Source organism: Pseudomonas sp. MHK4, from assembly GCF_054600775.1.
This window is the reverse complement of sequence record NZ_BAAIAK010000002.1, coordinates 458,960-571,781: the sequence shown is the minus strand read 5'-3', so window position 1 is coordinate 571,781 and position 112,822 is coordinate 458,960. Positions and strand designations below refer to the sequence as shown.

Sequence of the window (112,822 nt, the reverse complement as noted above, 5' to 3'; positions counted from 1 at the left end):
GTTGTATGGCGTCGTGCCGGCCGATGCCAAGCAACCGTTCGACGTGCGCGAAGTCATCGCGCGGCTGGTGGACGGTTCGGTGTTCGACGAGTTCAAGGCCTTGTTCGGGACTACATTGGTGTGCGGCTTTGCCTACCTGCACGGTTATCCGATCGCCATCCTCGCCAACAACGGCATCCTGTTCGCCGAAGCGGCACAGAAAGGCGCGCACTTCATCGAGCTGGCTTGCCAGCGCGGCATCCCGCTTTTGTTCCTGCAAAACATCACCGGCTTCATGGTCGGCCAGAAATACGAAGCCGGTGGCATCGCCAAGCACGGCGCGAAACTGGTGACCGCGGTGGCCTGCGCCAAGGTGCCGAAGTTCACCGTGATCATCGGCGGCAGCTTCGGTGCCGGTAACTACGGCATGTGCGGCCGGGCCTACGATCCGCGCTTCCTGTGGATGTGGCCAAACGCGCGCATCGGCGTGATGGGTGCCGAACAGGCGGCCGGCGTGCTGGTTCAGGTCAAGCGCGAGCAGGCAGAGCGTGCCGGCCAGGGTTTCAGCGCCGAGCAGGAAGCCGAGATCAAGCAACCGATCCTCGACCAGTATGAAGAGCAGGGTCACCCCTACTACTCCAGCGCGCGCCTGTGGGATGACGGCGTCATCGACCCGGCCCAGACCCGCGACGTGCTGGCACTGGCCTTGTCCGCGTCGTTGAACGCGCCAATCGAACCGAGCCGCTTCGGCGTGTTCCGGATGTGATCCGACCTTGTAGGAGCGAGCTTGCTCGCGATGGACGTTAACGATAACGCGTATGTTCTGAATGAACGCGTCGCCCTTGAGACCATCGCGAGCAAGCTCGCTCCTACAGGGACAGAGTTGTGGAGACGGATGAATATGAGCGACTTCAATACCCTCGAACTGCTGACCGACCCGCGTGGTTTCGCCACGCTGTGGCTCAGCCGTGAAGAAAAGAACAACGCCTTCAACGCCGAGATGATCCGCGAACTGATCATCGCCCTGGACAAAGTGGCCAGCGATGCCAGCCTGCGATTCCTGATCGTGCGCGGTCGTGGCAAACATTTCAGCGCCGGTGCCGACCTGGCCTGGATGCAGCAATCGGCCGAACTTGACTACGCCACCAATCTCGACGACGCCCGGGAACTGGCGGAGCTGATGTACAACCTCGCCAAGTTGAAGATCCCGACCCTGGCGGTGGTGCAAGGTGCAGCCTTCGGCGGCGCGTTGGGCCTGATCAGTTGCTGCGACATGGCCATCGGCGCCGATGACGCGCAATTCTGCCTGTCGGAAGTGCGTATCGGCCTGGCGCCGGCGGTGATCAGCCCATTCGTGGTACAAGCCATCGGCGAACGCGCGACGCGGCGTTATGCCCTGACCGCCGAACGTTTCGGCGGGCAACGGGCACGGGAACTCGGCCTGTTGTCGGAGAGCTACCCGACCGCCGAGCTGGAACAGAAGATCCAGCAGTGGATCGACAACCTGCTGCTCAACAGCCCGGCCGCCATGCGCGCCAGCAAGGACTTGCTGCGTGAAGTCGGCGACGGCTCGTTGACCCCGTCCCTGCGTCGCTACACCGAGAATGCCATCGCTCGCATTCGCGTCAGCCCCGAAGGCCAGGAAGGCCTGCGCGCCTTTCTGCAAAAACGTCCGCCGAGCTGGCAAGCCGCAACCACCACCAAGGAGCCGCGTTGATGAGCGCACCTGTCCTCACTACCCTGCTGGTGGCCAACCGCGGCGAGATCGCCTGCCGGGTGATGCGCACCGCCAAGGCCCTGGGCCTGACCACCGTGGCCGTGCACAGCGCCACCGACCGCGATGCCCGGCACAGCCGTGAAGCCGATATCCGCGTCGACCTCGGTGGCAGCAAGGCCGCCGACAGTTACCTGCAAATCGACAAGCTGATCGCCGCCGCGAAGGCCAGCGGTGCCCAGGCGATCCACCCCGGTTACGGTTTTTTGTCAGAGAACGCCGGGTTCGCCCGCGCCATCGAAGCCGCCGGCCTGATCTTCCTCGGTCCGCCCGCCTCGGCCATCGACGCCATGGGCAGCAAATCCGCGGCCAAGGCCTTGATGGAAACTGCCGGCGTGCCGTTGGTACCGGGCTACCACGGTGAAGCCCAGGACCTCGAGACCTTCCGCTCCGCCTGCGAGCGTATCGGCTACCCCGTGCTGCTCAAGGCCACGGCCGGCGGCGGCGGCAAGGGCATGAAAGTGGTCGAGGACGTCAGCCAGTTGGCCGAAGCCCTGGCCTCCGCCCAGCGCGAAGCACAATCGTCGTTCGGCGATTCGCGGATGCTGGTGGAGAAGTACCTGCTCAAACCCCGTCACGTGGAGATTCAGGTCTTCGCCGATCAACACGGCAACTGCCTGTACCTCAATGAACGCGACTGCTCGATCCAGCGGCGGCACCAGAAAGTCGTCGAAGAAGCACCGGCACCCGGCCTGAGCCCTGAACTGCGCCGGGCCATGGGCGAAGCGGCTGTGCGTTCGGCACAGGCCATCGGTTATGTCGGAGCCGGCACCGTGGAATTCCTGCTCGATGCCCGCGGCGAGTTCTTCTTCATGGAGATGAACACCCGCCTGCAGGTCGAACACCCGGTGACCGAAGCCATCACCGGTCTTGACCTGGTGGCCTGGCAGATCCGCGTGGCCCGTGGCGAAGCGTTGCCAATGACCCAGGAACAGGTACCGCTGAACGGTCACGCGATTGAAGTGCGGTTGTATGCCGAAGATCCGGGCAACGACTTCCTGCCCGCGACCGGTCGCCTCGAGCTGTATCGCGAATCCGCGCCGGGTGCAGGTCGCCGGGTGGACAGCGGCGTTGAAGAAGGCGATGAGATTTCGCCATTCTACGACCCGATGCTCGGCAAGCTGATTGCCTGGGGCGAAGACCGCGAACAGGCGCGCCTGCGCTTGCTGGGCATGCTCGATGAATTCGCGATTGGCGGGCTCAAGACCAACATCAACTTCCTGCGGCGAATCATCGGCCATCCGGCGTTTGCCCAGGCCGAACTCGATACCGGGTTCATCCCGCGTTACCAGGAACAGCTGCTGCCACAGCCTGCGACGCTCAGCGACGAGTTCTGGCAAGCCGCCGCCCAGGCGTTTGCCCAGAGCCTGCACAGCAAGTCGCGTGTCGATGATCCGAGCTCGCCCTGGGCGATCGGCAACGGCCTGCGCGCCGGCTTGCCCGCGCAAATCACCCTGCACTTGAGTTGCGAAGACCAGGACCGCGCGTTGACCCTGGGCAACCCCCAGTCCCACAACGCACGACTCACCGGCGAGCACTTGCTGACCGAGCACGAGGGCGTGCGCCGCCAGCACCGGGCGATCCGCCGTGGTGACTACCTGTACCTGCAATGGCAAGGCGAACTGCGCCGAATCGAGACCTACGACCCGATCACGGCCGTCGAAGCCAGTCACAGCCATCACGGCGGACTCACCGCCCCCATGAATGGCAGCATCGTGCGTGTGCTGGTAGAGGCCGGGCAAACGGTCGAGGCCGGGGCGCAACTGGTGGTGCTGGAGGCGATGAAGATGGAGCACAGCATCCGCGCGCCCCATGCCGGTGTGATCAAGGCGCTGTATTGCCAGGAAGGCGAGATGGTCAGCGAAGGCAGTGCGCTGGTCGAACTGGAAGAAGCCTGACCGCCAGGCCGGCCGTGCCCATGGCGCCGGCCGGCCTGGCTAGAACTTCACGGTGGCCTGGACCACCACGCCGATGATTCGGCACTCTTCGCTAAACAGGCTTTTCGGATAGGTCGGATTGAGCGGGACCAGGTAACGCTGCCCGCCCTCTTCGCTCAACTTGCGGAAAATCGCCTCGTTACTGTCCGGCCATTGCGCGATCACCAGTTTGCCTGGCACGGCTTCCACATCCGGGTCCACCAGGATCAACATGCCCTCTGCAATGCTGGGGCCACTGGGTGCGGTCATCGCGTCGCCAGCCACCGTCAGCCAGAACGCCGCGCCTCGGGCGTGGTAGTCGGACAGTTCGAAACGGTATGTCGCCTGCTCCCCATCGCGCACCTGCGCGGTGTCCCGCCAGTCACTGACCGGGTAGCGAAAGTACGGGTTGTACTTTTGCGTCAGGCAAACCTCGTCGTCCTGTTCGTGCGCAGGCTCGCGAATCACCAGCGCCACCTCGAGAAAGCCCAGGCCCAGCGCCTGCAGGACACGATTCATGTCGTCGATGCCCGGCTGTCGGCGTTTTGTCAGCCAATGCCCGATACCACCCTGGGACATCCCGAGGCGGTCGGCGAGTATTTCCTGAGTGATCTTGAGGTCACTCATCTTGGCCTTGACCAATTCTATCCATTTATCCATGTGCGGCACGATACGTGGCGGCCCTCGGCGGACAAAACACAAAATGTAGTATTAATACTATTGTCACAAATACGTAACGTATTAGGATGGTTTCACGACCTGAATTTATCACGGAGCTCGCCTTGACCATGAATCCACCCAGCAACGACTTGCCCGACATGCAAATCGATACGTCCCTCAACACCCCCCAGGGCTCTGCCGCCGCACAGCGAGCGTTGGATTACTACTTGAAACCAGCTGTTGCAGAGGCCGCGGCGCAGGAGCATCTGTTTGACGTAAACCGTAATATCAGCATCGAAGATGCCCTGGTGCATGCTTCCGGCTTGCTGCGTTGCGCCGCCGCCACCGCCTACGAGTCAGCCAGCCACCTGCACGGTGCTCATCGGGACCTGGCGCTCTCGACGGTGCATATGATCGACATGGCAAAGGCAATGGTGAACCGCTCCCTGGAGGGCGGCAAGAATGGCTAGCGGGAAGGTGCTGAACAGAAGGACAGGAAAGAATTTTCCTGACGCGCAGACAAAATCGTTTGACTTGCAAACGAGAATGATTATTATTGCATCAGCTGGTCGCGAGATCAGTCGATGGCCCAGGTGACCTTAGGTCGGTCTCCTGGACTATCTCCTCATCAGGCTAATCACGGTTTTTGACCCGGCTTTTTGCCGGGTCTTTTTTTTGCCAGTTTTCTGGCTTATGGCTTCAGGCTAATGAAGTCTTGATGTGTCGCAAATTCGATGGCGCGGATCATATCAAAAGAACATCAGTTGGCAAGAGAAGCCTTGTGGCAATGGGGCAAACTAATGGCAAATAGCACTTGAGAATCAATCGCATAAACACTAAGCTGCGATGGCGTCAGGGAAGACGCCCCCCTTCAGCTTTTAAAATACCGCTATATGCGAGTCCGCTCGCGGCTCGGTCCCGCCACACAACACACCGGTTGTTGGGTCGCGCAGGATGATTTGTCCACGCCCGTAACTGGTGCGATCACACACCACCTGCACTTCGTGCCCGCGACGAGCCAGTGCCGCCGCCATGTCCCGCGAGGCGTCCTGCTCGATGCCTACCTTCATGTCGCCCAACCACTGCCAGCGTGGAGCATCCAAAGCCGCTTGTGGGTTGAGCCCGAAATCCACCAGGTTCATGACCATCTGCACATGGCCCTGGGGCTGCATGTAGCCGCCCATCACGCCAAAAGGCCCCAAGGCCTCACCGTCCTTGCTGAGAAACCCTGGAATGATGGTGTGGAAGGTCTTTTTCCCGGGTGCCAGGCAATTGGCGTGAGCGGGATCAAGGCTGAACTCTTCACCGCGGTTTTGCAGGGCGATGCCGCTGTCCGGCAACACCACGCCGGAACCGAATCCGTGATAGTTGCTCTGGATGAATGACACCATGTTGCCGTCAGCGTCGGCGGTGGCCAGGTAGACTGTGCCACTGGCATGGGGGTCGCCCGGTTGGGGTGCCACCGCGCGTTCACCGATCTGCGCCCGGCGATGGCTGGCGTAGGCGTCGCTGAGCAGGTCATCCACGGCGACCCGCATGTGCTGCGGGTCCGTGATGTAGTGCAGCCCGTCGCTGTAGGCGAGTTTCATGGCTTCGAGCTGACGGTGCCAGGTCTGTTGGCTGTCACGGTGGTCGAAATCGAAGCCTTCGAGAATCTTCAGTGTCATCAAGGCCACGAGTCCCTGGCCGCTCGGCGGAATCTCCCAGACGTCGACGCCGCGGTAGTTGACCTTGATCGGCTCGACCCACTGGGCGCGGTAGTCTTGCAAATCACTGGCGCGCAGATAGCCGCCCGTGGCGCGCGAATGGGCGTCCAGGCGTTGCGCCAGCGCCCCGCGATAAAAGCTTTCACAACCGGTGGCCGCCAGTTCGCTCAAGGTGCGGGCCTGGGCCGGGTTGCGAAACAGTTCGCCTGCCCGAGGTGCGCGGCCGTCGATCAGAAAGGTTTCGAACCAGCTTTCCAGCACGTCGTTACGATCCGGGGTGAAGTCCTCCAGCGCGGTTTGCCACTGCAACGCAACCACCGGCGACAGCGGGAACCCATCCCGCGCCAGGCTGATCGCCGGCTGCAACAAATCGGCAAAGGGCAGGCGACCGAAACGCGTGGACAACTCTGCCCAGGCGGATGGACAGCCCGGCACGGTCACGGGCGTCCAGCCATGCAACGGCATCTTTTCATGACCGGCCGCCTTCACCGCCTCGATGCTCAGGGCTTGGGGGGCAGCACCGTTGGCGTTCAGGCCGTGCAGTTTGTCTTGCGTCCAGACCAACGCAAAGGCGTCGCCGCCAATCCCGCAACCGGTGGGTTCGACCACCGTCAGGGCCGCGGCCGTGGCGATCGCTGCATCGATGGCGTTGCCGCCGCGACGCATGATTTCAATGCCGGCTTCGGCTGCCAATGGCTGCGAAGCGGCGACCATGCCGCGTTTGGCGAAGACACTTTGACGCTGTGAAGCGTAGGGATACTCATGGGCAGAAAACTTGAACATGGCAGGACTCACACAAATTTGTTTGATGGACTCAAAGCACACGGCTCAGAAAGGCACGGGTACGGGCATGCTTCGGCTGGCTGAAGATCTGTTCGGGCGGCCCCTGCTCGATCAGTTCACCTTGATCGAGCACTACCACCCGGTCGGCCACCTCCCGGGCAAAACCCATTTCGTGGGTGACCACGACCATGGTCATGCCCTCTTCAGCCAACTCCTTCATCACTTGCAGCACTTCACCCACCGTCTCCGGATCCAGGGCGCTGGTGGGCTCGTCGAACAACATCGCCTGCGGTTTCATGGCCAGTGCCCGGGCAATGGCAACCCGCTGTTGCTGGCCACCTGACAACATCGACGGATAGTGATCGGCCTTCTCCGCCAACCCGACGCGCTTGAGCAGCGCCCTCGCCTGTTCCAGCGCCGCCGCGCGCGACACGCCGAGCACCTGGATCGGCGCCTCGATGATGTTTTCCAGAGCTGTCATGTGTGGGAACAAATTGAAGCGCTGAAACACCATGCCGATGTCCCGGCGCTGGCGGGCAATGTTGCGTTCCGAGTCGCGGGCCAGGCTGCCATCGGCCCGGGTGCGGTAGCCCATGGGCCGACCGCCGACGCGGATCTGCCCGGATTGAATGTCTTCCAGCAGGTTGATGCAGCGGATAAAGGTAGTTTTGCCGGAACCGGAAGCGCCGATCAGCACCACCACTTCACCGCGTTTCACTTGCAGCGAAATGCCCTTGAGAATTTCCAGGTCACCGAAAGACTTATGGATATCCAGCGCTTCGATGACCAGTTCTTCACTCATGTGCGCCATCTCAACGCCCCCTCAACAGTTTCATGGTGTTGCGGCCGAACATGCGGCTGGCGGCCGGTGCCGGACGATCGGACTGGCCGAAGCGTTGTTCCAGCCAGCGCTGGAAAAAGCCCCACAGCGTGGTCAATGCCAGGAAGTAGATAGCGACGACCAGGTACAGCTCGAACACCCGAAAAGTCGCCGAGGTCACCATTTGCGTGCTGAGCAGTAGCTCCTGCACCCCGATGACGCTGACCAGCGTGGTGTTTTTCAGCATCACGTTGAACTCGTTGCCCAGCGGCGGCACGATCACCCGGAACGCCTGGGGCAGGACGATGCGCCGCATCAACTTGGCAAAGGTCATGCCCAGGGAACGCCCGGCTTCGTATTGGCCCTTGTCCACTGCACCGATGCCGGCGCGGATGATCTCCGCCATGTACGCGCCTTCATTCAGGCCCAGGGCGATGATCGCCGCCTGGATGTTGCCCGGCACGATAAACCAGCCCAGGTCCAGGTCTTCAAAGCGCAATATCCCCCCTGCCGCCAATGCCGTGTACAGAAACACGATCTGCACCAGCAACGGCGTGCCGCGCATCAGCCAGACATAGAAGCGCACCGGATACTGCAACAGCGGGTTACTCGACAGCTTCATCAACGCTGCGATCAGCCCCAGGACGCAACCGAGCAACATCGCCGACACGCTGATCAGGCAGGTCAGCCACAGCCCCGTCAGGTAGACATCGCTGGGCTGCAGCAGGTACTGCCAGAACACATCCCAATTGAAATTCATCCGGTTTGCCCTCAGTCCAGTTTGTCGCTGTCGACATGCCATTTACTGAGGAGCGCGGCGTAACTGCCGTCGGCGCGCATGCCTTGCAAGACTTCGTTCAACGCCACGGTCAGCTGCGGGTCGCTTTTGCGCACGCCGAAACCGGTAAGGATGCGGTTGAACGCCGGCACTGCCGACTGGAACAGGTCAGGAGCGAGTTGCTGGTAATGGCCGGCGGACTCGACCGTGGTGCCGAAGGCGTCCACTTGATTGATGCGCAAAGCCTGGAAGGCATCGGCGTCGACGTTGTACACCACCAGTTTCATCGGTGCCTTGCCGGCCGCTTCGAGTTTTTCGTTTTCCTTGCCCAGCAGCACCCGGATCGTCGAGCCGTTGCTGACCGCGACCTTGAGCCCGGACAGATCCTCCAGGGTGTTCACCGCTTTCGGGTTGCCCTTGGGCACTACGATGGATTGGCTGGAATACATGAAGTTGACGATGTCGATCACCTCGCGGCGTTCGGGCTTGTCGAACAACTGATCGACGATCATGTCGCACTGCTGCGCCAGCAGCGCCGGGATCAGCCCGGCGAAAGGCGAGATGCGCCACTCGACCTTTTTGTCGCCCAGGCGCTGGGCAATCGCTTCGCCCATGTCGACCTGCAGCCCCACCGGCTTTTGCTTGATGTCGAACGACACCAACGGAGGGGAATCCATGCCGGAGCAATAGACGATCTTCTCGCTCTTGCTCAATCGCTCGGGTAACTCGGGGGCGGCGACCGCCCATTGCGAACACAGACTCAAGGTGAACACGGCAACTAACGCGCAAGGCTTGTGCATGGGCATGACTCCAGTGGGCTGCAACGGTGTCCCCTGTAGGAGCTGGCTTGCCAGCGATTGGCGCTTGAGTCTTGCTTCGCTCATTCGGCCGCCTTCGCCGGCAAGCCGGCTCCTACAAGGGGTGTGGTTTCTGGGCTATTGGTGGGCTTGGAGAAACTGAATCAGTCGAGGAATGGTGCCTTCGATGTGTTCGCACACCACCGCGGCCGCTTTGTCCGGGTCGCCGCTACGCAGGGCGGTTATGATCGAGGCGTGCTCGTCCCGGGCGCTGCGGGGCTTGTCGGCGTGTTGCAGCCACAGGCGCATGTGCGGTTCGATCACCGAATACAGCGCCGATATCTGGCGCATCAGGCGCGGGCGCTCACTCAGGCTGCACAGGTATTCATGGAAGGCCCGATGGCGGCTGACCCACTCGGCGCCGTCCTCCCGGTAGTCGTCCATCTCGTCGAGCAGGCGCTCGAGGTGGCTGAAATGGCGGTCATTGATTTTCGTCACGGCGACCCGGATGGCCAGGCCTTCAAGGGCGCTGCGCATCTCGAAGACTTCACGCATTTCCTCGATGTTCAGGCCGCGCACGATCGCGCCGCGATTGGGCCGCAACGTCACCAGGCCATCGGCATCCAGGCGCCGGAAGGCCTCGCGCACCGGCATGCGGCTCATGCCGATTTCTCCGGCGATGTCCTCGGCAATCAGGCGCTCGCCGGTGCGGTAACGGCCTTTGCAGATCGCCTCCAGCAGAAAATTGTAGGCCTCCTCTTCGGCGGTGACGGGTTGGCGCTCGGTGTAGGCAGGGGCGAATTTCATCGGCGGACCTTTTGTATTTTTGTATCCAATTATCCATATATCCAAAAAAGCACAATGCATGCCAAAGTTCTCACTGCACGTGCAGGTGTTTGATTGGATTGATGTATTGGTCTACAGGAAGGTTCGCTACGGTCATGGACACCGAAGCAAGCGAGTTGAAATGCCCCAATTTGTCACCTGTCGGCCACAATAGGGTGCGCGTGGTAACACGCTGTAAAAGCAAACCACAGCCTGCCGGGTGAAACGTTTTATCCGCGCTGCTAACCCTCTAAGCTTGCGTGTAAAGTAGCCGCCATAAAAATCTCAATCAGGAACCCTGACCGTGGCCAAATCCTCACTCGACATCACTGCCAACTTCGACAGCGGCAACATCCAGGTCATCGATGTCAGCGACCCGCTCAAGCCCCTGCTGGCCATCCGCCCCGATACCAAAAGCAACCATTTCCAGTGGTTCCACTTCAAGGCCAGCGGCCTGCATGTCGGCCAGGACCATTGGTTTCGCCTGAACAATGCCAGCCAGTCCTCCTACAACAAGGCCTGGACCGGTTATCAGGCGGTGGCGTCCTACGACCACGTCAACTGGTTCCGCGTGCCGACCATTTTCGAGGGCGACTGCCTGCGCTTCAGCCTCGAAGCTGAACAGACCCACGCCTGGTTCGCCTACTTCGAACCCTACAGCCGCGGTCGCCACGACTGGCTTATCGAGCAGGCGCTCACCAAGGCCGGCACCGAGCTGCTGGCCACCGGCAAGAGTGTCGAAGGCCGCGACATCCAGCTGCTGCGCAAAGGCAGCGGCGCCGAAGGCCAACGCAAAGTGTGGATCATCGCCCAGCAACATCCCGGCGAGCACATGGCCGAGTGGTTCATGGAGGGCGTGATCGAGCGCCTGGAAAAACACGACGACCCGGTGCTGAACAAACTACTGGCCAGCGCCGACCTGTACCTGGTGCCGAACATGAACCCGGACGGTGCCTTCCACGGCCACCTGCGCACCAACGCCATGGGCCAGGACCTGAACCGCGCCTGGCAGAGCGCCAGCCAGGAGATCAGCCCGGAAGTCTTTTTCGTCCAGCAGCAAATGGAAAAGTACGGCGTCGACCTGTTCCTCGACGTCCACGGTGATGAGGAAATCCCCCACGTGTTCACCGCCGGTTGCGAAGGCAATCCAGGCTACACGCCCCGAATCGCAAACCTCGAAGAGCACTTCCGCAGCCATCTGAAACACACCACCAGGGACTTCCAGACCAAACACGGCTACACCCGCGACGAACCCGGCCAAGCGAACATGACCCTGGCGTGCAACAGTGTTGGCCAGAAGTACGACTGCCTGTCGCTGACCCTGGAAATGCCGTTCAAGGATCATGATGATCATCCGAATCCGTTGACTGGGTGGTCGGGGAAACGGTCGAAGCAGTTGGGCAAGGATGTGTTGACCACCGTGGCCGATATGGTTGATAGCTTGCGTTGATTCAAGATCAAAAGATCGCAGCCTGCGGCAGCTCCTACAGGGGTTCACCGATCCTTGGAGCTGCCGCAGGCTGCGATCTTTTCAGGGCTGCGATTAACCGCGGTCTCTACCCCGCAACATGCTGTCCAGCACCTCATCGCGCCGCACCCAACCATGAAACAACGCCGCCGCCAGATGCAGTAGCACGGTCAGGAACAGCAGATACGCCAGATACCCGTGTGCCTTACGCAGGAATGCGAACACCTGGGCGCTGGCCGGCACGATCGATGGCAACTGCAATGAACTGCTGAGCATCACCGGTTCGCCTGACGCCGAGATCATCGCCCAGCCCAGCAACGGCAAAGCCAGCATCAAGGCGTACAGCAAGACGTGCGATGCCTTGGCCGCCAGCACCTGCCAGCCCGGGAGGTCGGCCGGCAACGGCGGTTGCTGGGTAGAAAAGCGCACCGCCAGACGCACGATCACCAGCAGCAGGATGGCGATGCCCAATGGTTTGTGCAGGTGAATCAGCCACTCATGACGCTCGGATACCGAGGCGACCATGCCCGCGCCGATAAACAGCATCGCGATAACCATAAGTGCCATCAGCCAGTGCAGCAGACGCGCCAGGGGTGCGAAATGCTTCGGTTGAGTGCTCATTGCTGGGCCTCCTGTTTGGCGGCGGGCAATTGACTGACTTCGCTGGTGCGACGCAGGTAGGAATTGGAGTAACCGGCCGAACGAGCAGCGAGCAGCGGGTCGTCGGAACCTTCGATCCCGGCAGGCAACACCAGCGGGTCGTAGTTGATGTCGCGGCATTCGCCGTTGAGTTGCGGCTGGGTGCTTTCAAGAATCAGGGTGCCGGCGTTCAATACTTTGCGCCCCTCTGGCCAGGCCTTGCTGGCGTCGTTGACCGGATCGCCGGGATTGCCCAGGGTGATGTTCAACTGCCAACGCAGCGGCCCTGCGGCGATGCGCTGAACCAGGTCCTTCTCCAGGAAATCAGTGCCCGCAGGCGCCGTGGCGCCCGGCGCGTCCTGGGCTATCGGCACCATGCTCCAGCGCACCGCTTGCCGCTGGCCTGCGGCGTTCACCAGGTAAAACGCGTTGACGCTGTTGTAGGTTTCAGTGACGTAGCTGGCCGACGGTTTGGCCGTCTTGATCCAGGCCAGGAACGGCGCGGATTCAGGATGCGAAGCGAAGAACGCCGGCACTGCGGCGGGGTCCGGCTTGCCGGTCGCGGGAACCGGCGACTGGGCCTGCTGAAACTGATAGAACGCCTCCGGTGTGCCCACCGGGAACACCGGCATACTGTTCATTCCGGTGCGCCATTGCTGGCCGTTGGCCTGGGTGAAACGCAAGGCCATGCTGCGGATCGGCACCGCGTTGTCCGGTGCATAAGGGTTGCCCGCAGGCAAGGCAAAACGACCAACCACGGGCGTGCGTGCTTCATTGAACACCTGCGCGGAGGAATAGCTGCGCGCATCAAAGCTGCTCTCGAAATGGCCGATCACGCACACGCCTTTGGAGTGATTGCGCCGGAAGCCTGGATGCACTCCGTTGTTGGTTTCCAGCACGTTGATCAGCTTCTTCGGCGTAAGACGCTGTGGGTCAAGGGTGCCGTTGACGTAGGCAAACGCCCCCGCCACTGCGGCGACGACCACGGCAATGCCAGCCAGGCGCAGCACCAGACTCGCGCCACTTAAAGATGGCCGGGTTGGCGGTGATGATCGATCTACCATGAAAAACTCCAGGGCCATCGGCCACAAGTGAGAAGAATCAAGCAGACGAACCCCACGAGGGTTTATTCCATCGCGCGGTATTTATTTTTTCAATCGTGGAATAACCTCGAGTGCCGGGCGTCTTCCTAGTCCAAAGCGTAGTGACTAGTCAGAACTTCATGAATGACATCGACGAACAACTGAGAGAAATCATTCCCAGATTGCGGCGGTTTGCCGTGTCGTTGACGCGCAACCCCAGCAGTGCCGACGACCTGGTGCAGTCCTGTCTTGAGCGGGCGCTGTCGAGTTGGGGCGGCAGGCGCGTCGATGGCGACTTGCGCGCGTGGTTGTTCTCGATTCTGTATCGACAGTTTCTCGATGCTCACCGCCGTACCCGGCGCTATGCGCGAATGCTCGAATTCTTTACCGGACGCGATGATGCGCAGCCTTGCGTGGAACGTACCGTGATCGCCCAATCGACCCTCGACGCCTTCGACCGACTGCCCACCGAACAGCGCGCGCTGCTGCTGTGGGTGTCAGTGGAGGGTCTGAGTTACAAAGAAGTCGCCGAGATTCTCGACGTACCCACCGGCACCGTGATGTCCCGCCTGTCCCGGGCTCGCCAGGCCCTGCGCCAACTCAGCGATGGCGAAATCAACCGCCCTTCCCTGCGGAGACTCAAATGATCAGCATGCCCCCCAGCGAGCGCGACCTGCACGCTTACGTCGACCATCAGCTCGGTGAGGAAGACCGGCGCCTGGTGGAAACCTTTCTGGCGAATAACCCACAGCTGGCCGCGCAGGTTCGCGGATGGCGGCAGGATGCCCAGCACCTGCGCGCGGCCCTCGGGGCCGCCTTGCAGCAGCCGGCCAATCCTGACCTTGATCCGGTCGTCATTCGCCAACGCCTGAAGCGCCAGTCCCGGCGTCACCTGGCCAGCGCCGCGGTGTTGCTGATCGCAGTCAGCGTCGGCGGGTTCGGCGGTTGGCAGGCGCGGGAAGTTACCCTCGTCAGCACTCAGCTACCGATGACCGACGCCTTGCAGGCCTATCGCCTGATTGCCCAACAAGGCCTCCTGCCGGCCGATTACAAGGTCGGCGACGACGGCGATATGCAGGGCTGGCTCGACCGATATTTCACCCAGGCCAATCGTCTGCCTGATTTGTCGGGCGCAGGATTCAAGCCGGCCAGCGGGCGCTTGCTCAGCACCGAACAAGGACCGGCGGCGATGGTGGTCTACGAGAACCAGGGCGGGCAGAAAATCAGCTTTTACGTGCGCCCGCCGGGACCGAAGAACTATCTGCTGCCACGGGGCAGTCGTCGCGATGGCGGATTGCAGGCCGAGTACTGGTCGGGTAGCGGTTATAACTATGCGATGGTCAGCCCGGCGGATACGCCGACGGCGCAGATGCTCAGGCAGACTGTGCAATTCTGACTACACCACAAATCCCTGTAGGAGCTGGCTTGCCGGCGATGGCGTCCTTGCCGTCAACAGCGATGTTGCCTGACCCACCGCTATCGCTGGCAAGCCAGCTCCTACAGGGGGCCCGTGGCGGTTCAGAAATCGCGCTTGTAGAAGATGTCCAGCGAACTGGCCACGCCACCGGCGGCTTCAAGGTAGACCTTTTTGCTCAGCTTGTAGCGCAAGGCGATGGTATTGGCCGGTTCGAACACACCGACGCCATAACGCAGGCTGAGCTTCTCGGAAAGGTTGCCGCTGGCGACCACGCTGGTGGCGTTGCCACTGCCTTCGGTGTCGAGCTGGAAATCCTCGATGCCCAGGTTCTTCGCCAGGCCGCCGGTTACCCCGGAGCTGCCCATCAAGCCCAGGCCGAGCGCGGCCTGGGCGAGCATGTTGTTGTCTTCACCGTTGGAACTCAATGGACGCCCCAGCACCAGATAGGACAACGCCTCTTCCTGGCTCATGGCCGGTTCCGAAAATATCTGCGTAGTCGGCTGCTCGGCACTGCCGCTCAAGCGGATTCCGGCGATTATATCGTCGGTCTGACGGATGGCCTCGATGTCCAGATACGGCTGGTCGATCGGGCCGGCGAACAGCAACCGCGCCCGGCGCACCGATAGCCGCTGGCCGTAGGCGCGATACCGGCCGTCGTTGAGCCATAGTTCGCCACGGGTGTCCATGTTGTCGCCGATGTGCACATGCCCCTGCACATTGGCGGTCAGGCCAAACCCGGCAAAGCTCAGCTTCTCTTCGCCAACCACCACATCGATGTCCATTTTCATCGCCAGGGGTGGTTTGCCCTCTTCGGTCTGCTGGCCAATGATTACCGTGTCATCGGAGACCTTGACCGTCGATGGCGGCAACTCTCGAATGGTAATGTCGCCCTTGGGCACCCGCACTTTGCCGGCGATGGCCAGCTCATCGCCCTTGAGCGAGATTTTCAGGTCCGGAGCCACTTCGACCTTGGCGTAAGGTTCGACGCTGACCGGCAGTTGCGAGCCCTTGAGCGCCAGGTCCACCACCGGCGCCTGGCCCCAGGCGATGTTGCCGTTGAGGCTGCCCTGCCCGGCCTTGCCGCTTTTCCAGCCGCCGTTGAGCTGCATGGTTTCGCCGGCGATCACCGCCTGCAATTGCAACGCTTGAATCTCCATCGGCAGCTCGGCGCCGGACACCTCGCCGTCGCTGAGCAGCAGATTTCCATTGACCAGCGGCGCCAGCAGCCCGCCGGAAATCGTACCGCTGCCATTGAGGCGACCGGTCAGTTTCTCGACCATGGGCACAAACGGCCGCGCCACTGACAAATCCAGGCCACTCAAGCGGAACGTACCGCTCAGCGGCTTGTTCTTCGGCAGCGGGTTGATCTGGGCCTGCACCATCAATTCGCCGAGCTTGCCGCCGACGAAATTCAGGTTGGTATCGATGCGCTTGGGCGTAAGCGTGCTGGTGAGTTTCAAGGTCTGGTACGGGAACTCCAGCCACTGGTCTTTCTCGCGCATGCGCAACGTCCCCCCGCTGGCATCGATGCTGATCACGCCGTTCGGGCCGCTGGCGGGCAGGTCCAGTTGCACGTCGGCGTTGAGCCGGCCTTGCCAGGCGAAATCCTTCGGCAGCCATTGGGCGAGGCTGTCGATGGGGAACTGCCGCAAGTGATAACGCAGCTTCGGCTCCGGCATCAGGCGTTGGTCTTCACCGCACAGACTGGCCGGGCCAGACGCCCAGCAATGGGCACCAAAATTGATCTTGCCGTCCGCCAGCCGCGCAAGTGGAGCCGGCCCTTGCAGCTTCCAGTCCTGGCCGCCGGCCTGGATATCACCGCTGGCCAGGCGTCCGCGCCAGTTGCCTTGATCCAGCGCCCCGTCGAGGCCGAGCGCAAGCTTGAGCTTCGGCCCTTGCAGGTCGAGGCTCAGCTTCTGGTTCCGTATGTCGCCCTGGCCGCTGGCGGTCAGCGTGCCCAGCGCGGTATCGCCGGCCTGGATGCCGCTGCCCTTGAGGTCGATTTTCGCCCGTTGCGCGCTGTCGAGGGTCGCGTCCAGGTTCAGGCTCTGCAGGCGATTGTCCTGGAAAGCCAGTTGCGTGCCTTGCAGCCCGAGCTTGCCTTGCGGAGCCTTGAGCGTGCCTGCGACATCGACCCGGCCATTGATCTGGCCGCGCAGTTGCGGCCAGAGCTGGGCCAGGCGCGCCAGCTTGATGTCGATCTGGCCGCTGAGTTTCTGTTGCAGGCTGCCCTTGCCGTTGATGCTGTTGTCGCCCAGGCGAATCTGCAGGGCATTGAGGTTCCATTGCTCGCCACTGCCATCGGCCTTGGCTTGCAGGACGGCCGGCTGGCCACGCAGCTTGCCCTTCAGGTCGAGGTCGGCGCTCAGGCTGAGTTTTTCATTCTTCATCTCGCCTTTGCTGCGCAAGGGGCCTGCCAACGTGCCCGGCAGTTCCGCGACCCAGTACGCCGGGTCGATCGCGGAAAGATCCAGTGCGGTGTCCCAGGCGATGCCGTCGGCGAATTGCAGGTTCAGGTGCCCTTCAGCCTTGCCCTGCCCGGCGACGAGCTGGATCTGTTGCAGGTAGATTTTCGTCAGGTCGCCGGCGAACGGGCTGGCCAGGCTGAACGCCCCGGCCGGGCCGTCCAGCGCAGCCTTGAAGTTACCGAGATACTTGCCGTCGGTGTAGGAGACTTCACCGTTGAAGCTGCGAAGGGCTACCTGCGGTTCGTCGATCAGCGGATAGAGACGGTGCCACGGGAAATCCAGCCAGTCGACTTTCGCCTCGGCGCTCAGGCCTTTGCTCCAGTCCACTTGCCCATTGAGCTTGAGGCTTTGCTTGTCGTTGGCGGTCAGGTCCAGGGCGGCGATCTGCGCGCCGCTGGCGTCGACCTTGCCTTGCAGCGCCAGCGCGACCGGGCCTTGTTCGGCAGGCAGCGAGGCCTTGCCGAGCAGCTGATAACCGTTTTTCAGGTCACCGGCGCCCGTCAGTTCAAGCTGATTGAGTTGCAGGGTGTCGGGCAAATCGGCGCTGGGTTTGAAGCCGTCAGCGGTGATGCGCACCGTCGCCGGCAGGTTTTCCGCCAAGGGTTGCAGTTTGCCGCTCAGTTGCCCGTTGAGATAGCCAGTGCTGTCGGCCTTGAGGTTCAAGGTTTTCAGCAGGTCACCGTCGACTTGCAGGTCCAGCGCCCAAGGTTCGGTGCCGGGTGCAGGCAGGGTCAGTTTGCCTTGTGCCTTGAGCGGCCAGTTGCCGGTCGGTTGCAGCAAGCCGGACAGGTGCAGGCTCAACTCATCGCGATGCAATTGCACCGAGTCGATCTGCAAGCCGTTGGCCGTCCAGTGCGCCGCCAGTCGCAAGCCCTTGAGTTGTTCGCTGCCGTTGAACAGCAGGCTGCCGACCTGAATGTCGCCCAGTTCGAGCGCCAGCGGCAAATTCAAGTCTGGAAGACTGATCGGCCCGCTGCTCTCTTCCTGCTCGCCGGGCGGCAATTGCAGGCTGACCTGATCGGCCTTCAGTTGTTCGATGCACAGGGTCATGCGCGTCAGGCACAGCGGCGACCAGGCGAAGATGACTTTGCTGAGCTCGACCCGGCTGCTGTCTTGCTGCCACGACAGGCGATCGGCGCTCCACTGTCCACCCAATCGACCCTGGAAATTGTCCAGGTTCAAACCCGGCACAAACCCGAGCGCCCAGCGACTGCCAGTCGCCGTGCCCAGTACCGTGGCCAGTGTCAGGACCACCAGCAACAGCAGCGCTAACACGGCCAGCAGCGTTATCTTCAAACCGCGTTTCACAGCTCAGGCCCCATGGAAAAGTGCAATCGAATGCCGCCATCGTCGTCCAGCGCATGGGCCAGGTCGAGGCGGATCGGCCCGACTGGAGAGACCCAGCGCACGCCGATGCCGACCCCGGTCTTGAGGTTCGGCAGTTCAAGTGTATTAAAGGAATTGCCCTGGTCGACGAAGGTTGCCACGCGCCATTTCTCCGCAACGGAATATTGGTATTCGGCGCTGGCCGTGACCATGTAGCGACCACCGATGCGGTCACCCTGGTTGTTTTCCGGGGACAGGCTCTGATAGTCGTAGCCACGCACACTCTGGTCGCCACCGGCGAAGAAGCGCAACGATGGCGGTATCGACTTGTAGCCGTTGGTGGCACTGCCGCCGACCTGCACCCGACCGAGCAAGCGGTGCTTGTCGAACACCGTGGTCAGGCCTTTGACCAGCGCGGTGCCGTACAGCAAGTTGTTATCGGAACCCAGGCCTTCCTTGGCGACCTTGGTTTCGAACTGCAGGCGATAACCGTTGTGCGGGTCGATGCGGTTGTCGCTTTTAAGGTACGAATAGCTCACACCGGGCATCAGCAAGGTACTGAGGCCCGAATCGTCGCCGAGTCGGTATTCCTCGCGCTGCCACTTGAGCGACACCACCCGCTGCCAGCCGCTGGGCAGTTTGCTGTGCCACTCGGGGCCTACGGTGAGCAACTTGCTGAGACTGTCCTTGTCGGCGATTTCTTCGTTCTGATAACCACCGGCGAAGCGCAGTTTGTCGGTCAGCGGCGGGTCCAGGGGGATGTCGTAGAACAACCCGACGTTCTGCCGTGGCGCCGAGACTTCGGTCTCCCAGCCGTAACTGTGACCCTGGGGGTTGACCCAGTGCCGGGTCCAGTTGGCCTTGACCCGTGGACCGACGTCGGTGGAATAACCAATACCCAGGCCCATGGTGCGTGGCTTGCGGGTTTCGAGCTTGACGTCCACCGGGATCACATCGTCCTTGGACGCCGTCGGCGCGGCGTCAACCCGCACGCCTTCGAAATAGCCACTCGATTGCAGCGCCTGGTTGAGCTCGGCGATCAGTTCGGAGTCGTATGGCGTACCGGCCTTGAAGGGCACCATGCGTTGCAGCAGGTCTTCGTCGAACGGTGTGTCACCTTCGAAACTGACCTTGCCCAGCGAATAGCGCGGACCGCTCTCATAGATGAGTTCGATATCGGCCACGCCGGCCCGCGGGTCGACCGACAACTTCTGGCGGGTAAAACGGCCACTGAAAAAGCCATAGCGCGAGGCCTGGTTCTGGATCAGGCGCTTGGCGTCCTCGTACTGGCCGTGGTTGAGCACCGCACCGGTCTTCAGGGCATGGCTTTTGGGCACACGAAAGGATTTGAGGCTGGCAGCCGGGCCGTCGACGCGGATCGTGACGTTGCGCAGATGCACCGGCTCGCCGGGCTCGATGGTCAGCACCAGGCTCGGCGTCTTGCCACCCTTCACTTCGCTGTCGATTTGCGGCTGGTAATAACCCAAGGCCTGGGCGGCCTTGCGCGCCTGTTCCTCGGCGCCACGACTGAAGCGCAGCAAAGCCTCTTCGTCACGATCGCCGAGACTGCCGATATAGCCTTCGATATTGGCCTTCAGTGCATCGTTGGACGGTTTGATCCGCACATCCAATTCACTTTGCGCCAGTGCCGCGCAGCTGGTGATCAGCAGCAGTACGCCACTGGTAATTCTTCCTGGAAACTTCATAGGCGCGGATGCTATCACGAGCGTGGAGCGTGATAGAGCCTGGCGTGCACGGAAAGTTCGGCCTCAAGCTGTTGCGGTTTGTAAGACCTGCGGATTGGCGTGAAAAAATACGTGTTCGCGAATCGGTCCCACGGCCACTTCGCCGATTTCTTCGTAGCCCTGGCGTTTATAGAAGTCGAGATAACGCGGGTTGCCGGTGTCGAGAATCACGCCCTGGGAGTTTTCATCCACCGCGCACCAGTTATGCACCGCTTGCAACAGTTGCTCGCCAAAGTGCTTGCCCTGGAATTGTGGATGAACTCCCAGCAACGGCAGCACGTGCACCGAGTCGTTCGGCACGCAGGCCGCCACGGCGTCGTGGTATTCAAGGTAGCGCCGGGTGCAGCGAAAACCGGTACTGAGCACCATGCGCAGGCGCCAGGCCCAACTTTCCGTCACGCCCAGGCGCCGTTGTGGCGGCGCGATCAGGGCAATGCCGATCAATCGGTCGTTGACCAGCAGGCCAATGGCCGGCAATTCCTGGAAAAAGTGTTGCTTGACCAGCTCGCGCACAGTGGCGCGCACCCGTTGTTCATAGCCGGGACGCTCGGCTTCGAACAGGTAGCTGAACGTCGGCTCGTGCCGGTAGGCCTGGTACAACAGGGAACGCGCTTCGCGGGAATAGCCGCTGTCGAGCATGTGGATATCGGCAATGGCGGTGGAGGTTTCAGGCATGACGGTCGTTCTCCATGACGCAGCCGCAGGGCTGCGCTCTTGTTGTTACGAGCTCATTGGGGCCGAGACAGTTCCTTGCTGATCGCAAATCAGTGTAGGCAATGAAATCCTGTTCGTCCCACCGCGCACTGGCCCCCACTGCACATGTCAGCTAGCATCGCCCTTTTACCAGGACTGCCGAGCATGAAGATCGTCTCCTTCAACATCAACGGGCTTCGCGCCCGTCCCCATCAGCTGGCGGCGCTGATCGAAAAACATCAACCTGATGTGATCGGGTTGCAGGAAACCAAGGTCCACGACGATCAGTTTCCACTCGAAGAAGTCAAGGCCCTGGGCTACCACGTGTATTTCCATGGGCAAAAGGGTCACTACGGCGTTGCCCTGCTGTCGCGCCAGGAGCCACTGGCCTTGCACAAAGGCTTTGCCACCGATGAAGAGGATGCCCAGCGACGTTTCATCTGGGGCACCTTCGCCGATGCCAATGGTGTGCCGGTGACCATCATGAACGGCTACTTCCCGCAAGGCGAAAGCCGCGACCACCCGACCAAATTCCCGGCCAAACAGCGCTTCTACAGCGACCTGCAGGCGCTGCTGGAAAGCCAGTTCAACAACGACCAGCCGCTGGTGGTGATGGGCGACGTGAACATTTCCCCGCAAGACTGCGACATCGGCATTGGCCCGGACAATATGAAACGCTGGCTGAAAACCGGTAAATGCAGCTTCCTGCCGGAAGAGCGCGAGTGGATGGATCGATTGAAGAATTGGGGCCTGGTGGACAGCTTCCGCCACCTGAACCCGGAGGTGGCCGACGTATTCAGTTGGTTCGACTACCGCAGCCGTGGTTTTGAGGACGAACCCAAGCGCGGACTCCGTATCGATGTGATCCTCGCCTCCCACGGCCTGATGCCACGGGTCAAGGCGGCCGGTGTCGACTACGAACTGCGCGGCATGGAAAAACCCTCGGATCATGCGCCGATCTGGTTGGAGTTGAGTTAAAAAATCGCAAATGCGTTGATCATTCGGACGCCTATCCTTGTAGGAGCCCGGCTTGCCGGCGAAGGCGTCCTTGAACATTGCGCTGATCTTCCGGACGTTTTCGCTGGCAAGCCAGCTCCTACAGAAAGCTGTCATCTTTCGGACATCTTACTGACTTATTCTCCCGGCACTTCCATTGGTCTTCAAAGGTGCCGGCATGTCGCTGCGCGGGTTGCTCCTGTTGATGCTCTGCACCTGGCTGCCGCTGTCGGCAGCGGCCAGCGCCTTGCCGATTCCCGGGCACGGCCCGGTGTTGCACATCCAGGGTTCCAATACCATTGGCGCGGCACTCGGGCCGGCGCTGGTCGAGGGCCTGATGCGCGAGCAGGGTCTGCTCAAGGTGCACAGCGAAGCGGCGGAAAAGCCCAACGAATCACGTATCGTCGGTGAAACCCTGGAAGGACGGCGGGTCGAAGTAGAACTGGCGGCTCACGGCTCCAGTACCGGCTTCACCGCGCTGAAAAACGCCAGTGCCGATCTGGCCGCTTCTTCCAGGCCGATCAAGGACAGCGAGCTGATCAGCCTCGAACCACTGGGCGACCTGAAAAGCGCCGCCGCCGAACAGGTCATCGCCATCGACGGGCTGGCGATCATCCTGCATCCGCAAAATCCGTTGGACACACTCGACACCCGCCAGCTGGCGCGCATTTTCAGCGGCGAGGTGAAAACCTGGGAAGAACTCGGTGGCCAAGGTGGAGCCATTCATCTCTATGCGCGCGACGATCAGTCTGGCACCTACGATACGTTCAAGGAACTGGTCCTCAGTGGTCACGGCAAAACCCTGAGCGGCAGCGCGAAACGCTTCGAATCCAGCGAACAACTGTCCGACGCCGTCAGCCAGGACCCCCACGGCATCGGCTTTATCGGCCTGCCCTACGTGCGCTCGGCCAAGGCCGTGGCGATTGCCGACGGCCAGTCCATGGCCATGCTGCCGCTCAACAGCCTGATTGCCACGGAAGACTACCCCTTGTCCCGGCGCCTGTTCTTTTACTTGCCACCCAAGCGAAACAACCCTTGGGCGCAAGCGCTGGTGGCCTTCGCGCAAAGCCAGGAGGGCCAGGCGATCGTCGCAGCCAACGGCTTTATCGCCCAGACGATCCAGGCCATGAACGTCACGCCGAATGCGTTGATGCCCGAGGGCTACCAGGCCCTGAGCCGCCACGCCATGCGCCTGTCGGTGAACTTTCGCTTCGAAGAAGGCAGCGCCAGCCTGGACAACAAGGCCCGACAGGACCTGTCACGGGTGCTCGACTATATGAAGCAGCATGACAAGACCGATCGGCAGGTCACGTTGGTGGGGTTCGGCGATGCCAAGCTCGATCCGGCGCGCGCCGATCTGCTCTCGAAACTGCGGGCCATGGCGGTGCGTCGCGAGCTGGTGAAAAGTGGCGTGGTACTGCGTGACGTTCGCGGTTTTGGCGCCGAGATGCCGGTGGCGGCCAATAGCGAGGATGAGGGGCGGATCAGGAACCGGCGGGTCGAGGTCTGGGTTTATTGAGCCTGTCCGGCCAGGTCCTTGCGCAAAGCGGCTGATCGAACCTGACCCGAAACACTGTCAGCCGAGCAGCTTTTCCAGCTGCGCAACGGTATCGACCGCACCCATGGTCTTGGCGGCGTCCAGCGCGGTAATGCCGTTGGCGTCCTTGGCTCGCGGGTCGGCACCTTTGCCGATCAGGTAGTCGACCACTTCGACGCGGTTGAACATCGCGGCCATCATCAGCGCAGTGCGGCCGTCGAAAGATGAACCTTCGACCTGCGCGCCACCGTCGACCAAGGCCTTGATCACGGCCAGGTCACCCTTGAAGGCCGCGCCGGCAATCGGGCTCTGGCCGTTGTCGTTGCGGATCTCCGGATCAGCCTTGTGCTCGAGCAAGACTTTTACCGTGTCGACGTGGCCGTGGTAGGCGGCCAGCATCAGCAAGGTATCGCCCTTGTGATTGCGCAGGTTCGGCGGCAGGCCCTTGCTCAGCAGCGCAGCCATCATGGCCGCATCGCCCTCACGCGCCTTGTTGAAGACCTGTTCGGCAAACTCGGCAGCTTCTTCGGGGGTCATCTGGCGGCTGTTGTCTGACATTGAACGCTCCACTTTCAGTTTTTCGCAAAGCCGACAGTTTCCCGAGCGGGCTCGTCACTGTCACTTCTTTTTTCTGAAACGCAGCGATAGCCCTGTTCAATAGCGATGCTTGCCACCCTGGATGTCCGCCAGCACCTGCTCGTTGACTTGCACGTAAGTGTCGGTGCCCGGTAACCAGGCATAGATCGGGTCTTCGCCGGCCCTGCCGGGGTCGAACGCTTCGTCCTTGAGCCGGGTCTTCTGGTATTTGAACGTCCCGGTGGTGTCCATTTTCACTTTCACCCGCAGGAACAGCGGCACCGCGTAGGCCGGCATGTGTTGCCGGGCGAAGGCCAGCAACTCGTCGAAGTCCAGGGTCGCCAGGGATTCGGCGGGGGTGATCGCCGCCATTCCGGCCCGGCCGTTGGTGTTCTGCACTTGCACGCCGTAGGCCACGGCCTCGGAAATGTTCGGGTGCTGCAGCAGGATGTTCTCGACTTCGGTGGTCGACACGTTTTCACCCTTCCAGCGGTAGGTGTCGCCCAGGCGATCGACAAACTGTGCATGACCGAAACCGATGTTGCGCAACAGGTCGCCGGTGTTGAAGTAGCGGTCGCCCTTGACGAACACGTCGTGCAGCACGACTTTTTCGGTCTTGTGCGGGTCGGTGTAGCCATCCAGCGGTGCCTTGTCGTCGATCCTGGCCAGGAGCAGCCCCTGCTCGCCCTTGCCGACCTTGCGCATGAAACCATCGGCGCCACGGGTCGGCGCGCCGCAGTCGTGATCATACGCCGCCAGCTCCCAGGACATCAGGGAAAAGCCCACGGTATTGTCGAAATTGAGAATGTTGGTAAAACCGATATTGCCGTCACTGGCGGCATACAGCTCGCAGATATGCTCCACCGCAAAGCGCGTCTTGAACTCGCTCCAGGCGCCGGGACGCAAACCGTTGCCGATCATCTTGGTCACGCCGTGCTTGTCGTCGTCGGCGCTGGGAGGCTGGTCGACCAGGTAGCGGCACAGCTCACCCACGTAGCCCAAGGTGGTCGCCCGGTACTTGCGCACATCACTCCAGAATTCCCTGGCGCTGAACTTGCGGCGGATGGCGAACCCCGAGGCCCCGCTGATGGCCGAGCCCCAGCACACGCACAAGCCGGTGGCGTGGTACAGCGGCAAAGTGCAGTAGACGATGTCATCGGGACGCATATCCAGCGCGATCATGCCGAAGCTTGCGTAACTGCGCATCCAGCGCCCGTGCTTGAACACCCCGGCCTTGGGCAACCCGGTGGTGCCCGAGGTATAAATGTAGAAACAGGGATCGTCGAAAAAGATCTGCTGACTGCTGGCAGGGTTTTCGCCGCAGGCATCGACGCTGGCCGTCATCAGGTTGATGAAACCCTCGGGCGCAATGCCTGGGTGGCTGTAAGTATCCTGATCGGCAACGAACCAGGTTCGCTCCATCTCAATCGACACCCGTTCGCGCACCGCCAGGTAGGCCGGGACCAGTTCGGCACCGACGACAATGGCCGTTGGTGTCACCAGGTTCAGGCTATGGGTCAGGGTATCGCGGGTTAACGAGGTATTGAGCAACGCGCTGATGGCGCCAACCTTGGCCAGCGCCAGAAGGGTGACCAGCAGCTCCGGGCGGTTCTCGATGAAGACCGCCACCACGTCGCCCTTGCCGATGCCTTGGGCCATCAGGTGATGGGCGATGGAATTGGCCCAGCGGTTGACCTGGGCGTAAGTCAGTTGCACCTCGCCGTATAGCAAGGCCGGGCCATCGGGGTTACGCAGGGTTGCCTGCTCGAAACTCCAGCCCAGGCCACACGCTTGGGTCGGATCCTTGACGTTGGCGACCTTCATGCCCTTGACCACGCGAGGAATGGCTTTGGCAATGGAAGGCAGCTTGCGGAGCATCATGCTCCAGGTGATGGTGTCGCGCTGCGTGCGGCTCATGGCGGTTCCCGTTGGATCTTCTTATTGTCGGGCGGCATTGATCGACCCCGAAAATACGTCAACGGTTCTGCAGCTGTACACGCGGTTTTTGAAATGTTTTGTATCCGCGACACCCCCATTTGAAAGGGAGAGCGCGAACACGGGAAATGGTTCAATCGAATCGTCGAGGACCCGCAAAATGCAGGATGCACGATAGCCATTCATGCAGATTGCACGAAAGCAAAAAACGTCATAATTTATAAGTTATTGTTTTAATTGAATATTTTCTATGGATGAATACTGGCACAATCACTGCAACAGCCTCCCCATGCTTTGCCATCCAAGCACTTACGGAGCTGATAGACATGAGCCTGATCCAAGAAAAATTCTCTTCCTTGTTCTCCAACTTCGACGTGACCACCCAGGATCGACCTGACGGCGGGATCCTGCTCACCTTGCGCAGCGAAGGCAGGGAATTCAAACGCTCGATTTCCTACCAGCAACTGCACAATGGCGACCAACTGTCGTGGGTCATCAGCGCCATTCGCCGCGACCTGGCCGAACAGGCCAGCGAGTTGCCGCAAATCTCCATGCTGCAAAGCCAGCAACGTTTTGCCCTGCCGACCTATCATTCGCTGTAAGCGTCGCGCTGCGGTAAACCATCAGGCCGTGCAAGCTAGCGCTTCACGGCCTGAGTTGTGATTGCGGATCGATCAGTCATCCATTCGCGGGAATCGACCGGCAATGTCGTCGCCGGTGTAGTGGGCCACCCAAGGCTGGTTCCCGGACAGACGAATCGCAACCACAAAAGGCTGCTCGCCGATGTCCAGCCACTGCCGGGTGCCCGCCGGCAGCGCAATCAGGTCGTTTTTCTCGCACAGCACGGCGTAGACATAATCGTCGATGCGCACGGACACCAATGCACTTCCCGCGGCGACCAGCAGGACTTCGTCCTGGTCCTGGCGCTGCTCTTCGTAAAAGCTGGCGCGTACGGCGTCTTTTTGCGGGTAATCGCGATCCAGGCTGATCACATCCACCGCGCGCAAGCCATGCTCGGTCATCAGCCGGTCGATTGGCGCCTGACAGGCGTTGATGGCGTCTTCGTGACTGGCACCGGGGCGGACCTTCGCCGTGGCTTCCCAGCGGTCGAAGCGCACGCCCTGCTCGGCGAGTGTCGAGGCAATGTCTTCGAAATGGGTCAGCACCTTGTTGGGGACGTCGGGACTGGAAACGTGATAGACGGACAGGCTGCTCATCTGGCAACTCCTTAAGGGTTCAAGAGGGAGCGCGTGTCCTCTTGCATTCGTGTGGCAATGATAACGGCTGCCGCCAGCGCTGCGAGGCTGGCAATACTAAAGGTTAAGGGTGCGCCAAGGGCGCTCCAGCTGTAACCGGAATACAACGCGCCCAATGCGCCACCGGTCCCGGCCAGTGCAGCGTACAACGCCTGGCCCTGGCCTTGCTGGCGTGGGCCGAAGCTGCGCTGCACGAACTGGATGGCCGCGGCATGAAAGCTGCCGAACGTCGCCGCGTGCAGTATCTGGGCAAACAACAACACCCAGAGGAATTCGGCGAACGAGCCGAGCAGCAGCCAACGCAATGCCGCCAGCAGGAAACTCGCCAGCAGCACGCGCCGTACCGAGAACCGCGCAAGGATCCGGCTCATGGCCATGAACATCAGCACTTCAGCCACCACGCCGACGGCCCAGAGCATGCCGATCACGCCCCGACTGTAGCCGAGTCGCTCAAGGTGCAGGGTGAGAAAGGTGTAATAGGGCCCGTGGCTCATCTGCATCAACGCCACGCACGCGTAGAACGCCAACACCCCGGGACTGCGCAATTGCGCGAGGAAACCCTCGCCGGTCAAGCGCTCACCCTGGACGGGCTGGGCGTTCGGTACCCACAGGCTGCTGAGCACGATCCCGGCCAGGATCAGCACCAGCGCTACGGGGTAAATGTCCAGGCTGAGCCATTCGAACAAGCGCCCGAGCGCGACCACCGTGATGATGAAACCGATGGAACCCCACAGGCGAATCTGGCTGTAGCGCGAGGCCTGGCCTTGCAGGTGCGCCAGGGTAATGACTTCGAACTGCGGCAGCACCGCGTGCCAGAAGAATGCGTGCAAGGCCATGACCATCGCCAGCCAGGCATAGGTCTGGCTGACGAAAATCAGCGAAAACGTCAGCAACGTGCACACCGCGCCCAGGCGCACGATGGCCAGCCGCCGCCCGGTGTAGTCGCCGAGCCAGCCCCAGAGGTTCGGCGCCACGCAACGCATCAGCATGGGGATCGCCACCAGCTCGCCGATGCGCGCCGCGCAGAAGCCCAGGTGATCGAAGTACAGCGCCAGAAAAGGCGCTGTCGAACCGAGCAAGGCGAAATAGAACAGATAAAAGCTGGACAGCCGCCAGTACGGGAGCGCCGCCACCGTTGGCTTAAATCTGGCCCAGCACCGGCGTGCTCACCCGCACATCGGCGTTCTGGCCGCGGTGGCGCAGCAGGTGGTCCATCAGCACGATGGCCATCATCGCTTCGGCGATCGGCGTGGCGCGGATGCCGACGCACGGATCGTGACGGCCTTTGGTGATGACTTCCACCGGGTTGCCATGGATGTCGATGGAGCGGCCCGGCGTGGTGATGCTGGACGTCGGCTTCAACGCCAGGTGGGCCACGATCGGCTGACCGGAAGAAATGCCGCCGAGAATGCCGCCGGCGTTGTTGCTGAGGAACCCTTCTGGCGTCATCTCATCGCGATGTTCGGTGCCGCGCTGGGCGACGCTGGCGAAACCGGCGCCGATTTCCACGCCCTTGACCGCGTTGATGCTCATCAGCGCGTGGGCCAGCTCCGCGTCGAGACGGTCGAAAATCGGCTCGCCCAACCCCGGCATCACGCCTTCGGCGACCACGGTGATCTTCGCGCCGACCGAATCCTGGTCGCGGCGCAACTGGTCCATGTAGGCTTCCAGCTCCGCCACCTTGTCCGGATCGGGGCTGAAGAAGGCGTTCTGCTCCACCGAGTCCCAGGTCTTGAACGGGATTTCGATCGGGCCGAGCTGGCTCATGTAGCCACGAATGACGATGCCCTGGGTCGCCAGGAATTTCTTGGCAATCGCGCCGGCTGCCACGCGCATCGCGGTTTCCCGGGCCGAGCTGCGCCCGCCCCCGCGATAATCGCGCTCGCCGTATTTGTGGTGGTAGGTGTAGTCGGCGTGGGCCGGACGGAACAAATCCTTGATCGCCGAGTAGTCCTTGGACTTCTGGTCGGTGTTGCGGATCAGCAGGCCGATGGAACAGCCGGTGGTGCGACCTTCGAACACCCCCGAGAGGATTTCGACTTCGTCGGCTTCCTGGCGCTGGGTGGTGTGGCGGCTGGTGCCGGGCTTGCGGCGATCGAGGTCGCGCTGCAGATCCTCAAGGGAAATCTCCAGGCCCGGCGGGCAGCCATCGACAATGGCGACCAACGCCGGTCCATGGCTTTCGCCAGCGGTGGTGACAGTGAACAGCTTGCCGTAGGTATTGCCGGACATGCAGGACGCTCCGTGAAATGAACCTGAATACGTAATGCGCGCCAGTATACGCAGGCTATCCAAGTAGTTCATCCTCGAACCTTATGGGTGCCGGCGAGTCCAACCGGCACCTTGACCATGATGGCCCGACAATGCTGCGAGTTCTAGCCTTGAGCCTTACCCTGATTTCCGGCTTCGCCCAGGCCACTGTCCTGCAGCGGCCGATCACCCTGGATACCGGCACCGGTGAGCTGTTCGGTTCGTTGCTGCTGCCCAAATCCGAAACGCCGGTGCCGGTTGTGCTGATCATTTCCGGCTCCGGCCCTACGGACCGGGACGGCAACAACCCCGACGGCGGGCGCAATGACAGCCTCAAACGCCTGGCCTGGGTGCTGGCCAAACACAACATCGCCAGCGTGCGCTACGACAAACGCGGCGTGGCGGCGAGCCTGGCGGCTACGCCGGACGAACGCAACCTGTCGGTGGAAGCCTATGTGGCCGACACCGAAGCCTGGGGCCGCAAACTCAAGACCGACCCGCGCTTCAGCCAGCTGATCCTGCTGGGCCACAGCGAAGGCGCCTTGATCGCCAGCCTCGCGGCGCCGAGCGTCGATGCGGCAGCGGTGATTTCCATGTCCGGCAGCGCCCGGCCGATCGATCAGGTGCTGCGCGAGCAACTGGGCGATCGCCTGCCTCCCCCGCTGATGCTGCGCAGCAATCAGCTGCTCGACAGCCTCAAGGCCGGGAAAACCGACGACAACGTGCCACCGCAACTGCAGGTGATTTTCCGTCCGAGTGTGCAACCGTACCTGATTTCACTGTTCCGCCAGGACCCCGCCGCGGCGTTCGCCAAGTTGCACATGCCGGCGCTGATCATCCAGGGCAGCAACGACATCCAGGTCGGGGTCAATGACGCCAAACTGCTCAAGGCCGCCAAACCGGACGCCGAACTGGCGCTGATCGAAGGCATGAACCACGTCATGCGCATCGTGCCCAACGACGTAAAACGGCAATTGGCCTCCTATAAAGACCCGCAATTGCCGCTGGCGGCGGAACTGGGCACGCGAATCCTTGCTTTTATTGACGGGCTTCGCACCTCTTAAGCTCTTTTTGCACTCCAGTCCTGAAAAAAACGGCCGATAAGCCTTTGTCGCCAGCGCCATCGCTGGCGGCAAGCAGCGCTTGGACAGGATCTCGCCGTTATGACCGATACCCCGACTTCACCCGACACCACCGCTGAAACAGAGGCACCGCCAGCGGTCGAGCTGCCTTGGGCGGACGTCGACGTCGAGCACCCCAAGATGCTCCGTCTGGCGCCGCTGCAGACCGATCGCAGTACCGGTGCCCGGCCCCTGCGCTTTGTCGAGTTCGGTTATGCCGAGCGCCACGACAAGGTTCGCAGCCTGCTGCGCATGCGCATCACCCTGCCCGGCCAGCGTGTGCGCAAGGAACAGAATCACCTGGACGTGTGGGTCGATCACGTCGAAAAAAACCTGCATTTCGGACCTGACAGCGGCCTGCAAATCGAACCGCTGAATCGCGGCATCGGCCGCTTCATGGCCGCCCACGGCATCAACTGGGCGAAGAGACGCTGGCCTGCCTATACCTTCGACGGCACCGACCTCAACAATAAGGATGCGCTGAACGAAGACACGCGCCTGCGCCGCGATCACTTCTTGCGGGTGCACGGTTTCGACGTGGTCTACGCCGATGCCCAGCATTTGAAAGGCAGCGTCAACGAAGTCCGGGTCGGTGACCTGCTGGGCGACTGCAATACCGAGAAAGTACAGGTGGTGGAGATTCTCGAGGCGGCGCAGATGCTCCAGCAAGCCGAGCAGAACCTGGCCGAGCAGGAAGTCAAACTCAAGAAACATGAAGAGAAGGTTAGCAAGTACCAGCGTGAAGACGCCGGCTTGCGCTTTACCATTGCGTGCCTGGTGGCGTTTGCGGTGTTCCAGGCGGGGTTGTTGATCTGGATTGCTACGCACCGGTAACGTTATTTTCTGTAGGAGCGAGCTCGCTCGCGAAGGACGCCCAGACGACGCGTACTGCCTGATGCAGCGCGTTATCGTTGACGTCCATCGCGAGCAAGCTCGCTCCTACAAAGTCAGACGCGGGACGCGAACAGCGCCTGATGATCGCGGCACTGCTCGGCCGTCAACATGAACACGCCATGCCCGCCGCGTTCGAATTCCAGCCAGGCGAAATCGACTTGCGGGTACAACGCCTCGACATGCACCTGGCTGTTGCCCACTTCGACAATCAGCAGGCCCTTGTCGGTCAGGTGGTCGGCGGCCTCGGCCAGCATGCGTCGCACCAGGTTCAAGCCGTCGTCGCCGCAGGCCAGGCCCAGTTCCGGTTCGTGCTGGTATTCGTCCGGCATGTCGGCGAAATCCTCGGCATCCACGTACGGCGGGTTCGACACGATCAAGTCGAAACGCTGCCCCGGCAAGCCATCGAAACCATCGCCCTGCACGGTATAGACACGCTGGTCGACGCCGTGGCGCTCGATGTTCTGGTTCGCCACTTCCAGCGCTTCGAATGACAGATCGGCCAACACCACTTCAGCGTCCTGGAACTCGTAGGCGCAGGCGATGCCGATGCAGCCGGAACCGGTGCACAGGTCGAGAATCCGCGCAGGCTCAGTGCCCAGCCAAGGGGTGAAACGGTTTTCGATCAGTTCGCCAATCGGCGAACGCGGGATCAGCACGCGCTCGTCGACAATGAACGACAGGCCACAGAACCATGCTTCACCCAGCAGGTAAGCGGTCGGCACGCGCTCTTCGATGCGGCGCTTGAGCAGGTGTTGCAGGTGGCCCACTTCGTCTTCTTCCAGATTGCAGTCCAGGTAACTGTCGGCAATTTCCCACGGCAAGTGCAGCGCACCCAGCACCAGTTGACGGGCTTCGTCCCAGGCGTTGTCGGTCCCATGGCCGAAAAACAGATCCTCCCCATGGAAGCGGCTGACGGCCCAACGGATATGGTCACGCAGGGTACGAAGGCGGGAAGTGATCACGACGGTAAACTCCAGAAAAATCGACGGGCGATTCTACCAGTCAAACGGCGTCACGACGACGCAGGAAAAATACCGGGGCATTTGTAGGAAAGATCTGGTTTTCTCACCAACCATTGAACAAAACGGCATACTTGACAACGCTGCACGCCAGTAACGACGGTGCCTACGATGGTAGCGATTCACAGAAGCGCTCAGCCAGAGGACAATGTCGCAAAAGCCCCACTCGAAGGAGCCCCAGAATGTCCGTTCCACAAACGATGTTTCAACTCAGCGGCCGCGGTTACGCAGCAGCCAAACTGAGTCATGCGACCCTTATTATCATCGATGCCCAGAAAGAGTACCTCAGTGGTCCCCTGGCCCTGAGCGGCATGGATATGGCTGTCGCGAACATCAAGCAATTGGTGACTGCTGCTCGTGCGGCCGGCCGGCCGATCGTGCATGTCAGCCATCTCGGCACCGTCGGCGGGCTGTTCGACCCACGCGGCGAGCGCGGCCAGTTCATTCCAGGACTGGAACCGCTGGCTGGCGAAATCAAGATCGAGAAAATCCTGCCCAGTGCCTTCCATGGCACGGACCTGAAAAAACGTCTGGAAGAGTTGGGCTCGGTTGATCTGGTGGTGTGCGGTTTCATGAGCCATTCCAGTGTCAGCACGACCGTTCGGGCGGCGAAGAACCTGGGTTTCCGCTGCACCCTGGTCGAAGACGCCTGCGCCACCCGTGATCTGCCGTACAAAGGCGGCGTCCTGAGCGCCGAGCATGTACAGCAGACCGAAATGGCGATCATGGCGGACAATTTTGCCGCCCTCGCCCTGACCAACGACCTGGTCTGATCGGCGACTCTTGAGCGGCGCAGACCGCCGCTCATCCGCAAAAGCCTCTCGTTAGCTGTAAATGTCTTAGCCTCAGGAACATCCCGGTCAACTTCCGGTCGAAGGGCCGATACCCATTGAGGAAGGTCGGAATGAAGTTATCCGATGGTTTTGACGCTCGCCGCTTGCGGCCCAAAGGCCAAAGCAACTGGCGTTTTCGAATCGGTGCGGCGTTTGCCGCCTTGCTGGCGACCTGTGGCGTGCTGCTGGCAATGGCCGGTGCCGCCGCCCTGTTCGGTCACGTTCCCGCCCTGGGCGAGTTGAACACCAACCGCGCGGGGGCGGCAGTGATCCTGGTCATCGGCCTGATCGTGCTGTACCTGGGTGTGTGGCTATGGCGCCGCTGCCGCCGCCGCTCACGGCAGTCGAACGCGCTGAACATGTCCCCGCACCTGATGAAAAAACACGACTAAACGCAAGTCGCAGCCCAATGCCGCGCGTTTTCTCGCTCCCGATGCCCTTCGAGTTGGGTAAACTGGCCGCCCTTCGCGGAGGCTGACATGCAAGACGACGATTTTTCCCTGTTCAAAAGTGCGATCCAAGGCGTCAAGCCGATCAAGCACGATCGCGCCGAAACCGGCAAACCCAAGGCTGACCGCGCGCACATCGCCAAGTTGCGCCAGGCCGCCACCGTGCGCACCGATGCCACCACTGTTGACGGGCTGTCCGATCAGTTCGTCATCGACGTCGGCCCGGAAGACGAGCTGATGTGGGCACGCGACGGCGTGCAGGAAAGCCAGATACGCAAGCTCAAGATCGGGCAGATTCCATTCGAAGGCAGCCTTGACCTGCACGGCATGAACGTGGAAAAGGCCCGGGAAACCCTCTGGGCCTTCCTGGCAGAAGCGACCAAATTCGAAATCCGCTGCGTACGCGTCACCCACGGCAAAGCCGTGCGCCTGGACGGCAAGCGGCCGATGATCAAAAGCCACGTCAACACCTGGCTGCGCCAGCATCCGCAGGTACTTGGCTTCACCTCGTGCCAGCCCAAACATGGCGGTGCGGGCGCCGTTTATGTGATGCTCAAACGAACCATGATGGAAGGCCGCGACGAGTAAAGCTGATGCTTCACGCTTGCAGCGTCGTGTCCGTCACCGTACCCTTGCCCTTTGCGTAAAATCCCACAGGTAGTTTCATGTCCCTGGAACAGAATTACACCGCGATCCTTGGCCAACTGGGCGAGGATCCCTCCCGCGAGGGCCTGCTCGACACGCCAAAACGTGCCGCCAAAGCCATGCAGTACCTCTGCCGCGGTTATGAACAGACGCTGGAAGAAGTCACCAACGGTGCCTTGTTCAGCTCCGACAACAGCGAAATGGTGCTGGTCAAGGACATCGAGTTGTACTCGTTGTGCGAACACCACCTGCTGCCGTTCATCGGCAAGGCCCACGTGGCCTACATTCCGAGCGGCAAAGTGCTGGGCCTGTCGAAAGTCGCGCGGATCGTCGATATGTATGCCCGCCGCCTGCAGATCCAGGAAAACCTCAGCCGCCAGATTGCCGATGCAGTCCAGCAGGTCACCGGCGCCCTGGGCGTTGCAGTGGTGATCGAGGCCAAGCACATGTGCATGATGATGCGCGGTGTGGAAAAGCAGAATTCGTCGATGATCACCTCGGTGATGCTGGGCGAGTTCCGCGAGAACGCCGCGACTCGCAGCGAATTTCTCAGCTTGATCAAGTAATTCGCCCCACGAAGAGAACCGGCATTCATCGCCGGTTTTTTTTCGCCTGTGAAAAATCAGGTAAGCTGCGCGCCTTTCTCCATTAGCACCGTGAGGCTTTAAACGTGTTCGTAAAAGCGCTTCGTGTCGGCCTTGGCCAACTGATCATCTTCATCGACTTCATCACCCGCCCCGGCAAGAAGCAGCGCCCTGCCGCCGCCCAGGCCCAGGTCGAAGCCGCCGCCAAGGACCTGACCCTGTATCAGTTCCATGCCTGCCCGTTCTGCGTGAAAACCCGCCGCACCCTGCGCCGCCTGAACGTACCGGTAGCCTTGCGTGATGCGAAGAACAGCGAAACGGATCGCCAGACCCTGCTGGAGCAAGGTGGCAAGATCAAGGTGCCGTGCCTGCGTATCGTCGAGAATGGGCAGACGACCTGGATGTATGAGTCCAAGGTGATCATTGAATATCTGGACAAGCGGTTTGCTGCAGCCTGATGTATTTGTGGTGTGATTGATCTGACTCCCACAGGGGATTTGTGGCGTACACAAAACCTGTGGGAGCCAGCCTGCTGGCGATGAGGTCGGCACAAACACCGCAAAATCCAGACAAAAAACCGGCCCTCAAGCCGGTTTTTTCTTCAGGCCGCTTGCGTAGCCTGCCCCTGCCGCACCACCGCCGCCAATCGCTTGAGCCCCTCCTCCAGCCGCACCGGGTCAATGTGGCTGAAATTGAGCCGCAGATGCCCGTGATGATTGTCCGGCTCAGGGAAGAACGGCTCACCCGGCATGAACGCCACGTCATTGGCCAGCGCCTCCGCCAGCAACGTCCGGGTGTCCAGCGGTTGCTTGAGCGTCAGCCAGAAAAACAGCCCGCCCTGGGGCACGTGCCAATCCGCCAGATCGGCAAAATGCCTTTGCAGCGCCGCCTGGAATGCGTCGCGGCGCACCCGGTAAAATCCCCGCAATTCACTCAGGTGCTGCTGATAGGGCTCGCTGCCGAGCCATTGCAGCGCCTGCCACTGGCCGACCCGATTGGTGTGCAGGTCCGCCGATTGCTTGAGTTTCAACAAATGCGGGAACAGGTCTGGACTGGCGATCAGATACCCCACACGCAACCCGGGCAGCAAGGTTTTCGACACGGTGCCGGTGTAGATCCAGCTGGCTTTCTTCAGACGTCCGGCAATCGGTTGGGCGCTGCCGCCATCAAAGGTCAACTCACGGTAGGGTTCGTCTTCGATCAGGGTCACGCCAAACTCATCCAGCAATGCCGCGACCGCCTCGCGCTTGGCTTCGCTGTAACGCACCGCCGATGGATTCTGGAACGTCGGGATCAGGTAGATAAACGCCGGGCGATGTTTTTCCAGGCGCGCGCGCAGTTGCGCAAGGTCCGGGCCATCGGCTTGCAGCGGCACGGTCAGGCAATGGGCACCGAACAGCTGGAAGATCTGCAGCGCCGCCAGGTAGGTCGGTGCCTCGAGCAGAATCTCGGTGCCCCTGTCGATATAGAGCTTGGCTGCCAGGTCGAGAGTTTGCTGGGAACCACTGACCACCAAGACCTGGTTCGCCTCGCATGGCAAACCCAGTGCCCGCGCCTGTGCCGCCAGGGCTTCACGCAAGGCCGGCTCGCCTTCACTCATGCCGTACTGGCCCATGGATACCGGCATCTGGTCCCACTCGACCTTCGGCAGCATGGCTTCGGCCGGCAAACCTCCGGCGAACGACATCACCTGCGGACGCTGGGCGGCAGCGAGGATTTCACGGATCAAAGAACTTTTAAGGCGCGAGACACGTTCGGAAAAAGCCATGGGGGTCACCGGTAGCGAGGCCAAGGGAAAATGAGTCAAACTTGTTGACCGAAATTACGACAGCTCGAGCGGATACGTCAACATGATTGACCTTAAAAACCCGATTTCCCAACAGCAGGCCATGGAGGCGTTCTTCTTCGGTTACCAGGCCTTCACCGCCAAGGCCGATGAAATGCTAGAGCGCCGAGGCTTGAGCCGGGTGCATCAACGCATCGTGTTTTTCATTGCCCGATACCCGAACCTGAGCGTCAAGGAGTTGCTGGCGTTGCTTGGCGTGAGCAAGCAGGCGCTGAACATGCCGTTGCGCCAACTCCTGGAAATGCATTTGGTGGACAGCGTGGCGTCCGAGACGGACAAGCGTAAGCGGCTGCTGGAATTGACCGACGATGGGGCAAGGTTTGAACAGGCACTGCGGCGTGAGCAGGTGAAATTGCTTGAGCGGGTGTTTGCCGAGGCTGGGGAGACGGCGGTGAATGGGTGGTTGGCGGTGAATCTGGCGCTTGGGGACAGTCAGACTGTTGTTGATTGACTGCTCTACCCCCTATCGCCAGCAGGCTGGCTCCCACAGTGATCTGTGGTGTACACAAAATCTGTGGGAGCCAGCCTGCTGGCGATGAGGCCCACGAAGGCGATATATCCCTATTGCCAAACTTTTCGTCGACAAAACCAAAAACATTATTTGCTTTATTTGTATACAAAAGCATAATCCACTTCGTGCGAGTTCCTGACCTAACGGTCAACAAATTCGCAAGTGCCTCAAAGGGCCGCTGCCACCCTCATGGGTCCGGCCCTGGAAATAACAATAAAACTCTTGAGGAGTACCTCGCTGTGGAAAGCCGCAAATCCGAAGCATCGACGCTGGATCTCTCGCCGCCTTTACGTAATGGCTGGCTGGAGCGCATCTTTAAACTCAGCTTGCATGGCACCACGGTGAAGACCGAGCTGATTGCCGGTCTGACAACCTTCATCACCATGGCCTACATCATCTTCGTCAACCCCAACATCATGGCCGACGCCGGGATCGACCATGGTGCGGCCTTCGTCGCCACCTGCATCGCCGCCGCCCTGGGCTGCCTGTTGATGGGCCTGTACGCCAACTGGCCGGTGGGCCTGGCGCCGGGCATGGGCCTCAACGCTTTCTTCACCTACACCGTGGTTGGCACCATGGGCTACAACTGGGAAACCGCGCTGGGTGCAGTGTTCGTCTCCGGTGTGCTGTTCATGATCCTGACCTTCTCGCGGATCCGCGAATGGCTGCTCAACAGCATCCCCGTCAGCTTGCGCTTCGCCATGGGCGCGGGCGTAGGCCTGTTCCTCGGGCTGATCGGCTTGAAAACCGCAGGCATCGTCGTCGATAGCCCGGCGACCCTGATCAAGCTCGGTTCCCTGCGCGAGCCTGGCCCCCTGCTCGCCGCCGTATGCTTCCTGATGATCGCCATCCTCAGCTACCACAAGGTGTTCGGCGCGATTCTCATCAGCATCATCACCGTGACCCTGGCCGGTTGGGGCCTGGGCCTGGTGCACTACGAGGGAATCATGTCGGCCCCGCCGAGCCTGGCCCCGACCTGGATGGCCATGAATGTCGCCGGCGTGTTCAACGTCAGCATGATCAGCGTGGTGCTGGCCTTCCTCTTCGTGCACATGTTCGACACCGCCGGCACCTTGATGGGAGTGGCCCAGCGCGCCAACCTGGTGAACGCTGATGGCAAGATCGAAAACCTTTCGCGCGCCATGAAAGCCGACAGTGCTTCCAGCGTATTCGGGGCGGTGGTCGGCGTTCCGCCGGTCACCAGCTACGTGGAAAGTGCCGCTGGTGTAGCCGCAGGTGGTCGGACTGGTCTTACCGCAGTGACCGTAGGTGTGCTATTTATTGCAGCCATGTTCTTCGCTCCGCTGGCCGGCATGATCCCTGCCTATGCCACCGCCGGTGCGCTGATTTATGTAGCAATGCTGATGATGGGCGGCATGGCCCACATCGAATGGGACGAGGCGACCGACAGCATTCCGGCGATCGTCACGGCAATCATGATGCCCCTGACGTTCTCGGTCGCAGACGGCATCGCGCTGGGCTTCATCACCTACGTGGCGCTGAAGGCCGGCACTGGCAAGTACAAGGAAATTTCCGTCAGCCTGTGGGTGCTCTGCGCAATCTTCATTGCCAAGTTCATCTTCTTGTAAATTTCGACGGTACGCGCTTGAAACCAGCCTCACCCCGTCGGGTGAGGCTTTTGTGCAAATGGAGGAAAGTGATGAGTCTGGAAACCTGGCTGCTGTTCAGCGGCGCTGCGCTGGTGGTAATCCTGATCCCGGGACCACTGTCTTTGCTGATGATCAGCAACAGTCTGAATTACGGCCTGGTCCGTTCCTACCCGGCGTTTCTCGGCGGCGTGATTGCCTCGATCTGCCTGTTGAGCGCTTCGGCACTGGGCCTGGGCGCCCTGCTGCTGGCATCGGAACAGTTGTTCAGCGCACTGAAAATCGTCGGCGCGTTGTACCTGTTTTACCTCGCCTGGCAGAGCTGGCAGCAATCACGCCAACCGTCCCACGGCGCCGAAGTGCCTCAGGCGGCAGCGGTTCCACGCTTTCGCGCCTTGTTCGGGCGCGCCTTCATGCTCGGCGCCAGTAACCCGAAAGACATCCTGTTCTTCGCCGCGTTTCTGCCGCAGTTCCTCAGCGCCGAGCAACCGTTCCTGCCGCAACTGCTGGTGATGATCGCCACCTGGACCGTGCTGGATCTGCTGTGCAAATTGGCCTATGGACTGGGTGCCCATGGCGCTGCACGGTACCTGCGCAGCGGCAAGGGCCAGAGCTGGTTCAACCGGGTCAGTGCCGGATTGTTCGGCGGCGCCGGGGCGGCTTCGTTGTTGAGTGGCCATTAAGGTTTTCTGACACAAAGCGGCACACAAGTTGCTCGGTTCCAGCACCCCCACGCTGGAATCGAGCATGCTCCACTCCCACCTCACCACCCTCAACGCCGTCTCCCTGGTGCTCAACACCTTCAAGGCCGAAGGCCTGTCCAGCGAAGCCTTGTTGGCCGGCAGTGGCATCAGTACCGCGGATCTGAGCCGGGCGGACACGCGCATCACCACCAATCAAGAGATGCAGGTTTGCGCCAATGCCGTCGCGCTCAAGCACGATATCGGCCTCGAGTTGGGCCGGCGGATGCATGTTTCGTCCTACGGCATACTCGGTTATGCCCTGCTCACCAGTGCCACCTTCGGTGACGCTTTGCGTCTGGCGATGCGTTATCCGGCGCTGCTGGGAACACTTTTCGAGCTGAGCCTGGAAGAGGATGGCGAGCGCGTCTGGTTTGTCGCCGCCGATTACCGTGAAAATCCGGCGCTGGCCGTGTTCAACGCCGAGTTCTGCCTGGTGTCGTTGAAGGTCATCTGCGACGACCTGCTCGGTCACCCACTGCCGCTGCTGGCTGCACGCTTTGAGCATGCCGCGCCCGACTACGAAGCGAGGTACGCCGAACACTTCAACTGCCCGCTGCATTTCGGGGCGCAGGACAACGCCTTTGCCTTCGACAAGCGCTGGCTCGACCAACCCTTGCCGCTGGCCGACGTCATCACTCATCAAGCCATGGCCGAGCGTTGCCGCAAACAGAACACTGAATTCACCGGACGCCAGGCGTGGCTGGGGCGGATTCGCCAACTGCTCAGCGCGCAGCTGAATGCGGCGCCTGGGCTGGAAGGCTTGGCCGAGCAGATGAATTGTTCAGCGCGCACCTTGCGTCGGCATCTCAAGGATCTGGGCTGCAGCTATCAGGAGTTGCTCGATGAGCTGAGATTCGAGCAGGCCAAGCAGATGTTGTGCGAGGACCAGATGCCGATCTACCGGATTGCCGAGGCGCTGGGTTTCAGTGAGACCGCGAGTTTTCGCCATGCGTTTGTGCGCTGGAGTGGGGTTGCGCCCAGTCAGTTTCGGCCTTGAAGAGCGAAAGATCGCAGCCTTCGGCAGCTCCAGGCGGGCGCGCGTAAAGGGGCGAATTTCGGTCAATCATTTTGGCCATATAAATCCCCTTTTGGCCTTTCCTGCCGTTCTCCGAAACGCTCGACGCCGCAAGACTGTGTGCAACCGAACCAGCCTGCGGAGAACAACAAAATGCTGACGATCTACTCGGACGATCACCACCTGCACCACGGCCGCTGTGAACTGATAGACGGGCAACTCAAGCCCTGCTTCGAGATGCCTTCGCGTGCCGACCACGTGTTGCAACGGGTGCAAAAGCAGAACCTGGGCCCGGTAGAAGCGCCGAAAGATTTCGGCCTCGGGCCGATCGAGCGCATCCACAGCCGCGACTACCTCGACTTTTTCAAGGGCGCCTGGGCCCGTTGGACCGAGTTCAACACCGACGGTGACTTGCTGCCCTACACCTGGCCGGCCCGCACCTTGCGCCAGGTAAAACCCACCAGCCTGCACGGCCAGCTCGGTTACTACAGCTTCGACGGCGGTGCGCCGATTACCGCCGGCACCTGGCAAGCGGCGTACAGCGCGGCGCAAGTGGCGTTGACCGCCCAGGCAGAAATCCAGCGCGGCGCCCGCAGTGCCTTCGCCCTGTGCCGTCCACCCGGACACCACGCCGCCAGCGACTTGATGGGCGGTTATTGCTACCTCAACAACGCCGCCATCGCCGCCCAGGCCTTCCTCGACCAGGGCCACAAAAAAGTCGCGATCCTCGACGTCGATTACCACCACGGCAACGGCACCCAGTCGATTTTCTACGAGCGCAGCGACGTGCTGTTCACCTCGATCCACGGCCATCCAGAAGCCGAGTTCCCATTCTTCCTTGGCTATGAAGACGAACCCGGCGAAGGCGCCGGTGAAGGGTTCAACTTCAACTATCCGTTGCCCGCCGGCAGTGGCTGGGATGCCTGGAGCGCTGCCCTGGAGCAGGCCTGCAACGAGATCAAAAGCTATGGCGCCGACATCGTTGTCGTCTCGCTCGGTGTCGATACGTTCAAGGACGACCCGATCTCCCAATTCAAGCTCGACAGCCCCGATTACCTGGCCATGGGCAGACGCATCGCCCAGCTCGGCGTGCCGACGCTGTTCGTGATGGAAGGCGGTTACGCGGTAGAAGAGATCGGCATCAACGCCGTCAACGTTCTTGAAGGCTTCGAAAACGCTTAACAAGGAATCGCCAAACCATGAACAATCTCAAGCGTTTTATCCTGCCTGCCCTGTGCGCCACGGTGCTCGCTGGCGGCGTTCACGCAGAAGAACGAACGTTGCGTGTCTACAACTGGTTCGACTACATCACCCCCAAGGCCCTGGAAGATTTCAAGGCGCAGAACACCCAGACCAAACTGGTGTACGACATCTTCGACACCAACGAGGCGCTGGAAGCCAAGCTGTTGACCGGCAACTCCGGCTACGACGTGGTGGTGCCGTCCAACGTGTTCCTGGCCAAGCAGATCGAAGCCGGCGTGTTCCAGCCGCTCGATCGCAGCAAGTTGCCGAACTGGAACCACCTCGATCCCAAGCTGATGAAGCTGATCGAAGCCAATGACCCGGGCAACAAGTTCGCCGTGCCCTACATGTACGGCACCATCCTGATCGGCTTCAACCCCGACAAGGTCAAGGCCGCGCTGGGGGTCGATGCACCGGTGGACAGCTGGGACCTGATCTTCAAGGAAGAAAACATCAGCAAGCTCAAGCAGTGCGGCGTCGCCCTGCTCGACTCGCCATCGGAGATCCTGCCCCTGGCCCTGCAACACCTGGGCCTGGACCCCAACAGCAAAAAACCTGCGGACTACGACAAGGCTGAAGCGCTGCTGATGAAGATCCGTCCGCACATCACCTACTTCCACTCGTCCAAGTACATGGCCGACATCGCCAACGGTGACATCTGCGTCGCAGTCGGCTACTCCGGCAGCTTCTCCCAGGCCGCCAACCGCGCCAAGGAAGCGAAGAACGGTGTGGTCGTCGACATGCGCCTGCCCAAGGAAGGCGCGCCGATCTGGTTCGACATGCTCGCCATTCCCAAGGGCGCCAAGAACCCGGAGGACGCCTACACCTTCATCAACTACCTGCTGCAACCCCAGGTGATCGCACCGGTCAGTGACTTCGTGGGGTATCCCAACCCGAACAAGGACGCCACCGAACTGGTCGACCCGGCTATTCGCAACAACCCGAACCTGTACCCGACCGACGCGGCGATGGGCACGCTCTATACCCTGCAACCGCTGCCGCGCGATGCTGAACGCGCACGCACCCGGGCCTGGACCAAGATCAAATCCGGGACCTGAAAGCTTCTCCAGAAATTCGATGCCAGACCTCTGGCATCGGATTTTTCATGACTATTCAACAGGACCTGCTCGACCTCGCCGACTTTTCAACTTCTTAAGCTCCGATCCCATGCTCAACTTGACCGGTCGCGGCAGCCGCTTAAGTGAATAGCATTACGGCGATGAGCCAGTTTTTTGTTCGTGGGGCACCAACTTCCATCTCTTGTTGATATGCTGTCCTACAAGCGACGTCGCATTTACCTACAGTATTTTCGGAATCTTCAGAAAAACTGCATGGAGAACTAAAAAATCAGAAACGGCCTACACTCGAGCTCGCGATTTTTCTATAGCCTGACGCTCCGAATACATTAAGGAGCGACGCCAATGGCGAGTCACAGTTACATGAGTATTACCGGCAAGCGTCAAGGGATGATTTCTGCCGGCTGCTCAGGCCAAAACTCTATCGGTAACAAGTGTCAGTTCGGCCATCAGGATGAAATCATGGTGTTGGCCTATTCGCACGATATGGTTGCAGGTTATGACGGCAGCATCTCCGGTGGTCGCGGCAAACACATGCCTGTCATGATCACCAAAGCCATCGACAAATCATCACCACTGCTGGCGAGCGCGCTGCATGAAGGCGAAGAACTGGATTGCATCATCAATTTATACCGAACCGCTTCGACGGGAGGACAAGAGCGCTACTATTCAATACGCCTTTCAGGTGCGCGTATTGCGCATATCAGCCAGCAAGTCCCCCATGCCATTCGCATGAATGATGCAGAGCCACAAGAGTTGGTATCTATTCGATATAGAGATATTGCTTGGGCGCACGTTCCTGGGGCAACAAGTGCCTATAGCACTTGGATGAATGAAAATGAATGAAACTTCTTGCGATATTCATGACGTGACCAGAGCGGCTTCTGATTTGGTTGCAGTTGGAAGCAGTGTGGGCATGGCACATATTCCTGATGGTTTTGCTCGGCTTCGATTTGGGTCGATTGTGGCTGCCTATGTTGATGATATTATTCAGGCGGTTGATGAGGGGGTTATTAGCGCGTGGCAAGCGGTGCAGGACATAACAGCGGAATATGAGGATTTATCGTCAAAGGCGCGCTTTTATCTTCAAAATGGTATTGGGGTTGTGGCGGGGGTTATGCAGGTTAGGACAGGTGTCACTATTACCGGAGCTTCGTGGGGACTTGGTGTGATTCCGGGCGCACTCATGGTTGGACATGGCGTAAATAATATCTATGAAGGTTTCGGAAATATCTATCATGGGCCGAGCGCTCCAAACACGGTCGGGCCTGTCAGAAGATTTTACCAAATTGGATCTGATAATGACTATGAAGGAAACATGAAGTATTACGGTGTTGATTTGGTTCTTTCGGGATATGGGGTATTTAGGCCCGTATCAAAGGCCGGCTCGGTGGAGCTGTTCAGACGCGACCCGCTCAACTATGAAATGGCTTATCGTCAGACTGGGAGGCTGGCATTATCTTTTGAGGCACTAGTTGACCTACTGACAATAGAGGCAATGGCTTCAGCGGGAAATCCAGAAGACAGGTAAAGTTTAGGAAGCACCATTATATCACACCACGCATTCTTGGAATGTAGAATCGCACCCCCCAAAAAACAATAAGTGCATAAGTTGCGAAAAAGACGATATGTCGATATTTTTCATTCAATTCGAACAGCTTTGTTATTCCGAGCGCAATAAAACTTGCAGGCAGTACAGCGCAAGCAAAAACCAGCAGGATTACAGATGTGTAATATCGAATGTTCTCATACTTCATTTGTTGCAAACCCCAATCAGCAAAGCGCCCTTAGGTTAGTATCACCATGCAAAATAAAGCAACTTCCAATTTGTAAATCCGATAACGCTGTAGGAAAAGTCCGACAAAGTTTTTCTTGATCTCACCTTCCCAAGTAAATGCCTGTTATTCAAAACATCATTCAGCGATGACGCGGGTCTTTTTCCGGCGATACATATCTACCACCCTGAGCCACCGCCAGCCCTCTACCTTGCCCGAAAACCGCGTTGCCCCCCCCCTCGCAGCGCCTCACCGGAAACAGGAAACGGCCATGCCCGACACACCCTCCATCAATCCCGACGACATATTGACCCAGTTGGTGACCGGCCCCTCGATCAGGGAAGTCGCTTCGAATTCATTGCGCGCGGCCCTCGACATCGAGTATCCGCAACTGCACATCGATCCGAACCTGACCATGGTGGTTACGCCCGTCTGGACCATCATCGACAACCAGGTCTTGCCCGGCAGCAGCGGGTTCGAATCCCTGACTGACGCACTGGTACGCCTCGCCTTGTCAGGCGCGACAGTCACTTACATCGACGGGGAACACTTCCTGACCCGACAGCCGGGGGTCGAGACGAGCATCCACTTACCGGTAAAGATCGATGCCATCGGCTGCGTGCTCAATCGCCTGGCCCGGTTGCTGTTCGTGACCTATCAGGAGCAACAACTGGACTACTGGAACGAACCCATCGCCCCCGACAAACCTCGCTGGCATCAGTTCAGCGAAGCCCTGCATAGCCTCTGGAACGTCGACCAGCACAAGGACTGGGACGAAGACCAACGGGCGATGGCCCTTACCGTCTACAACTACCCGCAACAGGCCGATCGCCAAGTCCACGACAAGTATCAGATACGGGTCTGCCTGATCGACATCGACCACCTGGATCAGCAGCGCAGCGAACATCTGCAGCTTCTGGACATCGCCGTCATTGTCGGCACGCTGGGCCAACGCACGCTCGTCCTGACCCATTCGATCACCGAGGGCTTCAGGTGCTACGACTCGTTGGCGGCGTTGGGCCAGTCACTTTCAAGGCGCATCACTTCACCGGCAAATGATCAACAACTTCAATGGCGCCTTTACGAACCCACGGGCAATTTTTTCGACCAGCAGGCCTGTGCGTTGATCGCCCTGGAAATCCAGGCCATTGGCTCGCTCAATGAGATCGCGGTCTCGATACTGGCCCCACGTATCGCAGCAGCGGCCGATCGTTTCGAAAAGCTCGCGCAGCAACATCCCACGCGTTTCAGCCAGATCCAGCGTCATGTACCGCACTGGCTGCTCGATGCCTCGACGGCAGACCTCACTCGCTACAGTCGACACTTGTTGGACCTGGCGTTGTTACGCGAGCAGCATGCCGGCAAGTCGTTTCTCGATGGCATTGCTGCGCTGCGTGAATTTACCCTGAAGGCCTTGCGAGAGCAGATGACAAAGGATCATCCGCAAGCCTCCCTGCCGCGCCTGGAAGACATTGAAATAAGCAGCACTCGCCCCGTCATCCTGGGGGCATTCGCGGTACCGGGCGAGACCGAAACCGTCACACTGTCCCTCGTCGATCTGGCTTTGCAGAATCTGACGGCCCTTCCCTGGGGCAACAAAACCGTGCAATACCGCGACGGATCAGCGATTGCGCCATGGCTGACGCCGGCCTATCTGGACACCCTGGTCAGCGCAGTGAACATCGGCGAAACCTACCCAGGGCTGATCAAGCGCACGCTGCTCGACGAGCCCAGGGAAAAGGCCCGGCGCCAGCAACTCTACGCCGATGACTTGCGCATCCAGCTACCGCTGCAAGCGCTGCAAGCGAAGATCCGTGGCGAGGCCGGCATCGATGATCTCGGTTATCGCTATGTCGTCGCAGCCCTGCAGGAGAAGGTGGCAGACCGTTATGTCGAGGGTCTGGAAATCATCATTCGCCCACTGGCTTTTGTTCCAGGCGGACGCACCGACGGCAAGGCTGACCAAGTTGCCAACATGTTCGTGATCGGGCCGCGACTGGTCGAAAAAGGCCCGTGCCTGCTGTATCGGCCACTGCTCGATCATCCACTGCTGCAATACCCCGGCGAAGCGAACCTGCTGTACGGCATCAGGCACAACACGTCGTTGCGCCAGTCGGTCCTGGCCTGGTTAGCGGATGACGTACGCTTCAACTACTCGCAATACGTGTTCCCTGGCGAGTTGCCCTCCGTCTGGACGCTGTCCCAATGGCTGGTCGAGCCAACGTCGGCGCTGGGGATGATGGGCACATTGAACCTGGGCTCCTCGCCGATGCCGCAACCCACTTTGCCGGCACTGTTTACCGCCAACGCCAACGCCTTGATCACCTTGGCCGACCGGCAGTCGGTGTCCAATGCGCAAAGTCGTTGGACCACCCTCAAACAGGCGGCATGGATGCTGTTCAATGTAACGCTGCCCTTTCTTGGGCGTACGGCTACGACCGCCGCCTGGATCTGGCAGATCATGGACGATCTGGACCAGGCGGGTGAAGCCCGGGAAGCGAATGATTCCGAGCGTGCATGGACCGCGCTGACCGATCTGTTTCTGACCCTGGGCATGGTCCTGACTCACCATGCTGCCACTCGTAACAAACCCCGCGCCCCACACCTTGAGAAAGCCGTGCCAGCGCTCGAAAAGCCGGTCCCGGCCATCACCATGACGCAAATGCCGGATATCGTCGCTCACCACCTGCCTGACAACCACCCTACCCCCCTGCACACCCTGGGCATCCTGTCGCAAAGGAGCCTGGCTTCCGCGCTGGACCGACTGGCCATCGCCAAGCCCCCAGGGCTTGAAACAGCGTCGACCGAACCCGGCCCTTACCGCTATCTGAGCCCGCTCAAGGAAAAATGGTATGCCCAGGTCGGCCAGCGCTGGTTCGAGGTCTGGCTCAACGACGATGGCGATGTGCAAATCACCGACTCGCGCATCACGCCGTCACGCAGCGGTCCGCTGCTGATTCATTCCGCACAGGGACAATGGTTCATCGATACGCGCCTGCGATTGCGTGGCGGAGGCCGTAGCCGAAAAGCGCTGGCACTGGAAAACCAGCAACGCAAAGCCACGCTGAAACTACAGCTGACCGCGTTTGAGAATCGCAAAGTCCTGCTGGCGGAGGTACTCGATACCGCGCAAAAGGCAGTGAAAGCGCCCGCCACGGTCGTTTCCGATCCGAATCGGCAACATCTGCTCGAAACACTGGATGCACAAGTGGCCGAATTCGGCACCTTCATCGAACAGCTCAAGGCTTACAACAGCATTGACTCGATCCCCAACTACCGCGAGGTCCTGGTCCAGTGCCTGGACCATCAGTTGTACCTGACGCAGACGTGGTTCAATCAACAAAACAGGGTGTTTGGTGAACACATACTTCGATCCCTCGCGCTGTTGGACAACGAACCGGGCGATGGCACACAGACGCCCCGCCAGACCCACCAGCGCACCAGTGACCTGGCCCAGGGCTTTATCGACAAGATCGAGTTTGCCCAGGCACGCATCGAAGAGCTCAAACGGTTGGGCAAAGAAGCGGCCGAAATGGCCCGGGAGCACAAGGACCGGCTGCCCGATTTCAAGCAGAACGAGCTGAAACTGTTCCAGATCAGCCTGGCTCAGGAACTCTGCCTGAGTGACAGCTCCACGGTGGATACGGCGCCAGCCCGGCAAGCGATGGAACAGCTTGTCGAGGATGCGGGCCTGACCATCCAGTCCTCGCTGGACCTCGCCGAGCAGGACGATGCACTGCCGCTGCCAGAGCGGATCGACGGCTTCAGTGAATTGGTGGAGCAATTTGCAATCCTCGACCTGCGGATACTCGACCTGCCTGACGAATATCCGCGGCAGTTGCTGCAAACACCCCTGGACCTCATGCGCCAGCGGATCGAAATATTCAAGGAGCACAGCGTGAAACATCTCGCTGACCTCCTGAATGAACGCAAGTCACTCGAACCGACACCGGGCCCGTCGCGTCCTGCCCCCGCCTCGAAACGCATCATCAAGATCCGTTACAAAGGTACGGTGGTTGGCAAACCTCGTGCCCGCACGGCGGCAGACAACACCGAATGGATCGACGTGACATCCCCACTGACCCACAAGGTAATTGCGACATTCCATGAGAAAACACCGGGCGTCTGGGTCGAACATGAGCGAACGCCAGCGCAGGCAACTGCCCCGGAACGCCCTGATCTGCAGACCAGTGTCCAGAAAGGTCAGATGCTGGTGGATCAGTTGCAGTCGTTCATCCGCCGAACAGAGGGTCACTCGAAGGTGCCGGGACGCAATCCCACGGAAATCGAGGAAATGTTTCAACAGCACGCCAATCGCCTGCAGGAAGCGGCCGATACGATCGAAAACGCCCTGACCGCTGACAACAAGACTGAAGACGGACCGCGGTCAGCCGCACTACTGGCCAAACAGCTCTACGAGCGCGCGACCGAGCTCTACGAAAAAGGTCGCCTGGCGCGAATCCGCATGACCAAGGAACAGCCCCCCACCGCGGCTCGCGTTGAATGGCTGATGAGCAGGAAACTGATAAAAATCGTCAAGACACCCGGTCGGCGTCGACTCAAGGGCCACAAAAACGACTATCTCGAAGAATACGAGATACGCGAACATGACGCTGCAAAGGTGCTTTGGTACGCCCACTTTCACTATTCGGGCCCGAACTCCCCACCCAAGACCTACACCGCCGCCCACCTGAAAACCGAAGCTCAACGCAAGCTCGGTGGGGCATTGGACTTGCGCGCAGCCGTGTCCAATAACGAGTTGATCGCTGTCTATCGCAGCGAAATCAGCCCGAAACTGGCGGATGAGCTGTTCTTGTCAAAGAACCACCCAGCGGCTTCGGGTTCCTGAGAGGCGACCCATGCCCGCCAGGACTCGCGCTTTCAGCGAGTCCTGCGCCAGGCCTTGTTCAATCGTTGCAGTGCCGCACTGATCGCTTCCTCAGGCACCGCGGCAAATCCCAGTACCAGCCCGGCGCGTTGATCCGGCGTGTTTGTCGAGCCTGGTAGCCAGTAGCTGCTCAAGCCATTGATCTCGACATCGACGCTGGCCGCGACCTCTATCAGTTCTCGTTCGCGGGCCTGAGTGTCGACCGCCACCGTCATGTGCAACCCGGCGGCCACGCCTGGCAGGCTGCCGACACCCGCAATATCCGCGGGCCAATTGGCCAATAGCGTGTTGCGCCGGCTCAACGCGGCACGACGCATGCGCCGCACGTGGCGCTGAAAATGTCCGGCGGCCATGAACTCGGCCATCACCGCCTGGGTGCTCACCTCGGAATGCCGGACATCCACCGCCCGACGTTGGGCAAACGCCTCGACCAGTGCCGGCGGCAGCACCAGATAACCCAGGCGCAAGGCAGGAAAGGCCACTTTGCCGAACGTACCGACATAAAGCACCCGCCCGCGACGGTCGAGCGCGGCCAACGGCGCCAGCGGCGCACCGCTGTAACGGTACTCGCCGTCATAATCGTCCTCGACTATCCAGCCTTGGCTGCGCTCGGCCCAGGCCAGCAATTCCAGGCGTCGCGCCAGACTCATCACCACACCCGTGGGGTACTGATGTGAAGGCGTCACGTAAACCAGGCGACAATCGCCCAGGCGCGCCAGTTCGCTGCAGTCAATGCCCTCACTGTCCACCGCGACTCCGTGCAATCGCCCACCGGCCACCGCAAACGCGTGACCAGCCGCCCGATACCCGGGGTTTTCAATCGCCACCCCGTCCCCCGGTTCCACCAGCAACTGCGCACACAGGCTGATCCCCTGCTGCGCGCCACTGGTCACGACGATTTGCTCCGCCGTGCACTGCATGCCGCGAGAACTGCGCAAATAGGCCGCGATCATCCCGCGCAATCGCGCATCACCCTGCGGCGCGCCATAACACAGCTGCTGTAGATCCGGTTTGCGCCAGAACGCCGCATTCAGCTTGGCCCACACCTCGAACGGAAACAGATCGAATGCCGGCACGCCGACCCGAAAAGCCCGCGGCGGACCGCTCGGAGGCGTTGGCAAATGGTTGTTTTCAAGCCGCGCCAATGCACCGCTGTGAAGTACGTTCTCGGCCGCCACTACAGGCACTTCCAGGCCCTTGGCAGAGACACCCGACGGCACTTTGGGCGCTGCTTTGCTGCCCGGCAACGGTGCTTGCGGCAATTGCGCGACATAGGTCCCGTCACCCACCCGCCCCTCGATAAACCCTTCGGCATAGAGTTGATCGTAGGCCCGCACCACGCTGTTACGGGAAATCTCCAGGGCCGTCGCCAGATCACGACTCGCCGGCAAACGCGTACCGCTGGCCAGTCGCCCGTCGAGCACCCGCACCCGCAAGGCCTGATAGAGCTGGCGACTCAAGCCCTGGCGGCGGTCGAGTTCGATACCGGCCGGGTTGAAGGACAAGGACAGCGGCGCATCCGTCATGACAATGGACCTATGAAATTTGCCTTAAATGGCTCTTACAACAGACCAATAGCCTGCCTAGGATGCAGGCATTCGCCAAGGAATATTTCCATGTATACGCCCAGCGCTTTTGCCCTCAAAGATTTGCATGAACTGCAGCAACAGATACTTGGCACCCGCCTCGCCCTGTTGGTCACCCATGGCGAACAAGGCCTGCAAGCCAGTCACCTGCCCTTGCTGTTGAACACCGATGAAGGCCCGAACGGCACCCTGTACGGCCATTTCGCCAAGGCCAATCCGCAGTGGAAGGAACTGCAGAGCGGTGCTGAAGCACTGGTCATCTTTGCCGGTGCCGATGCCTATGTGAGCCCCGGGTTTTACCCGAGCAAGTCCGAGCACGGCAAAGTCGTGCCGACCTGGAACTACGTCGCCGTGCACGCCTATGGCAGCGCGCAAGTCTTCACCGATGCCGATCGCCTGCGCACGCTGGTCAGCGCCTTGACCGATCGACATGAAGCCGGTCGCGCGCAACCGTGGAAGGTCGCCGATGCCCCCGCCGATTACATCGATGGCATGCTCAAGGCCATCGTCGGTTTCGCCCTGCCGATCCAGCGCCTGGAAGGTAAACGCAAGCTCAGCCAGAACCGCAACACCGCCGACATCGCCGGTGTGCGCGAAGGGTTGGCCGCCAGCCCCGACGCAAACGACCAGGCCCTCGCCCACTTGATGCCATAAGGAATGAACATGAGTCAGATCGACATCCGCCAGGTCAGCGCCGACGACCACGCTGCCTGGCTGCCGCTATGGCAGGCCTACCTGCGCTTCTACAACACCGAACTGCCGGACGCCGTCAGCCAAAGCACCTGGCAGCGCATGCTCGACCCGAACGAGCCAACCCACGCCGCCCTCGCCTGGGCTGACGGCAAGGCGGTGGGCATGGTGCATTTCATCTACCATCGTTCGAACTGGAGCATCGAAAACTCGTGCTACCTTCAAGACCTGCTGGTTGAGCCCGAAACCCGAGGCACAGGGGTCGGCCGCCAGCTGATCGAATTCGTCTACGCCACGGCCAAGGCCGACGGTTGCAACAAAGTGCACTGGCTGACCCACGAAACCAACGCCACCGCGATCCAGCTCTACGAGCGCATCGCCGAGCGTCCGGGTTTCATCCAGTTTCGCAAAGCCATTTAAGGTTCAAGGAGAACAGCATGCCGACTTCACTCGCCGACTGGAAAGGCGTCCCGGCCCCGACCGTCCAACTGATCGAAGGGCGATTCATCCGCCTGGAAAGACTCGACCCGGCACGCCACGGCGACGACTTGTTCAACGCCCTGCAAGGCCCCGGTGCCGACCCGAAACTGTGGGACTACCTGCCTTACGGTCCTTTCCCGCAGCGCGGCGCCTTCAACGACTGGCTGAATAACCATGCCGCCAGCAGCGATCCCTACTTCTTCAGCGTGATCGACCGCGCCAGCGGCGAGGCGCAAGGCCTCCTCAGCCTGATGTCGATCGTCCCGGCCCAGGGCCGCATCGAAATTGGCCACGTGACCTTTGGCGCACCGATGCAACGCTCACCGAAAAGCACCGAGGCCGTCTACCTGCTGGCCAAGGAATCCTTCGCCCTCGGCTACCGGCGCCTGGAGTGGAAATGCAACAACGGCAACGCCCGCTCCAAGTACGCGGCCGAACGACTGGGCTTCAGCTTCGAAGGCGTCTTCCGCCAGCACATGGTGGTCAAGGGACAGAACCGCGATACCGCCTGGTATTCGATTATCGATTCGGAGTGGCCGGCGATTGGCGCGGGGTTTGAGCGCTGGTTGAGTGATGAAAACCAGACGGACTCGGGGCAGGTCAAGGGGCTGGTGGAGTGTCGGGGGTAACTTGACCAAGGGGAAGAAAACGGCATTATCTTCGCCTACCGGAATTAAATGATCACCATCGCCCCTCGCCACGTTCCAGAGGGGCTCATGATTTCCCGCCTGCATGATGACAAGGAAAACACATGTCGACGCTGGTCTATTACGTAGCCGCCACCCTGGATGGTTTTATTGCCACTCAACAACACAAACTCGATTGGCTGGAGAACTTTGCGCTGGGGGATGACGCAACGGCCTATGATGATTTTTATCAGACGGTCGGAGCGGTGGTCATGGGGTCTCAGACCTATGACTGGATCATGTCGAACGCTCCCGACAACTGGCCCTACCAGGATGTACCCGCCTTTGTCATGAGCAACAGGAACCGGTCAGTCCCCGCCAATCTGGATATCACCTTCGTACGTGGTGATGCCGGGGCCATCGCGGCCAGGGCCAGGCAGGCGGCGAAGGGCAAGAATGTCTGGCTGGTCGGTGGCGGCAAAACGGCAGCCTGTTTTGCCGACGCCGGGGAATTGCAGCAGCTGTTCATCACCACCCTTCCGATCATTCTGGGCTCCGGCGTTCCCGTACTGCCCGTTGACCGTGCGTTTGAAGTCGTTCTCAGAAAACAGCGGACGCTGCAGAGCGGTGCCATGGAATGCGTCCTGGACGTGAAAGCGGATTGACGGCACAGGGTTGCCAAGCCAGCAGACGACACCTGCAGGATCAACCAGGTGACGGTCCCGCGAACTTTTCTCTGATTATCGGTCTATTTGGATAGGCACATCCGCTAGGCAAGCGCGAACCCGCAAGCTTGCCTCAGCCGGATGGCCACACGTCCAATTGACAATCAGAGGTTGCCTTCGCGCATGAAATTCCATGACCCACGGATGGTGCTTCTCGGCCTGTTCGCGTTCGCGGCAATGGGCTCGGCATCAGCCACACAGATGAAGCCCGCAACCCCTGTTTTCCCCACTGAAGTCACAGCCGCCCAGGCGCCCGTCAAGGCCGCCGAAAACCCTTGGCCGACCCTGGCCAGTATGGCCGACCAGCAGCCAGGGCCATTGCTGGCCCATGAGGACCGATACTGGCACGACGGCCGTTGGCACGATCGTAGAGACGATTGGCGCCGCGACCAATGGCGTAGAGATCAGTGGCGTCGAGAGCAAGCCCGCCGGGAAGCGGAACGCCATCGTGATTGGGAGCGCCACCACCGCGATCGTGCCATGGGGCACCGCTACGACGACGATCGCCGCTACTATCGTCGCTAAATCAGTCCGCTTTCAGGCCTGCCTCAAGGCGCCATCGAACGATGGCGTCAACCCCGACAACTCCAGCTTGCGTACGAAGGCGCCGAGACGCTGCTGCCTGTAGGCGTCCACGTCCACGTCACGGTAATCGTAGAAGCCCTGGCCATCGCGCAAGCCATTGCGGCCGTTTTGCATGTTGTCGGCTATTACCTGGGGCGACTCGAAACGCGGTGCCAGCGCGCCACTGAGGTAACGCGAGGCGTAGTAGAGAATGTCGCCGCCGCCCCAGTCGATGAACTCCAGCAGGCCCAGCACCGAAAAGCGCAAACCGAAGCCGACGCGCACCGCGGTGTCGATATCTTCGGCGCTGGCCACGCCCTCTTCCACCATCCGAGCCGCTTCGTTCATCGCCAGTGCCTGGATGCGCGGCACGATGTAGCCCGCCACCGGATTGCACACCACGGGCACCTTGCCGATGCGCTTGAGCAGATGCAGCAGCCGCTCCACCACCTCTGGGCAGGTTGCTTCACTGCGGCTGACTTCCACCAGCGGCATCAGGTGCGCGGGGTTGAGCCAGTGCGCGTTGACGAAGCGCTGCGGCGCGCTGACCATTTCGCTCAACTCGGTGACCAGGAAGGTCGAGGTGGTCGAGGCGATGATGGTCGACGCCGGGACATGCTCGCTGACCCAGGCGAAGGTCTGCTGCTTGACCTCGATCACTTCCGGCACGGCTTCGAACACCAGGTCGCACCGGTGCAAAGCCTCTGCTGCCCGGGACCGGGATTGCAGGGTCAATCGCGATAGCGCGACGTCCGCCTGTGCAGGCACGAGCATGCCCAGGCGAACCAGCATCTGCAGCTCGCCGCGGATGTTGTTGCGCACTCGCTCGAAGTAGCCGTGGCGCTCATCCTCGGCGCGATCCTTGATGTCGATGAGGGTGACCGGCAGGCCCGCATGGATGAACGCCAGGGCAATGCCCTCGCCCATACGGCCGGCGCCGACCACGCTGACTTGGGGCAGCGCGGCGTTCATCAGTTGCAACCCTCGGTCAATAGTTCGGTCATCTGTGCTCGATTCAACTCGGCCAGGCCGAGGTTTTCCAGGGTACGGCCCTCGGCGTAGAGATCACGCCCGGCGACGACCGAGGCAATGCTCAGCAACCCTTGCGCAACCGGGGTCGGCACACCGGCCCAGCGGCCGACGGACACCAGGAAGGACAGGCCCAGGCGGGTATCTTCGAGCATGTAGCGGTGCTTTTGCAGGTCGATGTCTTCGCGCCAGTCGCCGCTGTCGGTGAGCTTGCCATGGGCACCGCGACCGTACATCCACTCCTCGCCTTCGCTGCTGTTGTAGTGATCGGCCAGGGGAAAGTGCGGTGCGCCGTAGGTCAGTGCTTCGCGCACGGCCATGCGCTCGGCATCGAGCTGGTTGGTCACGCGGCGAATCGACGGTTGGGTGCCTTCGTTGTGAATATCCCAGGCCTCGAAATGCTCCAAGGGACCGGCGTTCATCATGATCAACGGCGGGTGGATGATGGGACCGGCGTTCATCAGCGCACCGCTCAGGGCGTCTTCGATCGGTTCGACGCTGGGGTAGGCTTCGCGCAGTACAGCGAAGGCGTGTTCGGACAGGTGGCTGGGGAACACGCCCGTCGGCAGGCGGGTGGCGTAGCAACTGATCACCAGGTCGCTGGCGCCATGCTTGCGCACCAGGTACGGCAGCGTGCCGGTCTCGGCGAAGGCGACCTTGCTGCGGTTGCCCGCATCGGCCATGGCCTTGGCGAACACGTAGCTGCCGAACGTGCCCGGTGGCAGGAACACCACCTGACCGTCGCGCAGATGCGGCGCCACCTGTCTGGCCAGGTCTTCGTGGGAGGTCGACGGCAGCGCGATGATGACCAGCTGCGCGTCGGCCAGGGCTTCGGCCAGGTCGTCGGTCAGTGACAGCTTGTCACCCGGTTTACCGACCGAAAGCTGGCGAGTGCCCTGATAGTCCTTGATGGTCAGGCTGCCGATCGCCAGCAGCTCTTTGAGCGCTGCCGAATCACGACGCCACAGGCGGGTCTGATGCCCCTTCTCAGCCATTTCGACAGCAGCGGCATAACAGCCGTGTCCACCACCCAGCACGGTAATATTCATCGAGTCACTCCTCTTGTAAGAGACTCGATGCTATCGAGCGGTGCCGCCCCAGGCTTATCCGATTGCGCAGCCAAGCTACGGATTACGCAGAAGTCTCAATGCTTCTGTCGTCGCAGGGTGTCCGACGGCAGGCAGCCATACCGTTGCCGATAGGCACTGGAAAAATGCCCGAAGCTGTTGATGCCGTGTCGCAACAGGATTTCGGTGACGGTCTCAAAGGCATTGCCCCGCTGGAGCGACTCGTGGATCAGCGCCAGGCGGCGGTCGCGGATGTACTCGACCGGCGCCTGCTGGAGAAACTGCCGGAAGCCGTTCTGCAAGGTGCGCACCGAGACGCCACATAGCTCGCTCAGGGTCGCCAGGCTGATCGGTTGGTCGAGGTGTTCCTCGATGTAGTCACGGGCCTTCTTCACGTGGTGCGGCAGCGGTGCGCGGGAATCGAGCGACAGGTCCGCGGAGTAGTTATGCGGCAACTGGGTGAGCAGCAGTTGCATCAGGTAGTCGGACAGGCCGCTGGCGAGACGCGACCCGTCCACGCCGCTGCCGTACAGCCGGCAGATGTAGTCCAGGGTGTGATAGAGGCTGACGACGCCGGCGCCCAGGTGATCGACGCTGACATCGAAGATCACCGACTGCCGAAGGCTGCGGCCGAGCAGGCATTGCAACTGCGACTCCAGCGCATCCCGGTCGACGCGCAGGATCAGGTTACGGCACTCGCCATCGGTGACGATGCGGCTTTGCGCGAACGGCGAGGAAACGCTCAGGCAGCCCGACTGCATCGCCGCGCTGCGCCGCCCGTGGCCCACTTGGCAATGCCCCTGCAAGGTGATGCGAAACAGGTACTGATCGGCAATGTCGCCGATGGTGATTTCCACCGGCGCGCCATAGCGCAAGTCGAGCAGCGCCGAAGTGCCGAAGAATACCCCGTTGAGCCGGGTATGAATCGGCTCGTCACGCAGTACGTTGAAACTGTGCGGGCACAGATATTGGCTGACCTTGTCCTTGATCTCGCGGTAATCGGCCGAGCTGAGCAGGCTGTGCCGTTCCAGCAGGTGTACGTCATTCAACATCAAGGCTTCTCCTGACCTGGAGCACCTCGGCCCCGCTCCCTTTGACAGGAGCGAGGCCGAGGTGCCGATCGTGGACTATGACCAATCAGGCCCGGGACGGATACTCCCGGGCATAACTTTCACGAAAACGCCGGCAGCCACGCCACAGCAGCAACACCGTCAACGCCGACGCACCGCAGATCACCAGCGACATCGACGAGCCCACCGCTGCGGGCGATCCGAAGTAGCGGTCGGTCAACAGCGCCACCAGCGTGGTGCCCAGGCCCAACCCCAGCAGATTGCTGATCAGCAGGAACACCGCCGACACCTGTGCGCGCACCTGGTTCGGCGCGAGGATCTGCATCGCCGCCGTGGAGGCCGGCATCGGGAAGGAGGCGAAGAACATCGCCGGCACCAACAGGGTCACCGACAGCCACAATTGATCGACTTGCGGGAACAGCACGGCCGGCACCGCCATGCCCAGGGCGCCGATCACGCCGGTGCGCATCGCGGCATCCTGATGCCCTTTCTTGGCCAGGTAATCGGTGAGCCAGCCACCGAACAGCACCCCGGCGGTGTTGGCCAACAACAGCACGGTGCCGAGCATGTAGCCCGCTTCCATTGGCGTCAGGCCAAATTTGCGGATGTACAGCGCCGGGCTCCAGCTCATCATGCAGAACAGCACCATGGCATAAAACGAAAAGCCCAGGTAATGGCAGGCGAAGGTGGCGCGGTGGCGCCCGAGGAAACGCAAGCCATCTGTCATCCCGACCTTCCTGGCCCGCCCCTGCGCATCGACCTGCAGGCCCTTGCGCGCCGGGTCGCGCACGGTGAGCCAGATCAGCAGGCCGACCACGATGCCAGGCAGGCCGACGATAAAGAACGCCAGCTGCCAGGCCTTCATCGCACCGAGAAAAGCGACCTCTATGGTATTCATGTCCTTGAGCATGGCAATCACATAACCGCCCACCAGGAAGGCCAGGCCACCACCGACGAACGAGCCGATCGAGTAGATACCAACGGCGCGGCCGAGCTTCTCCTTGGGGAACATGTCGCTGAACATCGAGTAGGCCGACGGCGACAGCGCCGCTTCGCCGACGCCGACGCCAATGCGCGCGAGGAACATCTGCAGGAAGTTCTTGCTCAGGCCGCAGGCGGCCGTCGCCAGGCTCCAGAACACCACGCCGACGGCGATGATCTTCGGTCGCGAGAAACGGTCGGCGAGATAAGCGATGGGCATGCCCATGAAGGCGTAGAACAACGAAAAGGCTAGCCCGTGCAGCAGGCTGAACTGGGTATCGCTGATCTGCAGGTCGGCCTTGATCGGCTCGATCATCAGCGCCAGGATCTGCCGATCCACGAACGAAAAGATGTAGGCGATCATGCACAGGCCGACCACGTACCACTCATAGATATAGGTTTTCTTCTTTTGCAGGACCGCACTATCGACCTGGATATTCACTAGTGTTTGCTCCTTCTCGAATCCGCTCATGGACGCAGCGCGCCGGTTGACGGTGCACGGCGCACCGACTGGATAGTTGCGGGGCAGATGCAAAGGACAAGGGGTACGATCATGGTCAGGCCTCTTATTGTTATGGGGGTAGGCACGCTTACCAGAACTTCCAGGTGTAGGTCGTGGCGACACGGAACTCGTTGTAGTCGTAGCCGTACTTCTGTTTCACATCGATGTTGCGCAGGTCCAGCCCGAGGCCTGACAGCGCCCCACTCTGCACCACGTAGCTGAGCCCCAGGAAACGTTCGCTTTCCTGGTTGTCGCTCAGGTTGCCGCCACGGTCCCAATGGGTACCCTTGATGTAACGGGTGTAGAGCTTCAGCCCCGGCATGCCCATCCCGGCGAAATCGTAGCTGTAGCGCGCCCCCCAGGATTTTTCATCCGGGCGGACAAACCCCAGGGACGACCAGTGCACCAGGTAAGGTTGCGGGATATAGCCGTTCATGGTCGGGAACACGCTGTCACCGAGCATGCGCTGGTAACTGAGGCCAAACATGTGCGCGCCCTTGAGCAGGGTGAACAAGGCACCGTAGGAACGGTTGTCGATTTCACCGTTCAAGGCATTGCCGTCTTCATTGTTATTGAAGTAGCGCAGGTCGGTCTTGAGTTTGTAGCCATTGCCCAAGTCGGCCATATGCATCAGGCCGAAATAGTGCTGCTGATAAATGTCGTGCAATACGCCGTAGAAATAACTGGCTTGCAGGTTTTTACTGATGTCGTAAGTAACGCCACCAAAATCCAGGCCATCGCTGTCGAGATTATCGGTGGAGCCAAACTTGTAGAGTTTCTCGTGGTTGGAGGATTCGCGTGTCACAGCGGACCAGAACCGGCCACCGGTCATCGTCAACCCATCGACTTCCTTGGACTCGACCACGGCCCCTTGATAGATCGTATCCAGTTGCCGACTGGTGTCATCGAACGCCACCGGCAGTTGTGGACGAAGGTCACCGACCTTCAACTCGGTCTTGCTGTAGCGCATCTTGAACGTTGCACCGGCACGACTGTAGTCATCGGCCGTCTGCTGCTCGCTCACGCTGTAGGGCAATGAACCGTCGTTGCCCGACGAATCCAGGCGCACGGCGTATTGCGCATCCACATCAAGGCCGATGGCCAATGCCGTGTCGGTATACCCGGAAGTAAACTGCGCATCGAAACCCTGGGACCAACTATGCACTTCGGAAACCGGCGCATCGGTATTGGTGTAATTGCGATGCAAATAGAAGTTACGCGTGTCCACCTTGAAATGACTGTCATCAATGACATCGGCATATGAAGGTGAACAGATCATCCCCAACACGCTGGCAATACCGAGCCCTCGGCAAGATTGCTTTACCTGATACATCCAACATCTCCACATCTGTATGTGCCGGGGCACTGTATTTATAGGAGCAGTGTCAAACGAAAAACAAAAACGCTTTCTTGTTGTCATGGCGCCAGGCGTGCTCAATGGATCAATCCACTACGGCGACACGCCTCAGGTGTACGCAAGGTAAGCGAGTAGACGCTGCACCGGTATCAAGATGAACAGCATCCGAAGAGGGGAAATCTCCCACGCGGCTAAAGGTTTCCCTTAGTCGAGCGTGAGCAGACCATGCGCTTCGCTTTTCAAGGGGACAGCTTTCCAAACGCGCAGAGCACAGATAATGTAATTTCCTTTACATGATGAATTTCGATCTCAACATGAATAAATGGCTGACTTCGATCCAGGGTCTGCCTCTGCTGGCTGCTCGGGCTGCTTGCCGGGTTCGTGAAAGAGGAACAACCCAATGAATAAGGTTGTGGCACCTGCGGATGAAGTGGAGCTGTCGACGCCGGATGCGATCAGCTTACGCGAGGCGTTCTGGTTCTGGTTGAAGCTGGGTTTCATCAGCTTCGGCGGGCCAGCCGGACAGATTTCGATCATGCACCAGGAACTGGTGGAGCGTCGGCGCTGGATCTCCGAACGACGTTTTCTGCATGCCCTCAATTACTGCATGTTGCTGCCTGGGCCAGAGGCTCAACAATTGGCGACCTACATCGGCTGGCTGATGCATCGAACCTGGGGCGGGGTGATCGCCGGTGCACTGTTTGTGTTGCCCTCACTGTTTATCCTCATCGCTTTGTCGTGGATGTACATCGCCTTCGGCGAAGTACCCGTAGTGGCCGGGCTCTTCTATGGGATCAAGCCCGCCGTGACCGCCATCGTGGTGCAGGCGGCCCATCGGATCGGTTCCCGGGCGTTGAAGAATAACGGGTTGTGGGCGATCGCGGCGGCGTCGTTTACCGCCATCTTCGCGTTCAATGTGCCCTTCCCCCTGATCGTGTTGGGCGCGGCTTTGATCGGCTATATCGGTGGACGCCTGGCGCCGGAGAAATTCAGGGTTGGCGGCCATGGCGCCGCCAAAAAATCCTATGGTCCGGCGTTGATCGATGACGACACGCCATCCCCCGGGCATGCCCGATTCAGTGGATTGAAACTGCTGTCGATCGCCCTGATCGGCGCCGTACTGTGGGCGTTGCCAATGGCGATTCTGACCGCTCTCTTTGGCTGGCAAGGCACCTTGACCCAGATGAGCTGGTTCTTCACCAAGGCGGCGTTGCTGACCTTTGGTGGGGCCTATGCTGTACTCCCCTATGTCTACCAGGGCGCGGTCGGGCACTATGGCTGGCTAACGCCGACGCAGATGATCGACGGCCTGGCGCTGGGAGAAACCACACCGGGGCCACTGATCATGGTGGTGGCTTTCGTCGCCTTCGTCGGCGCCTATGTCTTGCAAGTATTCGGTGCCGATCAGGTATTCCTGGCGGGAGCCGTGGCCGCCGCCCTGGTGACCTGGTTCACCTTCCTGCCTTCGTTCCTGTTCATTCTTGCGGGTGGCCCGCTGGTGGAATCGACCCACGACGAACTCAAGTTCACCGCGCCACTCACCGCCATTACCGCAGCCGTGGTCGGCGTGATCCTCAATCTGGCGTGCTTCTTCGGCTATCACGTGCTGTGGCCAAAGGGTTTCAGTGGCAACCTCGACTGGCCCTCTGCACTGATCGCCTTCGCCGCGGCGATTGCCTTGTTCCGCTTCAAGCGGGGCGTCATCCAGGTGTTGACGGCCTGCGCGCTCGTCGGTTTGGCCGTGCATCTGCTGCGCTAGCCTTCACAACATAGGCCCAATCCCGGATCAAAGGTCATGGATTGTCATGAAGTGAAAAGACGTTGTCGCCAAATGAAATGTCAACCGCTGCGCCGTCTATAAGCTGCTCCTCAGATCTGCGTGGCAAGCCTTGCCTTTCTCGATGCACGGTTTGCTCGCAGCCCTATAACTGCCGGGCGCCCGTCTTCGGGGCCTCACCGGAGCAGCACAATGAACAAGAAAAATAAAGAACTCTCCCAGCAAGCCGCGATGCACACGTTGAACCTCAATCCGGCGGTCGGCCCTCGCGGGCGCGACCTGCTCGGCACAGCCCGCATGGTCCTGCGACAAGTGTTGAAGCAACCCGTGCATAGCGCTCGGCATATGGCTGCATTCGGTCTTGAACTGAAAAATGTTTTGCTCGACCGCTCGGCGCTCAAACCCGCGGCGGGAGACAAGCGTTTCGACGAGCTGACCTGGCAGCGCAACCCGCTCTACCGTCGCTACATGAAGACTTACCTGGCCTGGTGCCAGGAGATGAACGACTGGATCAGCACCAGCAGCCTCAGCGAACAGGACGCTCAGCGCGGTCAGTTCGTCATTGGCCTTTTGACCGATGCGATGGCGCCGACCAACACCCTGGCCAACCCGGTAGCACTCAAGCGCTTCTTTGAAACCGGCGGCAAGAGCATTCTGGATGGTTTCTCGCAGCTGACCCGGGACCTGATCGAAAACGGCGGCATGCCCAGCCAGGTGGACAAGACGGCGTTCGAGGTAGGCCACAACCTGGGCATTACCGAAGGTGCGGTGGTGTTTCGCAATGAGGTGCTGGAGTTGATCCAGTACAAGCCCCGTACCGAGCAGGTGCAGGCGCGTCCGTTGCTGGTGGTGCCGCCACAGATCAACAAGTTCTACCTGTTTGACCTGACACCGGAGAAGAGCCTGATCCGTTTTCTCCTCGGCAGCGGTATCCAGACCTTCGCCATCAGCTGGCGCAATCCGGGCAAGGCCCAGCGCGAATGGGGTTTGACCAGCTATGTGGAGGCCCTGAAGGAAGCGATCGACGCAGTGCTTGCGATAACCGGCAGCCCAGACCTGAACACCTTCGGCGCCTGTTCCGGTGGCTGCACCCTGTCCTCGCTGCTGGGTCACTACGCCGCCCTGGACGAGAAAAAGGTCAATGCCTTTACCCTGGCGGTCAGCATGTTGGACATACGCCCCGACACCCAGGTCGGGCTGTTCGCCGACGAGAAAACCCTGACGGCAGCCAAGCGCCGCTCCTATCAGGCGGGCGTGCTGGAGGGCCGCGAGCTGGCCAAGGTCTTCGCCTGGATGCGCCCCAATGACCTGATCTGGAGTTACTGGATCAACAACTATCTGCTCGGCAACGAACCGCCGGCCTTCGATGTCCTCTACTGGAACAACGACACGACCAACCTGCCCGCCACGCTACACGGCGAATTCATTGATATGTACCAGACCAACCCGTTCGCCCGCGCCGGTGCCCTGGAGGTCGGCGGCACACCGATAGACCTCGCTCAGGTCACCAGTGACTACTACTGCATCGCAGGCATGAGCGACCACATCACCCCGTGGGACGCCTGCTACCGCTCCATGCATCTGTTTGGCGGCCAGGGCGAGTTCGTGGTGTCCAACAGCGGGCATATCCAGAGCATCCTCAACCCGCCGGGCAACCCCAAGGCGCGCTTCATGACCAACAGCAACTTGCCAGTCGAGGCTCAGGAGTGGATGGACACTGCCAGTCAACAGGCGGGCTCCTGGTGGCCTCACTGGCTGGCCTGGCTGCAGGCACGCTCGGGCGATCACAAAAAGGCTGCGCGCAAACTGGGCAACAGGGCCTATGCCGCCGCCGAGGCTGCGCCGGGCACCTACGTGCACCTGCGCTGAACCTGTTGGCAGAGGCTGTGTGCCTGCAGCCCTGCCATACTGTTGAGCATGACCAGCGCAACCTTCCGCGTCTTTGATGAACTCAACGATTTCCTGCCGGCCGAACGGCAGCGGCAGTCCTTTACCTGCGAATGTGCGCGAGGGGCGACGGTCAAGCACATGATCGAAGCGCTCGGGGTACCACACACCGAGGTCGAGCTGGTGCTGCTGAACGGCGAGTCGGTGGGCCTGGAGCGAGTGATCCTCGACAGTGACCGACTGGCGGTGTACCCCAAGTTCGACGCACTGGAGATCAGCCCTCTGCTCAAGGTGCGTGCGCAACCTTTACGGGTGCTGCGCTTCGTCGCCGATGCGCACCTTGGCGGGCTGGCCCGGCTGCTGCGCATGAGCGGCTTCGATACCCTCTACGACAATGCCTTGGAGGATGGCGAGATCGCCGAGATCGCTGCGCAACACGGACGCATCGTGCTGACTCGCGACCGCGACCTGCTCAAGCGCCGAATCATCAGCCACGGTTGTTATGTGCATGCCCTGAAACCGTCGCTGCAGCTGCGCGAATTGTTCGAGCGCCTCGACCTGGCGCGCAGTGCGCGACCCTTCAGCCTGTGCCTGCATTGCAACCTGCCACTGCACGAACTCAGCCCGGAACGGGCGCGGCCAATGGTGCCACCACGCATTGCTGCCCTCCATTCGCACTTCCTGCACTGCGCCGCCTGCCAACGGGTTTACTGGGAGGGTTCGCACTGGCGCGATATGAGTGCATTGCTGGCACCCCTGCTGAAACGATAGCCTCGCGGCGGAACAACGCCAGGACGAGGTAACACGATACAAATGCCAATGCACCCGGCGATGGACTGCAAGGTAAATACGAAAAATGTCAGCGTCATGGGTTGTCAGTCAAATCGGAGGAAGCGCGATGACGGGCATTATGCACTTCCAGAGGCCTGCCCAGCGCCGAAGGCGATCACACTTTCGGCGCTGCAAGCGGTTACGCGGGCAGCGTATCGACCACTCGCCTGACCTGACTCAACAGATGATCGACATCCTCGGCGGTGGTCGCGAACGAGGTGACAAAGCGCACGATGTTTGGCCCCCAGCGATCATGGTAGAACCCGAACCCGGCCTTCAGCAGGGCTTCGATGATGGCCGAATCCAGCTTGCAAAACAGGATGTTGGCCTCGGTGCCGGTCATGACTTCAACGCCTCTCAGGCCCGCCAGCCCACGTGCCAGGCGCTGGGCGGCCTCGTTGGCCTGGCGTGCGTTACGCAGCCACAGGTCGTCGGTGAGGTAGGCATCAATCTGCGCCGATAGAAAACGCATCTTGGACAGGAGATGGCCGGAGCGCTTGCGGCGATAGCTCATCTCGGTGGCAAGCGTGGGATTGAACAGGACGATCGCTTCGGCGGCCAGCGCACCATTCTTGGTAGCCCCGAACGACAACGCATCCACCCCGGCTTTCCATGTCATCTGCGCGGGGGAGCAACCCAGGGCAACCAACGCGTTGGCGAACCGCGAACCGTCCATGTGGTACCCCAAGGCGTTTGCTTTACACACCTCACCGATGGCGGCGATTTCGTCCAGGCTGTAGAGGCTGCCGACTTCAGTGGCCTGGGTAATGCTGACGCAGGCAGGTTGGGTGGTGTGCACGTCACCGACCTTTTCACGCGTGCATTCGCGCAGGCGGGTTATGTCCAGCTTGGCCGACGGGCCGTCGATGGTCATCAGCTTTGCGCCGTTGGAAAAGAACTCGGGGGCGCCGCACTCATCGTTGTTGATATGGCTGGCCGGATGGCAATAGATGTTGCCCCAGGGCGGCGTCATCGCACTCAGGCACAGGCTGTTGGCGGCGGTACCGGTAGGGACGAGAAAGACCTCCACGTCGCGCTCGAATATCTCGCTGAGCTTGAGCTTGACCTGCAGGGAGAGTTCGTCCGTGCCGTACGGACTCGCCTGGCCGGTGCTGTGCCTGAGCATGGCTTGCGCCACTTGCGGTGAAGCCCCCGCGATGTTGTCGCTGGCAAAACCCAGTGCGGGCGTTCGGTTCGATTCAGCGGTCATCTTCTGTCCTCGGCTGCACGGGCGAAGAAAAGTCGCCCGGTTTTGCGCATCCTAGGGCGAGGGACAGTGCCCAGGCTTGTAAAAAATTGCCGGCCAGCGAAACGCCGACACTCAATGCCTGTAGCGTGAAGGCGCGACCCCGAATGCGTGTCGAAATGCACGGTTGAAATGGCTTTGATCGTAAAACCCGACCGCGTGGGCGACATCGATGATCGGCAGTTCGCTGCGCGACAGCAGGCCACAGGCCTGTTCAAGACGCAGTCGCAGCAGCCATGCGTGCGGCGTCATGCCGATGGTCCGCTTGAACTGCTTGAGGAACGAAAACCGGCCCAACCCGCAAAGACCGGCGAGGTCATCCAGGGTAATGCGCTGATCGATGTGACTGAAACAATAGTCCCTGAGGCGTGACCATTGCAGGGGCGAGAGCGCTCCAGAAATCGCCTCCGGCACGATCACCCGCGACTGACGCAACAGACACTCGACAAGGGTCAGCCAGTGCGCCTGCACCGCGAGACCGCCAGGCCCGATGGCCTGTTGCATGGCCTCGTGCAAGCCGCGCAGGTGGCCGGCAAGCCCGGTGTTTTCGAGCAACATGCCGGCCAGTTCCAGGTCCTGGGGACGACCACTGAAGTCTTCCGCGAGGCTCGCGACCAGCGCCTGGGACAAACGGAATGTCTTGAGCGTGTAGGCGCCGCCGCCTTCGGCCACGCCGTCGTGGATTTCACCCGGCGGCATCAGGGCAATGTTGCCCGGCCCCAGCAGAAACGACTCGCCCTTGGATCGGTGACGCTGGACGCCTTCGGTCACGAAGCCAACGTGGAAGTCGAGGTGGTAATGGCGATCGAATCCGGCATCCGTCAGGCGCGCCGAGCCCAGCACGAGGCCGGGAACTTCACTAACGTGATGGTAACTTGCGTGCTCAGTCATGGAACCCGTACCAGGATCGGCGGCGAGGAAGGCCAACACATTCTAGATCTGCGCAAGATATGGATCTACAGGTTGTCAGCTAGTAACTGCCGCGAAGCACTGCTTATGGATGCCCGGAAAGTTACCCATTAGCTGTACTGCTGACCACTCAACAGTAAGGGCAGTTGTCACATCGCCGATTAATTCTGTTTTTTTGGTGAATATCAGTGCAAGTTTAACCGAGAAATAGCTAATTTACGGTCTGACTTTTTTCATGATTTCCTCTATCATTTTAAGCGTGTCCGAGCCACGACCCTCGATAAGTTCAACATAAAAATTGCTATAAGCATCCGAAAGCTCCCGATATTTCCGAAGGCTTGACTCATCCATGATGCGATGGCCTGGTATATCCCTTGCTTCAACTTGGGCATTGATCTCACCACGCTCAGCTGCGGATATCAAATATTCCATTTGCCCGTACAAAGCCAGTGCTGCCGGCTCTTTGTCCTTATACAATTCCAGTTGTTTTCGCAATTCGATTGCGGTCTGCTTTAACGCTTGAATATCCATACTAATTCCTAATTGTCGATTTCGCCAATGAGCTTTGCTGCAGACCACTCTTGCCGATTAGGCACCAAATATTGTGCCCCCTCTCCCGTTCTCGTAATTCTACCCCCAAATTCTACCGTTGGCGCAACCTTGCTAACGAAAACTTCAGTAGGCTCAAGTGGCTTAATTTCAAAAATAGAATATCTGGCATTTTCGCTGATGACCGGCAAACCGAGTGAGTCTGCTAGAGTTTTATTGGACTTAGCTGCCGCCTGCAATTCTTCCATTGTAGTGAAAAATGGTGAGTAGTCGGAAATGCCTTTTTCACCCACAGGTACGATCTTCACAAGCGGCGTTCTTATGCCAGTGGTAACGGGTAAAGTACTGCCTGATGCCACTTGGCCAAAAGCTCTCTCTAAGAGACTTGCAGATGATGCCTCAGGGTCTGCCAATGCGAGTTTAGCGATGTATTTTTGCCCGTCCGCACTCTGGAGATAATCATGGATTTCCTGGTTACTTAAGCCCCTTGGCTCAAATGTCTTTACCGACTTTCGTTTGTTTTCGACTGAAACGAATTCAGTATCTTGCTTCGCGTAAAACTCGCGCATTTGATTTTCCCGCGCAAGCTTCTCAACTGAAGTGACCCCCCTAATCTGTAGCTCCGGATGCTCCAAAAGTAGTTTTTCGTTTTTCGTGAGCCATACGGCGAACGGCTTGTTGGAAATCTCGGATCGAAGCTTGGCACTTCTCGTCGCAATACTTTCCAGGCTGTTGACCACACCCGCTTTCATCTGCCCTCGGGTGAGATAGGTGACAATCGCCGTCAGTAACAGCAACACCAATTGCTCTTGCCCTTGGGCCAACTGTCTGGCTGCGCGTTCTTTGCGTTCCTGAATCATCGCCGCTGAACCGCCAGTCGGGTCGAGGCCAGGATTTTTCAAGCCGTCTTCCGCTTGCCACGCGGTACAGAGACCTTCAAATATCGTTGATAGGCAGGGCCCTATTCCCGCCGAGAAATAACCGGTGATGGCGTACAATCCCAGCGCTGCCATGATCAAGTTACCGACCTGCAATCCGACACCGGCGCCGATTGTTGCGCCAGGCACGGCGCCAGCACCAAAGGCAAGGGAGCCGACCGCTCCACCCAGAGCGGCACCGATCGTCACGCTACCGCCCACGATCATCACAACTTCCTGCAACAGTTTGAGCAACACCGGCAGAATTTCGTTGATATTGATCGACGCCCATTGGCGGCTGATGTTCATCTGCATGATGGGGACAGATAGAGCCATCGCGTGGCGGACGTTATCGATCCGATGCCCGCCCACGTACCCGTAGGCTTGAGTGGCGCCGTTGCTGACGCGGCGGGTAAAGCCGTTCCAGCCGTCGTGGGCGCTTTGGAAGCCGTCATCGACGCCCTCATTCAACGCATTGAATTTCTGGTCGAAATTTCGTTCGATGTCGTCCCAGCTGGGCAGGTTGGTTAAAAGATCCATTTACTCGTGACGTCCTTGAAAGGAGGCGGGGCTGCCACACTCGTTGAAAGCTCGGCCGGGTACTGGCAGGTTGCCATTTATGACCGCGAATGCTCGATAACATTTTCAAACAGGGATTATTTTTCTCATCGCCGTTACAAAGGGCAATGATGTCAAACAGACATTGTTGGTATTTACTTAATGCTCAAATGCTCAGATGCCGCCAGATCCTCTTCGACGAAGCGCAGCATCGCCTCCGCCAGCGCCTCGCGCGGATAGGCATTCTGTGTCACCAACAGTGATCCGAGGGTCGAATGCGTTCGGGCGATCGGCACTGCCAGTGCCCAATGATCGGCGTTGATATAGCCCATGAGGCGGCTGCCCGGCACTATCTGATCGTAGAAGATCACTTGGCTGTCGTTACGGGCATCGATCTGCGCCAGCTTGTTGTAACTCGATTTCAGTATGGCCGAGATGTGATCCGGCTGCGGGAAGGTAACGAGCGAATAGTAGTTCAGATCGGACGGCAGCCGGTGCTGCGCCAGCCAGTTCTTGCGCGTTGCGGGTCGCAGGCTGTCGATCGCGCCACCGTCACCCGAATCGCAGGTCGCACCGGGAAAGTGCCGCAACAGGTCCGCCTGGTATTGCTCGGCATCGTTGGCCAGCGCCGAGCCGCCGACCGAGCCGGCTGCGCTGACCACTGCCGCCACGCGGCCGCGGATTTCCGGGTAATTGACCATCGCTTCGAGAATATCGGGCGCGCCCTTCGAATAGCCGATCAGGACGAGGCGCGGCGGGCCGGCTTCGGCTGGCATCGCCATGATCGCGTCGCGTATTTGCCGAGCGTTCCTTGCGGAACTCGATAAGGCGTCGACCTTCATCTGCACCAGGTCATAGCCGAACTGACGCAGATGAACCGCTACGCTGCCGGGCGCTTGCAGCCATTGCTCGAAGCATTCGTAGCCGACGCCGGCCACCATAGCGCCGATCAGACGGCGTTTCGATTGACCAAGATCGACGGGTTTGCCAGTGCCAGCAGGTTCGCTACCGACGCGCGTCAGTGCCTCCTCGCAAGGGCGGCTATCGGGCAGGTCGCGTCCTCGCGTGTCGAGGATCGAGCAAAAAATCTCGCGAAAGCGCCCCCGCTTGTCCTGCACGCCGGCCTGCGACGCAGGGACCAGCACCAGCGGCGGTGTGTCCGGCGAGTAGGCCATCAGCGGCGCGGGTGCGCAGGCGGTGAGCGCATGGAAGCCTGCGATCATCAACCATGCCATGCCCGCGCTGCGCAACAATGGGTAGGCACCGCACAAACGGCCGGCCGAGTCATCCGGCCTGCCGAACAGGTCACTTGCGGGCATCGTCGACCTCCTTGCGTGCAGGCGATTGGCGCCAATCCAGATACGGTTCCCAATCGAGCATCTGCACCTGCGACAGGCTGAGCGGCCGCGTCGCAAAGAACATGACCGCACGCAGACCGTCGCTGAAGTAATGGGCGCCACTGAACGTCGTTCGCGGTTGTGCCTGGGACGCGGGACCGACACCGGTGACGAACCCGAGCTTGTCCAGGCCGGCCGAATACATCATGTCCTGGATCAGCAAATTTCTCGCCTCATCGACGTCCTCATGCAAGACGAGGTCTTGCGCCTCGCGCGGTGCAAAGCGTCCGCCGGTCGGTCTTGCGACCTGCGCGAGATACACGGAGTGACCGTCGAAGCGCATTGGCATGATCCACACACGCACCCAGGTCGCCGGCGCTCCAGCTTGCGATTGCTTGCGAACCACGGCATCGGGCATGCGGCCAAATGCACGTTCGGCCGCATCCGCGGGGTGCGTGGAACGCCGGTAGCCACGACGCACAAATGCGGTGGCGATATCGGCGAACTCGCCGACGAGAATCACATTGAACGGATCGCCGTTCGCCCTGCCGTTCGCATCAGTGGCGCAGCAGGGAAGGCGCTCCAACGCGGAACGCAACGCGCTCAGATCGTCATAGTCCTTGATCTCGGAACCGTGATGCTGGAACAAGCCTTCGGCAAACCATTTTTCCCCGGCATCGTCCGGCACCCGCAAGAAGAGGGAGAATGGGACCAGCGTCTTTCTCTGCAGCAAATCGATATTCAGCAGCCGCGTAGCGCGCTCCGGGTTGATGAACAGCAAGCCCGCTTTCGTTTCGCCTGGCAGGACGGGATTCTTGAAGCCCAGTTGGTCCAGGTGGTCATTGATGCGCGCGTTCGCTGCCGGGGCGAATATCCCGTGCATGGACCAGGCGACTTCGAGTGGAGAGAAATAATCGGGATCGGTTCCCGGCCGCAGCAACATGAGAGGATCGGCAGACTGGTTCTGGACTTCGACCCACACGGGCTGCACGCGCGTCCTGTCCAATTCCACCCCCAGCATGCGCCGCCTGTCTTCGGCACTGAGCACGGCGGCGCTGACGCGTATCTCGTGACTGGTGGCCGTCTGCGCACGCTCACGCAGTCCGCTGGTATTGAAATCGGCAGGCGCCTGCCAGGTCGAACAAGCAACGGCGAGCGCAAGAATCGCTGCACAACCCAGGGGGCACAAGCAGCGCATTGCACATCGCAGAGTATCCCCCGACGGCAAGCAGCTCATGGCTTGATCCGCCCCGGTGATTGTCCGCCATTCTCGTAGATGCCCTGTGACAGAAAGAATTCGATTTGCGCCAGGGAGGTGTGCGTGTGATCGAAGACCAGGACACAGCGCAGCCCATCCGTGTAGTAAGGATCGGTTGTCAGGTTCTCGCGCGGCGCGCTCTTGGGCGCAGCCCCCACCCCCTTCACAAAGCCGAATTTGGCCAGGGTCACTGAATACGCCATATCCTGTGTCAGGGCACTGCGCGCTTCGTCGACGTCAGGGTCGATCTTGTGTGTCGTCAGCGTCGCGGTATGCACGGTCATCCGGCTGCCGATATCGCGGCTGATCTGTCCGACCCACACCTGCTTGCCGTGATATTGCATGGGACTGAGCCACAGCCTCAGGTGATTGCGCTGGTGGACGTTGTCACGCGCCTTTTGCAAGGCAAGGTCCTGAGGTCGCCCGAACAGATAGAGATCGCTCACTGGCGCATAGGGATAGCGCTCGCCGGAAAGCGCCGAATTGACCACTTTCATGATCGACCCCGACCACTTTTCCTCGGTTCCACGCCAGCCGCGACGTGCGAAGGCGGGGAAGGCATCATCGAGCCCGCCGACGACCACCAGGTTCAGCGGATCGCCGTTGCTGGAACCTTCCTCGTTGGTGACGCAGCACGGCAGCGCCTCCAGCGCCGCCTGGAAACTGGCGTCATCCGTGTAGTTCACAATGTCCTGGGGTGGATAGATGCCCTGCCTGAACACTTCGCTGATGTGGTAATCGGTGCGCAGGCCCGGCACGATGGCCAGGACAGAAAAATGCCTGGTCCGCCCGTCTGCCACCAGATCGAGGTTAACGAACTTGAATCCCTCGTCGAGATGGGTCAACACGAAGCCGGAGGTTGTCGCGCCAGGTGCGACAGGGTTGTGGAAGGCCAGCCGACGAAAGTGCCGATCAAGCGCTGTCCGCTCGTCCTGCGGAGCGCCCGGAAAAAATGCTTCGGCCGCCTCGGATGCAGGGAAGAAGTTTGGATCGACGCCCGGCGAAAGCAGATAGTAGGCGCGGTCTTCCCGGTTTTTGATTTCGACCCAGACTGGCTGTATCGATCTATTCGCCAGAGGCACGCCGTAGACCGCCTCGCTTTCCGCGGCCGACAGTACCGCGGTCGACACGCGCAAGCCGCCATCGCTGCGCGTCACGGCGCGGCTCTTGTAGTCAAGGCTCGTCGTTGGCGCAGGCTTTGAGGCGCAGCCGGCGAGCGCAGCTGCGATGGCCGTTGCTGAGAGAACGTGTCTCACCATGCGATGCATCGCGTAACCTCATCAACTGAGCCTTACCAATCTTCGCTGGCGCGCCTGCATTATCCGTGGCTACTACGGACATTGGTTTTTACGTCGCTAGCTTTTAATCAGGAACCGCCCCGGGAATTGCGCAGGCTTTTGGGGTGAGTCTCGCCGCCATGGAAGAATAGTCGAACTATCGATAGCAGGCCGCTTCGGCCTCTGCAGGAGATACGTCACCGATGGCTCCAGCGCCGTTGATGCTCGCCCTTTCCCGCCCCGCCCCTCTCGGCACGCGTTCACGACAGGTAGAAAACGGCCAAAAGCGGTCGCTCGGGGTCAGCCGTTTCTCGGGGGCTGCGATGATCATCATCGCGCTGGTGCTACTGATTGAACAGATGCGGGGGTGATCCCCTTGGGCGAGATGTGGCTTATTTTTTAGTCGCAGCCCGTTGCACGTGGTCATGCAAAAGCCGAAGTCAGGATACTCAATGCACAGGGCATCACGGTGCTGGAGGCGACGACGACTGGCGTCCTGCCCGGAGCCGAGGAGCGTGACCGCCTTAAGCAAATGCTTGCTGAAGGCGATCACACTAACGGAGCTGTCGTGACCATGACTTGATGTCCTGGGATCGCCAGGTAACGACTGATACTCGATTCAATTTCTTCCATTCGCCGCTTCAGTTTGGTGCTGGTGAAATTGCGGTCGCGATCGTCCCCAGAGCGAGCACGAAGGATATGGCGCATGCCTTTACCGCCGAAGAATCACGCGCCTATCCATGTTGACCTCATTCGTCGCGGCAGAGTCCATCGGCGATGCGCCCATACGTCAGTAGATTCGGCAGCCAAACCGAGCTTCGTCAAGGAACTCACTCGCCAGTAACGCCACATCTCTTTACGATCAGGGAATCCCACGCAAGGAACCACCTGAATGGACTGCCTGATTCGAAACGCAATGAATGCAGATGCCCCGGCCATCAGTCGGATCATCATTGGCACCCTGCGCGAGTCCAATGCCCGGGACTATTCATCCGCAATCATCGATCAGGTGGAGCAAAGCTTTTCGCCACCGGCGATCCTTGATTTGTTGGCCCGCCGCCAGGTGTTTGTAGCAACCACTGACAGCCATATCGTCGCAACAGCCAGTCTTGATCGAGACGTTGTCCGAAGCGTGTTCGTCGACCCGGCCTATCAAGGGAAAGGTATTGGAAGACAACTGATGGCGATGATGGAATCGATCGCCATCAAAGAAGGCGTCAGCCTGCTGCGTGTGCCCTCTTCGATTACTGCAGAAGGTTTTTACGCTGCACTTGGCTTCAAAAAGATCCGCGACGAATTTCACGGACCAGAGCGCACGCTCATCATGGCGAAGTCGTTGGAGCCCTAGCTATGCGTTTGCGAGATGTAGCTTTGGTTCGATAACGGTACTACTCACAATCCTCATTAATAACAACGGGCGCCTCCATGGGCCCTTTTCCCTTCCAGCACACTCCGTTTCACATATAAAACAAATTCGCTGTTTCCCCGCCCTCAGCGTTACCTGAAAAAGCACCGTCTGCTCGCAAATCCCCGAACCTCGCACGATCGATGTGCAATTTCGTGCCATACAAGAAACCACGTTTCATATATGAAACGCAGATAAATTTCAAAATATCGCCTAAGTCATTATTTTTAAACGATTTTTAAACAAAATAACGACCCAACTCCTGCCTGGCATTGTTCATGCACTAAACGCCGTATCACCTATAAAACAGACCAGAGACCCTTCCCAATGGCTGTGAAAGAGATGTACGCCGTCGCCCCGCAATGGAACACACCCGCTCCCAAGGAAGAACTGGAGCCCACCGAGATTGAATTCCGCAATGTCGGCAAATGTTTCCCGGCCAAGGGAAAACCCGAAGCGCCGTTCGCCATTCGCGGGGTCAACTTCAAGATTCGCCGTGGTGAAGTGGTGTCGATCATCGGCCCTTCCGGTTGTGGCAAGAGCACCATCCTCAATATGGGTTCCGGTCTCTACCGGCCTTCCGAAGGCGAAGTGTTCGTCGGCGGTGAAGCCGTCACCGGCCCGGTTCGCCAGGTTGCCTTCATGCTGCAAAAAGACCTGTTGATGCCGTGGCGCAGCATTCGCCGCAACGTTGAACTGGGCCTGGAAATTCAAGGCGTGGCGGCCGCCAAACGGCAGGCCGTAGCGCAAGATCTGCTCAATCGTTGCCACCTGCAAGGCTTTGCCGATCACTACCCGTTCCAGCTGTCGGGCGGCATGCGCCAGCGCGCTGCCCTGGCCCGGACCCTGGCCATCGACCCGCAAGTGCTGTTCCTCGACGAGCCTTTCTCGGCGCTGGATGCGCAGACCAAGATGATCCTGCAACAGGACATGGCGCGGATGCTGTTCGACGAAAAGAAAACCGCGCTGTTCATTACCCATGACCTGATCGAAGGCATCGCCATGTCTGACCGGCTGCTGGTCATGAGCGCCCGCCCCGGCACCATCGTCGAAGAAATCAACATCGACCTGCCGTTTCGCGACAACCCGCTGGAGCGCCGCAAGCTGCCGGAGATCGGCCCGCTGGTGGGTCGCCTGATGGAGCTGCTGCAAGTCAGCGAACACACCGAACTGCATTGATCACGCCTGTAGGCCCGCAACCGATTGAGGAGTACGCATGTTCAAGTCTCTGTTTCAACGCTTCAGCCAGGTCACCGCCATCGCGCTCGGCCTGGGCATGGCTTGCGCCGCCCAGGCGCAGTCGACCGACGTGACCTACCTGTTGCCGGCGCCACCGAACCTGCCGGCGTTTGCCCCGTGGATCATCGCGCAGCAGAAGGGTTACTACGCCGCGCAAAACCTGAACATGACCTTCATCGCGGCCAAGGGCGGTGTGGACGTGGCGAAACAGATCGGTGCCGGTAACGCCATGCTCGGCGGCGCCCTGGGCGATACCCCGATCGTGGTGCGGGCCAACGGGATTCCGGTGCGCGCGGTCGCGGTGCTGGGTGCCGGCGGCGTGACCATGATTGCCACCAATGCCGCGCAAAACATCAATTCCATCAGCGATCTCAAGGGCAAGACCATGACGGTGATGTCCTACTCGGACACCACCTACTACGCCCTGCTCGCCTCCCTGCGTAAAGCCGGCCTGAGCAAGAACGATGTGAACATCCAGGCGGCCGGCCCGGCCGGTGTCTGGCAATTGTTCTCGGCCAACAAAGCCGAGGCAATGGCCGCCGTGCCGGATTGGGTGGTTAACGCCGAAGAAGCCGGGTTGAAGATCAAGCTGATACCGCAAGCGCAGATTTTCGAAAGCATGGCCCAGTCGATCCTCGCCTCCGACGACGCGATCAAGAACCACCCGCAGATCGTTCGCGGCGCGGTCCAGGCAACGCTGCAGGGCATGCGCGACATCATTGCCGACCCACGGGCTGCCGCCGTGACCTTTGCCAAGGCGGTTCCCGCCTATGCCGGCAAGGAAGATTCGCTGGAGAAAATCTTCAAGCTCTACGTCGAGCATGTCTACGCCAACCAGACCGTATTGGGCCGCATCGATCCGGCGCGACTCGAAGCGGTCCGCCAGTTCTATGTCAGCGAAGGCATCGTCACCCAGGAGCCCAAGCTCGACGACCTGTACACCAACCAGTTCATCGACACCCAAACAGCCGCGCAATGACGGCCAGTGACAACAAGGTAACGACACGATGAAAAACCTCAATAACTCCATGCTCGGCAGCGTCGCCCTGCTGATCCTGTTCCTGGTGCTCTGGCAGTGGGGCCCGGGATTGCTCGGCATGCCCGAATTCGTCATGCCGCAACTGAGCCGCGTGGCCCAGGAAAGCCTGGTGATGTGGCACAGCGGCGGCCTGTGGCAACACACCCTGATCACCGCCTTCGAAATCATCGTCGGCTTTGGCCTCGGTGCCCTGCTCGGCGTGGTGATCGGCGTGTCGCTGGGCCTCTCGCCCGCCGCCGAGGCCATGCTGTCGCCGTACATCCTGGCGCTGCAGATCGCCCCGAAAGTCGCGTTCGCCCCGCTGTTCGTCATGTGGCTGGGCTACACCATCTACCCGAAGATTTTGATCGCCATCCTGATCGTGTTCTTTCCGGTAATGATCAACGTGCTGTCGGCGATCCGCACCGTGGACCCGGACATGATCAACCTGGTGCGGACCATGAACGCCAGCCGCTGGCAGATCTTCCGCCTGGTGGAGTTCCCCTCGGCCATGGCCGCGCTGTTCTCCGGCCTGCGCATCGCTTCGACCCTGGCCGTCATCGGCGTCACCGTCGGTGAACTGGTCGGCGGTAACCAGGGCCTGGGCTTCCTGCTGGTCGATGCCGAAGGCCAGGGCAATACCGCGGGCGTGTTCGTCGCCATCGTCATGCTCACCCTGATCGGTGTACTCGCCTACGGCGCGGTGGTCTGGAGCGAAAAACGCGTCCTGCACTACATGCCCAAAGCCATGTTGAGTACCCAATGATGACCACCTTCAATCGCTTGCTCGAAGGCCGCCGCGTGCTCGTCACCGGTGGCGCCCGCGGGCTGGGCTACGCCTTTGCCCAGGCTATCGGCCGCGCCGGTGCCCAAGTGGTGATCGCCGACATCCTCGCCGAACGCGTGCAGCAATCGGCGGCCGAACTGGTCGCTGAAGGCCTGGACGTGCATGGCGTCACGGTCGACCTGGCGCAGCCGGATTCGATCGATGCCTGCATCGCACAAACCACCCGTTTGTTGGGTGGGCTCGACGGCCTGGTGAACAACGCCTCGATCACCAATTCTGGCGGCAAGACCTGCGAAGAGCTGACCCTGGACACCTGGGACCAGGTGATGCAGGTCAACGTGCGCGGCACCTGGTTGATGACCAAGGCGTGCCTGCCAGCCCTGCGCGCCAGCGGCCAGGGCGCCATCGTCAACCTGGCGTCCGACACCCCGCTGTGGGGCGCGCCGAACCTGCTGGCGTATGTCGCGAGCAAGGGCGCAATCATCGCCATGACCCGCAGCCTGGCCCGCGAACTGGGAGCCGACAACATCACGGTCAACGCCATCGCGCCCGGCCTGGTGCTGGTCGAGGCCACGGCCTATGTGCCCGAGGCGCGCCACCGTTTGTACAACGACCAGCGGGCCATCCAGCGCCCACAACTTCCCGAAGACGTCAGCGGCGCCGTGCTGTTCGCGCTGTCCGACCTCGCCCGCTTCATCACTGGACAAACCTTGCCGGTCAACGGCGGGTTCGTCATGCCTTGACTTTGATCTGGAGACAGCCATGACCGATTTATCAGCACAGCAACCTACCCCGAAGAGCTGGGAACAGCCCGCCGGCAGCGACCTTGAAAGCTGGATGAACACCCGCATCGCCCGCTACGAAACCCGCAAGTACGACTGGAACGCCTTGAAGTTCCAGGCCGACTACGACCCGAAATTCCGCCGCGCGCAAATGCGCTACATCGGCACCGGTGGCACCGGCGTGACCTCGGACATGAACACCATCCCGTCGGAGAACTTCACGTTCTCGACCATGGTGATCCCGGCCGGCCACGAAGGCCCGCCGCACCTGCACACCGACGTCGAAGAAGTGTTCTTCGTGCTGCGCGGCAAACTCAAGGTGGTGATCGAGAAGGACGGCGAGCGTTTCGAAACCATCCTCACCGACCGCGACGTGATTTCCGTGCCGCCCGGCGTGTACCGCGAAGAGATCAACATCGGCGATGAAGACGCGTTGATGTGCGTGATGCTCGGCGCGAAAAAACCGCTGACCCCGACCTACCCGCCAGAACACCCCCTGGCCTCGATCAAGCGCGGATAAACCCATGTCGCACGCCATCGATCATCACGCTCCGTCGCTCACCGCCGATCTCCAGGCGCAGCTGGCCCTGCACTTCCCGCAGCGCCTGCTTGAGCTCGCCGGTGCTCGCCAGGCCTTTCGCGAATGCGGAAGCGGGCCGGCCATTGTGTTGTTGCACGGGATCGGCTCGGGCTCGGCGTCGTGGTTGCAGGTGGCGCAGGAACTGGGCCGCAGCGCCCGGGTGATCGCCTGGGACGCGCCTGGCTACGGCGACTCCACACCACTGCGAGCCCTGGCTCCGGATGCGTCGGATTATGCCGAACGGCTGCTGCAGATGCTCGATGCCCTGGGCATCCAGCGCTGCGTGCTGGTGGGGCACTCGCTCGGGGCGATTACCGCGGTCGCCTTCGCCAGCGGCGTGCAGCAACAGCGCATCAGCCGCCTGGTGCTGATCAGCCCGGCCCAGGGCTACGGCCATCCATCGCGCGCCGTGCAGCGCCAGCAAGTGCGCGACAAACGCCTGCGCGCCCTGGAACAACTGGGCATTCAACAGATGGCCGAGCAACGCAGTGCCTACATGCTCTCCCCCGCTGCCAGCCCTCAGGCCCAGGCCTGGGTGCAGTGGAACATGGCGCGGCTCAAGCCAGATGGTTATCGCCAGGCCATAGAACTGCTGTGCGGCGAGGACCTGCTGCGCCATGCACCGTTGACGATGCCCTGCGAAGTGCATTGCGGCGACGCCGACGGCATCACCGCTCCCGACAGTTGCCAGACCCTGGCCAAGGCCCTGGGCGGCACGTTCGAGCTTATCAACGATGCCGGGCATGCCAGCCCCATCGAACAACCTTGTGTGGTGGCGGGCCGCCTGGCCCTCGCCATCGAAGAATCCCTGACAGGTGCATCGCTATGAACGATTCAGATCTGCTGAAGGACGCTCAGGACAAATACATCGTGCCAGGGCTGGAGCGCGGCTTGCTGCTGCTGTGCGAATTCAGCCGGCGCAACCGCACGCTGACCGCGCCGGAATTGGCCCGGCGCTTGTCGCTGCCGCGCTCGACCATCTTTCGTCTGCTGACGACGCTGGAAACCATGGGCTTCGTCACCCGCAGCGGCAACGAATACCGCCTCGGCATGTCGGTGCTGCGCCTGGGTTTCGAGTACCTCGCCTCACTGGAACTGACCGAGCTCGGCCAGCCGCTGCTGGCCCGCTTGTGCGACCGCCTCAACTACCCGAGCAACCTGGTGGTGCGCGACGGCCGCTCGATCGTCTATGTGGCCAAGGTGTCGCCGCCGTCGGTGTTCTCCAGCGCGGTGAATGTCGGCACACGCCTGCCCGCCCACGCCACCGTCCTCGGGCGCATCCTGCTCGAAGACCTGTCGCTGGCCGAGTTGCGCGAGCTGTACCCGGAAGATCACCTGGAACAGTTCTCGCCGTGCACGCCGAAGACCGTGATGGAGCTGTTCGACATGGTCCAGGCCGACCGCCAACGCGGATTTGTCAGCGGCGAAGGCTTCTTCGAGTCAGCGATTTCCTCGGTGGCCGCGCCGGTGCGCGATCAATCCGGGCAGATCGTCGCGGCGCTGGGCGTGACCATTCCGACCACCCAGATCGCCCACGTCAACTTCAACGAATTGCTCCTGCAAGTACGTCGTAGCGCCGACGAACTGTCGCGGTTGCTCGACTACAACAGCGCGACCGGCCACGACGGCCACAACCGCGTAACGGCGCTGATGAGGGATTGAGATGAGTCTCTATCAACTGCAAGACAGCACCGCGATTGTCACCGGTGGGTCATCGGGCATCGGCCTGGCCTGCGTCGAGCTGCTGCTCGAAGCCGGCGCGGCCGTGGCCTTCTGCGGGCGTGACGAAGATCGCCTGCGCGGCGCTGAAGAAAAACTACGTCAACGCTTTCCACAGGCGCGCTTGTTGGCCCAGGTCTGCAACGTCCTCGATGCCGACTCGGTCAACGCCTTCGCCGCCGCCAGTCTTGCCGCATTGGGACCGGCCAGCGTGCTGATCAACAACGCCGGGCAAGGTCGCGTATCGACCTTCGCCGACACCACCGACAGCGCCTGGACCGAAGAACTGAACCTGAAGTTCTTCTCGGTGATCAATCCGGTCCGTGCCTTCAAGACACAGCTGCAAGGCCAGGCGAATGCCGCCATCGTCTGCGTCAATTCGCTGCTGGCCAGCCAGCCGGAACCGCACATGGTCGCCACCTCGGCCGCGCGCGCCGGGGTGATGAACCTGGTGCGCTCGATGGCCACCGAATTTGCCGTCGATGGCATTCGGGTCAACGGCATCCTCATTGGCCTGGTCGAGTCCGGGCAATGGCGCCGACGTTTCGAAGCCCGCGAAGAACGGGATCTGGACTGGAGCCAATGGACCGCCCAGCTGGCACAACGCAAACACATTCCCTTGGGGCGCCTGGGCCTGCCGATCGAAGCGGCCCGCGCAATCCTGTTCCTGGCCTCGCCTCTGTCGGCTTACACCACAGGCAGCCATATCGATGTTTCTGGAGGCCTGTCCCGCCATGCGTAATGAAAATACTGTCACCGTTGGCGCTGCCATCACCGCGTTTCTCGAGCAATGCGAGGTCAAGGCCGCGTTCGGTGTGATCTCGATCCACAACATGCCGATCCTCGATGCGTTCGCCGTGCGCGGCAACATCCGTTTTGTCATGGCCCGCGGTGAAGCCGGCGCGACCAACATGGCCGACGCCTATGCCCGCACCACCGGGGGCCTGGGTGTGTGCCTGACGTCCACCGGCACCGCGGCGGGTAACGCTGCGGGGGCGATGGTCGAAGCGCTGACCGCCGGCACACCGCTGCTGCACATCACCGGTCAGATCGAAACGCCGTACCTGGATCAGGAGTTCGCCTACATCCACGAAGCCCGCGATCAGTTGACCATGCTCAAGGCGGTGTCGAAGGCGGCGTTCCGCGTGCGCAGCGTCGAAACCGCACTCAGCACCCTGAAGCTGGCCGTGCAGACCGCCCTGACCGCGCCGACCGGTCCGGTCAGCGTGGAAATCCCGATCGACATCCAGTCGACGTTCATCCCGATGCCGACCGACCTGTCGCCGCTGCCGATTCCGGTGGCCGTGCCTGCACCGGAAGCGCTGGACCTGGTGGCCGAGCGCCTGGCCACGGCCACCCGCCCGCTGCTGTGGCTCGGCGGCGGTGCGCGGCATGCCGGCCCGCAGGTCAAGCGCTTGCTGGACATGGGCGTCGGCGTGATCACCTCGACCCAGGGTCGCGGCGTGGTCAACGAAGACGACGAACGCTGCCTCGGTGCCTTCTCGCAAAACAAACTGGTCGAGCAGTTCCTGCAAAGCTGCGACGCCCTGCTGATCGCCGGCTCCCGCCTGCGCAGCAACGAGACCTTCAAGTACGCGCTGAAGCTGCCGCGCAATACCCTGCGCATCGACGCCAACCCGGCCATCGAAGGCCGCAGCTACAACAGCGAACTGTTCATCTGCGGTGATGCGGCGCTGGCGCTCGAAGGCCTGGCGGATCGCCTGGAAGGTCGCCTGCAGATCGACCCGACGTTCCTCGCCGAGCTCAAGCAAGTGCGGGAAAAGTCCCGCACGCAACTGATCGCCGACCTCGGCCCGTACTCGGCCATGGTCGAACAGCTGCAAGCGCTCACCGGGCGTAATTTCTCCTGGGTGCGCGACGTCACGCTGTCCAACAGCATCTGGGGCAACCGCCTGTTGACGTTGTACCACCCACGCGCCGGCGTGCATGCCTTGGGCGGTGGCATTGGCCAAGGCCTGTCGATGGGCATCGGCGCGGCGGTTGCGGCAGCGGAAACCGCGCCTGAGCGCAAGGTCTTCGCCCTGGCCGGTGACGGCGGTTTCATTCTCAACCTTGGCGAGCTGGCGACGCTGGTGCAAGAGAACGCCAACGTGGTGATCCTGCTGATGAACGATCAGCGCTACGGCGTGATCCGCAACATCCAGGACGCGGTGTACGGCAGCCGCCATTGCTACGTCGACCTGCACACTCCGGACTATTCCAAGCTGGCCGAATCGCTGAACCTGCGCCATGGCCTGGTCACCGACCTCAAGGATTTCGGCAAGGTCGTCGATGGCGCCCTCTCGCAACCCGGACCGTTCCTGCTGGAAGTCGACATGCTCAGCGTCGGCAGCTTCGCCACCCAGTTCGCCGGTCCGCCCAACAGCGAAACCAAAGCGCAGAAAGCCACGGCCTGAGGACAACGTCATGCTGCATATCACCATGATCGGCTGCGGCGCCATTGGCGTCGGCGTGCTTGAACTGCTGGAGAAAGACCCGCAGTTGTGCGTCGACTACGTCATCGCCTCGGCCGGTTCCGAAGAGCTGGTGCGCCAGCGGCTGGCCAGTTTCAAACAACCGCCGCAAGTGCTCACGGCCTTGCCGGCCGACGCGCGCCCCGACCTGCTGGTCGAGTGCGCCGGCCACAAGGCCATCGAAGAACATGTGCTGCCGGCCCTGGAACGCGGCATTGCCTGCCTGATCGTCTCGGTCGGCGCGCTGTCCGAAGTCGGCCTGGTGGAGCGCCTGGAAGCGGCCGCGGAACGCGGCCAGACCCGCATCGAATTGCTGCCCGGCGCCATCGGCGGCATCGACGCCTTGTCGGCGGCCAAGGTCGGCGGCCTGGACTCGGTGAACTACACCGGACGCAAACCGGCGCGTGCCTGGAAAAATACCCCGGCGGAACAGGCCTTCGACCTGGACAGCCTCAGCGAAGCCACGGTGATTTTCCAGGGCAGCGCCCGCGAAGCGGCCCGCCTCTACCCGAAAAACGCCAACGTCGCCGCGACCTTGTCGCTGGCCGGACTCGGTCTGGATCGCACCCATGTGACCCTGATCGCTGACCCGCTTAGCGAGGAGAACGTGCATCACTTCGAAGCCCGTGGCGCCTTTGGCGGGTTCGAGCTGAGCCTGCGTGGCAAACCGCTGCTGGCCAATCCGAAGACTTCGGCCTTGACCGTCTACAGCGTCGTCCGTGCCTTGGGCAACCACGCCCACGCGATTTCGATTTAGGGAACTGCGATGACTCTCGAACAGACTTTACCGATCTGCATTGCCGGCCAATGGCGACTCGGCCGCGGTGAGCGCTACGCCACCTGCTACCCGGCCACCGGCGAAGCCGTGGCCTGGCTCAACGCCGCCAGCGTCGAAGACGTGGAAGACGCCGTGCAAGGCGCCCACCAGGCGTTTTTGCACAGCGGCTGGGCACAGCGCAAACCCCATGAACGTGCCAGCGTGCTGTATCGCATTGCCGAGCTGATACGTGAGCGCAGCGAAGAACTGGCGCAGTTGCAGCGCCAGGACAATGGCAAGCCGATCAACGAAACCCGCGCCCTGGTGGCCAGCGCGGCCGGCACTTTCCAGTTCTTCGCTGCGGCCTGTGAAACCCTTGAGGAAACCATCACGCCGTCCCGGGGTGATTTCGTCAGCATGAGCGTCTTTGATCCGATGGGCGTGATCGCCGCGATCACACCGTGGAACTCGCCGATTGCCAGCGAAGCACAGAAAGTCGCTCCGGCCCTGGCCGCCGGCAACGCCGTGGTGATCAAGCCTGCGGAAATCACCCCGCTGATGGCCCTGCAACTGGCGCGCATCTGCGAAGACGCCGGGTTGCCCAAAGGCCTGCTCAGCGTGTTGCCGGGCAAGGGTTCGCTGCTCGGCGATGCACTGACCCGCCACCCGCTGGTCAAGCGCGTGTCGTTCACCGGTGGCACCAAGACCGGCAAACACATCGCCCACATCGCCGCTGACAAGATGATGCCGGTGTCCCTGGAACTGGGCGGCAAGTCGCCGACCATCGTCCTCGATGACGCCGACCTCGACCACGCGGTGGCCGGTGTGCTGTACGGCATCTTCAGCTCTTCGGGGGAAGCCTGCATCGCCGGTTCGCGGTTGTTTGTCGCCCGCGCACTGTACGAGCCGTTCATGGCGCGGCTGGTGGCCGCGGCGGCCGAGCTGCGCGTCGGTGATCCGGCGGACGAGCGCACGCAAATGGGCCCGCTGATCAGCGCCGCTCACCGCGAGTCGGTAGAACGTTATGTGGCACTCGGCTTGGCTGAAGGCGGCCGTTTGCTGCTCGGTGGCCAGCGTCCGAGCGGCGGTGTTTTTGATCGGGGTTTTTACTACCCGCCCACCATCCTCGAAGGTCTGAACAACAGCCAGCAAGTGTGCCAGGAGGAAATGTTCGGCCCGGTGCTGGTGGCCATGCCCTTCGATGACGAAGCGCAATTGCTGGAACAGGCCAACGACAGCCTGTACGCCCTCGCCGCCGGTATCTGGACCCGCGACTACAAGCGCGCCTGGGCCCTGGGTCGAAAAATCCAGGCCGGCACGGTGTGGATCAACACCTACAAGCAGTTCTCGATTTCCACCCCGTTCGGTGGCTGGCGCGACAGCGGCCTGGGCCGTGAAAAAGGCCGCCTGGGCATCCTGCAGTACATGGAACAGAAAAGCCTTTATTGGGGCATGAATGAACAGCCACTGGCCTGGGCCGGTGTGCAACGTGAGGTAGGGTTATGAGCGTTTTAGGCATTGATGAAGTCACCTACGGCGTCGAGGACCTGGCGACCAGCGCACGGTTCTTCAGTGACTGGGGCCTGAGCAAGGTCAGCGAACAACCTGACGAGGTGATCTTCGAAACCCTCAACGGCTGCCGCGTAGTGCTCGCCGACATCAACAAGGCCGGCCTGCCGCCGGCCATCGAGCCAGGCTCGACGGTGCGCGAAGTGGTCTGGGGCGTCGAAAGCGACGCCGACCTCAAGCTTTACAGCGAGCGCATCGCCAACGACCCGGGCTTCATCGAAGCCAACGGCCGTATCGGCTGCACCGACCCCAATGGCCTGGCGATCCGCCTGCAAGTGACGCGCAAGCGCGAACTGGACATCGAGTGCAGCGGCCATAACACCTGGCAAACCAAGGGCCGGATCAACAAGGCTGCGCCGATCTACGAACGCGCCACACCGATCGAGGTCGGGCATGTGGTGTTTTTCGTCAAGGACGTCAACGCCTGCGAAGCCTTCTATCACGAGCGTTTCGGCTTCCAGGCCTCGGACCGTTATCCGGATCGCGGCGCGTTTCTGCGCACCGCTGAAGAAGGTGGCCACCACGACCTGTTCATGCTGCAACTGCCAGCCCCGCGCGCCGGCCTGAACCACGTCGCCTTCACCGTACGCGATGTGCACGAAGTGTTCGGCGGCGGCATGCACATTTCCCGCAGCGGCTGGGCCACGGAAATCGGTCCGGGGCGCCACCCGGTGTCTTCGGCGTTCTTCTGGTACTTCAAGAACCCGGCCGGCGCGCTGGTCGAGTACTACGCCGACGAAGACCAACTGACCGGTGAATGGCAGCCACGCACCTTCGAGCCCGGTCCGACCGTCTTCGCCGAATGGGCGATTGCCGGCGGCATCGACGGCAATACCCGCCGCCAGCACAACGTCGCGGCGCCCCAGGGCAAGTTCCTGACCGACAAACCGAAATCCTCAGACGGAGGTCAATGAGATGCGCAATACCGAACCCTACCTGCACCCCCATCAGGCCCGTAAACGCCCCAATACCCAGTTCGAGGATCTGCTCGGCGACTCCATCGAGCGCGCCTTCGGCAACGGCGTGACCGAGTTGCCCGAGTTGCTCGCGCACCTGAACCTGGCCGGGCCGCCCTGCCCGCTGACCACCGGTGAGTGGACACCAGACGCCTATAAAACCCTGATGGCTCGGCTGGGCGAATGACCCGCCGGAGGTAAATAAGAAATGAACTTCAATACAACCGTCGATCCTGTAGAGCAACTCCTGGCAAACGGTCTGAAGAACCTCTGGTTCCCGGTCCTGCCTTCCGACCAACTGGGCGAGAAGCCGGTGTCGATCCGTCGACTGGGCTACAAGATTGCCCTGTGGCGCGACAATGACGGCAGCGTGCATGCCCTCGAAGACCACTGCCCGCATCGCGGCGCGCCGTTGTCCCAGGGCCCGGTGCTGGGCGACCGCCTGCAATGCCCTTACCATGGCGTCGAAGTGCGCTGCGACGGCACCGTCACCAAAGTCCCCGGCAGCCCCGGTTGCAAACTCGAAGGCAGCCGCCCGACCCGCATGTTCCACACCCGTGAAGCCGCCGGCGCGATCTTTCTCTACAACGCCGTCGAACCGCACGTTGAAAACCCACCGGAACTGGTGCTGCCCGAGCAACTGAGCTCCCCCGAGTGGAGCAGCTTCCTGTGCTACGCCGAGTGGCAAGGCGACTACCGCTATGTCATCGACAACGTCATGGACCCGATGCACGGCACTTACCTGCACAAGATGTCGCACTCCATGAGCGAAGGCGAAGCCACCGCCAAATTCGTCACCCGTGACACCGACAAGGGTTTCTTCTTCGAGAAGGAAGGCCAGCGCGGGGTGAACTTCGACTGGACCGAATTCATGGACGACAGCTGCCACTGGCTGCGCCTGGAAATTCCTTACCCGAAAACCGGTGGCCCGGGCGGCAACTTCACCATCATCGGCAGCTACACGCCGAGCAGCACCTCCTTGTCGGCAGTGTTCCACTGGCGTTGCCGGCCACTGACCGGCTGGCAGCGCGACACCTGGCGCTTCCTCTACAAGAACCGTCTGGAAGCCCGCCACTGGGCGGTGCTGGAACAGGATCGGGTGCTGCTCGAATTCATGGAACCGGACGCCAACCAGCGGGAAAACCTCTACCAGCATGACCTCGGTGTAGTGCGCCTGCGTCGCTACCTGAAAAACGCTGCCAAGGCCCAGCTTGAGCTGATCGACGCGAAGCAGTTGCCATGAAGCCGATCGTGCATCGAGTTCTGGCCGGCGCGTGTGTCGATTTGCGAACTGTCGAAAAGAGGTGACCGATGTCCCATTCCTCCCCCATCACCGCGCTTGTGCACACCTTGCGCTACGAAGCCGAAGGCATTATCAGCGTCGAGCTGCGGCCCTATGGCGACACCGTGTTCGCCCCGTTCGAAGCCGGCTCGCATATCGACCTGCACCTGCCCAACGGCCTGGTGCGCAGTTACTCGTTGCTCAACTCGCCGAGCGACCGTGGCCGCTATGTGGTCGGCATCCTGCGTGATCGCAACAGCCGTGGCGGTTCGGAATATGTGCACGGACAATTGCGGGTCGGCATGCAACTGCCGATCTCGGCGCCGCGCAACAACTTCCAGCTCGACCTGAGCGCCAGGCACAGCGTGCTGGTGGCCGGCGGTATCGGCATCACGCCGATCTACTGCATGTTCCGCCAGCTGTTGGCACTGGGCAAATCCGCCGAGCTGATCTACTGCGCCCGTTCGCGCCAGGAAGCCGCACTGGTGGAAGAACTCAGCGGCCTGAGCGCCAGGGTGGTCTACCACTTCAACGACGAAAAAGGCATGCCGCCGGACCTCAGGTCCTACCTGGCTGGCCAGCCCGACGACACGCATTTTTATTGCTGCGGCCCGACGCCGATGCTCGATGCCTTCGAAAGCACCTGCGAAGGCCTTGGCTATCCCCATGCGCACATCGAGCGTTTTGCCGCGGCTGAACTGCCACCGTCCGCAGACGCGCAGAGCAGCTACAGCGTCGAGCTGAAAAAGTCCGGCAGGACACTGTCCATCGAGCCGGGGCTGAGCTTGCTCGATGTGCTGCTCGAGGCCGGTTGTGACATCGAGCACAGCTGTCGCGAGGGCGTGTGCGGTTCGTGCGAAACACGGGTCCTGGAAGGTGATGTCGACCACCGTGACGGCGTGCTGACCAAAGCCGAACGTGCGGCGAACAAGTCCATGATGGTCTGCGTTTCGGGCTGCAAGAGCCGGCGACTGGTGCTCGACCTGTAGGTACTTTGCGCTATTTCATCCCTTGAACAGGCCGGCTTTTTAGTCGGCCTTTTTAATGCGCGAAAAGTAAAAAGCCGCACAACTAACGTGCAGTTTGGTTACCCCCTGAGCGCACTGTTTCGCAGGCAATACATAAAAACGCGTTTCCCATATAAACAATTGTTTTAAATGGATTTTTTAGTTAGCAACATGGGATTCCAGGACTGGCATGGATTCTGCTCTATCCCTGTCAGGTTCATAGGTCAGACGCCGTATTACCTACGAAACAGCCAAACAAAAACACACTGCATGACAGCAACACCTCAAGCCTTCCGTTTATTGCCACTTCCAGGGCAAGCGGGAAAGTGTTGCCGGTCACTTTGCAGTGCTCAACAGCGCAGGGGAAGTCAGCATGAAGAAGTACGTTATAGGCCTGGGACTGATCATCAGCAGCTGCGTCAGCTTCGCCGGCGAACCCGGCCCTGCCGCCCCCGAGACGTCGACCACCGGCAAGAAGCCGTTCCCGCACATTGCCTGGCGCAGCGATGACGGCCAAAGCAGCCTGGACATCGGCGGTGCCTTGCGCACCAACTACCGCGACGAGCATTGGGACACCACCGAAAACAATGGCCGGTTTCTGTTCGACACCTTCCGTATCGATGTGCAAGCGACCTACAAGAACCTCTACAGTGATGTCGGCTACTGGTTCCAGGACGACGGCAAACGTTCCATCGATCGCGGCTTCGTGGGCTATCGCCTGAACGCCAATTCCAATCTGCAAGTGGGCGCGCCGTTCAAACCGTTCGGGCTGGAACCCTACCCGCAATTCGGCTGGAGTTATCACCTGCCCTTTTTCATGGGTTACGGCGTCAGCGCCGGCACCGGCTTGAAGTACAGCTACAAGGACAAGGACTGGGACCTGCAACTGGGCTACTTCCCGCGCATGTTGCCGTCCGACATCCGCTACTCGCCGGAAGTCGGGCGCTACGCCGACCTCAAGGACAATGCCATTCCCTTCACCCAGTCGCGCCAGGACAATGAGAAACACAACCAGCTCAACGCCCGCGTCGCGCGGACCTTTGCCAACGATGGCTGGAAAACCGAACTCGGCGCATCGCTGGCCACCGCCCAACTCTACAACGCCACCACCAAGGACGACGGCGACTACTGGGCTGTCGGTATCCACGCCATCCTCAACGCCGGCCAGTGGACCGTCAGCACCCAGGGCATTCGCTACGAATACGACCCGAAAAATCCGGCAGGCGTCAGTGACAATTCAATACTGATGGGCAGCAACGGCCTGACACCCGCCTACCTGATCGCCGCCAAAGCCACCATCGCATCGCTGAACGTCGCCTACGACATCCCGACGCCGAAACTCGGACCCTTGAAGAAAATCAAACTGTACAACGACTACAGCCGCATGATGAAAGACGAGAGCGGTTGGGACGACTCGCAGATGTACACCGTGGGCGCACAGTTCCTGGCAATGCCGATCATGGCGTGGGTCGATTTCACCTGGGCAAAAAACGCCAACCCCTATGGCGGCGCGGAAAACGGCACGGGGTTTACCAATACCAGTTCGATCGGGAGTAACCAGTGGTACTACCGGACGAACGTCAATATCGGGTACTACTTCTGATTCTCTAAAACCAGATCAAAAGATCGCAATTCCCCTGTAGGAGCTGGCTTGTCGGGTCGCCGCATGACACCCCGCGGTGCTCTCAGGTTTTTCGCGAGCAAGCTCGCTCCTGCAAATGAGGCAAGAAAATCAAAAGATCGCAGCACGCATCCCCCCTGTAGTAGCTGTCGAGTGCAACGAGGCTGCGATCTTTTGAAAGCCGTGCCAAAATTCGAACCATCCAGAACACCCTCTTCATCGCCTCCCTCACAACCCTAAATGTGAAAATTTCGTTAACCAATTGGTAAACAGGGCTTTTTTCACAGGATCCAATCTGGCACACTGATGAGAATGATTATCATGAGTAATCTCATCAGCTTTTGTGCAAGCCCCACCTCCGCCTTGTAGCGCAAAACGGCTCACCCGCCGCTGCTGAAGTCCCACTACCTGCTCAACGAACTGCAATCCCTTTTGTAAGGAGAATTCTGCGTGCAACTTTTTTGGCCCCGCCCTCTCGCCGTTGCCGTCGCCTTGGCAAGCGCCTCGCCTTTTGTACTCGCACAAGGAGCGACCATCACTGCGGCATCCGATGAGCCACCCAGTGACCAGCAGGTCTTGACGCTTGGCGCAGTAAACGTCAATGCCGACCAGTTGGGTCAAACCACCGAGGGCACGGGCTCGTACACCACGGGTGAAATGTCGACCGCCACCAAGCTGCCGCTGTCGATGCGAGAAACGCCACAAGCGGTGACGGTGATCACACGCCAGCGCATGGACGATCAGGCGATGACCAGCGTCAACGATGTCGTCAAGGCAACCCCGGGGCTGTTCCTCAATCAGTCAAGTGGCCCTGGCCGACAGACGTACAGCTCGCGCGGTTTCGACATCGACAACATCATGTACGACGGCCTGCCCAGTTCGTACACCGGATGGAACGTCGGTGTGCAGCCAAACCTGGCGATGTTCGACCGGGTCGAGATCATTCGTGGCGCGACAGGCCTGGTCACCGGCAGCGGCAATCCATCGGCGGCCATCAACATGGTGCGCAAACGCCCAACCGCGACCCCGCAAGTCACGTTAACCGGCGCGGCTGGCAGCTGGGATGACTACCGTGGACAGATTGACGCTTCCGGCCCGCTGAACGAAAACGGCACATTGCGGGGTCGCGTTGTAGGTACCTATCAGGATGCGAACAGTTTTCGCGACAAGGAAGAATCCAATCACGGCTTGTTCTATGCGATCGGTGAGGCCGACCTGAGCGATGACACCACCGCGACCCTGAGCTTTTCCCGCCAGGAAGACCAGACCAACTTCTTCTGGGGCGGCCTTCCTATCGGTACTGACGGCCACCATCTGGATTTGCCACGCTCCACCTACCCGGGCACCGATTGGGAAAACAAGAAACAGGAAATCAATACCCTGTACGGTGAAGTCAAGCATCGCTTCGACAATGGCTGGGGCCTGAACCTGGCAGCCACCAAATCCTGGCAGGATGCCGTTTTCTCCGGCACTTATCTGTCGCGCTACTCGGGCCCGCTCGCCACCACGGCCTACCAATCGAAACCCGAGGAAGACCAGGCGGCGTTCGACGGGTTCGCCAGCGGCCCATTCGAAGCCTTCGGTCGTACCCATGAACTGGTGGTGGGTGCGAGCCGACGCGAAGTCAATCTGCAAACCCGCGAATACAGTCCCTATGCGCTGTCGTGGCCCATTGGCGCCCCTAAACCGGATTTCGTGCACAGCGGCGACAGCCACGAAGTCACCAGCCAGGACGGTGTCTACCTGACCACGCGGCTGAGCCTTGCCGACCCGCTGACCTTGATTCTCGGCGGACGCCTGGACTGGTATGACTATGACAACCGTACGGGCGAAGGCGACTACAAAGTCACTCGCAACGTCACGCGCTACGCGGGCCTGATCTATCGACTCAATGACAACTACTCGGTCTACGCCAGTTACACCGACATCTTCACCCCGCAGACCTCAAAAGACATTTCCGGCAAGGTGCTTGACCCTATCGTGGGTGAAAACTACGAACTCGGCATCAAGGGCGAGTACTTCGACGGTGCCCTGAACGCCAGCCTGGCCGTGTTCCAGATTGATCAGACGAACCGCGCCAGCGTCGCCGACAATCAGGCGGGCTGCCCGGAAATGACCTGTTATGAATCCTCCGGCCTGGTACGCAGCCAGGGGCTTGATCTGGAATTGCAGGGTGCCCTGTCCCCGAACTGGCAAGTGGGAGCCGGCTACACCTATACCCGCGCTCGCTACAAGAAGGATTCGGATCCGGCAAACAACAACCAGCGCTTCACTCCGGACCAACCTGAAAACCTGTTCAAACTCTCGACTGTCTACCGCCTGCAAGGCCCGCTCGAGAAGCTTCGCGTCGGTGGCAATCTCTACTGGCAGAGCCGTATGTACAACGATGTGGCGCTCACCGATGGCAGCTATCGCATTGAACAAGGCAGCTATGCGGTGACCGACCTCATGGCCGGTTATGAGGTGAACAAGCACCTGGACCTGCAACTCAATGCCAACAACATCTTTGACCGCACCTATTACTCCGCCATTGGCTACGACGTTAAATGGGGCTCCACCGATACCTACGGTAATCCGAGAAACTACATGCTGACGGCCAAATACAGCTTCTGATTTGCCAATACCTGTTCGGTGGGCAGAAATCAGTGGTACTACCGGACGAACGTCAATATTGGGTAGTATTTTTGATTCGTAGGAGCTGTCGAGTGCAACGAGGCTGCGATCTTTTAAAAGCCAGAGCAAAAGATCGCAGCCTGCGACAGCGCCTACGGGAGCACGGCCTGACGCCCGCTTAGGGGGCGAGCAAGGCACCTGTCACCCTCGCCCCCTCACAAACTGGTTACGTCCCAACGCCTTGGCGTTATACAGAGCCTGGTCTGCCACCTCGATCAACCCTTGCAAATGGTTCAGCTGGGAACCCGTGGCGGTAGCAATCCCGATACTCACACTCAGCCGTCCGAACGGGCTGGAGTTGTGGGGTATATGCTCTTGCTTCAAACGGTCGAGGATAAGCTGCGCCACCACCGCGGCACCGATACTGTCGGTGTCAGGCATGATGATGCCAATTTCCTCCCCGCCATAACGCGCCACCAGGTCTGACGGTCGCCTCACGCACGCCTCGAAAATCCGGCCAACTGTCTGCAGGCATGCGTCGCCAGCCAGATGCCCGAGCGAGTCGTTGAAGCGTTTGAAGTAGTCGATATCAATCATCAGCAACGCCAGCGTCGTTCCCTCACGCTGTGCTCGCCGGGCTTCCATGGCCAGGCTCTCATCGAAGCAGCGCCGATTCGCCAACCCGGTAAGGGCGTCTTTCATCGCCAGCAGCTCGAGTTGCCGATTCGACGAGAGCAATTGCTGCTGGGCCCCACGCAACCGATCTTCGGCCTGGGTACGCCGACGGATATCCAGGATCAAGAACCAACCGATGAGACCGGTCAGTCCCAGCAACCCCGTCACCACCACCGCGGACAGCAATGCCTCCGTTCGCCACGCGGCGAGGACTTCGTGCTTGCCGAGTGCCACGGTAGTGACCAGCGGCAACTGATCACTCTTGCGGAAGGCGTAAAGCCGCTCCACGCCGTCCAGGCTGGAGGTAAACGACGCGGTACCGACTGATCGATCGACGAGATACTTTGCGAAGATGGGCGACCTGGAAAAGTTGCGCCCCATGTCCTGCTCGCGAAAAGGATAACGAACCAGCAGCGTACCGTCGGTATAGGACAAGCCGATAGCGCCCTCCTGCCCTACGTCGATCTTTCCAAACAGGCGCAGGAAGTTTTCGATCCCCAAGGTGACCGCCACTACGCCGGCAAATTCGCCGCCAGGACGATTGAAACGACGGCTGACGGTGATTACCCATTCGTGATTGGAGCGGCTCTGGATGGGCGGACCGATAAAGATCTCGCGGGAGGGATCGTCGCGGTGATAAATGAAATAGGCTCGATCAGTGCTGTTCGCCCCGGCTGGAATCGGCCGGTTGGAAGACATCAACCAGCGTCCCTGATCATCGTAGACCGTGATACCACTGAGCTGTGGCATCAGCGGCACCTGGCGGTCGATCAATGCACTGAGCCGCTCAATCTGCGCAGGGCCGCTGCCTTCGGTTTCCAGGCGTTCGACCAGCCCGAGCAACAGCAGCGAGCTTTGCCGGACAATGCCTTCGGAGTAAGTGGCGAGCGCCTGGGTGAGGTTCAAGCCATGGACATCCACGTCCTCCAGTGCCCGCTCTCGAGAGGCCAATACCTTCCAGACAGTCAATGACGCCAGGGAACAACCGATAACCAGCAGCAAAAGCACAACAAGATGGGTATCACGCTTCACGTTTCAACCTTATGGAAAGTCCGCTTTTCCGTTCCAGCGACTATCGGGCCAGGCCCATAGCTGCAGCCATTCGTCCTTGAACAAGGATACAAGTAGAGGTGAAACGCTGCAGCAACTGATTATGAGGCACTGCTCACCGGAGCTGATTTCGACCTGTAAGAACGCTCAAAGGACAATTGAACTCAGGCAGCGGTATAGTTCCACAAGTAAGACGCCGAATCCCCTTCAAGGTGGCGCACCAGCGGACAAATCTGATCATGAAAGGAAAAGCAGGTCGGCCAGCCACCTCGGATTGGGTCATACGTAGCGCTCAACCTGGCAGCGTCGAGCGCATCGAAGCGTGGTTCGGCAGCCATGGCTACGACCCACATCGCCACGATACCTACTCGATCGGCCGCACCCTCGCTGGCGTGCAGAGTTTTCACTACAAGGGTGCGCTGTGCCACGGCGTGCCGGGCAACACACTTGTGCTGCACCCTGACGAAGTCCATGACGGCATGGCGGGTACTGATGCGGGTTTTCGCTACCGCATGGCCTACATCGATCCGGCGCTTATTCAAAACGTTCTCGGCGGTGAGTCGCTGCCCTTCATTGCTGGCGGACTGTCATGCGACCTGCGTCTGTTCCGCGCCAGTGAAGCCTTCGTGCAGGCACTGGATCATCCCCTGGAAATTCTTGAGGAGCAGGACGCCCTCTACGACCTGGCAATGGCGTTGCGTGCGGTCGGAGGCAAGCCGCGCGGCCGCAAACGCCTCGATTACCGCTCGGCCGAGCGCGCGAGGGCGTTCATCATGGAGCATCTTCACCAGGGCATTACACTGCAGATGCTGGAAAAGGCCAGTGGACGCGAACAGTGGAGTCTGTCACGGGACTTCCGGGCACTGTACGGCACCAGTCCCTACCGCTTTGTCACGCTTCGGCGCCTGGACAATTTTCGTCGGCTGATCCTCGATGGCTTCACCCTGGTCGATGCCGCCCTGGCCGCAGGCTTTCACGATCAGAGCCACATGACCCGGCACTTCACTCGCAGCTACGGCGTGTCGCCTTTGCGCTGGCTTGAACGCTTGCGTTCCACCCGCTGACTTGCAGGATCGTACAAGAACTGCATGCTTTTGGTTCGATAGGCTGACGGCTTCAACTACAGAGGATCCGTCATGTCCGACTTCACTCAGCAACGCGTATCACACCCTGTGAACCTGGCCCAAAAGGCTTCGCTGATCGAGCAACAGTGGAGCCCAAGGGTCGTCGCAGAAATGAACGACTACCAATTCAAGGTCGTGCGAATCGAAGGTGAGTTCGTCTGGCACTCGCACCCGGAGACTGATGAAGCATTCCTGGTGCTCGAAGGCATTTTGCGCATCGATCTACCGCAGGGCTGCGTTCATGTACACCCGGGCGAATTGTATGTCGTGCCACGTGGCGTGGAGCACAGGACAGCAGCGCACGGAGAAGCGAAAATCATGATGATCGAGCCGCGAGGGGTTCTGAATACCGGGCACGAAGGGGGTGAGCGGACGGCTTTGAACGACGTCTGGATTTGATTATTCGTGTTCACAAGACAAACGATAAATCCAGATACCTGGCATCGCACTTTACGATGCCAGATAGCGAAGTAAGCGATTGGCGCTGCCACGCTCAGCGTCGTTAAGGTACCCCGCAATGCGTTATCGCTCCTGTCGGCAGCGCACGGATAACAATAAAAGCGAGGTAGCCAAAGATGATCGAATCCAAAGTCAGCGCACCCACCAGCCTGGGGGTCAAAGGCAAGCGCGTAGCGATAATCGGCGCCGGCCCTGGCGGTATCGCTGCGGGTGTGGCGTTGCACCAGGCAGGTTTTTCGGTGAAGGTCTTCGAGCGTCATCCCGAACTGCGACCGCTGGGTGGCGCAATCATTCTGAATGCCACGGGCATCGTCATCCTGCGCGGCTTGGGGGTCCAGGTGGATGATATTTTTGCGGCTGGCCTTCCAGAGTTTCGCCGTCACGATGGACGCGTAAGAGTCAACTTTGACATTGATATGGAATTGTTGAAGCAGGCCGGCGTAACCGGATGGCAATCCGCAATGATGCGATCCGACCTCTATGAGCGTCTGCTGGCGGCGGCCCCGGCTGACATGATCGTCCCCAACCACAGCTTCAGCCATTACCAGGAACATGCCCAGGGCGTGACTGTTCACTTTGCAGAAGGTCAGGCTTACGACACGGACCTGGTGATCGGGGCTGACGGTGTTCAGTCAAAAGTACGTGAGCAGTTGTGGGGAGCATCAGAGCTCAAGCACCTTGGCATTGCAGTCTGGCTGGGCTGGTGCGAACTACAGGGGCCTGAGCGCAAAAAAATCGTCATCCAGCACAACCACGCCTATCAGATGGGCTACGCACCGCTTCGATACAAGGACAAGGACTGCTTTGAATGGTGGTTCGTCGAAAAATGCGAAGAGAACCAGGTTGAGCCGACAGATCCAGCTGCCTACGTGCGTGAACGCATTAACGGATTTTCCTACCCTGTGCCGCAGATCCTCGAGGCAACGGATACCTCGCATAATCTGTTCCGCTGGGTCGTGAAATATCGAGATCCGCTCAAGCAATGGTCAAAGGGACGCGTGACCATCATGGGCGACGCCGCGCATCCGACTTCTCCTTACGCTGCATACGGTGCCGGCATGGCCATTGAAGATGGTTACTTCCTTGCGAAGTATTTGCGAGGGCGCGACCTCAGCGACGCCAAAGCGCTGGAGATCGGGCTGCGACGGTATGACGAGCAACGAGTCAATTACACCAACCAGACGACGGCGTTCGCCCGGTTCCTTGGGCGTCTTTATCACGGTGTGCCAGCGCCCTTGAACCGTCTGCGCGATCTTTTCCTGGATCATTCCAGCTTGCCAGAAAAACTGATCAGCAAAGGCGTCACCCGCGAGGCGCAAGCGCTTTTGCGTGCGGTACTCAATCCTGTTGATTGAAAAGCGCTCTGATCACGTTGAATTCTGCAACTGCACCGGCGATCGCTTCGCGACAAAGCCCGCGCCACCCCGTCCTTCACGCTGCGCATGACAGAAGCGCTGCGCAAGGAATCGGGGCAGGCTTGCGGCCTGGCGGATCAATCCCACACCCTGCGCTGACACACTCACGCCTGCCTGACGATATCGACCGAGATTTCAACCGCCGTGATCGTGCCTCTGTTCTCGAGCCAGTGCGTGGTGTTCCTGTCCTCGGGCCAACCCACTCCCGGCCCATAGTCCGTGGCGACGCCATTTCGATGATCGGTGATCGTGCCTTGCAGGATGTAGACGCTGCCTGGCCTGTCCACATGGTTGTGGATCGGCCCGAAGACGCCGCCAGGCTCGATCGTGACCATACGCGTTCTAAGTTGGCGCCCCGCCATCCCCTCGATCTCGGGACCCAGGTCCATCGTGGCCAGTAACTTCACGGTCACCCCTTTCGTCTCAGGTGCCACTGGTTCGTTGCTCATCGCGCGCGCCCCTCTGGAGATGCAAGGCCTGACAGCAGTAAACGCCTTGAACAGTGTAATCCGTCGGGAGGCGACGAAGGGTCGATTGCTGCCCTTTGCGACAGGGCCGTTTTCGGGCCAGAAGCAGCCGATGGACGGAGCGATAGCAAATGGGTAGCTATGCTTGGTCTACTTGGGGGCAATTTAGAGTCAGGCCCAAAGAGGAGTCCGCCATGATCGTAGTCGATCGCCTCAGGTATTTGCGCGTCGTTCTGGTTTTGGCTGGCCTCGCGTGCCTCGCGCTCTACCCACTGATGTTGTTCTGGCCGTCCGGCTGGGCCTGGCACGTCGGTCACTCGGACTACCCGATGATGATCGTTGGCATCTACGCCACACTTGGCGTGTTCTTGATCCTGGCCGCACGTGATCCATTGGCCAATCTGAGCCTGATCTGGTTCACCGTGTGGTCCAGCGCCGTACACGGAGCAATCATGGCCGTCCAGGCGGCCACCCAGCCGGGGCAAATGGGGCACTTGGCAGGTGACGTGCCGGCGCTCTTCATCGTGGCGGTTGCCTTGGCCATCTTGACGCCCCGCTCGCAATTGCTTGGGCGCCGACGCGACGGCTGATATCTTTCCCGCGCATCAAATGGCGTCCAATCGACGCTGAGCCCATCAAGGAAGATAAAAACAATGAAAATACTATTCATCGCTTCGCTAGGAATATTATCGCTGACGCAAACTTCACTGGCCTTCGCGGAGAATGCCAATGGAAAAAATCTCTATCTACAGCGATGCAGCATGTGCCACGGAACAGATATCAAGGCAACAGGCCCGCTGGCCAATAAAAGCAATCCGCCTACGCCTGATCTGACAACCTCCGCTTTCAAGAAACGATTGAATGATTATCCGGGCGTGATTGTCTCTTCGATAATACTTCGCCCAAATGGCGACTTGATTCCAAGAACCTTGCGCGAGAATGGTGTAAAGCTATCGCCGCATGCATGGAGCGTGAAGGATCTGCGCGATTTGAATCAATACATGGGCGATGTGATTTCACAAAAACGATGATCTTTAAAGTGCCGCGCCACTGCTTCGGCTGGCCACCTGCGCGATCGCACTCACCATTGCAACTCAGTCTTGCGTCGGCGCAGTTGCGCGGGCGCCGGGCGCTCGCACGTCAGAAACCGGCCGCGACCCGCCTCACCGCGCGGCGCGCCGTCCCAGACCACCTCACCGCGAGACAGGGTCATGGCCGGCCAGGCGCTCAGCGTCATGCCGGCGTAAGGCGTGTAATCGACGTTGTGGTGCAGCATTTCGTTGCACAGGTGCACCGACTCACCTTCGTTCCAGATCACCAGGTCGGCATCGGCACCAATGGCGATGCTGCCCTTGCGCGGATACAGTCCATACATCCTGGCGGCATTGGTGGAGGTCAGCGCGACAAAGCTTTGCGCGGTGATGCGCCCATTGCGCACGCCTTCGGACCAGAGCAGTGCCATACGGGTTTCGACACCGGGAATGCCGTTGGCGATCTGGTCGAACGACACCTCTTCACCGTGGGCCTTCTTGCCATTCGGGCCATCGAAGCGAAAGGGTGCGTGGTCTGACGAGAAAATCTCGAACGAGCCATTCTCCAGGCCATCCCAGATCACCTGCTGGTTTGCGGCATCGCGCGGCGGCGGGCTGCAGATGCACTTGGCTCCTTCGAAGCTGTCGTCGCACCCCAGCGAGTCGGCGGTCAGGAACAGATACTGCGGGCAGGTTTCGGCGTACACCTTCAACCCCTGGCTCTGGGCCCAGCGAATCTGCTCCACGGCCTCGCGACCCGACACGTGCACGATCAGGATCGGCACGTCCACCAGCTCGGCAAGGGCGATGGCACGATGGGTCGCTTCGCGTTCCACCAGCATCGGCCGCGACGCGCTGTGGTAGCGCGGCGCGGTCAGCCCGGCCGCCAGTAGTCGCTCGGTAAGCCAGGCGATGCAATCGCTGTTCTCGGCGTGGAGCATCACCATGGCGCCCTCACGGCGCGCGACCGACAATGTCTCGAGAATCTCCCGGTCGCCCAGCTTCAGCGCATCGTAGGTCATGTAGATCTTGAACGATGTATAGCCCTCAGCAATCAAGGCCGGCAGTTCTTCACGCAGCACCTGCGGGGTGGGGTCGGTGACGATCAGGTGGAAGGCATAATCGATCACAGGCTTGTTACCCGCCCGACGATGGTAGTCATCGACGGCAGAGCGCAGGCTTTCGCCCTTCTGCTGGCAGGCGAACGGGATGACGGTGGTGGTGCCGCCGCAGGCCGCCGAGACCGTGCCGCTGAAGAAGTCATCAGCCATCACCGAGCCGTCCCCAGTCGGCTGGTCAAGGTGCACGTGGCTGTCGATGCCACCGGGGGTGACATGCCGGCCTGCCGCGTCGATTTCCTGGTGGCCTTGCGGCAGGTCCAGGCCAAGGGAGACGATGCGCCCATCACGAATACCGATATCGCTGGTGAACGTGTCCGCGGCGGTTACCACGCGGGCGTTGCGAATCACCGTATCAAAAGGTTGCATATCAGGCCTCTTGCAGAAGTAACCGGCCCCAGCCGGTCAGGCGGCGCGTGTCTTCAATCAAGTTCGTTCAAGCCAGGCACGGGCGATTTCTTCGCGCGTAGCAAACCAGACACCGCCGTGTTGCCTGGCATACTCGATGAACTGCTTGATCGCCCTGACTCGTCCGGGGCGACCCACCATACGTGGATGCAGCCCGATCGACATCATGCGAGGCCCTTCAGCCGACTCCTCGTAAAGGACTTCAAAGCTTTCTTTCATGTATTCGAAAAAGTCCGATGCCTGCGACAGCCCCGGAGAATTCCAGTAGCGGAAATCGTTCACGTCGGCGGTGTAAGGCACCACGAGATGACGCTTGCCCTCGACCTCGACAAAGTAGGGAACATCGTCGTTGTAGGCATCGGAGTCGTAGAGAAAACCGCCCTCTTCAGCGACCAGCCGACGGGTATTGACGCTGGCGCCGTAGCGGCAATACCAGCCAACGGGACGCTTGCCGCAGGTGCGTTCGAATGACTCGATAGCCAAACGCATGTGTTCACGCTCCTGCTCTTCAGTCAGGCGAAACACTTCCTCCCAGCGATAACCGTGACTGCAAATTTCATGACCACCTGCAACTGCAGCGCGTGCAACATCAGGGTTTTGCTCAAAGGCCACTGCGCAGGCATGAAAAGTCGCGCGAACCGATTGCTGGTCGAGAATATCCAGAATTCGCCAGATCCCGACGCGAGAACCGTACTCATACATCGATTCCATCGCCAGATTGCGTGTGCCGTCGGGTATTGAATAGCTGCCCCATTCGGTCATGGATTCCTGGTCCGGGTCGCCCATGGCGAGCGAGCGTTCGGAGCCTTCTTCGTAGTTGATCACCAGGCTGATGGCCAGACGTGCGCCAGTTGGCCAGGTGCCGTTCGGGCGTTGTCTACCGTAACCCACTAAATCGCGTGCAGGTGAAACCATCGGGATATTCTCCTGAAGTGACGGGTTTTATAAGTACGTGGTGACAGTAGCGACTTAGCAGTCGATATCTTTCAGCCGGTCATGGTTGAAGGTGCTGTCCGATTGCCACTCGCTGAAGGCCAGCCCCATGGCCAGGGTTTGAGCAATACAGAACGAAGCGGTGAGCGAGCGAAAGCCCAGTAATTCGGCGTCGTTGACCTCAATCACCGTATCGGCCATTTGCCCGATAGGGCTCAGAACACTGTCAGTGATCGCCACCAGCGTCACGCCTGCCTGGCGCGCCTGACGACAAGCCTCAACGGTGTCATGGGCGTAAGGTGGAAAGCTGACGGCTATCAACAAATCATCATCGGCAATGGCGCTGACCTGCTCCGGCAACGTGCCGCCAGCACCGCTGATGTGCACGGCTCGCCGGCCTACACGACTCAATGCGTAACTCAGATACGCCGCCACCGGAAAGGCACGGCGCATGCCGATAACGAAAGTCGTGCGCGCGACTTGCAGATGGGCGATGGCGGCTTCGATATTGGCCTGCTCGCCGCCTTCGGCCAGGTGTTCCAGGGAAACGATATTGGCCTGGCTGAACTCACGCAGAATCCCGCCGACGTCACTCGGGTCCTCCAGCAACGTCTCACCGCCGTAGTGCCGAATACGCTCGCTGTGAGTGTCGGCTGCCTGTTGCAGCGGTGCACGGAACAGCCGCTGCAAATCCTTGAAACCTGCAAAGCCAAGGGCCTGGGCCAGCCGAATATAAGCGGAAGGCGCGATGCTCGAGCGCTTACCCAGTTCGGCCACCGTGTTGAGTGCGATCTCATGCGGGTTGTCGATCAGGAATCGGGCAGCATCGCGCAGACGGCCGGTCAGTTGTTCGTGCTGGGCCGCTATACAGTCACGCAGCTCTGCAAGGGTTTCAGGTAAGGCCATAGTGAAGGCTCGTAAAATTGGAAGTGTGTGCGCCCGTCAACGCAACGCGTTGATTGCTTGATCCAGCGCAGTGATGAGGCGGTCGACTTCTTCCAGCGTGTTGTAATGCGCCAACGACACCCGCACTACCCCGCCAAACTGGTCAAGCCCAAGGGCTTCGATAAGTCGCCGTGCATAGAAGTCACCGAAACGAATGCCAATGCGGTGCTCATCGACCCTGCGCACTACAGCCTCTGACTGTACGCCCTCGACCACGAAACTGATCGTCGGCACTCGATTGCGGGTATTCGCTTTGCCAATGATCCGAACGCCCTCGCGCTGGCGCAAGAATGCCAGCAGACGCTCGGCGAGCAAATCCTCCTGCACCTCGAAGGCATCGAACGCAGCCTGCATGCACTTGCGCTCGCTGCCTTGCACGCCGAGCCGGGTGCTGATGTCGAGCAGGTAGTCGGTAATGCCGATGCAACCGAATGACAACTCGTAGTTGACGTTGCCCGGCTGCAATTTGTAAGGCACCACATCCTGACCGATAAAGAAGTGGTTAAGGCTCGGCAATTCCAGCAACAGATAGCGACGCCCCCAGAGCACGGCAAAGTGCGGGCCGAACGTTTTATAGAAGCTGTAGACGTAGAAATCGGCGCCGCTGGCCTGCACATCCACCAGTCGGTGTGGCGCATAAGCGACGGCGTCCACGCACAGCTTTGCGCCCACGGCATGGACACGCCGCGCAACCTCGGCGACGGGATTGACCGAACCGAGAATATTCGAGGTGTGGGTCATGGCCACATAACGGGTTTTGTCATTGAGCAAGACCTGCAGGTCATCCAACTCCAGCTCACAACTGTCTAGATTGACCTTCCACACGCGCAAGGTCGCACCACGGCTTTCGCACAGTTTGACCCATGGACCGATGTTGGCCTCATGATCGCAATTGGTGACGATGATTTCATCACCTGGGACGATTGACGGGGCAATGGCGCGACACAGTATTTGCAACAAGTGGGTGGTCGAGCCGCCCATGATCACTTCTTCGGGGTGCTCGGCGTTGATCAACTGCATGACCGAGTGGCGCGCCTGCATCACTCGCTCGCCAGCGACAACGGAGGGTTGGTAGGAAGCACCCAGTTGCACACTGTTGTGCAGCAGGTAATCACAAACCCGCTCAGCCACCGTGTTCAGTACCATCGAACCTCCAGCGTTATCCATGTAGGCATAACCATCGGCCAGACCTGGAAACTGCTTGCGAACGTAATCGATATCGAGAGGATTCACTCTACTTTCTCCAGCCGGATTCAATGGTGCAGGATGGCCTGCAGGAACGCTTGTGTGCGCGGCTCCCGAGGTGCGGTAAAGAACGGTTCAGGGATGTTCTGCTCAACAATCCGGCCGCTTTCCATGAAGATCACCCGGTCGGCGACCCGCCGGGCAAAGCCCATTTCGTGAGTCACCACGACCATCGTGACGCCGGAGCGAGCGAGGTTCTGCATGACATCGAGTACTTCGCCGACCATTTCCGGGTCCAGTGCCGAAGTCGGTTCGTCGAACAGGATTGCGCGAGGTTCCATGGCCATGGTGCGGGCAATGGCAACACGCTGCTGTTGGCCGCCAGACAATTGGCTCGGATATTTGTGCGCGTGATCGCCCATGCCGACTTTCACCAATAATTCCCTGGCCCGAGCATGCGCATCACGACGACTCAGACCGCGAACCCGGATCGGCGCCAGCGACACATTGTCGAGAACAGTGAGGTGCGGATAGAGGTTGAAACTTTGAAAGACCATGCCTACTTCACTGCGGATGGCAGCCAGTCGCGGGCCGTTTTCAACCCGTTCACCCGCCACGCGAATGTGGCCTTGCTGGTAGTCTTCAAGCAGATTGATGCAACGGATCAAGGTCGATTTTCCCGAGCCGGACGGACCAAGGATAACCACCACTTCACCTTCTTCAACCTGCAGATTGATATCGCTTAACGCTTTGAAGTTGCCGTAATACTTGTCGAGCTTTTCAATGTCGATCAACGTGCTCATGCGGTTTTTCCTCCAGAGGCATTACGACGCTCAACCCAGCTGACCATCTGCACCAGCGGCAACAGCAGCAAGAGGTAAAGCAAGGCTGCCCCCACCAGCGGTGTCGGGTTAGCTGCCAGTGCCTGCGCCTGGGTTGCCTGCTTCAGCAAGTCAGGCATCGCCACGACTGAGGCGAGCGCCGTGTCTTTCATCACGTTGATGCAATTGCTGGTCATGGGCGGCATCACGATGCGGATAGCTTGCGGCAAAACCACGTCGCGCATGGTGTTGAAGAAACTCATGCCTTGAGAAGCCGATGCTTCGAACTGGCCACGGGGAATGGCCTCGATGCCTGACCGAAAAATCTCCGCACTGTAGGCGCAGGAGACAAGCGAGAGCGCACTGGCAGCGGCCGCAAAAGACGACAGGCGAATGCCGACAAAAGGCAGCGCGTAATAGATCAGTACCAGTAAAACCAACAGTGGAATAGAGCGCATGATATCGATGTAGATACGCGCAAGTGCTCGAACAGGTGCGTAGGAGTACAACCGCAGCAATGCCAGCAATAGCCCGCCCACCAGGCCCAGGGCAATGCTCACTACCCCAAGCAAAATGGTCACGCCCAAACCGCGCATCATCAGCGGAAGCGAATCGACAAGCACGTTCCAGTTGAAGAATGTCTGCAAAAGATCCATGGGATACCTCGGTCAATACAAGTGGCGAACCGGCGTCGCCACTTACATGCATCATCAGCAGGGCTTACTTGAGGACGGCGGTCACTTTCATGGTGCTCGAGTCTTGATCGGCGTCGGCGCCGAACCACTGTTTGTGGATTTTCCCCAAGGTGCCGTCTTCTTTCATCTTGCTGATGATGTCGTTGACCTGATCGCTCATCGCCCAACCTTTGGCGTGCATCAGCGAGTAGCGTTCACCCGTGGGAATACGCGCCACGATGGAATATTGCGGTTTGTCCTTGATGTAGTAGAGCACCGCAGGAATGTCGCTGAGGTAGCCATCGATTCGTCCGGAAGCCAGATCGAGCATGGCCGGCGATAGCCCTTCATAGCGCGAGACATCGGCGAACTTGTACTCGTCCTTGTGTTGGCCGATCCACATGTCACCTGTCGAGCCAGTGTCGACACCCACCACCTTGTCGTTCATGTCAGCCAGGCTTTTGACCTTGGAAGTGGTCAGTGCGGTGAGCGACTGGTCGCTGTCGAAGTAAGGCTGCGCAAAGGCTACCGACTCCAAACGTTTCGGGGTAATAGTGATTGAAGAGATAGCGATTTCAACACGTTTGGATTGCACGGCACTGAACAGGCCGTTGAAGGGAATATTGACGAACTCGACGCTTTTTCCGGCGCGTTTGGCCACTTCTTTTACAACATCGACTTCGAAGCCGACGAACTCACCTTTGGAATCCTGAAACTCCCAGGGCACGTTGCCAACGTTAGCACCTACGGTCCAGTCCGCAGCCCAGGCTGGCAGTGAAACTGCGGCGGTCATGAACAATCCCAACATCACTTTCGCTTTCATGTTTGCTCCCGATTGTTTGTTTTTTTAGGTGCTAACAGCGGTTGATCTCGTACAACGTGGGATCGAGAGTAAATCAATGGATTATTTAATTCAATACCGTACGTCAGTGAATTTTTTGCTCCGCAATCATCTTCAGTTTTCCTTGAGCGTCACGTCCAAAGGGCTAGTTACGGTCAGGACCGACCAAGGTGGCCACGCGTAGCAGACTTCGCGGCAACCGCTGCTGACCGGCAGCTTCACGCCCTGCGAAATAAGGTCATACGATCTCCACCCTTTAATTATGGCGCCGAACAAACTGCCTTGAAGCCTGGCAACAAAGCCTATTGCCCTTCCAATCGCTCTTGCCGAACCTACCCGAACACGGTACAAATCGACAAGGTTGTACGACAACACACTAAAAGCCCCCCACGCCATACCCGAGTTGGCCTATCACCCTTCGAGATCTGCCATGCCCCGCCCTATCTTCGCGCAAACCGTACCGCCCTTCCCCCGCCATCTCGCCGTAATCATTCTTTTGTGCATGGGCTGTGCGTTCGCCGGTAACCATGTGGCGGCGCGAGTCGCTTTTGATGATGGCGCGGGTGTGTTGCTGGCGATTTTGATGCGATCTGGCGGGACCTTGCTGGTGCTGGCAAGCCTGGTGCTGTGGCAAAGACAAAGTCTGCGTCTTCCGGCGGGTGCATGGCGCTGGCAATTGCTGTTGGGCCTTCTGATCACGGCGCAGAGCCTGTGTCTGTACTCCGCCGTCGCACGAGTCCCGGTAGCGCTGGCGCTGCTGGTGGCCAACGTGTTCCCTATACTGCTGGCGTTGCTCACTTGGGCGATGGGTGGCCCGAGACCGACCGCACGCACCGCTTCGTTGATGGGGTTGATTCTGGTGGGGCTGATGCTTGTGCTGGATGTCCCCGGGCGCCTTTCGACCACGACCAGCGTCGGCCCGCAATGGCTGCTGGGCGTCGCGCTCGCGTTCTGTGCCGCCAGCGTGTTCGCCTGCGCGCTGTGGATCACCGACCACAAGTTGTCTAAGGTACGTGGTTCGGTGCGCAGTCTGTTGACCATTTTCATCGTCTTCAGCAGCGTCAATCTGGCGGGACTGACTGGCGCCGTGCCAGGCGGACTAAGCCTGCCCGCAACCTCGACCGGATGGCTGGCCCTGGCCGCATTGGTCGTGCTGTACGGCACCGGATTTATCGTGCTGTTCATTTCGGTGCCTCGGCTGGACATGCCGCGCAATGCGCCGGTCATGAACATCGAGCCGTTGGCGACGTTGCTGATGGGCTGGATTGTGCTGGATCAAATGCTCAATGCGGGGCAGATCCTGGGTGGGGTGATTGTGGTCACTGGCATCGTTTTGCTGACGTATCGCAAATCAGTTATCAAGGCTGACGCCGAAGCTGTGGTGTGAGAATGCCCCGACTGCTCAAGGTCGCGAGTACACTGGCGGACCTTGAACAAGCCGACGGGATCAGACGCGAAAATTTGGCCGAGGCGCTGCAATGTCGGCCGACAATGCTTACCCCTTGGTCAGATCAACCAACGGCGTCTGCCGCACCTCAGTCTCCCGCCCACCCTGAATCTCGCTCACCTGCTTCAAGGCCTTATCCACAGCCGCCTTATCCGCCAACAAGCTGTAGCTGATGCGGAACTGCTTGTGTTCCTTCGGCCCAATTGTCGGTACCAGGTTCAGTGGCCGCTGATAACGGCGGTTGTAGGAAAAACTTGTCCCCGGCTCCAGCCCCGTGACATAGCCCTGGCCTTGGGTATCGGTGTTTTTCCACAGGGAAAAAACGGGCAGTGTCAGAGTATTGAAGCCGACCGAAACGCCCAGGCTGCCGGCCTTGTTATGCAACACGGTCAACGTATCGCCCTTGGCATCGGCATACGGCACCACGTTGTAAACCGTTTCGTCGTAGTCCTTGGTCGGTGCGCGGTAGGTTTGCCAGTCGGGCAGATCGCCCTTGGCCTTGTCGTTGAACGGTGACACCTGTTTCACCGGCGCGGCGAAACGAGCGCCCTGCTCCAGGAACGGGGTGCTGAAGTTACTGTGATACAGCGCCTGGTATTCCTTCGGATAGTCGCCGTTGTTGGTCAGGGTATCGTTGAGGGCGAACACTACGCTGCCGGGTTCAGTGACCAGTTCGGTCGCGACGGAGAAGTCGACCTTCTTGAACGCCTGCTCTTTCAGTTCGCCGCGCAGGGTGATGGCGTACGGTGGTTTTTCATCGATGTGCAGGGTGACCTGGTTCGCAGGAATGTTGGCGGCCCGACCGTGCAGGGTCAGCAGTTCGCCGTTGTCGACGCCTGGGTGGCCGACCCATTCGTATCCGCAGCGGGTGACCAGCTCATTGAAACCTTCCAACCAGCCCAGACCACCGCGGCCATTGAGTTCGATGAAGGACGGATTGACCACTTCCTTGACCGGCGAATCCCAGCCCATGCGCACATTGCCGACCGAGGCCTGCAAGACGTTCATTGCGCGAGTCGGCACTACCGAGAGTTTCATCGTGCCGTTATCGATGTCGACGATGCTGACGCCCTCTTGCCGACCGCCGTGCAAGGTGCGCAGGGTAACGCTGAAGGGTTTGTCGGTTTTTATGCCGAGTTGCTGGCTGGTGATCTGCCAGTTCTGGGCGGCTTTGTCGGTGTCGAGCAGAACGTAATCCCAGGCCATGGCGTGGGAGGCAGCGGACAGTGCGCTGAGGGCAACAAAGAGTTTGAGCGGGGTCATGGCAGCAGCCTTTCTTGGAGTTGTGCCATTTTTATAAACTTGATGAAACGTTTCAGCAAGCTTAAAAAGCGGAATAAAGTCGGAAAAACCCAAGAAAGATTTGGGACAAGTCGCAAAATTGAGTCGATGCCGCGAGCAGGCTCGCTCCTACATTAGATCGAAGGTGAGCACAGGTTTTCAGAACATTCGAGATCAACTGTGGGAGCGAGCCTGCTCGCGATGGACGTCAACGATAACGCGTGTTTGCTGGATTTATGCATTGTCCATGGCGCCATCGCGAGCAAGCTCGCTCCTACTCAGGGGGCTGCGTTTGGTCAAGGGATCAGCGTTCGACAGCCTTGAACCCCAGGCTTTGATTGAATCGCAACAGATAGCCATCCGGATCGAGCACCAGGAAATTCAACTCTCCATGCTCGCGCTCGTTATCGCGGTACCAGCACTCTTCGATGGGCTTGCGCAATGCAATGCCGGCGTCTTCGATGGCCTTGGCCAAGGCGTTGGCATCCGCGCAACGGATCGAAAGGTTCATGCCTCGGCCATAGGGTGGTTCCAGAGGGCCAACCCGCCATGGCGACGACGCCTGCAAGTCGTCCTCTTCCAGCATCAATTGACTGCCCTGGAAAGACAGGAAAGCGAACTTGTGTTCAGGCCTTTCGTATTCAACCTGGAAGCCAAGCACCTGGCAGTAAAATGCCAGGCTTCGTTGCACGTCAGAGACAATCATCTCTGGAACCAATGCGTTCATCTTCATGAAGGGACTCCTTGTCGTTTTAGAACACCTCAGGCAGCACTACGTTGTCGTGCTCTGCCGGGGCCGGTTGTATACCATGATTGATGCGCGGGTTCCCTACATCGATCACCGCCACTTCAAAACGGACTTGCCCAACACCACAAAGGAGTTCCACCGTTGTCCGAACATCGCATCCGTCCCCTCGCCCTCTGTATCTTTCATCATCGCGGCAAGATCCTGGTCAACCAGTTCCACGACAACGAAAACCAACGAACCCTCTACCGCCCCATCGGTGGCGGTATCGAGTTTGGTGAAAGAAGTGCTGATGCCATTGTCAGGGAAGTGCAGGAGGAGCTGGGCTTGTCGGTTCATGATGTTCGTCTGCTGGGCACTCTGGAAAGCCTCTTCACCTATGCCGGTAAGCCGGGGCACGAAATCGTTCAGGTCTATGACGCCAGATTCGATGACGAACTCGTCTACGAAGCAAAGGAACTGACAGGCCACGAAAGCGACGGGGCATCGTTCATCGCCAGATGGTGCGACAGCACGGATTTCAGTCCCGCCTCCCCTCTGGTACCTGAGGGCCTTCAGGAACTGCTCAAGACGCTGTCGCTACTTGAGTAGGCAATCAAGAGAACCTGGCGCGAGCGCACCCTCAAACAGAGCTTGTATAGGTATAGGGGGTATACCTATACTTTACTCCGCATAAGTAAGGGGGTATCCCGTGGGTCATATTGCTTCCAACAAAGACGATCTTCTCAAACGCGTTAAACGCATCGCTGGACAAATCCAGGCCGTTGAGCGTGCGTTGGAGTCGGATCTGGACTGCGCTAAAACATTGCATCTGGTCGCTGCCACACGTGGCGCTATCAACGGATTGATGGAAGAAATCATTGAGGATCACGCCCGGGAGCATGTCGCAAACCCCGCGCTCAGCGAAGAGGAACGCAACAAGGGTGTCGAAGAGCTGCTTGAAGCCATTCGCCGCTATTCCAAATGAATCCCGTAGGTACAGGGTCATGAGCAGCTCCCGGATCAATCACGTACACGACCACGTATTTCTTGGTGCCTCGCACGATGAGAATGCCAAACGCACCCTCTGGGTCGTAGCGCTTACCCTGGTGATGATGGTGGGTGAAATCACCGCCGGATACATCACAGGCTCGATGGCGTTACTTGCCGATGGCTTCCATATGGCGACCCATGCCGGTGCATTGGGGATCGCGGCGGCGGCTTATGGATACGCAAAGCGCCACGCCTCGAGCAAGCGTTACAGCTTTGGTACCGGAAAGGTCGGGGACCTGGGCGGGTTCGCATCGGCGCTCATTCTCGGCGTGGTGTCCCTGGTAATCGGCGTAGAGTCAGTCATGCGTCTCTTGCAGCCGACCGAGGTTCAGTTCGGCACCGCGACGCTCATTGCGATTGTCGGTTTGATCGTCAACATCGTGAGTGCACTGCTGCTTGGCCACGGTCACAGTCATGACCACGATCGCGATCGCGACCATCATGGCCACGGACATCACGGCAACGATAACAACCTGAAATCAGCCTACTTCCACGTCTTGGCGGATGCGCTGACCTCCGTCCTGGCGATTGCGGCATTGCTCGCTGGCCGGTACCTCGGATGGGTATGGCTGGATCCTGTCATGGGCATCGTGGGTGCCATTGTCATCGCGCGCTGGGCATGGAGCTTGATGGGCATCACCGCAAGCGTTCTGCTGGATCAAACCGATGAGCACGTTGCAGAGGAGATCCGCGAACTGGTTGAGAGGCTTGGCGATGCAACCATTACCGACCTGCACGTCTGGCGAGTTGGACCAGAAGCACATGCAGCTATCGTCAGCGTCATTGGCCAAGCTTCGGCGAATGCCGAAAGCATTCGTGAACGACTTAAAACCGTTCACGAAGTCAGCCACCTGACGGTCGAGTTTCGATCTGCCTGATTTTCGAAAGCGCCCCCCGTTTTTATCTCCAAAGGAGCCCGCCATGCCCCTGGGCAAACGTGAACTTGCACGGATCGAGCGCCGTTTGATAGCGACACTGACCGACGCCTGCGAAACGGCAAAATCTGAAATCAAAGGTTTTACCTGGCTCACCCATACGGCTGACTTGAACGCGCTTGCCCAAACGCTGAAAGTGACCTGGGTGTTCGAAACGCTGGCCGACAAGAAACTTGCCCAGGCTGACTCGAAAGTGCGGATTCTAGAGCTGACGGCTATCGCACTGAAGGAGGCAGACATTGATCTCAAGCCTTCAGATCACACTGTTCGATTCGACTCTGAGGAGGAGTGCCAACGCAGCCATTGCGGCGATTGGCAGAAGCGCCTTGCTCAACTCGGCGTGTCCAGGGGTTATTGACGATGGCCAAGGAAATCGAAAACCCATGCATATCGGTTTGTCAGTTGAGCGGCGATCTGTGTGTGAGCTGCGGACGCAGCAAGGAAGACATCAGGCAGTGGAAACGCATGAAGAGGCCGGAAAAAATGGCCGCCGTGCAAAGGGCGAAAGTACGTTTGAAAGGGCTGAAGAAAGCACGCGGGTGAACTGTCATTGTTTTCGAACCCGATGCAACAGGCACGACACCAGTGCCACATTCAACACAGCCAGCGAACTGAGTCCAGCCAGCACACCGCCCGCCCCCCACGCTTGCACAAGGTAACCACCGGCAAGGGGGGTGAGTGCTTGTCCGATGAGTGAAGGTCGAGCCATCCGCCCCATCAGCAACACATACTGCGCTGGCGACATCAGGGTCAGTGGCAGCAGCCCCCGGACGATCGCTCGCAAACCATTGCCGGCACCATAGAGCACCAGGCCGAGCGCCGTCATGGCCGGTGCCAGGGTCACGACCGACAGGCCGACTGCCACCAGCACCACAGAGATCAAGGTCGTCCAGATGGGGTGACGCTTGCGCGAAAATACTTGCAGGACCCGCGAGCCTACCTGGCTCGGGCCCAGCAAAGCGCTGAAACCGATGGCAGCGGCCAATGAATATCCCTGGCCTTGAAGCAAGGACACAAGCTGCACGGAAATTGCCGTCATGATCACGGCACCCAACGCAAACACCATCGTCAGGAGCCAGTAGATCCGTCGATCGATCGAGAGGTTGCCATCGTGCAACGCGCTGTTTCTTGTGATTGAAACCGAGCCTCTCGGTAGCACCCACAGGTACAGTGGAGCCACCGTGAGTACTAACACTGCGCCGTAAGCCAGGCACGTCGAGCGCCAACTCACTGACTCGATGACCAGCGCAACCGCCGGCCAGGAAAGCGTTGTCGCAAACCCTGAAATCAACGTGATACCTGTAATCGCACCGCCTGCGCGCTCCCCGTACAGTGAACCCAGACAGGCGAACAGCGCTTCATACAAACCAAGCGCCATGCCGATTCCGATGACTGACCAAGCCAGTAAAAACAGCGGCAACGAAGTGGCGCTGGCCATCAGGAACAATCCGAGGGCGACGCCCAGGCCACTGCTGGCAAGCACTGGACGCCCACCATGGCGGGCGATCAGTCGACTGATCAACGGCGCCA

At 60.2% G+C, this 112,822-nt stretch carries 106 protein-coding genes and 3 pseudogenes (2 of these 109 cut by a window edge); 65 read left to right on the top strand and 44 right to left on the bottom strand.

Annotation, left to right across the window (positions count from 1 at the left end; all coding sequences use genetic code 11):
* The 3 genes from ACYP2Q_RS07535 to ACYP2Q_RS07525 all read left to right on the top strand — a co-directional run.
* Positions 1-745, top strand: partial view of a carboxyl transferase domain-containing protein gene (locus ACYP2Q_RS07535; protein ID WP_459729931.1) — the end only. Its footprint begins 863 nt before the window's first position; the window shows 745 of its 1,608 coding nt (coding positions 864-1,608); its start codon lies beyond the left edge, outside the window; its stop codon occupies positions 743-745.
* 135 nt (positions 746-880) lie between these two features.
* Entirely contained in the window at positions 881-1,696 is an 816-nt protein-coding gene (locus ACYP2Q_RS07530; RefSeq protein ID WP_459729930.1) for a gamma-carboxygeranoyl-CoA hydratase, read from the top strand.
* Positions 1,696-3,651: an acetyl/propionyl/methylcrotonyl-CoA carboxylase subunit alpha gene (locus ACYP2Q_RS07525; protein ID WP_459729929.1), complete on the top strand. Its 1,956-nt coding sequence runs from the start codon at positions 1,696-1,698 to the stop codon at positions 3,649-3,651. The genes ACYP2Q_RS07530 and ACYP2Q_RS07525 overlap by 1 nt, the downstream gene beginning before the upstream one ends.
* A 39-nt stretch (positions 3,652-3,690) precedes the next feature.
* On the opposite strand, the gene ACYP2Q_RS07520 is transcribed toward ACYP2Q_RS07525, so the two are convergent.
* Positions 3,691-4,329: a LexA family protein gene (locus ACYP2Q_RS07520; RefSeq protein ID WP_459729928.1), complete on the bottom strand. Its 639-nt coding sequence runs from the start codon at positions 4,327-4,329 to the stop codon at positions 3,691-3,693.
* A 128-nt stretch (positions 4,330-4,457) separates the two neighbouring features.
* On the opposite strand from ACYP2Q_RS07520, the gene ACYP2Q_RS07515 reads away from it, so the two are divergent.
* Positions 4,458-4,799: a DUF6124 family protein gene (locus ACYP2Q_RS07515; protein WP_459729927.1), complete on the top strand. Its 342-nt coding sequence runs from the start codon at positions 4,458-4,460 to the stop codon at positions 4,797-4,799.
* A 408-nt stretch (positions 4,800-5,207) separates the two neighbouring features.
* Here ACYP2Q_RS07515 and ACYP2Q_RS07510 read toward each other — a convergent pair whose 3' ends face one another.
* The 5 genes from ACYP2Q_RS07510 to ACYP2Q_RS07490 all read right to left on the bottom strand — a co-directional run bounded on the left by ACYP2Q_RS07510 (position 5,208) and on the right by ACYP2Q_RS07490 (position 10,020).
* Entirely contained in the window at positions 5,208-6,818 is a 1,611-nt protein-coding gene (locus tag ACYP2Q_RS07510; RefSeq protein ID WP_459729926.1) for a gamma-glutamyltransferase family protein, read from the bottom strand.
* Between the two features lie 31 nt (positions 6,819-6,849).
* Positions 6,850-7,629, bottom strand: a complete 780-nt coding sequence (locus tag ACYP2Q_RS07505; RefSeq protein WP_459729925.1) for an amino acid ABC transporter ATP-binding protein — start codon at positions 7,627-7,629, stop codon at positions 6,850-6,852.
* 1 nt (position 7,630) lies between these two features.
* Positions 7,631-8,398 carry an amino acid ABC transporter permease gene (locus ACYP2Q_RS07500; RefSeq protein ID WP_459729924.1) on the bottom strand — a complete coding sequence of 256 codons (768 nt, stop codon included), beginning with the start codon at positions 8,396-8,398 and terminating at the stop codon, positions 7,631-7,633.
* A gap of 11 nt (positions 8,399-8,409) precedes the next feature.
* Positions 8,410-9,216, bottom strand: a complete 807-nt coding sequence (locus tag ACYP2Q_RS07495) for an ABC transporter substrate-binding protein (protein ID WP_459729923.1) — start codon at positions 9,214-9,216, stop codon at positions 8,410-8,412.
* A 135-nt stretch (positions 9,217-9,351) separates the two neighbouring features.
* Entirely contained in the window at positions 9,352-10,020 is a 669-nt protein-coding gene (locus tag ACYP2Q_RS07490) for a GntR family transcriptional regulator (RefSeq protein ID WP_459729922.1), read from the bottom strand.
* A gap of 316 nt (positions 10,021-10,336) precedes the next feature.
* On the opposite strand from ACYP2Q_RS07490, the gene ACYP2Q_RS07485 reads away from it, so the two are divergent.
* A complete protein-coding gene (locus tag ACYP2Q_RS07485; protein ID WP_459730091.1) occupies positions 10,337-11,488 on the top strand; it encodes a M14 family metallopeptidase in 1,152 nt (383 codons plus the stop codon).
* A 93-nt stretch (positions 11,489-11,581) separates the two neighbouring features.
* Here the strand turns inward: ACYP2Q_RS07485 and ACYP2Q_RS07480 are convergent, their stop codons facing one another.
* Together ACYP2Q_RS07480 and ACYP2Q_RS07475 are read right to left on the bottom strand one after the other, a co-directional pair.
* Positions 11,582-12,127: a cytochrome b gene (locus ACYP2Q_RS07480; RefSeq protein ID WP_459729921.1), complete on the bottom strand. Its 546-nt coding sequence runs from the start codon at positions 12,125-12,127 to the stop codon at positions 11,582-11,584.
* Positions 12,124-13,209 carry a catalase family peroxidase gene (locus tag ACYP2Q_RS07475; RefSeq protein WP_459729920.1) on the bottom strand — a complete coding sequence of 362 codons (1,086 nt, stop codon included), beginning with the start codon at positions 13,207-13,209 and terminating at the stop codon, positions 12,124-12,126. Before ACYP2Q_RS07475 ends, ACYP2Q_RS07480 begins: the two co-directional genes overlap by 4 nt.
* Before the next feature lie 158 nt (positions 13,210-13,367).
* Between ACYP2Q_RS07475 and ACYP2Q_RS07470 the strand changes: the two genes are divergently transcribed.
* The gene (locus tag ACYP2Q_RS07470) at positions 13,368-13,874 is read left to right on the top strand and encodes a sigma-70 family RNA polymerase sigma factor (protein ID WP_459729919.1); all 507 of its coding nucleotides are present in this window, start codon (positions 13,368-13,370) and stop codon (positions 13,872-13,874) included.
* Positions 13,871-14,623: an anti-sigma factor family protein gene (locus ACYP2Q_RS07465; protein WP_459729918.1), complete on the top strand. Its 753-nt coding sequence runs from the start codon at positions 13,871-13,873 to the stop codon at positions 14,621-14,623. Before ACYP2Q_RS07470 ends, ACYP2Q_RS07465 begins: the two co-directional genes overlap by 4 nt.
* Before the next feature lie 122 nt (positions 14,624-14,745).
* On the opposite strand, the gene ACYP2Q_RS07460 is transcribed toward ACYP2Q_RS07465, so the two are convergent.
* The 3 genes from ACYP2Q_RS07460 to ACYP2Q_RS07450 all read right to left on the bottom strand — a co-directional run bounded on the left by ACYP2Q_RS07460 (position 14,746) and on the right by ACYP2Q_RS07450 (position 20,858).
* Complete coding sequence (locus tag ACYP2Q_RS07460; protein WP_459729917.1) at positions 14,746-18,420, bottom strand: translocation/assembly module TamB domain-containing protein; 3,675 nt, start codon at positions 18,418-18,420, stop codon at positions 14,746-14,748.
* Entirely contained in the window at positions 18,417-20,144 is a 1,728-nt protein-coding gene (locus ACYP2Q_RS07455; RefSeq protein ID WP_459729916.1) for an autotransporter assembly complex protein TamA, read from the bottom strand. The genes ACYP2Q_RS07460 and ACYP2Q_RS07455 overlap by 4 nt, the downstream gene beginning before the upstream one ends.
* Positions 20,145-20,207: 63 nt before the next feature.
* Positions 20,208-20,858, bottom strand: a complete 651-nt coding sequence (locus ACYP2Q_RS07450) for a GNAT family N-acetyltransferase (protein ID WP_459729915.1) — start codon at positions 20,856-20,858, stop codon at positions 20,208-20,210.
* A 183-nt stretch (positions 20,859-21,041) separates the two neighbouring features.
* Between ACYP2Q_RS07450 and xthA the strand changes: the two genes are divergently transcribed.
* Entirely contained in the window at positions 21,042-21,854 is an 813-nt protein-coding gene (gene xthA, locus ACYP2Q_RS07445; protein WP_459729914.1) for an exodeoxyribonuclease III, read from the top strand.
* Positions 21,855-22,050: 196 nt separating this feature from the next.
* On the top strand, positions 22,051-23,391 hold the full coding sequence (locus tag ACYP2Q_RS07440) for a substrate-binding domain-containing protein (RefSeq protein WP_459729913.1): 1,341 nt from the start codon (positions 22,051-22,053) through the stop codon (positions 23,389-23,391).
* A 57-nt stretch (positions 23,392-23,448) separates the two neighbouring features.
* Here ACYP2Q_RS07440 and ACYP2Q_RS07435 read toward each other — a convergent pair whose 3' ends face one another.
* On the bottom strand, positions 23,449-23,967 hold the full coding sequence (locus ACYP2Q_RS07435) for an ankyrin repeat domain-containing protein (protein WP_459729912.1): 519 nt from the start codon (positions 23,965-23,967) through the stop codon (positions 23,449-23,451).
* 96 nt (positions 23,968-24,063) lie between these two features.
* Positions 24,064-25,902, bottom strand: coding sequence for a long-chain-acyl-CoA synthetase (locus ACYP2Q_RS07430; protein ID WP_459729911.1), 1,839 nt, complete (start codon positions 25,900-25,902; stop codon positions 24,064-24,066).
* A 344-nt stretch (positions 25,903-26,246) separates the two neighbouring features.
* On the opposite strand from ACYP2Q_RS07430, the gene ACYP2Q_RS07425 reads away from it, so the two are divergent.
* Complete coding sequence (locus ACYP2Q_RS07425) at positions 26,247-26,522, top strand: DUF3509 domain-containing protein (protein ID WP_046815579.1); 276 nt, start codon at positions 26,247-26,249, stop codon at positions 26,520-26,522.
* 72 nt (positions 26,523-26,594) lie between these two features.
* Here ACYP2Q_RS07425 and ACYP2Q_RS07420 read toward each other — a convergent pair whose 3' ends face one another.
* Genes ACYP2Q_RS07420 through aroC form a run of 3 tightly spaced genes read right to left on the bottom strand, consistent with a single transcriptional unit; the run spans position 26,595 to position 29,408 of the window.
* Positions 26,595-27,137 carry an acireductone dioxygenase gene (locus ACYP2Q_RS07420; RefSeq protein ID WP_459729910.1) on the bottom strand — a complete coding sequence of 181 codons (543 nt, stop codon included), beginning with the start codon at positions 27,135-27,137 and terminating at the stop codon, positions 26,595-26,597.
* A gap of 11 nt (positions 27,138-27,148) precedes the next feature.
* The gene (locus tag ACYP2Q_RS07415) at positions 27,149-28,309 is read right to left on the bottom strand and encodes an MFS transporter (protein WP_459729909.1); all 1,161 of its coding nucleotides are present in this window, start codon (positions 28,307-28,309) and stop codon (positions 27,149-27,151) included.
* A 7-nt stretch (positions 28,310-28,316) separates the two neighbouring features.
* Complete coding sequence (aroC, locus tag ACYP2Q_RS07410) at positions 28,317-29,408, bottom strand: chorismate synthase (RefSeq protein ID WP_459729908.1); 1,092 nt, start codon at positions 29,406-29,408, stop codon at positions 28,317-28,319.
* A gap of 83 nt (positions 29,409-29,491) precedes the next feature.
* Between aroC and ACYP2Q_RS07405 the strand changes: the two genes are divergently transcribed.
* Both ACYP2Q_RS07405 and ACYP2Q_RS07400 read left to right on the top strand, forming a co-directional pair.
* Complete coding sequence (locus tag ACYP2Q_RS07405; protein ID WP_459729907.1) at positions 29,492-30,490, top strand: alpha/beta hydrolase; 999 nt, start codon at positions 29,492-29,494, stop codon at positions 30,488-30,490.
* Between the two features lie 99 nt (positions 30,491-30,589).
* Positions 30,590-31,381, top strand: a complete 792-nt coding sequence (locus tag ACYP2Q_RS07400) for a hypothetical protein (protein WP_459729906.1) — start codon at positions 30,590-30,592, stop codon at positions 31,379-31,381.
* Positions 31,382-31,494: 113 nt separating this feature from the next.
* Here ACYP2Q_RS07400 and prmB read toward each other — a convergent pair whose 3' ends face one another.
* A complete protein-coding gene (gene prmB, locus ACYP2Q_RS07395; protein ID WP_459729905.1) occupies positions 31,495-32,403 on the bottom strand; it encodes a 50S ribosomal protein L3 N(5)-glutamine methyltransferase in 909 nt (302 codons plus the stop codon).
* A gap of 239 nt (positions 32,404-32,642) precedes the next feature.
* Here prmB and ACYP2Q_RS07390 point away from each other — a divergent pair, with 239 nt between their 5' ends.
* The 5 genes from ACYP2Q_RS07390 (at position 32,643) to ACYP2Q_RS07370 (ending at position 35,429) form a co-directional block, all read left to right on the top strand.
* Positions 32,643-33,233 carry a cysteine hydrolase family protein gene (locus ACYP2Q_RS07390; RefSeq protein ID WP_459729904.1) on the top strand — a complete coding sequence of 197 codons (591 nt, stop codon included), beginning with the start codon at positions 32,643-32,645 and terminating at the stop codon, positions 33,231-33,233.
* 131 nt (positions 33,234-33,364) lie between these two features.
* A complete protein-coding gene (locus ACYP2Q_RS07385) occupies positions 33,365-33,685 on the top strand; it encodes a hypothetical protein (protein WP_459729903.1) in 321 nt (106 codons plus the stop codon).
* Positions 33,686-33,772: 87 nt separating this feature from the next.
* Positions 33,773-34,330: a Smr/MutS family protein gene (locus ACYP2Q_RS07380; RefSeq protein WP_459729902.1), complete on the top strand. Its 558-nt coding sequence runs from the start codon at positions 33,773-33,775 to the stop codon at positions 34,328-34,330.
* Positions 34,331-34,407: 77 nt separating this feature from the next.
* Positions 34,408-34,953 carry a GTP cyclohydrolase I FolE gene (gene folE / locus ACYP2Q_RS07375; protein WP_046815589.1) on the top strand — a complete coding sequence of 182 codons (546 nt, stop codon included), beginning with the start codon at positions 34,408-34,410 and terminating at the stop codon, positions 34,951-34,953.
* 104 nt (positions 34,954-35,057) lie between these two features.
* Entirely contained in the window at positions 35,058-35,429 is a 372-nt protein-coding gene (locus ACYP2Q_RS07370) for a glutathione S-transferase N-terminal domain-containing protein (protein WP_459729901.1), read from the top strand.
* A 143-nt stretch (positions 35,430-35,572) separates the two neighbouring features.
* On the opposite strand, the gene ACYP2Q_RS07365 is transcribed toward ACYP2Q_RS07370, so the two are convergent.
* Positions 35,573-36,739 (bottom strand): aminotransferase-like domain-containing protein, encoded by a 1,167-nt coding sequence (locus tag ACYP2Q_RS07365; protein WP_459729900.1) that lies wholly within the window; start codon positions 36,737-36,739, stop codon positions 35,573-35,575.
* Between the two features lie 82 nt (positions 36,740-36,821).
* Between ACYP2Q_RS07365 and ACYP2Q_RS07360 the strand changes: the two genes are divergently transcribed.
* From ACYP2Q_RS07360 to ACYP2Q_RS07320, 9 genes are all read left to right on the top strand, one after another.
* Positions 36,822-37,268, top strand: coding sequence for a MarR family winged helix-turn-helix transcriptional regulator (locus ACYP2Q_RS07360; RefSeq protein ID WP_459729899.1), 447 nt, complete (start codon positions 36,822-36,824; stop codon positions 37,266-37,268).
* A 299-nt stretch (positions 37,269-37,567) separates the two neighbouring features.
* Positions 37,568-38,917: an NCS2 family permease gene (locus tag ACYP2Q_RS07355; protein WP_095196825.1), complete on the top strand. Its 1,350-nt coding sequence runs from the start codon at positions 37,568-37,570 to the stop codon at positions 38,915-38,917.
* Positions 38,918-38,988: 71 nt separating this feature from the next.
* Positions 38,989-39,618, top strand: a complete 630-nt coding sequence (locus tag ACYP2Q_RS07350; protein ID WP_459729898.1) for a LysE family translocator — start codon at positions 38,989-38,991, stop codon at positions 39,616-39,618.
* A 64-nt stretch (positions 39,619-39,682) separates the two neighbouring features.
* A complete protein-coding gene (locus ACYP2Q_RS07345) occupies positions 39,683-40,675 on the top strand; it encodes an AraC family transcriptional regulator (RefSeq protein ID WP_459729897.1) in 993 nt (330 codons plus the stop codon).
* Between the two features lie 171 nt (positions 40,676-40,846).
* Positions 40,847-41,875 carry a histone deacetylase family protein gene (locus tag ACYP2Q_RS07340; protein ID WP_459729896.1) on the top strand — a complete coding sequence of 343 codons (1,029 nt, stop codon included), beginning with the start codon at positions 40,847-40,849 and terminating at the stop codon, positions 41,873-41,875.
* Between the two features lie 17 nt (positions 41,876-41,892).
* Positions 41,893-42,993 carry a polyamine ABC transporter substrate-binding protein gene (locus ACYP2Q_RS07335; protein WP_459729895.1) on the top strand — a complete coding sequence of 367 codons (1,101 nt, stop codon included), beginning with the start codon at positions 41,893-41,895 and terminating at the stop codon, positions 42,991-42,993.
* 363 nt (positions 42,994-43,356) lie between these two features.
* A complete protein-coding gene (locus ACYP2Q_RS07330) occupies positions 43,357-43,857 on the top strand; it encodes an Hcp family type VI secretion system effector (RefSeq protein ID WP_459729894.1) in 501 nt (166 codons plus the stop codon).
* Positions 43,850-44,542, top strand: a complete 693-nt coding sequence (locus ACYP2Q_RS07325) for a DUF4225 domain-containing protein (protein WP_459729893.1) — start codon at positions 43,850-43,852, stop codon at positions 44,540-44,542. The genes ACYP2Q_RS07330 and ACYP2Q_RS07325 overlap by 8 nt, the downstream gene beginning before the upstream one ends.
* 515 nt (positions 44,543-45,057) lie before the next feature.
* Positions 45,058-49,635: a dermonecrotic toxin domain-containing protein gene (locus ACYP2Q_RS07320; RefSeq protein ID WP_459729892.1), complete on the top strand. Its 4,578-nt coding sequence runs from the start codon at positions 45,058-45,060 to the stop codon at positions 49,633-49,635.
* 32 nt (positions 49,636-49,667) lie between these two features.
* Here ACYP2Q_RS07320 and pdxR read toward each other — a convergent pair whose 3' ends face one another.
* Complete coding sequence (gene pdxR / locus ACYP2Q_RS07315) at positions 49,668-51,200, bottom strand: MocR-like pyridoxine biosynthesis transcription factor PdxR (RefSeq protein ID WP_459729891.1); 1,533 nt, start codon at positions 51,198-51,200, stop codon at positions 49,668-49,670.
* Between the two features lie 90 nt (positions 51,201-51,290).
* Between pdxR and ACYP2Q_RS07310 the strand changes: the two genes are divergently transcribed.
* The 5 genes from ACYP2Q_RS07310 (at position 51,291) to ACYP2Q_RS07290 (ending at position 54,306) form a co-directional block, all read left to right on the top strand.
* On the top strand, positions 51,291-51,914 hold the full coding sequence (locus ACYP2Q_RS07310) for an FMN-binding negative transcriptional regulator (RefSeq protein WP_459729890.1): 624 nt from the start codon (positions 51,291-51,293) through the stop codon (positions 51,912-51,914).
* 9 nt (positions 51,915-51,923) lie between these two features.
* Positions 51,924-52,370, top strand: a complete 447-nt coding sequence (locus ACYP2Q_RS07305) for an N-acetyltransferase family protein (RefSeq protein ID WP_459729889.1) — start codon at positions 51,924-51,926, stop codon at positions 52,368-52,370.
* Positions 52,371-52,387: 17 nt separating this feature from the next.
* On the top strand, positions 52,388-53,059 hold the full coding sequence (locus ACYP2Q_RS07300) for a GNAT family N-acetyltransferase (protein WP_459729888.1): 672 nt from the start codon (positions 52,388-52,390) through the stop codon (positions 53,057-53,059).
* 122 nt (positions 53,060-53,181) lie between these two features.
* Positions 53,182-53,721 (top strand): dihydrofolate reductase family protein, encoded by a 540-nt coding sequence (locus tag ACYP2Q_RS07295; RefSeq protein ID WP_459729887.1) that lies wholly within the window; start codon positions 53,182-53,184, stop codon positions 53,719-53,721.
* A gap of 183 nt (positions 53,722-53,904) precedes the next feature.
* A complete protein-coding gene (locus tag ACYP2Q_RS07290) occupies positions 53,905-54,306 on the top strand; it encodes a hypothetical protein (RefSeq protein WP_459729886.1) in 402 nt (133 codons plus the stop codon).
* 12 nt (positions 54,307-54,318) lie between these two features.
* Here the strand turns inward: ACYP2Q_RS07290 and ACYP2Q_RS07285 are convergent, their stop codons facing one another.
* From ACYP2Q_RS07285 to ACYP2Q_RS07265, 5 genes are all read right to left on the bottom strand, one after another.
* Complete coding sequence (locus ACYP2Q_RS07285) at positions 54,319-55,317, bottom strand: 3-hydroxybutyryl-CoA dehydrogenase (RefSeq protein ID WP_459729885.1); 999 nt, start codon at positions 55,315-55,317, stop codon at positions 54,319-54,321.
* The gene (locus ACYP2Q_RS07280; protein WP_459729884.1) at positions 55,317-56,423 is read right to left on the bottom strand and encodes an NAD/NADP octopine/nopaline dehydrogenase family protein; all 1,107 of its coding nucleotides are present in this window, start codon (positions 56,421-56,423) and stop codon (positions 55,317-55,319) included. The genes ACYP2Q_RS07285 and ACYP2Q_RS07280 overlap by 1 nt, the downstream gene beginning before the upstream one ends.
* Positions 56,424-56,518: 95 nt before the next feature.
* Complete coding sequence (locus ACYP2Q_RS07275) at positions 56,519-57,493, bottom strand: AraC family transcriptional regulator (protein ID WP_459729883.1); 975 nt, start codon at positions 57,491-57,493, stop codon at positions 56,519-56,521.
* Between the two features lie 85 nt (positions 57,494-57,578).
* On the bottom strand, positions 57,579-58,934 hold the full coding sequence (locus ACYP2Q_RS07270; protein ID WP_459729882.1) for a spinster family MFS transporter: 1,356 nt from the start codon (positions 58,932-58,934) through the stop codon (positions 57,579-57,581).
* A 148-nt stretch (positions 58,935-59,082) separates the two neighbouring features.
* A complete protein-coding gene (locus ACYP2Q_RS07265) occupies positions 59,083-60,327 on the bottom strand; it encodes an OprD family outer membrane porin (RefSeq protein WP_459729881.1) in 1,245 nt (414 codons plus the stop codon).
* 424 nt (positions 60,328-60,751) lie between these two features.
* Here ACYP2Q_RS07265 and chrA point away from each other — a divergent pair, with 424 nt between their 5' ends.
* The 3 genes from chrA (at position 60,752) to ACYP2Q_RS07250 (ending at position 64,786) form a co-directional block, all read left to right on the top strand.
* Positions 60,752-62,110: a chromate efflux transporter gene (gene chrA / locus ACYP2Q_RS07260; RefSeq protein ID WP_459729880.1), complete on the top strand. Its 1,359-nt coding sequence runs from the start codon at positions 60,752-60,754 to the stop codon at positions 62,108-62,110.
* A gap of 210 nt (positions 62,111-62,320) precedes the next feature.
* Positions 62,321-63,997, top strand: a complete 1,677-nt coding sequence (gene phaC, locus ACYP2Q_RS07255; protein WP_459729879.1) for a class II poly(R)-hydroxyalkanoic acid synthase — start codon at positions 62,321-62,323, stop codon at positions 63,995-63,997.
* 48 nt (positions 63,998-64,045) lie between these two features.
* Complete coding sequence (locus tag ACYP2Q_RS07250; protein WP_459729878.1) at positions 64,046-64,786, top strand: Mut7-C RNAse domain-containing protein; 741 nt, start codon at positions 64,046-64,048, stop codon at positions 64,784-64,786.
* 199 nt (positions 64,787-64,985) lie between these two features.
* Here the strand turns inward: ACYP2Q_RS07250 and ACYP2Q_RS07245 are convergent, their stop codons facing one another.
* The 7 genes from ACYP2Q_RS07245 to ACYP2Q_RS07215 all read right to left on the bottom strand — a co-directional run bounded on the left by ACYP2Q_RS07245 (position 64,986) and on the right by ACYP2Q_RS07215 (position 72,888).
* Entirely contained in the window at positions 64,986-66,056 is a 1,071-nt protein-coding gene (locus tag ACYP2Q_RS07245) for a threonine aldolase family protein (protein ID WP_459729877.1), read from the bottom strand.
* A gap of 111 nt (positions 66,057-66,167) precedes the next feature.
* The gene (locus ACYP2Q_RS07240; protein WP_459729876.1) at positions 66,168-66,983 is read right to left on the bottom strand and encodes an AraC family transcriptional regulator; all 816 of its coding nucleotides are present in this window, start codon (positions 66,981-66,983) and stop codon (positions 66,168-66,170) included.
* 234 nt (positions 66,984-67,217) lie between these two features.
* Positions 67,218-67,532 (bottom strand): hypothetical protein, encoded by a 315-nt coding sequence (locus ACYP2Q_RS07235; protein WP_459729875.1) that lies wholly within the window; start codon positions 67,530-67,532, stop codon positions 67,218-67,220.
* Between the two features lie 8 nt (positions 67,533-67,540).
* On the bottom strand, positions 67,541-69,007 hold the full coding sequence (locus ACYP2Q_RS07230) for a DUF6861 domain-containing protein (protein WP_459729874.1): 1,467 nt from the start codon (positions 69,005-69,007) through the stop codon (positions 67,541-67,543).
* Positions 69,008-69,180: 173 nt separating this feature from the next.
* Entirely contained in the window at positions 69,181-70,344 is a 1,164-nt protein-coding gene (locus ACYP2Q_RS07225) for a lipase family protein (RefSeq protein ID WP_459729873.1), read from the bottom strand.
* Positions 70,331-71,599: an LssY C-terminal domain-containing protein gene (locus tag ACYP2Q_RS07220; RefSeq protein WP_459729872.1), complete on the bottom strand. Its 1,269-nt coding sequence runs from the start codon at positions 71,597-71,599 to the stop codon at positions 70,331-70,333. The genes ACYP2Q_RS07225 and ACYP2Q_RS07220 overlap by 14 nt, the downstream gene beginning before the upstream one ends.
* The gene (locus ACYP2Q_RS07215) at positions 71,596-72,888 is read right to left on the bottom strand and encodes an LssY C-terminal domain-containing protein (protein ID WP_459729871.1); all 1,293 of its coding nucleotides are present in this window, start codon (positions 72,886-72,888) and stop codon (positions 71,596-71,598) included. Before ACYP2Q_RS07215 ends, ACYP2Q_RS07220 begins: the two co-directional genes overlap by 4 nt.
* Positions 72,889-73,315: 427 nt before the next feature.
* Here ACYP2Q_RS07215 and ACYP2Q_RS07210 point away from each other — a divergent pair.
* A pseudogene (locus ACYP2Q_RS07210) lies at positions 73,316-73,480 on the top strand (acyl dehydratase); the annotation flags it as partial.
* A gap of 14 nt (positions 73,481-73,494) precedes the next feature.
* Here the strand turns inward: ACYP2Q_RS07210 and ACYP2Q_RS07205 are convergent.
* A pseudogene (locus tag ACYP2Q_RS07205) lies at positions 73,495-73,569 on the bottom strand (hypothetical protein); the annotation flags it as partial.
* Between the two features lie 220 nt (positions 73,570-73,789).
* Between ACYP2Q_RS07205 and ACYP2Q_RS07200 the strand changes: the two are divergent.
* The 18 genes from ACYP2Q_RS07200 (at position 73,790) to ACYP2Q_RS07115 (ending at position 92,706) form a co-directional block, all read left to right on the top strand.
* Positions 73,790-74,245, top strand: coding sequence for a GNAT family N-acetyltransferase (locus ACYP2Q_RS07200; protein ID WP_459729870.1), 456 nt, complete (start codon positions 73,790-73,792; stop codon positions 74,243-74,245).
* 399 nt (positions 74,246-74,644) lie between these two features.
* Entirely contained in the window at positions 74,645-75,481 is an 837-nt protein-coding gene (locus ACYP2Q_RS07195) for an ABC transporter ATP-binding protein (RefSeq protein WP_459730090.1), read from the top strand.
* 37 nt (positions 75,482-75,518) lie between these two features.
* On the top strand, positions 75,519-76,520 hold the full coding sequence (locus ACYP2Q_RS07190; protein ID WP_459729869.1) for an ABC transporter substrate-binding protein: 1,002 nt from the start codon (positions 75,519-75,521) through the stop codon (positions 76,518-76,520).
* Between the two features lie 28 nt (positions 76,521-76,548).
* Positions 76,549-77,325 carry an ABC transporter permease gene (locus ACYP2Q_RS07185; RefSeq protein WP_459729868.1) on the top strand — a complete coding sequence of 259 codons (777 nt, stop codon included), beginning with the start codon at positions 76,549-76,551 and terminating at the stop codon, positions 77,323-77,325.
* Positions 77,322-78,089 (top strand): SDR family oxidoreductase, encoded by a 768-nt coding sequence (locus ACYP2Q_RS07180; RefSeq protein ID WP_459729867.1) that lies wholly within the window; start codon positions 77,322-77,324, stop codon positions 78,087-78,089. The genes ACYP2Q_RS07185 and ACYP2Q_RS07180 overlap by 4 nt, the downstream gene beginning before the upstream one ends.
* 19 nt (positions 78,090-78,108) lie before the next feature.
* The gene (locus ACYP2Q_RS07175) at positions 78,109-78,648 is read left to right on the top strand and encodes a cupin domain-containing protein (RefSeq protein WP_459729866.1); all 540 of its coding nucleotides are present in this window, start codon (positions 78,109-78,111) and stop codon (positions 78,646-78,648) included.
* Positions 78,649-78,652: 4 nt separating this feature from the next.
* The gene (locus ACYP2Q_RS07170) at positions 78,653-79,537 is read left to right on the top strand and encodes an alpha/beta fold hydrolase (RefSeq protein ID WP_459729865.1); all 885 of its coding nucleotides are present in this window, start codon (positions 78,653-78,655) and stop codon (positions 79,535-79,537) included.
* On the top strand, positions 79,534-80,370 hold the full coding sequence (locus ACYP2Q_RS07165) for an IclR family transcriptional regulator (protein ID WP_008054905.1): 837 nt from the start codon (positions 79,534-79,536) through the stop codon (positions 80,368-80,370). The genes ACYP2Q_RS07170 and ACYP2Q_RS07165 overlap by 4 nt, the downstream gene beginning before the upstream one ends.
* 1 nt (position 80,371) lies before the next feature.
* A complete protein-coding gene (locus ACYP2Q_RS07160; RefSeq protein WP_459729864.1) occupies positions 80,372-81,169 on the top strand; it encodes an SDR family oxidoreductase in 798 nt (265 codons plus the stop codon).
* Positions 81,162-82,844 (top strand): thiamine pyrophosphate-binding protein, encoded by a 1,683-nt coding sequence (locus ACYP2Q_RS07155; RefSeq protein WP_459729863.1) that lies wholly within the window; start codon positions 81,162-81,164, stop codon positions 82,842-82,844. The genes ACYP2Q_RS07160 and ACYP2Q_RS07155 overlap by 8 nt, the downstream gene beginning before the upstream one ends.
* A 10-nt stretch (positions 82,845-82,854) precedes the next feature.
* The gene (locus ACYP2Q_RS07150; protein ID WP_459729862.1) at positions 82,855-83,658 is read left to right on the top strand and encodes an aspartate dehydrogenase; all 804 of its coding nucleotides are present in this window, start codon (positions 82,855-82,857) and stop codon (positions 83,656-83,658) included.
* 9 nt (positions 83,659-83,667) lie between these two features.
* Positions 83,668-85,164, top strand: a complete 1,497-nt coding sequence (locus tag ACYP2Q_RS07145) for an aldehyde dehydrogenase (protein ID WP_459729861.1) — start codon at positions 83,668-83,670, stop codon at positions 85,162-85,164.
* Positions 85,161-86,141: a VOC family protein gene (locus tag ACYP2Q_RS07140; RefSeq protein WP_459729860.1), complete on the top strand. Its 981-nt coding sequence runs from the start codon at positions 85,161-85,163 to the stop codon at positions 86,139-86,141. The genes ACYP2Q_RS07145 and ACYP2Q_RS07140 overlap by 4 nt, the downstream gene beginning before the upstream one ends.
* 1 nt (position 86,142) lies before the next feature.
* Entirely contained in the window at positions 86,143-86,370 is a 228-nt protein-coding gene (locus ACYP2Q_RS07135; protein ID WP_459729859.1) for a recombinase-like helix-turn-helix domain-containing protein, read from the top strand.
* Between the two features lie 21 nt (positions 86,371-86,391).
* Positions 86,392-87,426, top strand: a complete 1,035-nt coding sequence (locus ACYP2Q_RS07130; RefSeq protein ID WP_459729858.1) for a Rieske 2Fe-2S domain-containing protein — start codon at positions 86,392-86,394, stop codon at positions 87,424-87,426.
* 68 nt (positions 87,427-87,494) lie between these two features.
* A complete protein-coding gene (locus ACYP2Q_RS07125) occupies positions 87,495-88,454 on the top strand; it encodes a PDR/VanB family oxidoreductase (protein WP_459729857.1) in 960 nt (319 codons plus the stop codon).
* A gap of 391 nt (positions 88,455-88,845) precedes the next feature.
* Positions 88,846-90,075, top strand: coding sequence for a hypothetical protein (locus ACYP2Q_RS07120; protein ID WP_459729856.1), 1,230 nt, complete (start codon positions 88,846-88,848; stop codon positions 90,073-90,075).
* Between the two features lie 468 nt (positions 90,076-90,543).
* Positions 90,544-92,706: a TonB-dependent siderophore receptor gene (locus ACYP2Q_RS07115; protein ID WP_459729855.1), complete on the top strand. Its 2,163-nt coding sequence runs from the start codon at positions 90,544-90,546 to the stop codon at positions 92,704-92,706.
* A 201-nt stretch (positions 92,707-92,907) separates the two neighbouring features.
* Here the strand turns inward: ACYP2Q_RS07115 and ACYP2Q_RS07110 are convergent, their stop codons facing one another.
* Positions 92,908-94,413, bottom strand: a complete 1,506-nt coding sequence (locus tag ACYP2Q_RS07110) for a GGDEF domain-containing protein (protein WP_459729854.1) — start codon at positions 94,411-94,413, stop codon at positions 92,908-92,910.
* A gap of 257 nt (positions 94,414-94,670) precedes the next feature.
* Between ACYP2Q_RS07110 and ACYP2Q_RS07105 the strand changes: the two genes are divergently transcribed.
* The 3 genes from ACYP2Q_RS07105 to ACYP2Q_RS07095 all read left to right on the top strand — a co-directional run bounded on the left by ACYP2Q_RS07105 (position 94,671) and on the right by ACYP2Q_RS07095 (position 97,369).
* Positions 94,671-95,495 carry an AraC family transcriptional regulator gene (locus ACYP2Q_RS07105; RefSeq protein ID WP_459729853.1) on the top strand — a complete coding sequence of 275 codons (825 nt, stop codon included), beginning with the start codon at positions 94,671-94,673 and terminating at the stop codon, positions 95,493-95,495.
* A gap of 72 nt (positions 95,496-95,567) precedes the next feature.
* Entirely contained in the window at positions 95,568-95,954 is a 387-nt protein-coding gene (locus tag ACYP2Q_RS07100; protein ID WP_459729852.1) for a cupin domain-containing protein, read from the top strand.
* A gap of 176 nt (positions 95,955-96,130) precedes the next feature.
* Positions 96,131-97,369: an FAD-dependent oxidoreductase gene (locus tag ACYP2Q_RS07095; protein ID WP_459729851.1), complete on the top strand. Its 1,239-nt coding sequence runs from the start codon at positions 96,131-96,133 to the stop codon at positions 97,367-97,369.
* A gap of 164 nt (positions 97,370-97,533) precedes the next feature.
* Here the strand turns inward: ACYP2Q_RS07095 and ACYP2Q_RS07090 are convergent, their stop codons facing one another.
* Positions 97,534-97,878: a cupin domain-containing protein gene (locus tag ACYP2Q_RS07090; RefSeq protein WP_459729850.1), complete on the bottom strand. Its 345-nt coding sequence runs from the start codon at positions 97,876-97,878 to the stop codon at positions 97,534-97,536.
* 212 nt (positions 97,879-98,090) lie between these two features.
* Here ACYP2Q_RS07090 and ACYP2Q_RS07085 point away from each other — a divergent pair, with 212 nt between their 5' ends.
* Both ACYP2Q_RS07085 and ACYP2Q_RS07080 read left to right on the top strand, forming a co-directional pair.
* Positions 98,091-98,486 carry a DUF6632 domain-containing protein gene (locus tag ACYP2Q_RS07085; protein WP_459729849.1) on the top strand — a complete coding sequence of 132 codons (396 nt, stop codon included), beginning with the start codon at positions 98,091-98,093 and terminating at the stop codon, positions 98,484-98,486.
* A 63-nt stretch (positions 98,487-98,549) separates the two neighbouring features.
* Positions 98,550-98,927 carry a c-type cytochrome gene (locus tag ACYP2Q_RS07080; protein WP_459729848.1) on the top strand — a complete coding sequence of 126 codons (378 nt, stop codon included), beginning with the start codon at positions 98,550-98,552 and terminating at the stop codon, positions 98,925-98,927.
* Positions 98,928-98,977: 50 nt separating this feature from the next.
* Here ACYP2Q_RS07080 and hydA read toward each other — a convergent pair whose 3' ends face one another.
* The 7 genes from hydA to ACYP2Q_RS07045 form a co-directional block, all read right to left on the bottom strand.
* A complete protein-coding gene (gene hydA, locus ACYP2Q_RS07075; protein WP_459729846.1) occupies positions 98,978-100,414 on the bottom strand; it encodes a dihydropyrimidinase in 1,437 nt (478 codons plus the stop codon).
* 57 nt (positions 100,415-100,471) lie between these two features.
* Positions 100,472-101,368 carry an allantoinase PuuE gene (locus tag ACYP2Q_RS07070; RefSeq protein ID WP_459729844.1) on the bottom strand — a complete coding sequence of 299 codons (897 nt, stop codon included), beginning with the start codon at positions 101,366-101,368 and terminating at the stop codon, positions 100,472-100,474.
* Between the two features lie 54 nt (positions 101,369-101,422).
* Positions 101,423-102,292, bottom strand: a complete 870-nt coding sequence (locus tag ACYP2Q_RS07065; RefSeq protein WP_459729843.1) for a MurR/RpiR family transcriptional regulator — start codon at positions 102,290-102,292, stop codon at positions 101,423-101,425.
* Between the two features lie 36 nt (positions 102,293-102,328).
* Positions 102,329-103,564 (bottom strand): cysteine desulfurase-like protein, encoded by a 1,236-nt coding sequence (locus ACYP2Q_RS07060; protein WP_459729841.1) that lies wholly within the window; start codon positions 103,562-103,564, stop codon positions 102,329-102,331.
* A 20-nt stretch (positions 103,565-103,584) separates the two neighbouring features.
* On the bottom strand, positions 103,585-104,319 hold the full coding sequence (locus tag ACYP2Q_RS07055) for an amino acid ABC transporter ATP-binding protein (RefSeq protein ID WP_459729840.1): 735 nt from the start codon (positions 104,317-104,319) through the stop codon (positions 103,585-103,587).
* Complete coding sequence (locus ACYP2Q_RS07050; RefSeq protein ID WP_027923846.1) at positions 104,316-104,993, bottom strand: amino acid ABC transporter permease; 678 nt, start codon at positions 104,991-104,993, stop codon at positions 104,316-104,318. Before ACYP2Q_RS07050 ends, ACYP2Q_RS07055 begins: the two co-directional genes overlap by 4 nt.
* Before the next feature lie 64 nt (positions 104,994-105,057).
* The gene (locus ACYP2Q_RS07045; RefSeq protein WP_406591128.1) at positions 105,058-105,834 is read right to left on the bottom strand and encodes a transporter substrate-binding domain-containing protein; all 777 of its coding nucleotides are present in this window, start codon (positions 105,832-105,834) and stop codon (positions 105,058-105,060) included.
* 448 nt (positions 105,835-106,282) lie between these two features.
* On the opposite strand from ACYP2Q_RS07045, the gene ACYP2Q_RS07040 reads away from it, so the two are divergent.
* Positions 106,283-107,239, top strand: coding sequence for an EamA family transporter (locus ACYP2Q_RS07040; RefSeq protein WP_459729839.1), 957 nt, complete (start codon positions 106,283-106,285; stop codon positions 107,237-107,239).
* An 8-nt stretch (positions 107,240-107,247) separates the two neighbouring features.
* Positions 107,248-107,349, top strand: a pseudogene (locus tag ACYP2Q_RS07035) (magnesium chelatase subunit ChlI family protein); the annotation flags it as partial.
* Here the strand turns inward: ACYP2Q_RS07035 and ACYP2Q_RS07030 are convergent.
* Both ACYP2Q_RS07030 and ACYP2Q_RS07025 read right to left on the bottom strand, forming a co-directional pair.
* Positions 107,348-108,562: an aldose 1-epimerase family protein gene (locus ACYP2Q_RS07030; RefSeq protein ID WP_459729838.1), complete on the bottom strand. Its 1,215-nt coding sequence runs from the start codon at positions 108,560-108,562 to the stop codon at positions 107,348-107,350. The pseudogene ACYP2Q_RS07035 and the gene ACYP2Q_RS07030 overlap by 2 nt on opposite strands.
* A gap of 322 nt (positions 108,563-108,884) precedes the next feature.
* A complete protein-coding gene (locus ACYP2Q_RS07025) occupies positions 108,885-109,313 on the bottom strand; it encodes a bleomycin resistance protein (protein WP_459729837.1) in 429 nt (142 codons plus the stop codon).
* A 156-nt stretch (positions 109,314-109,469) separates the two neighbouring features.
* On the opposite strand from ACYP2Q_RS07025, the gene ACYP2Q_RS07020 reads away from it, so the two are divergent.
* The 5 genes from ACYP2Q_RS07020 (at position 109,470) to ACYP2Q_RS07000 (ending at position 111,835) form a co-directional block, all read left to right on the top strand.
* Positions 109,470-109,916 carry an NUDIX hydrolase gene (locus ACYP2Q_RS07020; protein ID WP_459729836.1) on the top strand — a complete coding sequence of 149 codons (447 nt, stop codon included), beginning with the start codon at positions 109,470-109,472 and terminating at the stop codon, positions 109,914-109,916.
* Positions 109,917-110,016: 100 nt separating this feature from the next.
* A complete protein-coding gene (locus tag ACYP2Q_RS07015; protein WP_299835372.1) occupies positions 110,017-110,292 on the top strand; it encodes a metal/formaldehyde-sensitive transcriptional repressor in 276 nt (91 codons plus the stop codon).
* Between the two features lie 19 nt (positions 110,293-110,311).
* Positions 110,312-111,235: a CDF family Co(II)/Ni(II) efflux transporter DmeF gene (gene dmeF, locus ACYP2Q_RS07010; RefSeq protein WP_459729835.1), complete on the top strand. Its 924-nt coding sequence runs from the start codon at positions 110,312-110,314 to the stop codon at positions 111,233-111,235.
* Positions 111,236-111,278: 43 nt separating this feature from the next.
* On the top strand, positions 111,279-111,650 hold the full coding sequence (locus tag ACYP2Q_RS07005) for a hypothetical protein (RefSeq protein ID WP_459729834.1): 372 nt from the start codon (positions 111,279-111,281) through the stop codon (positions 111,648-111,650).
* A gap of 2 nt (positions 111,651-111,652) precedes the next feature.
* The gene (locus ACYP2Q_RS07000; protein WP_459729833.1) at positions 111,653-111,835 is read left to right on the top strand and encodes a DUF1289 domain-containing protein; all 183 of its coding nucleotides are present in this window, start codon (positions 111,653-111,655) and stop codon (positions 111,833-111,835) included.
* A 4-nt stretch (positions 111,836-111,839) separates the two neighbouring features.
* Here the strand turns inward: ACYP2Q_RS07000 and ACYP2Q_RS06995 are convergent, their stop codons facing one another.
* Positions 111,840-112,822, bottom strand: the 3' portion of a protein-coding gene (locus tag ACYP2Q_RS06995) for an MFS transporter (RefSeq protein ID WP_459729832.1). It continues 136 nt past the right edge of the window; only the last 983 of its 1,119 coding nucleotides appear in the window; its start codon lies beyond the right edge, outside the window; its stop codon occupies positions 111,840-111,842.

Bases quoted from the DNA above. Each gene is read 5' to 3' on its own strand.
- ACYP2Q_RS07530 (WP_459729930.1), top strand. From the start codon at position 881: ATGAGCGACTTCAATACCCTCGAACTGCTGACCGACCCGCGTGGTTTC.
- ACYP2Q_RS07525 (WP_459729929.1), top strand. From the start codon at position 1,696: ATGAGCGCACCTGTCCTCACTACCCTGCTGGTGGCCAACCGCGGCGAG.
- ACYP2Q_RS07520 (WP_459729928.1), bottom strand. From the start codon at position 4,329: ATGGATAAATGGATAGAATTGGTCAAGGCCAAGATGAGTGACCTCAAG.
- ACYP2Q_RS07515 (WP_459729927.1), top strand. From the start codon at position 4,458: ATGAATCCACCCAGCAACGACTTGCCCGACATGCAAATCGATACGTCC.
- ACYP2Q_RS07510 (WP_459729926.1), bottom strand. From the start codon at position 6,818: ATGTTCAAGTTTTCTGCCCATGAGTATCCCTACGCTTCACAGCGTCAA.
- ACYP2Q_RS07505 (WP_459729925.1), bottom strand. From the start codon at position 7,629: ATGGCGCACATGAGTGAAGAACTGGTCATCGAAGCGCTGGATATCCAT.
- ACYP2Q_RS07500 (WP_459729924.1), bottom strand. From the start codon at position 8,398: ATGAATTTCAATTGGGATGTGTTCTGGCAGTACCTGCTGCAGCCCAGC.
- ACYP2Q_RS07495 (WP_459729923.1), bottom strand. From the start codon at position 9,216: ATGCACAAGCCTTGCGCGTTAGTTGCCGTGTTCACCTTGAGTCTGTGT.
- ACYP2Q_RS07490 (WP_459729922.1), bottom strand. From the start codon at position 10,020: ATGAAATTCGCCCCTGCCTACACCGAGCGCCAACCCGTCACCGCCGAA.
- ACYP2Q_RS07480 (WP_459729921.1), bottom strand. From the start codon at position 12,127: ATGAGCACTCAACCGAAGCATTTCGCACCCCTGGCGCGTCTGCTGCAC.
- ACYP2Q_RS07475 (WP_459729920.1), bottom strand. From the start codon at position 13,209: ATGGTAGATCGATCATCACCGCCAACCCGGCCATCTTTAAGTGGCGCG.
- ACYP2Q_RS07470 (WP_459729919.1), top strand. From the start codon at position 13,368: ATGAATGACATCGACGAACAACTGAGAGAAATCATTCCCAGATTGCGG.
- ACYP2Q_RS07465 (WP_459729918.1), top strand. From the start codon at position 13,871: ATGATCAGCATGCCCCCCAGCGAGCGCGACCTGCACGCTTACGTCGAC.
- ACYP2Q_RS07455 (WP_459729916.1), bottom strand. From the start codon at position 20,144: ATGAAGTTTCCAGGAAGAATTACCAGTGGCGTACTGCTGCTGATCACC.
- ACYP2Q_RS07450 (WP_459729915.1), bottom strand. From the start codon at position 20,858: ATGCCTGAAACCTCCACCGCCATTGCCGATATCCACATGCTCGACAGC.
- xthA (WP_459729914.1), top strand. From the start codon at position 21,042: ATGAAGATCGTCTCCTTCAACATCAACGGGCTTCGCGCCCGTCCCCAT.
- ACYP2Q_RS07440 (WP_459729913.1), top strand. From the start codon at position 22,051: ATGTCGCTGCGCGGGTTGCTCCTGTTGATGCTCTGCACCTGGCTGCCG.
- ACYP2Q_RS07435 (WP_459729912.1), bottom strand. From the start codon at position 23,967: ATGTCAGACAACAGCCGCCAGATGACCCCCGAAGAAGCTGCCGAGTTT.
- ACYP2Q_RS07430 (WP_459729911.1), bottom strand. From the start codon at position 25,902: ATGAGCCGCACGCAGCGCGACACCATCACCTGGAGCATGATGCTCCGC.
- ACYP2Q_RS07425 (WP_046815579.1), top strand. From the start codon at position 26,247: ATGAGCCTGATCCAAGAAAAATTCTCTTCCTTGTTCTCCAACTTCGAC.
- ACYP2Q_RS07420 (WP_459729910.1), bottom strand. From the start codon at position 27,137: ATGAGCAGCCTGTCCGTCTATCACGTTTCCAGTCCCGACGTCCCCAAC.
- aroC (WP_459729908.1), bottom strand. From the start codon at position 29,408: ATGTCCGGCAATACCTACGGCAAGCTGTTCACTGTCACCACCGCTGGC.
- ACYP2Q_RS07405 (WP_459729907.1), top strand. From the start codon at position 29,492: ATGGGTGCCGGCGAGTCCAACCGGCACCTTGACCATGATGGCCCGACA.
- ACYP2Q_RS07400 (WP_459729906.1), top strand. From the start codon at position 30,590: ATGACCGATACCCCGACTTCACCCGACACCACCGCTGAAACAGAGGCA.
- ACYP2Q_RS07390 (WP_459729904.1), top strand. From the start codon at position 32,643: ATGTCCGTTCCACAAACGATGTTTCAACTCAGCGGCCGCGGTTACGCA.
- ACYP2Q_RS07385 (WP_459729903.1), top strand. From the start codon at position 33,365: ATGAAGTTATCCGATGGTTTTGACGCTCGCCGCTTGCGGCCCAAAGGC.
- ACYP2Q_RS07380 (WP_459729902.1), top strand. From the start codon at position 33,773: ATGCAAGACGACGATTTTTCCCTGTTCAAAAGTGCGATCCAAGGCGTC.
- folE (WP_046815589.1), top strand. From the start codon at position 34,408: ATGTCCCTGGAACAGAATTACACCGCGATCCTTGGCCAACTGGGCGAG.
- ACYP2Q_RS07365 (WP_459729900.1), bottom strand. From the start codon at position 36,739: ATGGCTTTTTCCGAACGTGTCTCGCGCCTTAAAAGTTCTTTGATCCGT.
- ACYP2Q_RS07360 (WP_459729899.1), top strand. From the start codon at position 36,822: ATGATTGACCTTAAAAACCCGATTTCCCAACAGCAGGCCATGGAGGCG.
- ACYP2Q_RS07350 (WP_459729898.1), top strand. From the start codon at position 38,989: ATGAGTCTGGAAACCTGGCTGCTGTTCAGCGGCGCTGCGCTGGTGGTA.
- ACYP2Q_RS07345 (WP_459729897.1), top strand. From the start codon at position 39,683: ATGCTCCACTCCCACCTCACCACCCTCAACGCCGTCTCCCTGGTGCTC.
- ACYP2Q_RS07340 (WP_459729896.1), top strand. From the start codon at position 40,847: ATGCTGACGATCTACTCGGACGATCACCACCTGCACCACGGCCGCTGT.
- ACYP2Q_RS07335 (WP_459729895.1), top strand. From the start codon at position 41,893: ATGAACAATCTCAAGCGTTTTATCCTGCCTGCCCTGTGCGCCACGGTG.
- ACYP2Q_RS07330 (WP_459729894.1), top strand. From the start codon at position 43,357: ATGGCGAGTCACAGTTACATGAGTATTACCGGCAAGCGTCAAGGGATG.
- ACYP2Q_RS07325 (WP_459729893.1), top strand. From the start codon at position 43,850: ATGAATGAAACTTCTTGCGATATTCATGACGTGACCAGAGCGGCTTCT.
- ACYP2Q_RS07320 (WP_459729892.1), top strand. From the start codon at position 45,058: ATGCCCGACACACCCTCCATCAATCCCGACGACATATTGACCCAGTTG.
- pdxR (WP_459729891.1), bottom strand. From the start codon at position 51,200: ATGACGGATGCGCCGCTGTCCTTGTCCTTCAACCCGGCCGGTATCGAA.
- ACYP2Q_RS07310 (WP_459729890.1), top strand. From the start codon at position 51,291: ATGTATACGCCCAGCGCTTTTGCCCTCAAAGATTTGCATGAACTGCAG.
- ACYP2Q_RS07305 (WP_459729889.1), top strand. From the start codon at position 51,924: ATGAGTCAGATCGACATCCGCCAGGTCAGCGCCGACGACCACGCTGCC.
- ACYP2Q_RS07300 (WP_459729888.1), top strand. From the start codon at position 52,388: ATGCCGACTTCACTCGCCGACTGGAAAGGCGTCCCGGCCCCGACCGTC.
- ACYP2Q_RS07295 (WP_459729887.1), top strand. From the start codon at position 53,182: ATGTCGACGCTGGTCTATTACGTAGCCGCCACCCTGGATGGTTTTATT.
- ACYP2Q_RS07290 (WP_459729886.1), top strand. From the start codon at position 53,905: ATGAAATTCCATGACCCACGGATGGTGCTTCTCGGCCTGTTCGCGTTC.
- ACYP2Q_RS07285 (WP_459729885.1), bottom strand. From the start codon at position 55,317: ATGAACGCCGCGCTGCCCCAAGTCAGCGTGGTCGGCGCCGGCCGTATG.
- ACYP2Q_RS07280 (WP_459729884.1), bottom strand. From the start codon at position 56,423: ATGAATATTACCGTGCTGGGTGGTGGACACGGCTGTTATGCCGCTGCT.
- ACYP2Q_RS07275 (WP_459729883.1), bottom strand. From the start codon at position 57,493: ATGTTGAATGACGTACACCTGCTGGAACGGCACAGCCTGCTCAGCTCG.
- ACYP2Q_RS07265 (WP_459729881.1), bottom strand. From the start codon at position 60,327: ATGTATCAGGTAAAGCAATCTTGCCGAGGGCTCGGTATTGCCAGCGTG.
- chrA (WP_459729880.1), top strand. From the start codon at position 60,752: ATGAATAAGGTTGTGGCACCTGCGGATGAAGTGGAGCTGTCGACGCCG.
- phaC (WP_459729879.1), top strand. From the start codon at position 62,321: ATGAACAAGAAAAATAAAGAACTCTCCCAGCAAGCCGCGATGCACACG.
- ACYP2Q_RS07250 (WP_459729878.1), top strand. From the start codon at position 64,046: ATGACCAGCGCAACCTTCCGCGTCTTTGATGAACTCAACGATTTCCTG.
- ACYP2Q_RS07245 (WP_459729877.1), bottom strand. From the start codon at position 66,056: ATGACCGCTGAATCGAACCGAACGCCCGCACTGGGTTTTGCCAGCGAC.
- ACYP2Q_RS07240 (WP_459729876.1), bottom strand. From the start codon at position 66,983: ATGACTGAGCACGCAAGTTACCATCACGTTAGTGAAGTTCCCGGCCTC.
- ACYP2Q_RS07235 (WP_459729875.1), bottom strand. From the start codon at position 67,532: ATGGATATTCAAGCGTTAAAGCAGACCGCAATCGAATTGCGAAAACAA.
- ACYP2Q_RS07230 (WP_459729874.1), bottom strand. From the start codon at position 69,007: ATGGATCTTTTAACCAACCTGCCCAGCTGGGACGACATCGAACGAAAT.
- ACYP2Q_RS07225 (WP_459729873.1), bottom strand. From the start codon at position 70,344: ATGCCCGCAAGTGACCTGTTCGGCAGGCCGGATGACTCGGCCGGCCGT.
- ACYP2Q_RS07220 (WP_459729872.1), bottom strand. From the start codon at position 71,599: ATGAGCTGCTTGCCGTCGGGGGATACTCTGCGATGTGCAATGCGCTGC.
- ACYP2Q_RS07215 (WP_459729871.1), bottom strand. From the start codon at position 72,888: ATGCATCGCATGGTGAGACACGTTCTCTCAGCAACGGCCATCGCAGCT.
- ACYP2Q_RS07200 (WP_459729870.1), top strand. From the start codon at position 73,790: ATGGACTGCCTGATTCGAAACGCAATGAATGCAGATGCCCCGGCCATC.
- ACYP2Q_RS07195 (WP_459730090.1), top strand. From the start codon at position 74,645: ATGTACGCCGTCGCCCCGCAATGGAACACACCCGCTCCCAAGGAAGAA.
- ACYP2Q_RS07190 (WP_459729869.1), top strand. From the start codon at position 75,519: ATGTTCAAGTCTCTGTTTCAACGCTTCAGCCAGGTCACCGCCATCGCG.
- ACYP2Q_RS07185 (WP_459729868.1), top strand. From the start codon at position 76,549: ATGAAAAACCTCAATAACTCCATGCTCGGCAGCGTCGCCCTGCTGATC.
- ACYP2Q_RS07180 (WP_459729867.1), top strand. From the start codon at position 77,322: ATGATGACCACCTTCAATCGCTTGCTCGAAGGCCGCCGCGTGCTCGTC.
- ACYP2Q_RS07175 (WP_459729866.1), top strand. From the start codon at position 78,109: ATGACCGATTTATCAGCACAGCAACCTACCCCGAAGAGCTGGGAACAG.
- ACYP2Q_RS07170 (WP_459729865.1), top strand. From the start codon at position 78,653: ATGTCGCACGCCATCGATCATCACGCTCCGTCGCTCACCGCCGATCTC.
- ACYP2Q_RS07165 (WP_008054905.1), top strand. From the start codon at position 79,534: ATGAACGATTCAGATCTGCTGAAGGACGCTCAGGACAAATACATCGTG.
- ACYP2Q_RS07160 (WP_459729864.1), top strand. From the start codon at position 80,372: ATGAGTCTCTATCAACTGCAAGACAGCACCGCGATTGTCACCGGTGGG.
- ACYP2Q_RS07155 (WP_459729863.1), top strand. From the start codon at position 81,162: ATGCGTAATGAAAATACTGTCACCGTTGGCGCTGCCATCACCGCGTTT.
- ACYP2Q_RS07150 (WP_459729862.1), top strand. From the start codon at position 82,855: ATGCTGCATATCACCATGATCGGCTGCGGCGCCATTGGCGTCGGCGTG.
- ACYP2Q_RS07145 (WP_459729861.1), top strand. From the start codon at position 83,668: ATGACTCTCGAACAGACTTTACCGATCTGCATTGCCGGCCAATGGCGA.
- ACYP2Q_RS07140 (WP_459729860.1), top strand. From the start codon at position 85,161: ATGAGCGTTTTAGGCATTGATGAAGTCACCTACGGCGTCGAGGACCTG.
- ACYP2Q_RS07135 (WP_459729859.1), top strand. From the start codon at position 86,143: ATGCGCAATACCGAACCCTACCTGCACCCCCATCAGGCCCGTAAACGC.
- ACYP2Q_RS07130 (WP_459729858.1), top strand. From the start codon at position 86,392: ATGAACTTCAATACAACCGTCGATCCTGTAGAGCAACTCCTGGCAAAC.
- ACYP2Q_RS07125 (WP_459729857.1), top strand. From the start codon at position 87,495: ATGTCCCATTCCTCCCCCATCACCGCGCTTGTGCACACCTTGCGCTAC.
- ACYP2Q_RS07120 (WP_459729856.1), top strand. From the start codon at position 88,846: ATGAAGAAGTACGTTATAGGCCTGGGACTGATCATCAGCAGCTGCGTC.
- ACYP2Q_RS07105 (WP_459729853.1), top strand. From the start codon at position 94,671: ATGAAAGGAAAAGCAGGTCGGCCAGCCACCTCGGATTGGGTCATACGT.
- ACYP2Q_RS07100 (WP_459729852.1), top strand. From the start codon at position 95,568: ATGTCCGACTTCACTCAGCAACGCGTATCACACCCTGTGAACCTGGCC.
- ACYP2Q_RS07095 (WP_459729851.1), top strand. From the start codon at position 96,131: ATGATCGAATCCAAAGTCAGCGCACCCACCAGCCTGGGGGTCAAAGGC.
- ACYP2Q_RS07090 (WP_459729850.1), bottom strand. From the start codon at position 97,878: ATGAGCAACGAACCAGTGGCACCTGAGACGAAAGGGGTGACCGTGAAG.
- ACYP2Q_RS07085 (WP_459729849.1), top strand. From the start codon at position 98,091: ATGATCGTAGTCGATCGCCTCAGGTATTTGCGCGTCGTTCTGGTTTTG.
- ACYP2Q_RS07080 (WP_459729848.1), top strand. From the start codon at position 98,550: ATGAAAATACTATTCATCGCTTCGCTAGGAATATTATCGCTGACGCAA.
- hydA (WP_459729846.1), bottom strand. From the start codon at position 100,414: ATGCAACCTTTTGATACGGTGATTCGCAACGCCCGCGTGGTAACCGCC.
- ACYP2Q_RS07070 (WP_459729844.1), bottom strand. From the start codon at position 101,368: ATGGTTTCACCTGCACGCGATTTAGTGGGTTACGGTAGACAACGCCCG.
- ACYP2Q_RS07065 (WP_459729843.1), bottom strand. From the start codon at position 102,292: ATGGCCTTACCTGAAACCCTTGCAGAGCTGCGTGACTGTATAGCGGCC.
- ACYP2Q_RS07055 (WP_459729840.1), bottom strand. From the start codon at position 104,319: ATGAGCACGTTGATCGACATTGAAAAGCTCGACAAGTATTACGGCAAC.
- ACYP2Q_RS07050 (WP_027923846.1), bottom strand. From the start codon at position 104,993: ATGGATCTTTTGCAGACATTCTTCAACTGGAACGTGCTTGTCGATTCG.
- ACYP2Q_RS07045 (WP_406591128.1), bottom strand. From the start codon at position 105,834: ATGAAAGCGAAAGTGATGTTGGGATTGTTCATGACCGCCGCAGTTTCA.
- ACYP2Q_RS07040 (WP_459729839.1), top strand. From the start codon at position 106,283: ATGCCCCGCCCTATCTTCGCGCAAACCGTACCGCCCTTCCCCCGCCAT.
- ACYP2Q_RS07030 (WP_459729838.1), bottom strand. From the start codon at position 108,562: ATGACCCCGCTCAAACTCTTTGTTGCCCTCAGCGCACTGTCCGCTGCC.
- ACYP2Q_RS07025 (WP_459729837.1), bottom strand. From the start codon at position 109,313: ATGAAGATGAACGCATTGGTTCCAGAGATGATTGTCTCTGACGTGCAA.
- dmeF (WP_459729835.1), top strand. From the start codon at position 110,312: ATGAGCAGCTCCCGGATCAATCACGTACACGACCACGTATTTCTTGGT.
- ACYP2Q_RS07005 (WP_459729834.1), top strand. From the start codon at position 111,279: ATGCCCCTGGGCAAACGTGAACTTGCACGGATCGAGCGCCGTTTGATA.
- ACYP2Q_RS07000 (WP_459729833.1), top strand. From the start codon at position 111,653: ATGGCCAAGGAAATCGAAAACCCATGCATATCGGTTTGTCAGTTGAGC.